Source organism: Sedimentimonas flavescens, from assembly GCF_025154035.1.
Taxonomy (GTDB): Bacteria; Pseudomonadota; Alphaproteobacteria; order Rhodobacterales; family Rhodobacteraceae; genus Rhodobacter; species Rhodobacter flavescens.
On sequence record NZ_JAOALJ010000002.1, the window covers coordinates 165,327 to 275,629 of the forward strand.

A 110,303-nucleotide genomic window follows, 5' to 3' on the forward strand; every position below is an offset into this window, starting at 1 on the left:
TTGAACACGTCCTCGCCCGCAAGGTTCGCATCTGCCAGCGTCGGCAGCATCCAGTCGAAACCGTCGCAGATGCCCTTGTTGTAGACATAGGAGGTGTCCAGCAGGCGATAGAAATCGCGCGCGCCCTTCTTCTCATGTGCCCATTGCGCCATGGTCGCGCCCTGCACCGCCGCCAGAACCGAGGCCGAGAAGGAATGCGGGCCGACGCCCTGCACACCAGCCTTGATCGATTCCGCGCAGAGGAAGAACGACACCTTGCCCGAGCTTTCCGCGGTCAGAGCGGCCGGCGCGCCGAAATCGTAGTCGCAGGACACGACGACCAGATCGGCCCCCGCATCAAGAACGCTCAGCCCCGCCTTGGCGCCCTCGGCCCGGTCAGTCTTGGTGTCGGCATTGACCACCTTGATCTGCTTGCCAAGCAGACCGCCCGCCGCGTTGATCTCTTCGATGCGGATCATCGCGGCGTCCTGCGCGGGTTTGTCATAGGCCTGCATGAAGCCGGTTTCGGCGGTGGCGAAGCCCACAACGATATTGCCGTCGGCGTCTTCGGCCAGCGCGCCGGTCATCGGCGTCACGGCCAGCGCGAGCGCGCTCAGGCCAGTCATCAGTCGGGTGCGGATCATGGTGTTCTCCTGTTGGTCGATTTTGGTTGGTTTTGATGTTTCACGCGTCCCCTGCAGGGACGTTTCGGGTTGCGGCGGAGGAGTTCCTCCGCCCTGCGCCTAGCCGCGCGGGCCAGACGAATTCACGGGCAAAAAGCCCCGAGGGACGGCGCGCGAGGATCACGATCATCACGACGCCGAGCAGGATTTCCTGAAGACCGCCCGGCAAGGCAAAGGTGCTCTCGCCCACGGGCACGCCACGTTCGAGCCAGCGCAGCCCCTGGATCAGCAGCGACAGCAGGACAACGCCCATCACCGCGCCGGTCAGCGTGCCGATGCCGCCAACAACGAGCATGGAAAGCGTGATGAAGGTCAGCCCCAGATAGAAGGTGTCGGGTGTCACGACACCGATCGAATGCGCCATCAGCGCCCCGCCCAGGCCCACAACCGCACCCGAGAGCGTGAAGGCCACAAGCCGCACGCGGGGGATGTCGATGCCCGAAGCAAGCGCCGCGGTCGGTTCGTCACGGGCCGCGCGCAGTGCAAGGCCATGGCGCGAGATCGCATGTGCCCAGGCGATGAACACGGCGGCAATCGCGCCAATCAGATACGGCCAGATGGTGCGCACGATCGGGATGCCGACAACCGAATTGGTCGCCGAGGTGACGCTTTCCCAATTCGCGTAGATCGTGTTGATCATCGCCAGCATGGCGAAGGTTGCGATACTGGCAGCAATCCCCGAGAGCCGCATCAGGATGCGCCCGAAAATAAGCGCGAAGACCCCGGCGAAGATCCCCGCCAAAACCGCCCCCGGCCCATAGGGCAGTTGCAGCGCCTTGAGCCAGTCGGGCAGGCCCGGGAACGAGAGCTCTTTCATCATCGGCGGCATCGTCAGCCAGGCGGCCGCATAGGCGCCCATGCAGGTAAAGCCGATATGGCCGAAGCTGAGGACACCCGAGTTACCGACGAAGATATTAAGCCCGGTCACCAGGATCACCCGCACGAAGATGTCGATCATCGTCTGGTTGAAGGGGCGCGAGCCATAGGCGACGGTGACCAGGGCGAGCACGACAAGAACGGCCGATAGGATCAGGGGCGTCGAGATCGTGCGAAGGGCCACGGATTTCACTTTGGGGAAGCTGGCCATGGCTCAGACCCTTTCCTTGGTGCCGCGCGCGGCGATCAGGCCCTGCGGGCGGAAGAGAAGCACGAGGATCACCGCCCCGTAGACGAAGGCGTCGCGGAAGGGCCGCGCCTCGGGCGGCAGCACGGTCTGCATCACGACCGAAGCCGCCCCGAGCAGGAACCCCGCCAGCACTGCCCCTTCAAGCGAGCCGAGGCCGCCAATGACGGTGGCGATGAAGGCCATCAGCATGACCGCCCCGCCCATCTGGATGTCGGCCGTGCCGGTCTGTGCGCCCAGAATGATCGAGATAGCCCCGGCCAGAGCGCCCGAAAGCGCGAAGGCCCCCATGATCACCCGGTTCGCGCGCACGCCCAGCATCCGTGCCATGGTGAAGTTCTCGGCCGCGGCGCGCATCTCAAGCCCGAACCGGGTGCGGCGCACGAAGACCGAGAGCGCGATGAGCATGACGATGGTCGCGAGGATTGTGATGAGCTGCAAGAGCGGCATCCGGGCGCCGAGGATCTCGACCGGCTGGCTGAGCGCCGGCAAGAGCGAGATCGACTTCGGCCGGCTCGAGAACAGCATCAGCAGGAAGTAGCGGATAACGAAACCGAGCGCGAAGGAGGCGATCATCATCGTGGCCGGGCTTGCGTGGCGGAAGCGGCGGAAAACGACGATTTCGGAAAGGACCGATAGCCCCGCCCCCACCGCCAGCACGAAGGGGATCAAGAGGAACCACGGCATGTGGCCCGCGAAGACGATGGCCACCGCATCGGTCGAGGGCCACAAAAGCGCGAAGACCGAGAAGGCGATAACGTCGCCATGGGCGAAGTTCACCAGCCGCATCACCCCGAAGATCAGCGCGATCCCGAGCGCTCCGAGCGCGTAAAGCGAGCCGAGGCTGAGTGCGTCGAACAATACCTGCAGCATCAGTGCTCTCCATATCCGAAATAGGCGGCCTGAAGGGCCTCGCTTTGGCCCATCGCGCCCGCATCGCCGTCGAGCAGGATCTGCCCGCCGCGCATCAGGATCATCCGGCCGCCGACCATCACCGCGCGGGTCGAGCTTTGCTCGACGATCAGCAGCGTCAGCTTGCGGTGCGCGCGCAGCCCGATCAGCCGCTCATAGACCTGATCTGTGATATTGGGCGCGAGGCCGAGCGAGGGCTCGTCGATGGCGATGAGGCGTGGGTTGGTCATTAGCGCCCGGCCGATCACCAGCATCTGTTGCTGCCCGCCCGACAGCAGCCCCGCCTGGCCGTGGCGGCGCTCCTTGAGGATCGGGAAGGTGTCGTAGACCTCTTCCAGCGCGCTCGCCGCGCGGGCTTTCCAGCCGCGTTCGCGCGAATGCATGCCCGTGCCCAGAAGCAGGTTCTCCTCAATCGAGAGCGAGCCGAAGACATCGCGCCCCTCGGGCACCATCGACAGGCCCATGCGCGCGATCTCTTCGGGGGCGCGACCGGTGATCTCGATCCCGCCAAAGTCGATCCGCCCGCCCGCAGGCGGCGTCACACCCGCGATCGCCCGCATCAGCGAGGACTTCCCCGCACCGTTCGGGCCGGTGATGAACAGGATCTCGCCCTCGGCCAGCGTGAAGGCCACCTCGCGCACCGCGGTCAGGCGGCCATAACGGATGGTGACATCGGAAACGGCAAGCAAGCTCATTGCATCACCTCCAGAACAGGAAGAGTGCTGTCGGCGGCGGTCCCCATATAGGCGTGGCGCACGGTTTCCGAGGCGCGGATCTGCTCGGGCGGGCCGTCCTCGATCACGGCGCCGGAGTCGAGCACGACGATATGGTCGCAGGTTTCCAGCACCAGGCCCACGTTATGCTCGATGAGCAACACGCCGCAGTTCAGCTCGGTCGCAATGCGGCGGATCAGGGCGGCAAGTTCTGCCGCCTCGGGCGCGCTCATGCCAGCTGCGGGCTCGTCGAGCAGGATGTAACCCGGGCGCCCCATCAGCGCGCGGCCGATGGCCACGCGGCGTTCGTCGGTATAGGGCAGCGTACCGGCAATCCGGTCCGCAAGCGGCGCGATGCCGACCCAGTCGAGCATTGCCTGCGCCTCGGCAACCGCTGCGGCGCGCGAGAGGCCCAGGCCCACGCCCGTCACCTCGAGATTGTCGATCACCGGCAGTTCACGAAAGAGGCGCCCGCCCTGAAAGGTGCGCGCGACGCCACGGCGGCGGACCTGATGCGGCGCAAGCCCGACAAGGCTTTCGCCGTCGAGCTTCACCGCGCCTTCGGTCGGCGCCTGAAAGCCGGTCAGTACGTTCACCAGAGTCGTCTTGCCCGCACCGTTCGGACCGATGAGACCCGTGACATGGCCGGGCGTCACGCTCAGACGCGCCTCGGAAAGCGCCTTGAGCCCCGCAAAGGCCACGGAAATATTGTCAGCTTCGAGTTGGCGCATTCCGCCCTTCCATCCGGTTCTTGGAAAAGGGGCTACCGTTCCCAAAAGCTGCGCTTTCGGGTCGGGTCTTCCCTCCCTGTGGTTTCGGCGGCCTCTTTTCGGGCCGTCCGGGTGTTTAGCGTCGCACGGCGCGCCGGGCCTGTCTTGTCGCGGAGCGCGCCCAAACTTGACGCTCGGTGCGCTCCGCTCCGGGACAGGGCCCGGACCGGGGCAAATGGGGGCCTCAGCCCGCCAGATGCGCCCGCGCCGCGGCGAAAAGCGCGCCATTGTCGGCCCGCGCGACCAGCGCCTGATCCAGCGTGACCGGCACGAACTGAGCGGGACGGTGCGGCTGAAGCTGGGCGATCACATCCATATCGGCCGAGATAACGGCACCGAGCATCATGTAGCCGCCACCCGAGACCGCATCGCGGTGTAGCACGATCGGTTCGGTTCCCGAGGGCACCTGGATCGAGCCATAGGGATAGCACGCGTCGACGATGTTCGACGGGTCCGAGCCTGCGCCGAAGGGCTGCTCGCGCTCGACGAATTCGAGTGGATGGCCGCCGCGGAAGCGATAGCCGATCCGGTCGGCCTCGGGCGCGACCTTCCAGACATCCTCGAAGAAGCGCGCACCCGCCGCCTCGGTGATCCGGTGCCAGTAAAGGCCGGGCAGCATCCGAAGCTCGATTTCGGTCGCCTCGGGGCGGCGCAGCGCGACTGGCAGGCTGCGACCGGGCGTGCCTGCCCCCTGCCCCACCGGCAGTTCGTCGCCCGCCTTGATCGCGCGGCCCTGATAACCGCCAAGCGCCCCCAGAACATAGGTGGAGCGCGAGCCGAGCACGACCGGCACGTCGATCCCGCCCGACACCGCGATATAGGCCCGCGCGCCGCCCTTGAGGAAACCGAAGCTCAGCCGGTCGCCCGCCTTGACCGCAAAGCTCTCCCAGGTCGACTGCTCGACACCGTTCAGCTTGGGCGGCAACTCGCCGCCGGTGATGGCGATCACCGCCGGAGCGGTGAATTCCAGTTCCGGTCCCATGAAGGTCGCCTCGAGCAGGGCCGCGCCCTCGGGGTTGCCCACGAGAAGGTTGGCGACCATCGTCGCGAAGCGATCCATACCGCCGCCTTCGGGGAAGCCGAGGTGATAATAGCCCGGCCGTCCGAGGTCCTGCACCGTGGTCGAAAGCCCGGGGGTGATTACCTTAATTGCCATTGAGGGCCTCCATCAGACGGGCATTGGCGCCGGCCATGTCGCGGTTGAACTCGGTCAGGCTGAAGTCGCACGAACGGATCGTCGGCTCCCACTCGTTTGCCTCGATCGCCTCAAGCGTGGCATCGTATTCATCACGCGTCTGGGGGCGGAACTTGACGATGTCCCCCGGCTTGAAGAGGCACATCTCCTCCGAGAGATAGCGCACCTTTTGGCTCGGGTCGTAGATCGGGGCGGGCGTTACGCCATACATCTGATAGCCGCCCGCGCCGCGCACCGAATAGATCGCGGCGAAGCAGCCGCCATGGCCGACGGTCAGTTTCGGCGTGTCGGTCCGCGGGCGCAGGTATTTCGGCGCCTGGATCTGCTTTTTCTGTTCAACAAGCTGGTAGAGGAACGGCAGCCCCGCAACGAAGCCCACCATCGACACGAACCAGGGCGTTCCGGCATGGGCCGCAATGAACTCCTCGATTGTCGCATAGCCATTGACGCGCGCGGAGTATTCCAGATCGGTGGAATTCGGATCCTGATGCCGCTCGCGGAAACGCATCTCGGTCTCATGTGTCCAGGGGTCCTGGTAGTAGACCGGCAGTTCGATGATCCGCGTGGCCAGCGTCTGGTCCGATTTCGCCGCCTGCTCCTCAAAGCTTCTCAGCTCCCTAAGCATGTCGGTGGGGCTAATCTTGTCGGGGTCGAACTTGACCTGAAAGCTTGCGTTCGCGGGGCAGGTCTCGATCACGCCGGGGATCTGCGCCGCGCGCACCGCGTTGATCATCGAAAGCCCCGTGAAGAACGACTCGAGCGACATGGATTCGGAAACCTCGCCGAAGATATGCTCGTCGCCGCCATGAGAGAAACGTATCGCCATCCCTTATCCTTTCAGCCTTGCGCGTCGTTCAGACGGTCCGCGTTTTCGGAAAGCCAGCCCTCAAGCCAGCGGGTATGCACCGCGCCCGCGCGCACCGTCTCGTCGGCAGCCAGCGCAAGAAACAGCGGCTTGGTGGTCTTCATCCCCTCGATCGAAAGCTCCGTCAGCGCGCGGGTAAGGCGCGTGATCGCAGCCTCGCGGGTCTCGGCGTGAACGACGAGCTTCGCCAGCAGCGAGTCATAGAAAGGCGGAACCTGATAGCCTTGGAAAAGCATGGAATCGAACCGCACGCCGGGGCCGCCGGGCAGGCGCAGATCGCCGACCTTGCCCGGGAAGGGCGCGAAATCGCGCGCCGGGTCCTCGGCGTTGATGCGCACCTCGATTGCATGGCCGCGCGGGACGATGTCGCGCTGCTTCAGACGCAACGCCTCGCCGCCGGCGATCCGCAGGCCTTCGGCCACCAGGTCCACCCCGGTGATCATCTCGGTCACCGGATGCTCGACCTGGATACGGGTGTTCATCTCAATGAAGTAGAACTGGTCGGCCGCATCGTCGTACAGGTATTCGACCGTACCCGCGCCCGAATAGCTGACCGCACGCGCCAAGGCGACCGCCGAGGAGCAGAGCCGATCGCGCAGCCCCTCGGTGAGCGCCGCCGAAGGCGCCTCTTCCCAGACCTTCTGGCGGCGGCGCTGCAGCGAGCATTCGCGCTCGAACAGGTGAATGGCATCGGTGCCGTCACCGAGCACCTGCACCTCGATATGGCGCGCGCGGCCGATCACCTTCTCCATGTAAAGCCCGCCATCGCCAAAGGCAGACAGCGCCTCAGCCTCGGCCTGCGGAAAGGCCTGCTCGAATTCCGCGAGGTTGTTGGCGATGCGAATGCCGCGCCCGCCGCCGCCTGCCGCAGCCTTAATCATTACCGGAAAGCCCGTGTCGATCAGGATGTGGCGGGCCTCTTCGATCCCTGCCACACGGCCGCTCGAGCCCGGAACCACCGGCACGCCTGCGGCATGGGCCGCCGAGCGCGCCGACACCTTGTCGCCCATCAGCCGGATCGCGTCACCCGAGGGCCCGACAAACACCAACCCCGCCGCCGCAACGGCATCGGCGAATTCGGCATTCTCGGCGAGGAACCCGTAGCCGGGATGGATCGCATCCGCCCCGGTCGCCTCCGCCGCCGCAAGGATCGCAGCCATGTTCAGGTAGGATTTCTTGGCCGCGGGCGGCCCGATATTGACCGCCTCGTCGGCAAGCTGGACATGCAGGGCGTCGGTATCGGCAGCCGAATGCACCGCCACCGTCGCAATCCCGAGGTCACGGGCTGCACGGATGATCCGCACGGCGATCTCGCCTCGGTTCGCGACCAGAAGTTTCTTGAGCATCAGTCGAGATCCGCCAGAGGGGTGCCAGCCATCACCGGCTCTTCGTTATCGACGCTGAAGCGGATGTTGGTGCCCGCGACGTCCGAGGTGACCTCGATGTAGGATTTCATCACCTCGATGAGGCCGATCACATCGCCCACGGCGACCGTATCGCCATCGGCCTTGTAAGGCGGCTTGTCCGGTGCCGGCGTGCGGTAGAAGGTGCCGGGAAGCGGGGACAGGATCTGGGCCATTCTTGGCGCTCCTTTCGTGATCAAACGGTTTCTTCCGACACCGCGGCGCGCACGGCGCGGGCGATGTCGATGGCATTGGGCGTGTCGGAGTGCACGCAGATGGTCTCGCAGCGCGTCGGGAAGGTCGAACCGTCGTTCGCCGTCCCCTGCCCTTCGCGAATGGCACGCAGGCAGCGCGCCGCCATCTCTTCGGGGTCCTTGGCTTCGTGCTCGCGCGTGACGATCAGCGCGCCGCCGGGCGCGTAATCCAGATCGCAGTAATATTCTGCGACGAACTTGTGCCCGCGCTCGGCGTAGATGCGCTCATGCAGCGTGCCAATCATGCCAAACAGCGGCACGCCGTAGATATCGGCGACGTCGCAGACGGCATGGGCCACCTCTTCCTGACGCGCGGCCATGCCATAGAGGCTCCCATGCGGCTTGATGTGGTTGAGGACCATGCCCTCGGCGCGCAGAAAACCGACAAGCGCGCCCACCTGATAGAGCATGCAGTTCGCCAGTTCCTCGCGGCCCATCTTCATCTCGCGCCGCCCGAAACCCTGCAGGTCCGGCAAGGACGGATGCGCCCCGACCTTGACGCCATGCGCCTTGGCCAGACGCACGGTGGCGCGCATGTGGTCGGGGTCGGAGCCATGAAAACCGCATGCGACATTGGCCACATCGATCAGCGGAATCATGCCCTGATCGTCCCCCATCCGATAGAGGCCGAATCCCTCTCCCATGTCGCAGTTCAAGCTCGCCCGCATTCAACTCATCTCCGTTTATCCCTGCCCTCAAGGGTGAGCCGAAGATGGGTGACTTGAATAGTTCTATTTATTGAATATTAATATCTGAAAAATCGATACTTCTCGGCAGGCCAACCATGTCACTGACTTTAAAACAAATTCGCTATTTCGTCGCGGCCGCCGAAACCGGGCAGGTCAGCCACGCCGCTATGGAAATGAACATTTCCCAGTCATCCGTGACTTCTGCTGTGCAATCTTTGGAGAACCAACTGGGCGTCCGACTGTTCGAGCGCGGCCATAGTGGCGTCACCCTGACGATCGAAGGTGCGCGTTTCTTGAATCACGCCCGGACGATCATGGCGGCGGTCGACGACGCCGTGCGCAGCCCGCTTGGCACCGAGCGGAAGGAAAGTGGCACGCTGAGGGTGGCGACGACCTACACCGTCGCGGGCTACTACATGCCGCGCTATTATGCCCGCTTTCGCAGCAACTATCCCCTCATCACCCTTGAGATGCACGAGGTGGCGCGCGACCGGATCGAAAGCGGGCTTCTGGAAGGCGAGTATGACATCGCCGTCATGCTGGTCTCGAACATTGCCAATTCAGCCGAGATTGCGCATGAGACACTGCTCAGCTCGCAGCGGCGTCTTTGGTTGCCGACCGATCACCGCCTGTGCGATGCCAAGCAGATCAGCCTGCAAGACGTCGCGCGCGAGCCCTATGTGATGCTGACCGTCGACGAGGCAAAGCAGACTGCGGGCCGCTACTGGGACCATGCCGGCGTCGTGCCGAACGTGATCTTTTCGACCTCGTCGGTGGAGGCCGTGCGCTCGATGGTGGCAGGCGGAATGGGCGTCACGATCTTGTCCGACATGGTCTATCGCCCGTGGTCGCTCGAGGGGCGACGGCTGGAGGTCCGCACCCTTTCGGATGAGGTCCCCAGCATGGATGTCGGCCTGGCATGGTCGCGCGCAGAGCCCCTCAAACCGGTAGCCGAGGTCTTTCGAAGCTTCATGACCATGGCCACCGGAGGCGGGGGGGAATGAGCCTGCGCCCGACAGGCTCAGGATGTGCGAGAGAGAATGCTTCTGGGACGCACCCGCGCGAGTGAGGTGGTCAACAGACCGGCGACGATAGCCTTGGCGACATCACCCGGAATGAAGGCCACGACCAGCACGGCGGCTTCGGTCAGGCTCTTTTGCAGCACGATGGACATGCCGACGATCCCGAAGGCGTAAAGCACGACGATACCGCCTATGACGGATGCGATCATCGCGACCAGCGCCAACGGCGCGGCCCGCCATTTCTCGACGATCCAACCGGTCACGTAAGCCGCCGCGACCCAACCGACCAGGAACCCGGCGGTCGGCCCCACAAAGACGCCAAGCCCGCCGCGTCCGCCCGACAGCAGGGGCAGCCCGAGCGCCACCAGCAACAGGAAAAGCAACACCGCCAGCGCCCCGCGCCGCGCCCCCAACACCGTTCCGCACAGCATGATCCCCAGGCTTTGCGCCGTGATCGGAACGCCAAACCCCAAGGTGATCGTCGGTATCATACCCAACGCGGCAATCAGAGCCGCAAACAGCGCCACATGGGCGAGAGTTCTTTCCATCAGTCTTCCTCCTGAGGCGCCAAAAGCCCGCCGCGCGCGCGGAGCGCCTCGGCTACGTATTCTGCATCATCGAGCGCCACGGCGACAAGCGGCAGAACGATCCGCCAATGCGCCCTGCGGTGGGAGCGCGCCGCCCAGCTTTGTGTCAACTCCCGCCCCTTCTGCGCCAGCACCGGGATCGTACGCACCACCAGCATCACGCAGATCTCAAGCAGCCGAGGGTTCAACCCAAGCCGTGCGAAGGGCTTCGTGCAGGCACCGGCGACCTGCATGATGTCGCTCAGCCGGGTGGTCATCGTCACAAGGTTCGCTGCGCCGACCACCGTAACCAGCCGTATTACGATGACCAACCCCTGAAGGCTGTCCTCGATATAGATGTGCCAGGCCATCACCCCTAGAACAAAGGGCCAAAGGATGATCAGCCGGCGCAACCCGACCGTGAAGAAGAGCCAGCCCGGCGCCGCGTACAAGCCCAACATCACGAGAAGCGCCGCACATTGCACCCATAACTGTGCCGTCGAGGCCAGCCCCAGTGTCACCAGCGACAACAGCCCCAGCTTGAGGGCCGCTGGCCATCCATGAGCCGCAACTCTAACCGGCGAGGTGAGAGATATCATCGCCCTCTCCCTGCCGCGCCATCTCGTCTAGATAGCCCCCCAGAACCGCAGCCCCGTCGCCCAGGGCCGCGATGCGCCCCTTTTCAAGCCACAGGACCGTTTCATAACCTGCCAGATCCGCCGGGTCGTGCGAGACATGGATGACGGCCCCCTGAAACAGCCCAAGATAGCGGGTCAGCTGGGCCTTTGTCGGAATGTCCAGCCCGGCGAAGGGTTCGTCCAGCAGCAGCGTTCGCGGCGCCATCGCGACGACCGACATCAGGCAGACAAGGTGTTTTTGCCCTTGCGAAAGGGTCGATACGAAAACATCGGCCCAGTCAGATTTCCCGAACCGCGCAAGGGTCGCGCGGGCCTCGTCCTGCGCTGCGCGCTTGCTGCGCCCGAGTTGTCTCAGACCAAAAACGATCTCCTCCAGAACGGTCGGAAAGATGATCTGATGATCGGGGTTCTGAAACAGGATGCCGACCTCACGCAATGCCGCGCGACGATCGGACAGGACATCGGCGCCATTCAAGCGGCACTGACCGGCGGAGGGGGCAACCAACCCCGCCACAAGCCGCAGCAGGGTCGACTTGCCCGAGCCGTTGCGCCCGACAATGCCTAAGCGCCGAAACGACAGATCCAGATTGATCCGCTCCAGAACAAGCCGCGCGTCAAGCTGCAGGCTCGCCTCGGTGATCTCCAGCCGCGCGGAAGAACGCGGCAGATCCCGGCCAGCGGTGCTTAGATCAGGCTTCATCTCTGGTCCCGTTCCATAGGGCTCCCGCTCCATGACAGGCCAGACTCCGTTTCCACATGGTCACCCCGTGACGAGGCATTGCTACAGAACTCCCCGCTTAGAAGGTTTCCTCTGTCGAGGCTAGGGTCTGCCCCAATTAATTGGCATGCGGTCGTTTTGCCCTCAAGACTTACGCGCTTGAACGGATGCCTGAGAAATTGGCTTTCTGGCTGACTGACAAGCAGGTGGCGCGGCCTGTGCAGGATCATCCGGCTTAGTCTGACGGGCTGCGGTGATCGGCAAAACGAAACACCAACGGGCCTACCGCCACCAATGCGTGACGCTGCCAGGAGCACCCTTCGGAAAAGAGTTGGGGGCCGCCAATGGCGACCCCCATGTTTTCCAGCTCAAGCGACGTCTCACGCGTCCTCGGTCACGGCATCTGCCAGAACGCGCGCGACATGGGCCTCATGCTGCGAGAGCAGATAGACGCCCGAGGCATCAAGCTCCGCCAGCCAGCCCGGCTCGATCACGATGGTGGTCGTGACCTCCTGGATGACGGCGGGGCCGGTGATGCGATCGCCCGCGCCCAGCAGCGCGCCGTCATAGACCGGTGTGTCATGCGCGATGCCCTCGGCATTGAAGATCATCTCGCGCGTGCCCTTGAGGGCGGCATGCGCGCCCTTGCCCGGTGCGATCTCCATCCGGCCCGGCTTGTCCACGGCGCCGGTGATCGCGCTTTCGACGTTCACCACCTCGACCGCGCTTTGCGGCTCGGAATAGGTGTAAAGCTCTTCGTGGCGGGCGTGGAACGCGGCCTTGAGGCGTGCCAGCGCCGCCTCGGTGACCTCGAAGGGCTCGACATCGACGGTACATTCATGGACCTGCCCGACGTAGCGCATATCAAGGCTGCGACGCACCGAGATGTTGTCATCGGTGAAGCCGTCGGACTTCAGGTCCTCGGTGCCGCGCGATTCCAGCTGGTTGAACAGCCCGTCAAGGCGCGCGGCCGCCTCGGCGCCCTCAAGACGCACCGGCGCGGGGGCCATGTAGTTGTATTTCACGTCCGAGATGATCTGGCCGAAGGCGCACAGCCCCGAGGCGAGCTTGGAAATCAGCACCTTGCGGATACCCATCTCACGCGCCAGCGCGGTGATATGCGCCGCCGTCGCCCCCCCCGCGCAGTTCAGCACGAAGTCGCGCGGGTCGTAGCCACGCTCGACCGAGACGCGGCGGATGGCGTTGACCATGTTGTTGTTGACGATGGTAAACATGCCAAACGCCGCTTTCTCGACACTGATGCCAAGCGGGTCGGCCAGATGCGTCTTGATCGCCTTGCGCGCCTTCTCGACGTTCAGCGGCAGACGCCCACCGACCAGACCATCGGGGTTGAGATAGCCAAGGATCAGGTTCGCGTCGGTCGTCGTGGGCCGCTCGCCGCCCTGATCGTAGCAGGCCGGGCCGGGTTCGGAGCCCGCCGACTGCGGCCCCATCTGCATCAGGCCCATGCTGTCGATCCAGCCGATCGAACCGCCACCCGCGCCAAGCGTTTCAACCTGGATCATCGGAATGCCGATGCGGTAACGCAGGAAGTCGATGTTCTTCGACACGTTGGCCCGTCCGTCGCGCGTCAGCGTGATGTCGAACGAGGTGCCGCCCATGTCCACGGTGATGATGTCCTTCATCGCCCAGGGTTCGCCCAACCAAAGCGCAGCCTGCGGCGCCGAGGCCGGACCCGAGTTGATCGCGTAGACCGACTGGTCGGTGACCACCTTGCCAAGGGCAAGACCGCCGTTCGATTGGAAGTAGCGCACCGGGTGACGCGCCCCGAGCGACTGGAAATAGGCGTCCACGGCCTCGACATAGCGTTGCAGGATCGGCGCAAGGTAGGCGTTCACGATGGCGGTCGAGGTGCGGGTGTATTCGCGCACCTGCGGGTAAAGCTGGCTGCCGATGGTCAGGCGCACATCGGGCATCATCTCGCGCACGATCTCGCCGGCGCGCAACTCGTGCTCGGGGTGCAGGACCGACCAGACGAAGGAGATCGAGACCGACTCGACGCCCTCGCGCAGGAAATGGCGGCAGGCCTCGCGCACCTCCTCCTCGTTCAGGGCGGTGTGGACGGTGCCGTTCGAGAGCACGCGCTCGGACACACCGCGGCGCAGGTAGCGCGGCACCAGCATGGTCGCGGGCGGATACTCCGGGTCGTAGCGGTAGCCGTCTTCCTTGTGGCCCAAACGGATCTCGATGCTGTCCTCATGGCCCTTCGTGGCGATCAGGCCGGTCTTGGCACCGTTATGCGTGATCAGCGCATTCAGGCCCACGGTGGTGCCGTTGATGCACAGATCCGAGTTCGACACGATGGTCTCGGGCGACAGGCCCGTTTCTTCCTCGATCAGCTTCAGGCCATTGCGGATGGCCATCGTCGGGTCGGTCGGGGTCGAGAGCACCTTGAAGATGCGCACACCGCCCTTGCGATCGGCCAGGATGAAGTCGGTGAAGGTGCCGCCGGCGTCGATGCCAAGACGATACTGGTTCTGCATGGGTTGCTCCTTTCGGATGTCCGGGGTCATTCGGGGGGCGTCGCACCTCCCCGGAAAGCCCGGTGATTTCAGTCAGATGAACGGATCACGCGGCGCGCAGCTTGGCGGTAGCCTCGGCATCGACGCTCAGCGTCTCGCTATCGGTGATGACCACGCCATAGTCTTGCCGGGCGCCCTCAAGGCTGACGAGACCGTTGCGCACGTCCTCGACCACCTTCTGGATATCGCGCTCGAAGGGGTTGCCGTAGCCGCCGCCGCCGGGGTTCTTGTTGGCTGCACGCTCACCGGGTTTGATCGTCTCGATGACGTTCTCGGTGATGATCTGCGTCTCGCCGTTGCGGGTGACCTCAAGCCTCCCGACCTTGGGCTGCACCATCGCCGATTTCGCCCCGGCCGCGCCCATCGCGGGAATGCGGCGGCCCTCGCCGAAGGTGATCAGCGTCATCGGACTGTCGAGGGGTTCAACCTCCCAGCAGGTGCCCGAGCCGCCCCGGTTCTTGCCCGCCCCACCCGAGTCCTCCATCAGCGAGTAGCGATGGATGATGATCGGGTAGCTGTGTTCGAGCATCTCGATATCGCCAGAGGTCAGCGCGCCGAAGCAGCACTCGGGTCCGCAGGCGTGCCAGCCGTCCTGGCTGGCCGTGGCCCCTGCCCCCGAGATGATCGAGGCCAGCACCATGGTCACGTATTCCTCGTCGTGCCGGTTGTCCCAACCCGCGATGTTGCAGCCGTTGGCATGGCCCCAGCTGGCCGAGACCTTGGCGGGCGCGGCCTGCTCGAAGGCAAGGCGCACGGCGTCGGTCAGGGTCTCCATTGGCGTCGTGGTGCAGTTCATATGCGGCGCGGGCGACTTGGCGTTGCACAGCGTGCCCTTCGGCCCCATGTCGGTACTGACGCAGCGGTATAGCCCCTCGTTATAGGGCGGCGGCAGCTGCGCGAACATCATCAACCCGAGATAGACGCCCGAGTGGCTGTTCCCCTCGTAGCTGTTGATGAAATAGGGGATCTGCGGCGGGCTCGCGATCTCGATATGGCAGCTGTCGCCGGTGATGGTGACGGTTGCCTTGATCTCGAAATCGCCAAAACCGTGGCCCGCGTCTTCAAGGATCGCAGTACCGGTATAGGTGCCGTCAGGCACCTCCGAGATCAGCTTGCGCATATGCGCCTCGGCCATGTCGAGCAGCTCGGCAATGCAATCCTGCACGACATCCTTGCCGTATTTGTCCATCAACCCCTTGAGGTTACGCGCGCCCACCTGGCAGGCGCCGATCAGCGCGTTGAAGTCGCCCTCCTGGTCACGGCGGGCACGCATATTCGTCAGCAGCAGGTTCATCACGTCGTGGCGCGGCTTGCCCTTGTCCCACAGCTTGACCGGCGGAATGCGCAGACCTTCGGCGAAAATCTCGGTCGCATTGGGGTTGTAGCCTGCGGGCACCGGGCCGCCGATATCGGTCAGGTGGCCCTTGCAGACGGTCCAGAACACCAGTTCGCCCTCGTAGAAGACGGGCATATACATGCAGGTGTCGATGATATGGCTGCCGCCATAGGCCGGATCGTTGTGCAGGATCAGGTCGCCCTCGTTGATCTCGCCATCGAAGAACTTGGCCACCGATTTCATCGCCGGGATCAGCGAGCCGAGGTGGATCGGAATGTCCTGCCCTTGCAGGATCATCTCGGGCGTGTGGTTGAACAGCGCCGTCGAATAGTCATGCGCCAGGTTGAACACCGACGAGCGCGCCGTCTGCTCAAGGGTCAGCGTCATTTCGCGCTGCGTGGTTTCCAGCACGCCCCGCACCACCGAAAGGGTGATCGGGTCCACATTACGTTTAGGCATTTGCATTCTCCCCGTTTGGGAAGCCGCCACGACGACAGGGGCGCCAAAACGGCGCTGTCGTTAGTCTCCCTGTTCACCGGGCCGCTTTCCGGCCTCTCAACATGACGATCAGCTTGCGGGGAAACCGCGCCGCGATCTTGCAGCGCCGTGCGGGATGATTTGCAATTCCGCGCAGTCGATCAGGCCGATTTGCCCCTGCGCGCATGAAACCTTGGCAATCCGCGCACTGGGGCAAATCCGTCACGCAATTTTCTTGATATGCTGGGTGCCCAGGGCTAGCGATTCTACAGGCGCTGAGGGAGAAAGCGCATGGAACTGACGGCACATAGCACGGCCAGGATTGAACCGGCCCAACGATCCGCGCATTGGAACCGCGTGATCGCAGAAACCTATTTTCCTCTGCATCTGACCTTTCGCGATGCCGGTTCCTTCAGCGGGCTGCTGGAAAAGCGGCAGATGGGCAATGTATCCCTGTCGCGTCTGGTGACCGAGCCGCTGCAATATGAACGCCGCCCCAATCACATCTCTTACGCCCATGACGAGGAATATCTGATCACCGTGCCGCGCCTCAGCCCGGTCGAATTCCGCCAGCTTGGCCGCGAGGTGCGCTGCGATCCGGGCGGCTTCATCCTTGAACGCGGAGACGAACCCTATCGCTTTTCCTATGGCGCGCCGAACGAACTCGCCGTGCTCAAGATCTCCAAGCGCGCCCTGTCGGAAAAGCTGCGCGACCCGGACCGGCTTTGCGCGCGGGTCATCGATGCCAGCAAGGGGCTTCCGGCGCTTTTCACGCAGATGATGGCGCAGTTGCAGGCTCTGCCAGCGACCGAGGCGCGGGCCGCAGATATCCTCGGGCGTCAGTTGATCGAGGTGCTGGCGCTTGCGCTTGACGATCAGATTGACCGCGACGAAGGCGTGCGCAGCGCCGTCCGCGCGGGCCACCTGCGCCGCGCCGAGCAAATCATCCGTCAGAACCTCTCGGATCCGAACCTTGCGCCCGATCTGGTGGCCGATGCCTGTGGGATCTCGAAGCGCTACCTGCACGAGCTGTTCAGCGACACCAACAAGACCGTCTCGCAATTCATCCGGGATGAGCGCCTGATCGCGGCGCGCGACATGATCGGCTCCTCGCTGCACCTTCCGATGGCCGAGATCGCCTATCGCTTCGGTTTCTCCGATCAGGCTCAGTTTTCGCGGCTGTTCCGGGCAATGTTCGGACAGACCCCCTCGGAATGGCGCCGCAACGCGCGCAAGGCCTGAGGCGCGCCCCATTCGCAGCGATGGGAGATCATGCAGGCTCCCGCGCGAACGGAGGGGCGCTGAACGGTGACTGTGGTTTCCTCGACCATATCAGACGCAGGCGCGAGTTTGCAGCGCTGCGCCTATTGGATGGGCATTGTTTTCTGCGCCGAGGCCTCCGGCCCGTGGTTTGAAATGGGGCGGAGACGCGCAACCGGGGGCACGTGACCTCGCCAGACAAAAGCGGCCTAAGCCCCTTTGTCAGCCAAGCGCGACGAGATGGTTATCCCAGGAGACACGCGCACTCGACAGCGGCTCCAGCCGTCCGTCGATGACCCGCGCCACAAGGCCCTGCCCGTCGGTCGCGACAAATCCCCCCTCGGCGCAGGGGCCGAGCCCGCAAACATCCGCCCGCGCCAGCGACCAGAGCGGCACGCCCGTGGCCGAGAACGCCTGAATCCGCCCGCCCTTGGGCGAGGTAATCGCCACCTGCTGGCCATCCTGCGTATAGGCGACGGAACCGGCATAGCCCTTCATCGCGAACATCTCTGCCTCAACCGGCTCGGCCAGAGTCACATCCCCGCCCCGACGGTGCAGCCCCAGCAGCGGCACCGGCTCGGCCAGATCGCCCTGCCATTGCATCGCAAAGGCCACCTGCCCGTCCGAGCGCAGCGCGAGATGGCGGATCGAGTTCTGCCAAAGCTCGGGCAGGTCCACGACCTCAAGCACCGCGCCCTCGGGGCTCAGGTAGCTCAGGTTCGGGCGCATCGTGTCGAGGTTCAGCGGCGTGCGGTCCGACGGGTCGGTCTGGATGCCGCCATTGGCCACCACCAGATCGTCCGAACCCGGCAGGCGGCGGATCTCATGCGGGCCGATCCCGTTCGAGGCGAACTCTCCGATCCTTTGATAACCGCGCGCGGCGTCCCACAGGCCGATCCGCCCCTCCGAGCCTTCGGCCACCACTTCCGAGGTATAAAGCGTCGCGCCATCCGCCGAATAAGCGCCGTGGCCGTTGAACTGGCGTCCCTCGGGCGGGGTCAGGCGCGCGGTCGTGACGCCGGTGGCGCAGTCGATCACCAGCGCGAAAGTGCCCGGACGCCGCGCGAAGGCCACAGCCTCGGGGCGCGTCGGATGCGCCGTCGCCGCATGGCCCCGCGATGGCAGGGGCAGCGAAAAAAGCCGCTCACCCGCCCGCGAAATCCCGCTGAGCGAATAGTCCCCGCTGACCTCTTTCGCTGCGGCCAGATAGGCCGGGCTGCCCGCATCGGCCCAGCTTGCACGCGGCAGCGCCGCCGCAGCGGCAAACGAGGCGAGGAAAGCACGGCGTTTCATTGGGGTAGTCCTTTGTTGTCAGTCGCCATCGGCCGAGTTGAACCCCACAGACACGCCAAGAAGCGCGCCAATCTCGGCCTCGGCGGCGGTGCGCGTGGCCTGGATGGCCTGTTGCAGGATCTCAACCTTGAGCCGCCCCGACGGATCGGCAACGCCCGCAAAAGTCGGGTCATCGAGCTTGCCTGCAAGATCGAGCGCGCGGTCAAACGCGGCCTCGGTCTGCGGGATCTCACCCAGCCCCTGCGCAAGCGCCTCGGCCAGCGCCCGCAGCGCGGTCAGCGACAGGGTCACATTGCGCAGACTGCGGCCCGAGGCCAGCGCCTCGGCCCGTTCCGGGCGGGGCTTGTCGAAGGTGCCAAGCGGGCGCCCAATGCGCGTGTCGGCGTCGAACTCAAGCCCGGTGATCAACTGGGTGAACAGCGCCTGCCGCCCTTCGGAGGCGGTCAGGAAGGTCGCGTTGCCCTCGGCCCCGGCGCTTAGCACCAGATCGGCGTAACCGCCCGTCCAGCCCGCCTCGGTCGTCGCAGCCATCGCGGCCAGATCCTGCGCCAGCGCCTTGCGAAGATCACAGACATAAGCATCGCTTATTTGCGCGCCTTCGCCATAAATCAGGCGCTCCAGCCCGAACAGCCCGCGCGCGGCGACCGAGGCCTGTGCCATGCCTTCGGGCGTCAGCAGGGCGGGATCGGCCTTGGTCAGCATCGCCTCAAGCTGACGCCCGCCGATATCCTTGGGGTCGGGCCAATAGGCGATGGCCAGGGCGCGGCCCTGCTCCTCTGCGGGACCCATGCGCAGATGCGCGACCGTCAGCCAAGCGTCGAAGGCGGCGTTCCATTCATCGCGCAGCCCCTCGGCCGTGCAGTCCTCTTGCGCAGCGACGGCCAGATCGGCCGTTGCCTTGGTAAAGGCGGCATAGCCCGGCAGGACATGCTTGCCGATCGCTTCCGGCACATCGGCCACGGCGGGGGACGCAAGGGCCAGAAGGGCGGCAACAGCGGGCAAACGCATCAGAGACTCTCCAGGTAGCGGATCAGGGCGGCGCGTATCGGGCGCCATCCGCGCGACCCTATCACGGGCAGGCCGGGCTTCGCCACCATGCCACGGGACGGCCTCCGGTAACGATCGCGCGCGCCCGTTATGCTGGTCGCTGACCGGGCCCCCGGCCTTCAGCGATGCCCCAGAGCGGCGCGCAGATTTTCATCTCCGGCCGGGTCGGCGGCCTTCACCTGATCGGACAGAGACGGGCCCGATACGGCTGCCCCGTTCATATCCCGCCTCAGAGCAGGAATTCGCGATGGCATCGCCGAATCGGAATGCCTTGGGCTGCTGAGAGGGCCTGCGCGGTCGCGAGGCAGCCGGCAGAGCCTGCCCGCACCAGATCGGCAGGGGTATCCAGCACAGCACGGGCTTCAGGGTCTTCGGCGAAGACCGGGCCGCTCAGCGCGATCAAAGCCGCCAAGGTCCGCGCGGCATTTTTCATCGCGCGTTCCCGCTCAGGCAGTGCCACGGGACACCGGAGAAAACCCACTAGCTTCGTCAGAGCTTAAGATCTGATCTTCGTCTGCCGCGCAAAAGGAAAAGGCCGCACCCGAAGGTGCGGCCTTTTAGACCCAAGGTCAGGAAGATCTTACTTGATCTTGCCTTCCTTGTATTCGACGTGCTTGCGAACGACCGGATCGTATTTGTTCACGGTCATTTTTTCGGTCATGGTGCGGGCATTCTTCTTGGTCACGTAGAAGTGCCCGGTGCCCGCCGTCGAGTTCAGACGGATCTTGATCGTCGTCGGCTTCGCCATTGTCGTTCTCCTAGAGCCGGGCACTGTAGCCCGCTGAATTCCTTTGAAGCCCGCCTTTTAGCGAGGCGCGTTTCAGAGTCAACCTCCAAAGCGCGCCTTCGCCGAATTTATCGCGGCTCAGTGCGTCGGTTTGCCCATCGCCTTGTGGATTTCCAGAACCTTGGAGGCCTCCAAACCCATCGCCGCAGCCAGATTCGCCAGATATTGTCTCTCGGCATCGGTATCGACCGAAATAGCCATCAGCGCGGCCGAATAGACCTGCGCCTTGGCACTTTCGCCCGCAGCCGCCGCCAGCCCCGCGACATCGATCGGCGCATCGAGTTCCGCCGCGACAAAGGCGATCTCTTCGTCCGAGGCATCCGACAGGTGATCCATGATCTTGGCGCGCTCGTCACGGTCGATCTCTCCATCGGCTTTGGCCGCCTGGATCATCGCGCGGATCATCAGCTTGGCCTGCTCTTCCATGACCGCGCTGCCCGGTGAGGCCGCCGACACAGCCCCGATCATGTCGCCAAGCCCCTTGGCACCCGCAGTCGCGGCCCCGGTCATCGCCGACATCAGGTTGCCCAGCCCCGCCTCGGTCGCCTCGGTCGCGGCAACCGCCTGCGAGCCGAACTTGGCCACCATGTCGCGCACGGCTTCCTTGCCGCCCGGAACGCCCATCTTCTCGGCGAAATCGCCCATCTGGTCGGCCATGCCGCCCGGCTCGGCGGCACCGCGCATCGCCTCTTTCACGCCTTCCATGCCACCGATCTTGCGGAACTTGTCGACCCCGCGCGCCGCGGCGAACCCAACGGCCAGCGTGGCCAGCGTCTTCACGAAACTCATCCTAACACCCCCGGTTGTTCAGGTTCGCGAATAGTGCGGCCAAAGACCCATTCTACCAAAGGTTTTTTCGCCACAGGGACGAATGGCCGCGAAATGCAGAGGGAAGAATTTGCGCGGATGGCCTGTAAGCCGGATTTTGTCCGGGGTTGCCCCCTGGATGACCATTCCTCTGGCCCTGCGGTTGCCCGCAGGATCTAGCCGCCAACCCGGACCACTCGGGGCGAAGCTCCCCTGCCGCGAACGGCGCGTGGTCCCTATTCGGCGTTGCTCCCGGTGGGGCTTGCCGTGCCGGTCCGGTTACCCGTCCCGCGGTGGGCTCTTACCCCACCGTTTCACCCTTACCCTGCAAGCAGGGCGGTCTCTTCTCTGTGGCGCTTTCCCTAGGGTTTCCCCCGCCGGGCGTTACCCGGCACCGCCGCTTCATGGAGTCCGGACTTTCCTCGACCCCCCAGCTATCCGCGAAACGCGGAGCTATGGGCAGCCGCGGTCATCCAGCCATCCGCGCGCAGCCCAGATAGGCCCGGACGGCCTTCGCGTCAATCGCTAGCAGGCACGCCACTGATCGCCGTCATCGCCATAGAGCGCCGCCAGCGCCGCGACCATCGCCATATCGGCGCCATCGAGCGGCCCGTCATGGCGCGGCCGGAAGCGCAGCCGGAAGGCCTGCAAGAGCTGCGAGGGCGGCACATCGGGGTAACCGAAGGCCTGCGCCAGCGCCGTGAAGACCTGAGCGTCGGGCGGCAGCTGCGGCCCTGCCTCGGGCCAGACCGCCAGCCCTTGCAACGCCAGCCTGCGCCAGTCGAAGCGCGGCCCCGGATCGGCCTTGCGGTCGGGCGCCATGTCGGAATGGGCGATCACGCCCTCGGGGCCAATGCTCCAGCGCGCCATGATCCCGGGCAAGAGGGCCTCAAGCGCGGCCATCTGCGGCTCGGGGAAAGGCGCATCCCCGGTATTCGCCAGTTCGATCCCGATCGACCGGGAGTTCACATCCCCCTGCCCGCGCCAGGCCCCGGCACCCGCATGCCAGGCCCGCGCAGCCTCATCCACCAGTTGCTCGGCCCGGCCATCCTCGGCGATCAGCCAATGGGCCGAGACCTCGGCCACCGGATCGCACAGGCGCGCCCGCGCCTCGGCGCAGCTACGCATGGCGGTGTAATGGATCACGATCAGTTCCGGGCGCAAACCGCCCCTACGCTCGCCGAAATTGGGCGAGGGCAGCGTCACTGGCGCGCGGCCTGGAACGGGCGCGGGTCCCATCCGCAGGCAAAGCCGTCACCATCGGGATCGAGGTTGAGCGAATCCTTCCGCGGCCCGCCCTTCTCAAGGAACGCCATCTGCGCCAGATCCGGCGAGATATACTTGGCGCAGGCCTTGCCGGAATCAGTCAGGTGGAAGCCGCCGCGCTCGTAGATCTGCTGGCCCATCCCGTTCGTTGCCGACAGCGCATAGGCCGCAAGGTTCGGACCGGCCGAGCCCTGCACCACGGGCGCGGGCACCGGGGCGGCGGGCGCCACGGGCACGGCAGGCTGCACCGGGGTCGGCGAGGTCGCGGCCAGCGTCGCCAGCGCCTCTTGCCCGAGGGATTGGTCAGCACCCGCAGCATTCGTCGCGACGGCTGCGGAGGGTACAGCAGCGCCGGGCTGGATCGCGCTCGGCACCAGCGCCGAAAGCGGCGCCGAGCCATAGCCGTTGTTCGCCGGAGCGGGCACCGGAGCAGCCGCGGTCACAACCGGCTGCGCAGGCGCGATCTGCGGCGCGGGAATGGCCGCCTGACGCTGCCCCACCAGTTCGGCCTCGCGCCGCGCCAGATACTCCCCGTAATCGCCAAAGCCGACCCCGGTCGTGCCGGGCCCGGTCGGAGTGCACGCCATCAGCGCCAGCGCAGGCAAGGCAAGAACGAGGATTTTCATCGGCTTACTCCGTTACCACCACTTGTCGGGCTTGGCCGCGAAGCCGACCGCCTTCTCAAGCACATAGGCATGATTGAGCAGATCGCCCTCGGCCCAGGGCCGGCCGATCAGTTGCAGACCCAGCGGCAGGCCCTTGGAATCGAGCCCCGCCGGAACCGAGATGCCAGGCAGACCCGCCAGGTTCACCGTCACGGTAAACACGTCGTTGAGATACATCTCGACCGGATCGGCATCCTTCATCTCACCCAGACCGAAGGCCGACGACGGCGTCGCGGGCGTCAGGATCGCGTCGATCCCGTCGGCGAAGGCGATCTCGAAGTCGCGCTTGATCAGGGCGCGCACCTTGCGGGCGCGGTTGTAATAGGCGTCGTAGAAGCCCGCCGAGAGGACATAGGTGCCGATCATGATGCGGCGCTGCACCTCGGGGCCGAAGCCCTCGGCGCGGGTTTTTTCATACATCTCGACGATGCCGTCGCCCGCCCCCAGCTTGGCGCGATGACCGTAGCGCACGCCATCATAACGCGCGAGGTTCGACGAGGCTTCCGCCGGCGCGATCACGTAATACGCGGGCAGCGCGTATTTGGTATGCGGCAGCGAGATGTCGACGATCTCGGCGCCCGCATCGCGCAGCATGGCGCTGCCATCTTCCCAGATCTTGGCGATCTCGGCGGGCATGCCGTCCATGCGGTATTCGCGCGGAATGCCGATCTTCTTGCCGCGAATGTCGCCGGTCAGCGCCGCTTCGAAATTCGGCACCGGAATATCGGCCGAGGTCGAATCCTTGGCATCGACCGAGGCCATCGCCTCAAGCATAATCGCCGCGTCGCGCACCGATTTGGTCATCGGACCGGCCTGATCGAGCGAGGAGGCAAAGGCCACCACACCCCAACGCGACACACGCCCGTAGGTCGGCTTGATACCGACGATGCCGGTGAAGGCCGCGGGCTGACGGATCGAGCCGCCGGTATCGGTGCCCGTCGCCGCAAGGCACAGATCCGCCGCAACCGCCGCTGCGGAACCGCCCGAGGAGCCGCCGGGTGTCAGCTTGCGATCATCGACCTTCCAAGGGTTCACGACCGGGCCGTAGCAGGCTGTCTCGTTCGACGAACCCATGGCGAATTCGTCCATGCTGAGCTTACCCAGCATGACCGCGCCCGCATCCCACAGGTTCTGCGTGACGGTCGATTCATACTCGGGCTTGAACCCCTTGAGGATGTTCGAGGCCGCCTGCGAGGCCACGCCCTTGGTGCAGAACAGATCCTTGATCCCCAGCGGGATGCCGCACATCGCGGGCGCGTCGCCGGCCTTGATGCGCGCATCGGCGGCCTTGGCCTGATCCAGCGCGATCTCGGGGGTCTTGGCGCAATAGGCGTTCAGGACGCCCGCGCCTTCGATGGCCGCAAGGCAGCTTTCGGTGATCTCGACCGAGGTCACATCGCCCTTGCGCAGCGCGTCGCGGGCATCGGCGATCGTCAGTTTATTCAGGCTCATTCGACCACCTTCGGCACGGCAAAGAAGCCCTCGCGGGCATCGGGAGCGTTCTTAAGGATCTTGTCCTGATAGCCGCCGTCGGTCACCACGTCCTCGCGGCGCTTGAGACGCATCGGCGTCACCGAGGTCATCGGTTCGATCCCCTCCACGTCAACTTCGTTGAGCTGCTCCATGAAGGTCAGAATGCCACTCAGCTGCCCGGCGAGTTTGGGCAGATCCTCTTCGGCCACGGCAATGCGCGCCAGATGCGCCACCTTGCGGGCGGTGTCGATGTCAATGGACATAGGGGTCTCCGATTGTCTTGGGCCGGGTTTAGCGCCCATGGCCCCGGCTTTCAAGCGCGCTTGCCGGGCACGGCTGCGACGCCTATCTGGGGCAAAACAGCGGAGGATGCGATGAAACTCACTTGGCTCGGCCATTCCGGCTTCCGGCTGGAAATCGAAAACGCGGTCATCCTGATCGACCCGTGGCTGAGCGGGAACCCGGTCTTTCCCGCCGAAAAGCGCGCCGAGGCTATCGCGGGCGCAACCCATGTACTGCTGACGCATGGCCATGGCGACCATTCGGGCGACACGCTGGCCATCGCGAAAGAGCTGAATATCCCGGTCGTCGGGATCTATGATCTCGTGTCCTGGTGGCAAGAGACGAAGGGCATCGCGGGCGTGGGCTTCAACAAAGGCGGCACGGTCGATCTGGGCGGCGCGAAGGTCACCATGGTGCCGGCGGCGCATTCCTCCTCGGTCGGCGGGCCGAACGGGCCGCTCTATGCGGGGGGCGAGGCGGGCTACATGATCGCGGGCGAGGGCCACACGATCTATGTCAGCGGCGATACCACGATCATGGCCGATATGGGCTGGATGGGCGAGTATCACGCACCCGACATCGGCATTCTCTGCACGGGTGGGCATTTCACCATGGACATGAAGGCCGCCGCATGGGCCGCGAGGAAATACTTCGACTTTAAGACGGTGATCCCGTGCCATTACCGCACTTTCCCGCTGCTCGAACAATCTGCCGATGCACTGACGGCGGGCCTGCCGGGCGTTCAGGTGATCGAGCCGCAGGTGATGCGAGCGATCATCCTCTAGCCAAAAGGGACTGCCTTGCTGCGAATCGCGTAAGGGATCAGCGCCGCGCGGCGAAGAAGTCCTTGAGCATCCGTTCAGCTTCGGACGCGCCGATGCCGTCATAGACCTCGGGGACGTGGTGGCATTGCGGATGCGCAAAGACGCGCGGCCCCTGTGCCACGCCGCCCGACTTGGGATCGGCCGCGCCATAGTAAAGCCGCGCGATCCGGGCCTGTGAGATCGCCGAGGCGCACATCGGGCAAGGTTCAAGCGTGACGTAAAGGTCGTGCCCCGGCAAACGCTCCGACCCTGCCGCCGCGCAGGCCATGCGCATCGCGAGGATCTCGGCATGGGCTGTGGGGTCCGACAGCTCGCGCGTGCGGTTCCCGGCACGCCCGACGACCTCACCCGCGGGCGAGATCACCACGGCGCCCACCGGCACCTCGCCGCGACCGGCGGCGGCGCGCGCCTCCTCCAGCGCCAGATGCATATGCGATATGAACTCCATGCCGAACACATGCATATGATCGCGCCCCCGCGCAAGGCGCTTCCCAAGCGCCAAGGGATCGGTTAGAGGGGCGGCTTGCGCCCGAGACCTCCGCGCGCCCATTCCCTTAGAAGGACGACATCGATGACCGACACGCCCGCCACTCCGGCGAATACCCCCGAACGCATTGCAAAGGTGATTGCCCGCTCCGGCGTGGCCTCGCGCCGTGACGCCGAGAAGATGATCCTGGCAGGCCGCGTGACCGTAAACGGCAAGCCCGTCACCTCCCCCGCGCTGGACGTTTCCCCGAAAGACAAGGTGGCCATCGACGGCAAGCCGATTGACGCGCCGCAGGAAACCCGCGTGTGGCTCTATTACAAGCCGCTTGGCCTTGTGACGACCGAGAAGGACGAACAGGGCCGCCGCACGATTTTCGACGAGATGCCCGAGGGCATGCCGCGCGTGCTGAACGTCGGCCGTCTCGACCTCAACTCCGAGGGCCTGCTGCTTCTGACCAATGACGGCGGGCTCAAGCGTCGCCTCGAGCTGCCCGAAACCGGCTGGCTGCGCAAATACCGTGTGCGCGTGAACGGCCGCCCGACCGATGACGCCTTCCGCCCGCTGCGCGAAGGCATCACCATCGACGGCGAGGATTTCATGCCGATGGAGATCACGCTGGACCGTCAGCAGGGCGCCAACGCCTGGCTGACCGTGGGCCTGCGCGAGGGCAAGAACCGCGAGATCCGCCGCGCCATGACCGAGATCGGCCTGACCGTGAACCGCCTGATCCGTGTCAGCTACGGCCCCTTCCGCCTCAACGAAATGCAGCCCGGCGAAGTCGTCGAGATCAAGCGCAAGGTGCTGCGCGACCAGATGGGCGACCGGCTGCTCTTGGGCGTCGAGGATGGCCGCAAGTCGATGACCGAGCGTGAAGAGGCGGGCCGCGCCGCGCGTGAGGCCCGCTTTGCCCGTGCCAACGAGGCCAAGGAAGGCCGCACCGCCCCCCGTTCGCGCCCCGCACGCGGCGAGGATGAGGCCCCGCGCAAGGGCTTTGGCCGCCAGCGCGATTTCGCCGGATCGGGCGACCGGCCCGAGCGCAGCGCGCGTCCGATGGGCGATGGCGCCGAGCGTAAGCCGCGCTGGTCCAAGGCCGGTAGCAAGCCGCGCGCCGAGGGCTTCCGCTCGCACCGCGACGACGCCGCTGGCGAAGGCGCCAAGCGCAGCTATGGCGACCGCCCGCGTTCGGACAAACCCTGGGGTGACAAGCCCCGTGGGGACCGTCCGCAGTCGGACAAACCCTGGGGTGACAAGCCCCGTGGGGACCGTCCGCAGTCGGACAAACCCTGGGGTGATAAGCCGCGTGGCGACCGCCCGCAGTCGGACAAGCCTTGGGGTGATAAACCCCGTGGGGATCGTCCGCGCTCGGACAAACCTTGGGGCGATAAGCCCCGTGGCGACCGCCCGCAGTCGGACAAGCCTTGGGGTGATAAACCCCGTGGGGATCGTCCGCGCTCGGACAAGCCTTGGGGCGACAAGCCGCGTGGCGACCGCCCGCGCTCGGACAAACCCTGGGGTGACAAGCCGCGTGGCGACCGCCCGCAGTCGGACAAGCCCTGGGGCGATAAGCCTCGTGGGGATCGTCCGCGCTCGGACAAGCCCTGGGGCGACAAGCCGCGTGGCGACCGCCCGCAGTCGGACAAGCCTTGGGGTGATAAACCCCGTGGGGATCGCCCGCAGTCGGACAAGCCGTGGGGTGACAAACCCCGTGGGGATCGCCCCTTCGCCGCCAAGCGTGACCGCGATGACGGCAAGCCCGGCGGGTTCAAGTCGCAGGGCTTCAAGAGCCATGGCGGCGCAGGCAAGCCGCGCGCCGCGGGCTTCAAGTCGCATGGCGCGGGTGCTGGCCGCCCGCAGTCCAAAGGCCCGCGCGGCCCGAAGCGCGATTAAGACCTGATCGGCGGGGAGAAATCCCCGCCTTCCTTCCCCTTGCCTCTGGCGAGCCTGCCCGCGAATGCCTATTCTTTGAAGGTGCCGCACACTGGCGGCCTTCCGGGGTGGGGTTCGATGTCTCTTAACACCTTGCGCTATATCGCCTATTTTCTGGTTCTCGCGCTGACCTTCTCGGTAGCGCTGACCGGAGGCGTGTAGCATGGCGCAGCGTTACGGCGGCAAATACAGCCCCGATCCGCAAAATCCCTCCGAGCCCGACCGCAGCACCCTGCCACCCGAGCGGATGCCCCGCGTCCAGCATCGGCAAGAGGGCTGGCCCTTCTGGATCGCGGTCGCCGCCCTGCCCTTCGTGCTGGGCGCCATTGGCACCGGCCCCACGAACCTTGCGCGCAGCATCGGCGCCTTTGGCGTGATCGCATTGGCCGCCTGGCTCTTGCGAGAGGGACTGAAAGCCGAAGCCGCCTATGAAGCCCGCCGCGTTGCCCGCCGCCCCGCCCTGCCGCGCAAGATCTTGGGCGCGGTGTTGCTGGGCGCGGGACTTGCGCTTGGTGCAACCGACGCAAGCCTGCCCGGCGCGGGCGTGATCGGGCTGATCGGCGCGGCGCTTAGCCTTGTCGCCTTCGGCCCTGATCCGATGCGTGACAAGGGCATGGAGGGGATCGACCCGTTTCAGCAAGACCGCGTGGCCCGCGTGGTGGCCGAGGGCGAGAAGCATCTAGCGGCCATGCGCGAGGCCATCGCACGCGCGCAGGACGGCCGCCTTTCCGCCCGCGTCGAGGCCTTTGCGGCCACCGCGCGACAGCTTTTCCGCGCGGTCGAGGAAGACCCCGGCGATCTGGCCGCCGCGCGCCGCTACATGGGGGTTTACCTTGAGGGTGCGCGCGACGCCACGATCCGCTTCGTCGATCTTTGGAGCGCCACGCGCGACCCCGGCGCGCGCCGCGACTATGAGGCGTTACTGACTGATCTCGAAGAGAATTTCACCGCGCGCACCCGCCGGCTGATCGAGAATGGCCGCGAGGGGCTAGAGGTCGAAATCGAAGTACTGCGCGAGCGCCTCGCCCGTGAAAACCTGCCCCCTCCGCGGGGCTGACGCCGCCGCAATTTCACCCCATTGCCACAGTTTCGCCTCCTCGGCCGGTCAGAGTGTTCCAAACTCGGACCGGTCACTTCTCGAATGCTCAAGTTCAGCACCATTCTTCTCTCTTGCGCGCTGACGCTGTGTCTCGCCCTGACGGTGCTGGCCTTCCGGCTGGAGCGGTCAGGCGTTCTGTCCAGCGCCAAGTCGGTCAGTGCGATCCTGGCGGTCATGGCGATGGTGCTGTGCGTAGTGGCGGTTCTGGTCATCAGCCGCAACGCGCTGAGCAAGGCCTGGCACAAGCTGGTGGCGGCGCTTGAGGAGAAAGTCGACTGGGGACCCGAGGGGCTCGTGCCCGCAGTTTCATTCGGTCTGGCGCTGGTCGTCGCCAGCTTGGTTTTCGTTGGGGTTGGTCTATGAAGACAGTCGTCGCACCCAAGTTCGTCACCGATGCCCGCAGCCTGCTGCGGCGGATCGTGGCGCGCTTCGACACGACGGGCCTGCGCCATACCCCCGGCAGCCTTTTGCCCGACGGCAAGGCGGAAGCGGGCAGCCTGACCCCCTCGCTTTCACGACGGCTGATGGTGCTGCGCAGCCTGCCGCTGATCGGTATTCCGGGCGCACTCAGCCATGGGCCGACGGGAATGGTTCAACTGGTCTTCGTGGCCACCTTGTGGCTGCTGGCGATCTGGGTGCTCAAGCAGGGCCTGCTGGCCGAGCGCGAATGGCGCGCCAACCGCAACGCGCATCGCCCCGCACTGCCCCGCAAGCGTATCGGCATGTTCATGGCGACGCTCGCGCTCTTTGCGGGCGGCAGCTACGAGATGGGGCCGAACTGGGCCGTGATGCCGTCTGTCGGGCTCTGGTTGCTGCTGTCGATGGCCTTCGGCCGTGACCCGCAGCGTGACCGCGAGGGTGCAGCCCATCAGACCGATCACGGCTTTGAGGTGCATCGCCTGAGCGTGCGCGCCAAGGAGCGCTGCCGCCGCATCCACAACCGCCTGCGCCGCAACGTTCCCGAACTGCTGCCCGATTTCGCGCTTTATGAAGCCACGCTGAACCGGCTCCTGACGGTGTTGGCCAGCCAGCCCGAGCATCACGCCCAGGTCAGCGCTCATCTGGGCCCCGAGCTTGAGGCGCTTGAGCAGGCTGCGGAAAAACTTTCGGTTGTCCTTGCTGCCTCGTCAGGGGATGATGCCGTCGGCAGCTATCGCAGCACGCTTGGCAGAATGACCAGCGAGGCGAAACGCTGCCTCTCGCAGTTGAAGGGCATGGGTGGCCGTGCACTCGACATCGAGATGGGTGTGTTGGGCGATGCCTTGGCGCGGAAAGTCTGAGGTCTTCGCCCTCCTTCGGGGGTAATGATGACCGAGACTGTCCGCCAAAAGGCCGCCGAGGCCCTGAGCGAAATCGAAAATCTCAACGCAATCGTGCTGCCCGAGCCCGGCGCCGAGGTAACCCCGCTGGCCGAGGCCGCGCCCCCCGTCGCCGACGATATTCGCGCACGCATGGCGCAGATCGACCTCGGAGATACCGCTTCGATCATCTATTTCGGTTCTCAGGCGCAGGGCGAGTTGCAGACGATCAGCCAGTCGATGCTGGCCGATGTGAAGAACAAGGATGTCGGCCCGGCCGGTGACAGCCTGCGTCAGATCGTCACGACGATCCGCGGCTTTTCGGTCTCGGAACTCGACGTGCGCCGCGAGCGATCCTGGTGGGAAAAGCTCATGGGTCGCACCGCGCCCTTCGCCAAGTTCCTGTCGCGCTTCGAGGCGGTACAGGGCCAGATCGACCGCATCACCGACGATCTGCTGAGCCACGAGCACAAGTTGCTCAAGGACATCAAGTCGCTCGACATGCTCTATGACAAAACGCTGAGCTTCTATGACGAGCTGGCGCTGTATATCGCGGCGGGCGAAGAGAAGCTGCGCGATGTCGATGCCAATGACATCCCCGCCAAGGAAGCCGCGATCGAAACCGCCGACGAGACCGCCAAGGTGCTGCGCGCGCAGGAGCTGCGCGATCTGCGCGCCGCGCGCGATGATCTGGAGCGTCGGGTGCATGACCTGCGGCTGACGCGGCAGGTGACAATGCAAAGCCTGCCCTCGATCCGGCTGGTGCAGGAAAACGACAAGAGCCTGGTCACCAAGATCAACTCGACGCTGGTGAACACCGTGCCGCTGTGGGAAACGCAACTGGCGCAGGCCGTGACGATCCAGCGCTCGGCCGAGGCCGCGCGGGCGGTGCGCGAGGCCACCGATCTGACGAACGACCTGCTACAGGCCAATGCCAAGAACCTGCGCGAGGCCAATGCCGCCGTGCGCACCGAGATGGAGCGGGGCATTTTCGACATCAACGCGGTCAAGGCCGCCAATGCCGAGCTGATCGGCACGATCGAGGATTCGCTGCGGATCGCTGACGAGGGCAAGCGCGCCCGCGCCGCCGCCGAGGCCGAACTGATCACACTGGAGGCCAAGCTGCGCGACACCCTCGCTTCGGCGCGTGCTCCCGGGGGTGCCGCCTGATCATGCCGCTTTTCCTGAACCGGGAAATCAACACCAGCAACGCGCGCCTTGCTCTGCGTCGGCTGGCGGGAGCCGTCGCCATCGGCGCGGCACTTGCGGGCTGCGTGCCCACGAATAGCGCCGCGCCGCGCACCGCCCCGCGCCCGATGAGCGCGCCCGAAGGCCTGGGAGAGGAGAACCGCTCGGGCGAGAGCCGCGCGATGCAGGCCTATTTCGCGCAGGTAGAGACGATGCTGCTCGACCAGGGCCTGCTGCGGCAAGACGTGGCGCCGCGCGATGCCCCCTTCGGCAGGCGCCAGCTGGTGGATAACTTCGTCCACATCGCGCTTTACGACGAGTATTCCAACCGGGGCGGCACATTCGTGGCCAGCACCACCAAGTCGCGCCTGCGCCGGTGGGAGCAACCCGTGACGATCGGGGTCGAGTTCGGCCCCACCGTGCCCCCCGCACAGCGCCGCAAGGACAGTGCCGCGATCACCGCCTTTGCCGGGCAGATCGGCCGTGCGACACGACACCCGGTGCGGGTCGTCCCCAGTGGCGGAAATTTCTCGGTCCTGGTGCTGAACGAGGATGAGCGCCGCAACGGCGCCAAACGCTTGCGCGAACTTGTGCCGGGGATCGACGCGGCCTCGGTCAATGCCATCACCGACCTGCCGCCGACGACATTCTGCGTGGTCTTCGCCTTCTCCGACGGGCGTTCGGCCAGCTACAGCCGGGCGGTGGCGGTGATCCGGGCCGAGCACCCGGACCGGCTGCGGATGTCCTGTGTGCATGAGGAACTGGCGCAGGGCATGGGTCTGGCCAATGACTATCCGCGCGCGCGCCCGTCGATCTTCAACGATGACGAGGAATTCGCGCTGCTGACCCGGCATGACGAGCTTTTGTTGCAGATATTGTACGATCCGCGCCTGCGCCCCGGCATGACCGAGGCCGAGGCGCGCCCGATCGTCGAAGACATTGCGTCCGAACTTCTGGGCGCCGACAGCTAGGAGGGCCAGATGGGCATTCTCGATTTTCTCACCGGCGAATTCATTGACGTCATTCACTGGACCGACGACACCCGCGACACGATGGTCTGGCGCTTCGAGCGCGAGGGGCACGCGATCAAATACGGCGCCAAGCTGACCGTGCGCGAGGGACAGGCCGCAGTCTTCGTGCATGAGGGGCAACTGGCCGATGTGTTCGGACCGGGGCTCTACATGCTCGAGACCAACAACCTGCCGATCCTGACGACCTTGCAGCACTGGGATCACGGCTTCCGCTCGCCGTTCAAATCCGAGATCTATTTCGTCAACACGACGCGATTCAACGACCTCAAATGGGGCACCAAGAACCCGATCATCGCCCGCGACCCCGAGTTCGGCCCGATCCGGCTGCGTTCCTTTGGCACCTATTCGATGCGCGTCTCGGACCCGGCCAAGTTCATGTCCGAGATCGTCGGCACGGATGGCGAGTTCACCGCCGACGAGATTAGCTTTCAGATCCGCAACGTGATCGTGCAGGAGTTCAGCCGGGTCGTCGCGGGCTCGGGGATTCCGGTGCTGGATATGGCGGCGAACACCGGCGATCTGGGCAAGCTGGTAGCCAAGGCGATTGAGCCGGTGGTGGGCAACTACGGTCTCTCGATCCCCGAGTTCTATATCGAGAATATCAGCCTGCCCGAGGCGGTCGAGGCGGTGCTGGACAAGCGCACCTCAATGGGGATCGTGGGCGATCTGAACCGTTACATGCAGTTCAACGCGGCCGAGGCCATGGGCCAGCCCGGATCGGGCGCATCGGCCGGTATGGGCACGGCCATGGGCGCCGGGATGGGCGCGGGCATGGGCATGGCGATGGGCCATCAGATGGGGTGGGGCCCCTGGGGTGTTGCGCCTGCTGCGCAGGCGCCCCAGGGCGGAGGCGGCGCGGCTGCCGCCGCACCGCCCCCGCCGCCCCCGCCTCCGGTCGAAAAGGTCTGGCATGTGGCGGTGAACGGGCAGACGACCGGCCCCTATGGGCGCGGCCATCTGGGCCGCATGGTCAGCGAGGGCGGCTTTACGCGTGACTCGCTGGTCTGGTCGCCCGGACAGGATGGCTGGATGCGTGCCGAGGATATTACCGAGCTCGCGCAGCTCTTCACCATCGCCCCTCCCCCGCCGCCGCCCGCAGGCTGAGCCATGCCGGAGCCCTCGGCGCGGCCCGTGGCCGAGCATCACTACCCTTGCGAATCCTGTGGCGCCGACTTGCGCTTTGCCCCGGGGCAAGAGCGACTTGTCTGCGACTATTGCGGGCATATCCAGGACATCCCGCGTGCCACGGGGCGCGGGGCCTCGGGGCTGCGCGAGCTACCGCTTGACGCCGTCCTGCGGGCCGAACTGCCGGATCTGGAGATGGAGGAGCACCGGACACTGTCTTGTCCGAATTGTGGTGCTCTGGTCGAGTTCGATGGCGCAGAACACGCCGCCGAATGTCCGTTTTGTGCAACCCCAGTGGTGGTCGATACCGGCACGAAACGACTGATCAAGCCGCAGGGGCTGGTGCCTTTCACCCTGACCGAGGAGGAGGCGCGAGCGTCACTGGGGCGCTGGCTGGGGCGGCTGTGGTTCGCACCCTCGGGGCTGGCGCAATACGCGCGCCGGGGCCGCAAGCTGAACGGGATCTACGCGCCCTTCTGGACCTTCGATGCCGCCAGCCGCACCGACTATACCGGGCAGCGCGGCGACTATTACTATGAAACCCGCCAGGTGCGTGTGCAAAACAATGGCCGGTGGGAGACACGCCAGGAACAGGTGCGCCATGTCCGCTGGCGCCACGCGGCGGGCCGCGTCGCGCGGGTCTTCGACGATGTGCTGATCTATGCCGCGCGCTCGCTGCCGCCGGGTTATATCGATGCGCTGCGACCGTGGGATCTGAGCGGTCTGACCGGGTATCGCCCCGATTACCTCGCCGGGTTCTCGGCCGAGGGCTACACGGTCGAGCTGCACGAGGGCCACCACCTCGCCCGCGCGGAGATGATGCATGTCATCCAGTCCGACGTACGGCGCGACATCGGCGGGGACGAGCAGCGCATCACCCGGCTCGACCCCGCGTTCAGCGCCGAGACCTTCAAGCATATCCTGCTGCCGGTCTGGACCGCGGCCTACAAGTATCGCGGCCGCAGCTATCGCTTCGTCGTCAATGCGCAAACCGGCAAGGTGCAGGGCGACCGGCCCTGGTCGGCGTGGAAAATCGCCTTCGCGGTCGCTCTGGTCGCGATTGTGGTCGGTGTCGCGGTTTACCTTGATCGGGCGGGGGGTTAAGCCCGGACCCAAACAAGGAGAACGGGCATGAGAGCACTCATCCAGCGGGTCCGGCACGCCAATGTCGTGGTGGACGGCGAAACCATCGGCGAGATCGGTCAGGGCCTGTTGATCCTGATCTGCGCGATGCAGGGCGACGGTGAGGCCGAGGCCGACAAGCTGGCCGGGCGCATCGCCAAGCTGCGCATCTTCAAGGACGAGGCGGGCAAGATGAACCGCTCGGTCACCGACATTGGCGGGGCGTGCCTCGTGGTCAGCCAGTTCACGCTTTCGGCCGATACCTCGCGCGGGAACCGTCCCGGATTTTCCGCAGCCGCAGCGCCTGATGAGGGCAACCGGCTTTACCAGTACTTCTCGGGGGCGCTGCGCGGGCTTGGCCTGCCCGTCGCGAATGGTGAATTCGGCGCCGACATGGCGGTGAGCCTGCTCAACGACGGCCCCGTGACCATCTGGATGGACACCGCCGACCGCAGCTGACGCGGGTTTTCCTTGACTTTCGGGTGGCACAGGCCCATGTGCCACTCACCCAACGTCCGCTGCCGCGTGAGCAGCCGCGCCCGGAATAGGCCAATGGCCTCGGGGAGGAGGCGCGAGGACGGGGAAATCGGTCCCACATTCACGCGGGGGGCCAGCGGAGACATCTTCGCACCCGCCCGCCTGCGCCCCTGACCGGGGCGAACCCCCTTTTGCGCCTATGGCGCCGACGAAAGACATGACTTTGGAAAACTTCGAAAACCTCGGCCTCGCGCCGATCCTGCTGCGCAACCTTCAGGGCCTCGGGCTGATCAAGCCTACCCCGATCCAGTCGCAGGCCATCCCGCATGTGGTCAAGGGCCGCGACATCCTGGGCCTCGCCCAGACGGGCACCGGCAAGACGGCGGCCTTTGGCCTGCCCATGCTGACCCGCATCATCTCCTATGGCAAACGCCCCGCGCCGAAGACCGTGCGCGCCCTTGTTCTGGCGCCGACGCGCGAGTTGGCGACCCAGATCCACGACAACCTTGCCGCCTATGCCGATGGCGCGCCCGTGCGTATCCAGCGTGTCGTGGGCGGCGCCTCGATCAACGTCCAGACCGAGAAGCTCTCGAAAGGCGTTGACGTGCTGATCGCAACCCCGGGCCGCCTGCTTGACCTGCTTGAGCGTCGCGCGCTGGTGCTGTCGGAAACCAAATATCTGGTGCTCGACGAGGCCGACCAGATGCTCGACATCGGCTTCATCCATGCGCTGCGCAAGATCGCGCGCTTGATCCCGGCGGACCGCCAGACGCTGCTGTTCTCGGCCACCATGCCCAAGCTGATGGAAGAACTGGCCGCAAGCTACCTGAGCGACCCGGTGCGTGTGCAGGTCGCCGCCCCCGGCAAGGCCGCCGAGAAGATCGCGCAGGGCATCCACTTCACCACCCAGGGCGAGAAGGCCACGCTGCTGGCCGAATACCTGGCCAAGCACCGCGGCGAGTTGGCCGTGGTGTTCAACCGCACCAAGCATGGCTCGGACAAGCTGGCGCGGCTCTTAGAGAACTGGGGCTTCCCGGTTCTGGCGATCCACGGCAACAAAAGCCAGAACCAGCGCGAACGCGCGCTGGCCGCGTTCCGCGCGGGCGAGGTGGACGTGCTGGTGGCGACCGATGTTGCGGCGCGCGGCCTCGATATTCCGCAGGTGGCGCATGTCTATAACTACGACCTGCCGAACGTGCCGGAGAACTACGTTCACCGCATCGGCCGCACCGCGCGGGCGGGCCGTGACGGGCGCGCGGTCGCGTTCTGCGCGCCGCTCGAGATGGGCGATCTGCGCGCCATCGAGAAGGCCATGGGCGATTCCATCCCGGTGATCGGCGGTATGCCGCATGAGGACACCGGCGGCGTCAAACCCGGCGCGCGCCAACGTCAAGGCCAGCGCCCCGGCGCCAAGCCCGGCCCGCGCAGCCAGCAGCAGCGCCCCTCAAAGGCCAAGCCGATTGGTGGCGGCCAGCAGGCTCCGCGCCGCTCCGCCAAGCCCCGCAAGGCGCAACGGCACGATTAACGAACCGTCTCCTCCTCGAGATGCATCTTCATTTCGAGGAGGACACGCTGCAGCGCCTGCGTCTCGGACAAAAGGCGCTTGGCCTCGTTGATGGTGATCTTTCCGTCCTGGATCGACTGGTGATACTCGGCCATCAGCATGGCGAAGCGCTGGCTGAGCGCGACGACGTCCGAGTTGATTCCGCCATTCCCGGCGTTGCGGCGTTCCTCATCGAAGGAGATCGTCAGCCCACCGATTTCCGCCAGCGCCATGGTGACATGCGGCACGGGCGACACGGCCTCTAGCCGGGCCACCACGTCGATGGGCATGAAGCGGTCTGCATGTTCGACGTCGGCCGAATAATAGCGCCCCAGCGTCGCCTTGGACTTGCCGCAGGTCTCGGCCGCAGCCTCGATGCCCACTTCCTTGACCAATGCCTCGCTGTGCTTTTTCAGATAGCTGCCGACCGTATCAACCATTCAATCACCCTCGTAATCGCCGGTTCACGCACGCCATGGGGAAAACCGGGCCTGCTTTCCCATTATCGTGCACGCCCGCAAATGTCACATCTAAACCGTCCGGGGCAGCCGGACATGTGTGAGTGACCGGCTCCCCGGGCCGGTTTGGTTGGGACCCGCATTCCTGCCTTTCGGGAGGGACAGGGCCGTCATCTACGGCAGCCGTGCGGGCTCCCTTTTGCTTGCCTGCGCCGCCTGGCCTGCGCTATTTCCGGCCCATGGCTAAATTGTATTTCCATTATTCGACGATGAACGCGGGCAAGAGCACAATCCTCTTGCAGGCGTCCCACAACTATATCGAACGTGGGATGCAGACCCTTCTGGTCACCGCGCAGCTCGACCGGCGCGCGGGCGAAGCGCGCATCGCCAGCCGCATCGGCATCGGCGCCGGGGCCGAGACCTTCACCGCCGAAACGGATATGTTCGCGCTGATCCGCGACCGGTTGGCGGCAGGCCCCTGTGCCTGCATCTTCGTCGATGAGGCGCAGTTTCTGACCAAAGAGCAGGTCTGGCAACTGGCCCGCGCGGTCGATGACCTGCGCGTGCCGGTGATGTGTTACGGGCTGCGCGTCGATTTCCGGGGTGAGTTGTTCCCCGGCTCGGCCGCGCTGCTGGCCTTGGCCGACGAGATGCGCGAGGTGCGCACCATCTGCCATTGCGGCAAGAAGGCCACGATGGTGGTGCGCAAGGATTCCTCGGGTCAGGCCGCGCGCGATGGCGACCAGGTGCAGATCGGCGGCAATGAAACCTATGTGTCGCTCTGCCGCCGCCACTGGCGTGAGGCGGTGGGCGACATGCCCGCTCAGAACCGCTCGACGATCACCGAACCGACCGAGTAACCCGCCCCGAAGGAACAGATCAGCCCTAGATCGCCCGGCGCCAGATCGTCCGAGAAGCGGTCGAAGGCGATGATTGATCCGGCCGAGGAGGTATTGGCGAATTCTTGCAAGATGTTGGGCTGCTCGTTCCCCTCGGGGTCGCGGCCCAGAACCTTGCGACCGATGAAGTCGTTCATCGTCTTGTTGGCCTGATGCAGCCAGAGGCGTTTAAGCGCCCCCGCTGCGATCTGCTCATCGCTAAGGTGGTGCAGGATGTGCGCGGACACCATCGGCAGCACTTCCTTGAAGACCTTGCGGCCCTCTTGCATGAACTGCATGTCGCGCCGGTCGGCCATGCCATCGGGCCGGTTACGGCGCAAGAAGCCATTGTTGTTGCGGATATTGTTGGAAAACTCGGTCGCGCAACGGATCGAGCGGATCTCGAACCCATGCGCGGCATCCTCGCGCCGTTCGATCAGCGTGGCGGTGGCGACATCGCCGAAGATGAAGTGGCAGTCGCGGTCGCGCCATTCCAGATGGCCCGAGGTGATCTCGGGGTTCACCACCAGCGCCCGACGTACCGAGCCCGCGCGGATCATGTCGGCCGCGGCCTGAATGCCGAAGGTGGCCGAAGAACAGGCCACGTTCATATCGAAGGCAAAGCCCCTGGCGCCGATCAGCTTCTGAATCTCGACCGCAATGGCGGGATAGGCGCGCTCCATGTTCGAGGCGGCGCAGATCACCAGATCGACCTCATCCCCGCTGCGCCCGGCCTTTCCCAGTGCGGTCTTGCAGGCAGCGACGCCCATCTCGGCCATGATACCCGGCTCATCGTCGCTACGCTGGCGCAGGCGCGGATACATGCGCGCGGGATCGAGCACGCCTTCCTTGTCCATCACATAGCGGCTTTCGATGCCCGAGGCTTTGAGGATGAACTCGCTCGAGGAATGCGGGATCGCCTCAAGCGTGCCGGCGGCGATGGCCTCGGCATTCTCGGCATTCACCCGGTCGGCATAGGCGTTGAAGGCAACGACCAGTTCGTCGTTCGTGATCGTGTGCGGCGGGACATAGACCCCGGTTGCGGTGATGGCAGGCGTGAACATCAAGACCCCTTTTCAGTCGGGGCAGAGTCCGCCGAAGCCCTGATCAGGTCAAGGGATCAGAGCGCGTTCGGGGGCCGAGTGCCGTCACGGAACGCGATCAGATTGTCGAGAGCCATGAGCCCCATCGCATCGCGCACCTCTAGCGCGGCCGTGCCCAGATGCGGCAAGAGCGTGACATTATCCAGCACGCGCAGCGCCTCGGGGACGTGCGGTTCATGCTCGTACACATCAAGGCCCGCGCCTGCGATCACCCCCGCCTGCATGGCGGCGATCAGCGCGGGCTCGTCGATGATGTCGCCGCGCGCGATGTTGATCAGATGGGCGTGCGGCTGCATTTTGGCGATCTCCACCGCACCGATCAGATGGCGCGTCTGCGGCGTTGCGGGCACGGCGAGCACGACGAAATCGGCAGTTGCCAGCACCTCGTCCATCGTCAGTTGTCGGGCGGGCAAGCCCGGGTCGGCGATGGCCGAGTGGTTGTGGAACACCACCTCCATCCCGAACCCATAATGGCAGCGCCGCGCGATGGCCTTGCCGATGCGCCCCAGCCCGATGATGCCCACGCGCTTGCCGGTCACGTGATGGCCGAGGAACTGCGTCGGCGTCCAGCCGGTCCAGACGCCCGACCGAAGATAGCGCTCGCCCGCACTGGCGCGGCGCGCGCTCATGAGGATCAGCGTGAGCGCGATGTCGGCGGTGGCATCGGTCACCGCGCCGGGGGTGTTCGACACGGTCACCCCCGCTACACGGGCCGCCGCCACGTCGATATGGTTATAACCGACGCCGAAATTCGCCACCATCCGGGCGCGGGGCTGGCCTGCGAAGGCCTCGGCCGAGAGCTTGTCGCCCAAGGTCACCAAAAGCCCGTCATAGTCCGCCAGCGCGGCGCGGGCTTCATCCGCCGTCATCGGCGCGGCGCCATTGCGAAAGGTCGTGTCGAACTCCTCGGCCACGCGCGCCTCGACCGAAGGCGTCAGCGCCCGTGTCACCAGAAGCCGCATCAGAAAAGCCTCCCGCCAAGCGGCACATCCTGACTAGGCGCGATCAGCACGACCTCGCCCGTTTCATCGGGCACGCCAAGGGTCAGCACCTCGGACATAAAGGGGCCAATCTGGCGCGGCGGGAAGTTCACCACCGCCATGACCTGCCGACCGACCAACTCTTCAAGTGTGTAATGCGTGGTGATCTGGGCCGAGCTTTTCTTGATGCCGATCTCGGGGCCGAAGTCGATCACCAGCTTGTAGGCGGGCTTGCGCGCCTTCGGGAAGGGTTGCGCCTCGATGATGCGCCCAACGCGGATGTCGACCTTGAGGAAATCATCAAACGAGATGGTCATTTACCCAGTTCCCGCCCGCGATCCGCCGCGGCCTTGACCGCGCGCTTGAGCAGCGCCGGAAAGCCGGTTTCGGCGTCCATCAGCACGGCCAGCGCGGCGGCGGTGGTGCCGCCGGGGCTGGTCACGTTGATGCGCAGCTGCGCGGGGCTGTCTGGGGCATCCTCGGCCAGTTGGCCTGCCCCGCCGACGGTCGCCTTGGCCAGCGTCATCGCCAGATCGGCGGGCAGCCCTTCGGCCTCGCCCGCGTCCGCGAGGGCCTCGATCAGGTGGAAGACATAGGCCGGCCCCGAGCCGGAAACGGCGGTCACCGCATCCATCTGATGCTCGCCATCAAGCCGCACGACCTGACCGACCGCGCGAAGCAAACCCTCGGCCGTCGCCAGATCATCAGCGCTGGCCGCACCATTGCCGGTGATCGCGGTGATCCCGCGACCGATGGCGGCGGGGGTGTTGGGCATGGCGCGCACGATCGGCGTGGCGGCGCCCAGAATAGCCTCATAGGTCGCGATGGTGGTGCCAGCGGCGACGGTCACGAAGAGGGTTTCACCGCCGCCCATCGCCTGCAACTGCGGCAGCGCTGCCGCCATCATCTGCGGCTTGACCGCGATCAGCACCACGGCGGGTGCCTCGGGCAGCAGGCCGTTCACAGCAACGCCCGTCGATTGCAGCCAGTCCGAGGGATGCGGGTCGATCACATGCACAGCGCCAGGCGCAAGCCCACCCCGCAGCCAGCCCGCCAGCATCGCGGAACCCATCTTGCCACAGCCCAGCAGAACCAGCCCGCGCGTCGAAATCGTCGAAAAGTCCATTTTGCCCCCTTGGTCTTGGGGGCAAAGATTAGGCGCGCCCGTAGGCCTCTGCAATGGCGACCTTGAGCGCCTGTTCGGGCGACTCATCGCCCCAGCAGGTCAGTTGCATCGCCGGGTAGAAGCGCTCGGACGAAACCACAGCGGCGCCGATCAGCCGATCGATCTGCTCGGGGCCGGCGATCTGGCCGCCCGCGAGAACAAGACCATAGCGCCAGACCATCAGGCGCTGCTCGGGCCACCAGGTGAAGGCGCCGGTCCAGACCTGATCATTGATGCGGTTCAGAAGATCGTAAAGCGCGCCGTCGCGCGCGCCGGGCGGGTCCATCTCGAAGGTCGAGATCAGGCGCAGCGTTTCATCCTGTGCGGACCAGGCAAGCGTGATCGAATAGGTGCGCCACTGCCCCTCGACCGTCATCGCGATCTGGTCATGCGCGACCCGATCGAAATCCCATTCATGTGCCTCGGCCAGCGACTCGACCACGTCGATCGGGTGGATCTCGTCGGAATAGAGATAGTCCTCGCTCAGTGCCATGCCCGTGCCCCCGCTTGCTCTGTGCCCCTTGGGGTGCAGCTCCCCTAGGGTTTGGTAGTTCTACAAGGATCGGCGTCAGTTCGCGTTCCCCCTACAATATATCGTGAGCCTTACGGGGTAATCTGTAAAGCAATTTGTCGTGGATAACTCGGTGCCCACCACGAAATCTGGGGAGAACTCCAGCGCAAAGGGGCGGCCCGACGGACCGCCCCCTGCGCAATCTGGTGAACCGAATCAAGCGGTTATCGAGTAGCCTCCGTCGATATCATGCACCCCGCCGGTCAGGTTGCGCGCCTCGCGCGAGGCAAGGAAGGCCGCCATCGCGCCGATATCGTCGATCGAGGCGAGCATATGGGTCGGCGCACGGTTCGCGGCCTCGATCAGCAGATCGTCGAAATGGTCGATCCCAGAGGCCGCCCGCGTGACCAGCGGCCCGGGCGAGAGCGCGTGCACGCGGATGCCCTTCTCGCCCAGTTCCGCCGCGGCATAGCGCACCGAGCTTTCCAGCGCAGCCTTCACCGGCCCCATGATGTTGTAGTGCCGCACCACGCGGGTCGAGCCGAAGAACGAGACCGACAGGCAGGTGCCGCCCTCGGGCATCAGCGGCTCGGCCATGCGGATCATGCGCAGGAAGGAATGAACCGAGATGTCCATCGCTTGCCCGAACCCCTCGGCCGAGCTGTCGATGACGCGGCCGTGCAGATCGGCCTTGGGCGCGAAGGCGATGGAATGCAGGATCGTGTCGAGCCGCCCCCATTTGCGGCCGATCTCTTCGAACACATCCTCCATCTGCCCCGGCGCGGTCACGTCGAGCGGCAGTTTGATCGTAGCGCCCAACTCTTCGGCAAGTGGGCGCACATGCGGCTCAGCGCGCGCGTTCAGCCAGGTCACCCCCAGTTCCGCCCCCTGCGCGCGAAAGGCACGTGCACAGCCATAAGCGATCGACTGCGCATTCGCGATCCCGACGACGAGAACCTTCTGACCTTCGAGTGAAAACATCGACAAACCTCCATTGATTCCCGCGATCTGCGCATGGAAAGGTTTCGTCTTCACGACAGATCTGCCGCAGCGCGGCATAATCCGCGCAATACGCGGATCTCAGCCAATATTTAGGCAGCCGTGCACGAAATCAGGCGCGGCGGCAAAGCCTGAGATCAGAGCCCCCGCCCCGTGCAGCGGCTCTCCCGCGGATCATCAGTCATTGATGATGTGCTCGCCCTGAAACGCGCGGTCCCCACCTTGGGCACTAGGCGAACCCGTCGGGATCACGCGAAGCGCCCTAGTTGGTCTGAAGCCCCGGATATGATTAAATTGCGACATAGCAGTATGTCGCTAACCGCCATTGAACCTCAGAGGAATTCCATTTACGACTCCACATGTCGTTTTCAGTCACGTTCGCGTGGTTTAGATCGGCGCCCTGCCCTCCGCTTAGCATTGGGGGCCTGCGCCTTGCCGGGGGCCCGCAGCACCGCCCGGCATGTCCTTCCCGCTGCCCGACAGGAGTAACCCGATGACGGCCAATCTTGCCAAAACCATGATTTGCACCACCGCCGCCGCCGCCCTGATGTCCCTCGCCACGCCCGCATTGGCGGCCGATACCTGCGGCGATATCTCGATCGCCGAGATGAACTGGGCCTCGGCCGGCGTCGCTGCCTGGGTCGACAAGATCATCCTCGAAGACGGCTACGGCTGTAACGTGACGCTGGTCACCGGGGATACGATGCCCAGCTTCACCTCGATGAACGAGAAGGGCGAACCGGACATGGCCCCCGAGCTTTGGGTCAACGCGGTCAAGAACGCGCTCGACAAGGCGGTTGAGGAAGAGCGCCTCGTCGTGGCCGCCAAGGTTCTTTCGGATGGCGGCGTCGAGGGCTGGTGGATCCCGAAATACATCGCGGAAGAGTATCCCGAGATCAAGACGGTCGAGGACGCCCTTAAACACCCCGACCTGTTCCCCGCCCCGGAAGACCCCTCGACAGGGGCGCTTTACAACTGCCCGGCAGGCTGGAATTGCCAGATCTCGACCGAGAACCTCTACCGCGCCTATGATGCCGAAGCGAAGGGGTTCGACCTGATCGACACCGGCTCGGCAGCCGGTCTCGATGGCTCGATCGCCAATGCCTACGCCGCAAAGAAAGGCTGGTTCGGTTATTACTGGGCGCCGACGGCGATCCTCGGCAAATACGAGATGATCAAGCTCGATGCCGGTGTGCCGAACGACAAGGCCGATTGGGACGCCTGCACCTCACAGGCCGAGTGCCTTGATCCGAAGCCGAACGCCTACCCTGTCTCTGACGTCTATACGGTCGTGACCAAAGCCTTCGCCGAGAAAGCCGGCGTCGCGATGGATTACGTCAAGGCGCGGTCCTGGGACAATCAGACGGTCGGCAAAATCCTCGCCTGGATGGACGAAAACCAGGGGACGAATGAGGATGCCGCGCGCTATTTCCTCGAGAACTACAAGGACATGTGGCACGGCTGGGTCGAACCTGAGACCGCCGCGAAGATCGATGCCGCGCTCTGATCGCGGCTGAACTTGCCCGGGCGCGGGCCACGGCCCCCGCCCACCCCCCTTTCCCAAAACCCGAGGATCCCCCATGGCAACCTGCTGGGGCCTACCCGACGCCCTCTGTTCCTTCCCGTCGCTCGACGCGAAAAGCCTGCGAATGATGCGAAAGGGCATCGACGACGGCTTTCGCGAGATCGTGCGCGCCCATTCCGAGACGATCGACGCGGCCACCGCACCGCTGCAGATCTTTCTAAACTGGCTTGAGAACCTGTTCACCCATGCGCCCTGGCCGGCGATGATGGTTGTGATCCTCGCGATCGTATGGGCCGGTGCGCGCAGTTGGCGCACGGTCATCGGGGCGGCGCTGGCGATGGTGCTGATTGGTGTCTTCGGGCTTTGGACCGACACGATGACCACCCTTGCCATGGTCACCGTCGCGACCATCGTCGCGATCCTGATCGGCCTGCCCGTCGGCATTGCGATGGCGCGCTCGGACCGGATCCAGCGCTTTCTCACACCGCTTCTCGACGTGATGCAGACCCTGCCATCCTTCGTCTATCTCATTCCCGTCGTCGTGATTTTCGGCATCGGCAAGGTGCCCGGCCTGATCGCGGTGGTGATCTATGCCGTGCCGCCGATGATCCGGCTGACCAATCTTGGCATCCGCATGGTCGATCCTGAGGTCACCGAGGCGGCCGATGCGTTCGGCGCCGCGCCCCGGCAAAAGCTCTTCGGCGTCCAGTTGCCGCTCGCGCTGCCCGCGATCATGACCGGCGTCAACCAGACCATCATGATGAGCCTCGCGATGGTGGTCGTGGCGTCCATGGTCGGGGTCGGCGGTCTTGGCAAGAATGTCCTGCAGGCGATCACCAACCAGTATTTCACCACCGGATTCCTGAACGGCTTTGCCCTCGTCGCCATCGCGATCATCTTCGATCGCACGAGCCAAGCCTTCGGCAAGCGGCTGCAAAAGCATCGCGAGGCCCGCCATGACTGACACGACCACGCTCCCCCCGCAGCCCACGGATGCGGATCAACCGGCCCGCTCTGGCATCGAGATCCGAAATCTTTACAAGATCTTCGGCCCGCATCCCGAGCGCTGGATCAAGCACGTGCAGGAGGGGATGACCAAGGAAGAGCTGAACGACCGGCACGATCATGTACTGGGCCTGCGCGACATCTCACTCGATCTCGCGCCCGGTGAGATCTCGGTGATCATGGGGCTGTCCGGCTCGGGGAAATCCACGTTGATCCGCCATATCAACGGCTTGATTGCCCCGACCGCAGGCCAGATCCTCTATGAGGGGCGCGATGTCGTGGCCATGAGCACGAGCGATCTGCGCACGTTCCGGCGCACGAAAACCGCGATGGTGTTCCAGAAGTTCGCGCTGTTGCCGCATCGCACCGTGCTGGAAAACACGCTCTACGGCCTCGATATCCGCCATATCCCGCGCGATCAGGCCGAGCCGGTCGCGCGCAAATGGATCGACCGGGTGGGCCTCAGCGGTTTCGAAGCGAATTACCCCAGCCAGCTTTCCGGCGGCATGCAGCAGCGTGTGGGTCTGGCCCGGGCACTGGCGAATGACGCGGACATCCTGCTCATGGACGAAGCCTTTTCCGCGCTCGATCCGCTGATCCGGATGGATATGCAAAAGGTGCTGCTCGAATTGCAGGAAGAGCTGCGAAAGACCATCGTCTTCATCACCCACGACCTCGACGAGGCGCTGCGCCTGGGTGATTCCATCGCGATCCTGCGCGATGGCGCGCTTGAGCAAACCGGCACGGGGCAGGATATCGTGCTGCGCCCAGCAAATGATTACATCGCCGAATTCGTGCGCGAGGTGAACCGTGGCAAGGTGATCCGCGCCGAGCGTCTGGCCCGCCCGCTCGCCCCTGACGAGCCCCCGCCGCGACTCCGCGTCGAGGGCCGCAGGGTAATCGAGCTTGTGGCACGTGACATGGCGCAGATGGGCGAAACCCACGCACTGGTGACAAACCGCAAGGGCGCTGAGATCGGCGTGATCGAGGCCAGTACGATCCTCTCGGCCATGGTCACCCCGGCCGAGAGTCTCAGCTAAGCAAATCTGCGCGACAACCCCCGAGTCCGGGCAATGCGTTTGCCCGGGCCCACTGACCGCGGTGCCCTGACCTCCCTGCCCCTGCACGGCGCGAACGAGCAGCCCCCACCGCAGACGATCCACGGCAACTGATCCGGCAAGGCTGCTTGCCAGCGAAAGCGCCGACGGCGCTCGTGATCACGCAAGGATCGGCGCAAGCAACCGCTATTTTTGTGAGGAAAGCGGCAGCATTGCGCATGTGTGCAGCCCGCGCTGCGGGCGCATGACGCAGAAACCGCGATGCAACCTGTCGCAACCGGTTTTGAGCATTTAGGTTTCTGGCGTGGAAGAGTGGTACAGCCTCCCCGGCTCGAACGGGGGACCCCCAGATCCACAATCTGGTGCTCTAACCAACTGAGCTAAGGCTGCACTGCGCGCGGATTTAGCCCCAGTGGCGCGGGATTGCAAGAGCCTGCAGACCGAAGCGCGCGCATTTTCCGCCCCGGAGCGCTCCGCGATTTCCGTTGCGCCGCAGCCCCTTCAACGATACCGAAGCAATTCAGACAAAACGGAGGCCACCATGGGTATCGATAGCGAAAGCGAGGTCGCGGCGAATCTTCAGATCGGGCCGACCTCGATCGGAATGGTGCGGATCTATGTCGAGGGCGAGGGAATCGACCTGCCCCTCGATTTCGATCCCGAAGAGGCCGAGGAGATCGCCGAAGAGCTTCTGGCCGCAGCCGAGGCCGCGCGCGAGATCCTCTCAGGCGGCGCGCAGAACTCTGGCGGCAAGCCAAGGAAGGGCAAGCGCTAAGCGCTAGATCAGCCCCGCGCGCGGCATTCCGGGATCGAGCCGCGATTGCAGACGCTGCGCAGCGACCCGCGCGAAATCGAGCATCAGAGACTTGCGCCGCGCGGGCGCCAAGGCCCGGTGCGGCGCCTCACGCAGCAGCTCGGCGCCGTAGCCATCGGCGATGAAAAGCCCCGTCCCCTCGGGCAGCAGATCCATCGGAAAATCCCGATCTACCGCCCAGAAATAGCGGTCGCACCAGTCGAGATAGCCCTCCCATTTCCGATCCGACATGAAATCCGCGCGGCTCGACTTGCACTCGATGATCCAGACCTCGCCCTTGCGGCCAAGCGCCATCAGATCGGCGCGCAGGCGCGGGCGCAGCGGCATCTCGGCCACGCAGGCAAATCCCAGATCGAGCAAGCAACGGCTGGTGCCGCGCGCCAGAATCTGGCCGGGGGCAAGGGAGGCTTCGGTGTTCATACGAAAAATATGAACGAAACGTGAACGAATGTCCAGCGGCGGCTAGCTGCCGCAGAGCGCCTGCCAAACCACCCAGACCAGCAGCGCGCCATGCGCCACGAGCAGGCACATCACCGCAAGCGAGCCGAGATCCTTGGCATCGCGCGCCGCCTCAGACCATTCGGGCGACACACGATCCACCAGTGCCTCAATGGCGGTATTCAGCGCCTCAACCGCGACCAGCAGGCAAAACAGGATGACGAAGGCAAGGATCACCGCCCCACCAGCCCCAAGCGCCAGATAGGCTGCCAGCAACACAACGAAGGCCAGCACCTCATGCCGGAAGGCGGATTCGCGCGACAGGCGGCGCAACCCGCCGACCGAGTAACGCGCGGCGGCAAACAGATGAGCAAGCCCATGCTTGCGCGGGGGAATCTGATCTGATGACGACATGGGGCCTCCGGGTCAAGCCGACGGTGCACGACGCGGCGTTCCAAGGCAAGCGCATGATGGCCCTTGTCGAGCGCCCCCCGGGCGCCTATCTGTGGGCTCGGCGGTTACTGCTCTTCTCGTGAACGGGGCCCTTTTCCAGTGGCCGATAAGCATTTCCGAGGGGGCTGGCTCTGCCGGGACCGTGGTCTCGGTATCTGGCTCCCACCTGATTTAGTCAGGCTCTCGGGAAATTCACGCCCCCACGGTCGCTGCGGTTTCCGCCACCTTCCCTCAGCGCAAAGAAAAAGCCCCCCGAAACCGGAGGGCCTTGGCGCGCGCTGCGCGAGATGATCAGCGCGGCATCTTGCGGCGCTGCACCGGGGCCTCGACCCGCACGGGCACCATCTGCGCCGAAGCATCCACCGCAGGGATCGCGTCGCGCTTGCCGCCGCCGGAGGCGCCATCGTCATGCCCCATGCGCATGATGCAGATCGCGAACTGCACGCCCGAGAAAACGACGGTGTTGAACACGACTAGCAGCGCCACCGCGATATACCCGATGTCCGAGCTGGAAATCAGGTGCCACAGGTTCGCAACGTTGAACCACAAAAGCAGCCCGACGAATGCGACCGACAGGCCGAGTCCTGCGAAGACGTTGCGAATATAAAGCCGAACGAGTTCAGGCATGGCGACTCCCTTTCCGTTATCCCCAATGTAGCGCAGGATTTGCGAAATCAAACGGTCTATCTCGCCGCAGGGCAGCGGCGCGGCGGAAATCGGCGCAGAGAAAACGCCGAATGCTCGGCAGATCGGCAGTGTCGGGGCTCAGAACGCCTCGGGACGGAATTCATGCGCCATGTGATCAAGCACGGCGTTGACGAATTTCGGCTCTTTCCCGTCGGGGAAGAAGGCGCGTGCGACATCCACGAACTCGGTGATGACCACCTTGGGCGGGGTGCCGGGGTTCAGAAGCTCGGCGCCCGCCGCACGGAACAGTGCGCGCAGCACCGGGTCGATCCGGTCGATCGGCCATTTTGCCACCAGCGCGCGATCCGTCGCCTGGTCGATCTTGGCCTGCCAGACAACCGCGTCATCCATCAGGCGGCGGAAGAGGTTGCCATCGCCTTCGGCCAGTTCATCTCCGCCGTCTTCCAGCGCGGCGCCGAAACGGAAGGTCTCGAACTCGCGCACGACACGGTCCACCCCCTGCCCCGAGGCTTCCATCTGAAACAGCGCCTGCACCGCGTAAAGGCGGGCGGCGGATTTCATCTGGCGCTTTTCTTCAAGCGTGCGCTTCTTCGGCGTTTCGGGGGCGGTGTCGTCGGTCATGCTTGGCTCGGTCCTTCGGTCTCGCCGGCGATGCGGAACGACTCACCCTGCGGGCGGAATCCGATCCCTTTCGTCCGGCCCGCCCATTTGCGCGATAGCGCGACAAGATGCAAGGCCGCAGCGGCCGCACCGCCGCCCTTGTTCTGATCGGCCGGATCGGCGCGGACCTCGGCCTGCTTGCGGTTCTCGACCGTCAGGATGCCGTTGCCGAGGCAAACGCCCTGCAAGCCGAGCATCGTCAGCCCGCGCGAGCTGTCGTTGCAAACAGTGTCGTAATGCGTGGTTTCGCCCCGGATCACGCAGCCAAGCGCGACGTAGCCGTCATAATCGGCCATGCGCGAAGCCATGGCGATGGCGGTCGGAACCTCAAGCGCGCCGGGCACCTCGACCAGATCGACCGTGGCACCCGCCGCTGCGGCCACGGCCATGGCACCCGCCACGAGGTTGTCGGCGATGTCCTTGTAATAAGGCGCGACGACGATCAGCAGACGCACCGGCTTGTCAAAGCTCGGCATCGGCGGGGTGTAGTGCAACTCGTGTCCGGCCATGATCGCCTCCTCAGTATCCGCGCGTGCCCGCGATTTCGAGCCCGTAGCCCTCAAGCCCCACCACCTTCGGCAGGCCCGAATTGGTCAGCAAGACCAGCTTCGACAGACCAAGCGCCGACAGGATCTGCGCGCCAAGCCCGTATTGGCGCAGCGTCTGCGGCGAGGCTTCGCCCGGGCGCGACATCTTCATCGAGGTCTCGCGCAGCAGCACGACAACGCCACGCCCCTCTTCGGCAATGGCCTGCATCGCGCGGCCCATCTCACCCTGCTTAGCGGGGTTGAGGCCCAGCACATCGACCATCGGATCAAGCGCATGCATCCGCACCAGAACCGGCTCTTCGATCGAGATATCGCCCTTGCTCAGCACGATATGCTCGGCGCCCTCGGTCTCGTCGCTGAAGATGCGCATCGACCAGTCGCCGCCGTAAAGCGAATGCACCGCACTGTGCGAGGTTTCGCGCACGAGGTTGTCATAGCGACGGCGATAGGCGATCAGGTCCGAGATCGTGCCGATCTTGAGGCCATGCTTCTGCGCAAAACCGATCAGGTCGGGCAGACGCGCCATCGAGCCGTCCTCGTTCATGATCTCGCAGATCACACCGGCGGGGTTCAGCCCGGCGAGGCGCGAGATATCGACCGCAGCCTCAGTATGGCCAGCGCGCACCAGCACGCCGCCTTCGCGGGCGCGCAGCGGGAAGACGTGGCCCGGGGTGGCAATGTCGGCCTGCCCCTTGCTGGCGTCGATTGCCACGGCAATCGTGCGTGCGCGATCATGGGCCGAGATCCCGGTCGAGACCCCCTCGCGCGCCTCGATTGAGACGGTGAAGGCGGTTTCGTGGCGGCTCGAGTTCGAGGACGACATCAGCGACAGGCCGAGCGCGTCGATCCGCGCGCCGGGCATCGCAAGGCAAATCAGCCCGCGCCCGTGCATCGCCATGAAGTTGATCGCGTTGGGCGTCGCCATCTGTGCGGGGATCACCAGATCGCCCTCGTTCTCGCGGTCTTCGTGATCGACCAGGATGAACATCTTGCCGTTGCGAGCGTCCTCGATGATCTCCTCGACCGAGGAGATCATGTCCGAATAGCTCTGCTCGACCGGGCCGGGTTTTTCGTGATTGCCGGACTTGTCTGCCGGTTGGGTCATGCGTTCCACTCCTGCAGCCGGGCGACATAGCGCGCCAGCGTGTCGATTTCGAGATTGATCCGGTCGCCGGTCTGCGCCTGCCCCCAGGTCGTCACCGCCTTGGTATGCGGAATGATGTTCACGCCGAAGTCGCAGCCCGACACCTCGTTGACCGTCAGCGACGTGCCGTTCAGCGCCACCGATCCCTTGGGCGCGATGAACTTGGCCAGCGCCTCGGGGGCGCGGAAGGTGAAGCGGGTCGAGTCGCCCTCGTCGCGCATCGCCACGATCTGCGCCACGCCATCGACATGGCCCGAGACGATATGGCCGCCCAACTCATCGCCCACTTTCAGCGCGCGTTCGAGGTTGAGCGTGCCGCCCACGCGCCAGTCGCCGATATTGGTCTTGGCGACGCTCTCGGCCGAGATCTGCACGTCGAACCAGTCGGCGCCCTTCTCGATCACGGTCAGGCACACGCCGTTGCAGGCAATCGAGGCGCCGATATCCACGCCGCCCATGTCATAGTGGCAGCCGATCCGCGCGCGCAGATCGCCCGCCTGTTCGAGCGCCCGAACCTCGCCCAAATCGGTAATGATCCCGGTGAACATGGCTCACTCCCCTTGCTTTGCCCCTGCCTAGCCCGCGCCGCCCCCCCACGCAAGACCCGCGCCGCGCCGTCACGCGCGCCGCATTGCACATATGCTGCGCGGATTAACCGGCAAGACACCCGCATGGGTGAAAATCCGTGACAGGCCGGGCGAATTCCGCCACAGAAGCCTCCGAACCCCGAGAGACCGATGACCCGCTACGACACCCGCCAATTCCTGCTGCTGCAAGGGCCGCATGGGCCCTTCTTCTGGCAGTTGGGGCGGATGCTGCGCAGCGCGGGCGCCTCGGTCTGGCGTGTCGGCTTCAACCAAGGCGATGAGGCATTCTGGCGTGACCCGGCAACGCTGATCCGGTTTCAGGACGCGCCCGAGGATTGGCCCGCCCGAATTCGCGATCTGCTGGCCGAGAAATGCATCACCGATCTTGTGCTTTACGGCGACACCCGCCCAATTCACGCGCAGGCTATCGCCGCCGCCCGCGCCGCAGGCATCACCGTGCATGTCTTCGAAGAGGGCTACCTGCGGCCCTATTGGGTCACTTATGAGCGTGGCGGCTCGAACGGGCATTCGCGGCTGATGCAGATGGGCGTGGCCGAAATGCGCACGGCCTTGGCGCAAAGCCAGATCGACTGGCCCGATGCCCCCGCGCATTGGGGTGACATGCGCCAGCACATCTTCTATGGCGCGCTTTATCATTTCTTCGTCATGGCGCTGAACGGGCGCTACCGAAGCTTCCGCCCCCATCGCGCGATCACCGTTCGGCAAGAGTTTCACCTCTACCTGCGGCGACTGCTGTTGCTGCCGCTGCACCGGGTTGAGCGCTGGATCGCCACGGCGCGCATCCGTTGGGGCGGCTTTCCCTATCACCTCGTGCTGCTGCAACTGGAGCATGACGCCAGCTTCCGCGCGCACTCGCCCTTCGCCTCGCAGACCGAGTTCATCGACCTCGTGATGGCCGGGTTCGCCGAGGGGGCCGCGCCGCATCACCATCTGGTCTTCAAGGCCCACCCGCTGGAAGACGGGCGCGCGCCCATAGCCCAGGCGATCCGCATGGCCGCCGAAAAGCACGGCCTTGGTGGGCGCGTTCATTTCGTGCGCGGCGGCAAGCTTGCGCGGTTGCTGGCGCAGGCGCGCTCGGCGGTGACGGTGAACTCAACCGCAGCGCAGCAAGCGCTTTGGCGCGGGCTGCCGGTCCGGGCCTTCGGTCGCGCGGTCTTCGACAAGCCCGAGTTCGTCTCGACCCAACCCCTGCCCGCGTTTTTCGCCGCTCCCGCCCGCCCGGACAGCCGGGCCTATCGCGACTATCGCCACTACCTGCTTGAGACGAGCCAGGTTCCCGGCGGCTTCTATTCGGCGCGCGGACGGCGCGTTTTGTTGCGTCAGGTGGTGGACATGATCCTTGCCCCGCAAGACCCATACGATGCGCTCAGCAACGGGATTGTGGGGCCGCGACAACAATTAAGGGTTGTAAAATGAAGACGCTGGTTTTTACCTCCCCCACCCGCTAGTTTGAGCCCAACTTGAGAAAAGCCCCCCGCAAAGGAGCCCGAGCAGTGCCTCTGTCTTTCAGCCGCAAGGCCCTTACGGCCACCCTTTCGGTTGCCCTTCTGACCACTGCGGCTTGCAGCCTGCCCCGCTCGGGTCCGAAGAAAGACGAGATCCTTTCGGCCTCCGCCCTCGCCGAAAGCAAAGCCTTCGTCGTCCCGATGAGCGACAGCGTCGTGGCCGCCACCTCGGTCGCATCGCAAACCGGCTTTTCCGCGGCCTTCCGCAATGCGGGGCTGATGGGATCGGACACGATCAGCCCGGGCGACACGCTCAACCTTGCGATCTGGGAGAACGTCGACGACGGGCTGCTGGCGCAACAAGGTCTGGGCTCGACGCAGCTTGCCGGCCTGCAGGTCGATGGCACCGGCCAGATCTTCGTGCCCTATGCCGGGCGCATTCAGGCCGCCGGCAACTCGCCCGACGAGCTGCGCCGCATCATCACCGAGAAGCTGGCCACCCAGACCCCCGATCCGCAGGTTTCGGTCACCCGCGTCGCGGGCGACGGCGCCACCGTGTCGATCATGGGCGCGATCGGCGGTCAGGGCGTCTACCCGCTTGAGCGGCCCACCCGTACGCTGGCCACGATGCTTGCGAAGGCGGGCGGCGTTTCGGCCAAGCCCGAGGTCACCAAGATCACCGTCAAGCGCGGCAAGAACACGGGCTCGATCTGGCTGCGCCACCTTTACGCCAACCCGCAGCTTGATATCGCGCTGCGACCGGGCGACGTGATCCTGATCGAGGAAGACCGGCGCGCCTTCATCTCGCTCGGGGCGCTCGGCCAGCAGGCGCGCGTGCCCTTCCAAGTACCCGAGATGTCGGCGCTCGACGCGGTGGCCTCGGTCGGCGGCCTGCAATCGGGCCTTGCCGACCCCACCGGGATCTTCGTCTTCCGTGACGAAAGCGCCCCTGTCGCCGGGCAGATCCTCGGCCGGGCCGATCTGGTCGGCGATCAGCGCATGATCTACGTGCTCGACCTGACTGCCCCCGAGGGGATATTCCTCGCCCGCGAGTTCGACATCCGCGACGGCGACACGGTCTATGTGACCGAGGCCCCCTATGTGCAGTGGCACAAGACGCTATCGGCCCTGACCGGCTCGGTCAGCACGGCCAATTCCCTTGGCTCAATTGTGAACTGATGGCCGGGTGCACCCCAAACGAGGCCGCCGGAGCACTGTCCCGGCGGCTTTATTTTTACAACGCTGGTTTCGCGCTCCAACCCCGGCTGCGTGAGATCCTGCGTGCCGCCGGATGGGATCTGCGCCTCGGTCGCCCCGGTGAAAACGATCGCGTCGTGGTCTGGGGGCGCTCGCTCTACGCCGCGCGGGGCGAGGCCACAGCCGCCCGCCATGGCGTCGGCATCGTGCGGGTCGAGGATGCCTTTCTACGCTCGGTCCGACCCGGACGCGCGGGCGGCGGCGGGCCGCTTGGTCTGTTGATCGACCCCGAGGGGGTGCATTTTGACAGCAGCCACCCCTCGATGCTCGAGCGCATCCTTGCGCGCGACCCGCTCGACGACGGCGCCATCCTGCAACGCGCCCGCGATGGCATGGCACGGCTCAAGCAGGTCGAGCTGTCGAAGTACAACGATTTCGACATGGATCTGCCCGCCCCGGCTCCGGGCTATGTGCTGGTGATCGACCAGATCGCCGACGATGCCTCGATCCGCTTCGGGGGCGCCAATGCCGCGACCTTCCGCGAGATGCTTGCCGTGGCGCAGATCGAGAACCCCGGCGCGCGCATCTTCATCAAGCGCCACCCGGAGACGCTCTCCGGGCACCGCCCCGGCCATTATTCCCAGGCCAATTGTGACGCGCGAACGGAGTTGCTGGATGCGCCGATCTCGCCCTGGAAGCTGCTTGACGGCGCCATCGCGGTCTATACCGTCTCGTCGCAGATGGGGTTCGAGGCGATCTTGGCCGGGCACCGCCCGCGTGTCTTCGGCCAGCCCTTCTACTCGGGCTGGGGCCTGACGCAGGACGAAAACCCCGTTCCGCGGCGCAGCCGCAGCCTGACGCGCGCGCAACTATTCGCCGCCAGTCACATTCTTGCACCGACTTGGTATGACCCCTGCTGCAAACGCCTGTGCAGCTTCGAAGAGGCACTCGACCAGCTTGAGGCCGAAGTGCGCGCCTATCGCGAGGATCGCCTCGGCCATGTGGCCACGGGAATGCGGCTCTGGAAGCGCCGCCACCTGCAAGGCTTCTTCGGCCGCGACCAGGCGCTGCGCTTCGTCAACGATCCGCAGAGGGCGACTGCCAGCGCCCAAGGTTCGGGCCGCAACCTGCTGATCTGGGCAGGCAAGGAACCCGCAGACCTTACCTCCCCTGCCCTGCGGGTCGAAGACGGGTTCCTGCGCTCGCGCGGGCTTGGCGCAGCGCTGACCCCCCCGCTGTCGCTGGTGACCGACCGACAGGGCATCTATTACGACCCGACGCGACCCTCGGATCTGGAAGACCTGATCGCCTCAGAGCCGCCGCCGAGTGGACGCTTGCGCGCCGAGCGGCTGATCGCCCGAATCCGCCGCGCGAACTTGTCGAAATACAACGTCGGCGAGCCGGTCGGTGACCTCCCGCCGGGACCGCGCATTCTGGTTGTCGGGCAGGTCGAGGATGACGCGTCGATCCGCCTCGGCGCGGGCAGTATTTGCACCAATCTTGCACTTCTGGAACTCTGTCGAACGAATAATCCAGACAGAATTATCCTTTTCAAACCTCACCCGGATGTCGAAGCCGGTCTGCGCGCTGGTGCGCTTGCAGATACCGACGCGCTGCGGTTCGCGGGCCGGATCTTGCACAATTGCGATGCCGGAATGTTGTTGGATGCCGTCGATGAGGTCTGGACGATGACCTCTCTACTGGGCTTCGAGGCGCTACTGCGCGGGTTGCCAGTGACCTGCACAGGCGCGCCCTTCTATGCCGGATGGGGCCTGACGCGCGATCTGGGCGAGGTTCCCGCGCGGCGCAAGGCCCGCCCCGATCTATTGCAGCTCGCCCATGCCGCGCTGATCGCCTATCCGCGCTACCGCGATCCGGCCTCTGGCCTCCCCTGCCCCCCCGAGGTGATCGTCGAGCGGTTGGCCACAGGCATCCCCCCCCGGCGTGGACTTGGCAATCGGCTGTTGGCCAAGGCGCAGGGTCTGCTGGCAAGTTACGCTTTTCTCTGGCGGCGCTAGCGCTGGCGCCAGCGGTGCAGCACGTCACCGCCAATCCGAGTCACTTCGACCAGATCGAAGCGTGGCGCATCGGCCAGCCGCTTCAATCCCAAATCACCCAAAGCAGGCCGCGCATCAGCACCGAGGCTCACCCCTGCGGTAAAGCCGATCAGTTCATCCACCACCCCGGCGCGCATCAGTGACGCGGCGAACTGCCCGCCGCCCTCGCAAAAGACGCGGGTCAGCCCGCGCGCGCCAAGCGCCTGCATCAGCGGAGCGGTCCCAAGCCCCCCGGCACCGCAGGGCAATTCGATCAACTCCGCGCCCAGATCCTGCCAGAACTGCCGGGCCTCACGCGGCGCCTCTGCACCATGCACTAGCCACAGCGGCGCCTGATCCAGCGACCCGGCCAGCCGCCCTCGCGGCAGATCGAGCCGGGCCGAAGCGACCACCCGCACCGGCTGGCGCAGCGGCCGGAACCCACGCACTGTCAGCAGAGGATCATCTGCGCGCGCCGTGCCGCCGCCCACCAGAACCGCGTCGAACTGCGCCCGCAGCGCGTGGACGCGCGACCGGGCCTCGGGGCCGGTAATCCACTGGCTTTCGCCATTCGCAAGCGCGATGCGCCCGTCGAAACTGGAGGCGAGTTTAAGCGCCACCCAAGGCCGACCGCGCTCGATCCGGCTCAGGAACCCGGCCTGCAAATCGCGCGCTTCATCCTCAAGCAGCCCTTCGTCAACCGAGACCCCCGCCGCACGCAGCATTGCATGGCCTCGACCCGCGACACGAGGATCGGGGTCGGTCATCGCGCTGACAACCCGCGCGACACCGGCCGCAACAAGCCCCTCGGCGCAGGGCGGCGTCTTGCCGTGATGCGCGCAGGGCTCAAGCGTGACATAGGCTGTCGCGCCGCGCGCAGCCGCGCCCGCCTGATCCAGCGCGCGCCGTTCGGCATGGGGGCGTCCGCCCGGTTGCGTCCAACCACGCCCGACGATCTGCCCCTGATTGACAATCACGCAGCCTACAGCCGGGTTCGGCCAGACATTCCCCAGCCCCCGCGCCGCCAATGACAGCGCGAGGCGCATGAACCGCGTGTCAGCCTCGTTCACTCGGCCTCACCGGTGCTCGGGCGAAGCTCGGAGACGAACTTGTCGAAATCGTCTGCCGCCTGGAAGTTCTTATAAACGCTGGCAAAGCGCACATAGGCAACGGTATCGATGCGGGCCAGCGTTTCCATCACGATCTCGCCGATTACCTTCGAGGGGATGTCGGTTTCGCCAAGGCTCTCAAGTCGCCGCACAATCCCCGATATCATCTGGTCGATGCGTTCCGGCTCGATCGGGCGCTTCTGCATCGAGATCCGGATCGAGCGCTCAAGCTTGTCGCGATCAAAGTCCTCGCGCTTGCCGGAGGTCTTGATTACCACGAGATCGCGCAGCTGCACCCGCTCATAGGTGGTGAAGCGTCCGCCGCAAGCCGGGCAGAACCGTCGCCGCCGAATTGCGACGTGATCCTCTGCCGGGCGGCTATCTTTCACCTGGGTGTCGACATTACCGCAAAACGGGCAGCGCATCGCTTCCCCCTCCGTTCTGTTTCCGCCTTATCTTGGGGTCTGGCGCCCCTCTTATCCACAGGACTATAGGTGCGCACCGACAGTTTGGGTAGCCAAAATCGCGGGCCACCAAATGCGGTGGGCGAACTGTGGCGCGCCGGACTCAGCGCAGGAGCGCCATGACCTCGCGGCGATGGGGTGCGCGGCGATGTTCGAAAAGGTAAATTCCCTGCCACGTCCCGAGCATCAAGCGCCCGGAAACGACGGGAATCTGCAAACTGACCGGAAGCAGCGCGGCCTTGATATGGGCGGGCATATCGTCGGGGCCTTCATAGGTATGGGTCAAGTAGGCCATCTCGGGGCGGTCCGCGGGCGGCACCAGACGGTGAAAGAACTCGGTCATATCGGTGCGCACTTCGGGGTCGGCGTTTTCCTGGATCAGCAGACTGGCCGAGGTATGCCGGACGAACAGTGTCAGCAGCGCCTCTCCGCGCGTCACCTTCCCCACCCAGTCACTGACGTCGTGGGTGAACTCGTACAAACCCGGACCGCGCGTCGCGACCTGGAAGAGCGTGTGCATCACAACCCCGGCTTGAACGGTGCGGCCTGCGCGCGATCCTTGACGTAGATCGCCAGGCACTCTGGGTTGATGTCCATGATCTTGCGCTCTTTGGCGAGGGCGGCATCGACCCCCGCCGCCGAAAGGCCCGTCAGGCGCTGCCCGAGCGGCGCGCGCGAACCATCGCCCACCCCGGTCGCCAGGGCGTAGGTGCCGCCCTCTTCCGCGGTCACGACTGCAAAGCAGGTCCCCGCCTGATCCATCCGCGCCTGGCCGGGTTGCGATGCGCCCTCGACGCAGGCGGAAAGAAGGAAAGGAACAAGCAGAAAAAGGCGGGTCATGGCAAATCTCCGTCGGAATTTCGCCGAGGTTAACAAGCCAGACCGGGCGGCGAAAGGGCGGCACACATCCACGCCGCCATCCAACACAAGAAAAAACGCCCCCTTCCGGGGGCGCCTTTATCACTGATCCAGGAAGCTGCGCAGCTTGCGGCTTCGGCTGGGGTGTTTGAGCTTGCGCAGCGCCTTCGCCTCGATCTGGCGGATACGTTCGCGGGTGACCGAGAACTGCTGGCCGACCTCTTCCAGCGTGTGGTCGGTATTCATGCCGATCCCGAAACGCATCCGCAGAACGCGTTCTTCGCGCGGGGTCAGGCTGGCCAGAACGCGGGTCGTGGTCTCCTTCAGGTTTTCCTGAATGGCCGAGTCGAGCGGCAGGATCGCGTTCTTGTCCTCGATAAAATCGCCCAGCTGGCTGTCTTCTTCGTCCCCGATCGGGGTTTCGAGCGAGATCGGCTCCTTGGCGATCTTCATCACCTTGCGCACCTTCTCAAGCGGCATTTGCAGCTTTTCGGCCAGTTCTTCCGGCGTCGGCTCGCGGCCGATTTCGTGCAGCATCTGGCGGCCGGTGCGCACCAGCTTGTTGATCGTCTCGATCATGTGCACCGGAATACGGATGGTGCGCGCCTGATCGGCGATCGAGCGGGTGATCGCCTGACGGATCCACCAGGTCGCGTAGGTCGAGAATTTGTAGCCGCGGCGGTATTCGAACTTGTCCACCGCCTTCATCAGGCCGATGTTGCCTTCCTGAATAAGATCAAGGAATTGCAAGCCGCGGTTGGTGTATTTCTTAGCGATCGAGATGACCAGACGCAGGTTGGCCTCGACCATTTCCTTCTTGGCCTGCCGGGCTTCTTTCTCGCCCTTCTGCACCTGGTTCACGATGCGGCGGAATTCCGAGATGTCCACGCCGACATACTGGCCGACCTGCGCCATTTCGTTGCGCAGATCCTCGACCTTGTCGGTGGATTTCTCGAACAGCATCTGCCAGCCGCGCCCGCCCTTTTCGATCATGCGATCGGCCCAGGTCGGGTCCAGCTCGTAGCCGCGATACTCGTCGATGAACTCGCGGCGGTTGATGCGGGCGGCATCGGCCAGCTTCACCATGGCCGAGTCGATCGACATGATCTTGCGGTTGATGCCGTAAAGCTGGTCGATCAGCGCCTCGATACGGTTGTTGTGCAGATGAAGCTCGTTCACGAGCAGCACGATCTCTGAGCGCAGCTTCTGATAGGCGGCCTCTTCGGAGACCGAGAAGGTGCCATCCTCGTTCAGCGTGGCCGACATCCGCAGATCCTGCATCTCGGCCAGCGTGGCATAGTCGCGCGCGATGATTTCCAGCGTCTCAAGCACCTTGGGCTTGAGCGCGGCTTCCATCGCCGCAAGGCTCATGTTCGAGCCTTCGTCGTCCTCATCGTCGTCATCCGAGCGGATCGGGTTGCCGTCGGCGTCCAGCTCCGGCTCGTCCGAGGATTGCTTGGGCTGCGCGGTGCCAGCCTCAAGCCCCTCAACCACCGGCTCATCCATGTCGTCGTCGTCATCGAGCGAGCGCCCAAAGGTCGTCTCAAGGTCGATCACATCGCGCAGCAGGATGTCTTCGTTCAGAAGTTCGTCGCGCCAGATGGTGATGGCCTGGAAGGTCAGCGGGCTTTCGCAAAGCCCCGCGATCATCGTGTTGCGGCCAGCCTCGATGCGCTTGGCGATGGCAATCTCGCCCTCGCGCGACAGAAGCTCGACCGAGCCCATCTCGCGCAGGTACATGCGCACCGGGTCGTCGGTGCGGTCAAGCGTCTCTGCCGTGGTCGTCGCAACCGCGACCTCGCGCGAGCCAGACGCGGCTTCGACAACAGCACCGCCATCGCTGTCGTCGGCCTCTTCGGCCTCAATCACGTTGATGCCCATTTCCGAGAGCATCGACATCACATCCTCGATCTGATCGCCCGAGACCTGATCCGGGGGCATCACCGTATTCAGCTGATCGTAGGTGATGTAGCCACGTTCCCGCGCCTCGGCGATCATCCGCTTCACGGCGGCCTTCGACATGTCGAAGGAGGTGTCGTCGTCGTTCGCGGTTTCGGGCTTGTTTTCGTCGATGTCTTTTGCGGCCATGGGGACTCCTCGGTCGAACTGCGGGGCGGGCTTGGGCCTCGTCACCCAGACAGGATCGAATCATATCCTGCGGTTGTATCGAATCGCGGAGGCGAATCACAGGGCCGAATCATTGCCCCCTCGCGCCCGCCGCGCCTAGTTCTTGCGTTTGCGCCAGATTTCCCCGTCGATCATGGCCTGAAGCTGCGCCGACAGTGCCGCGCGGTCCTCGCCCATGTCCGATGTATCGTCCAGCTTCGATTGCTTGGCCCGGTTGCGGGCCGTCGTGGCCTGAGTGATGCGCCAGGTGACGCCCTCATCTGCCAGACCTTCCAGATCCTCCATCGCTTCGGCCACCTCGGCGCGCACCGCCCGTTCGGCGGCCAGCTTGGCCAGTTCCTCGGCCAAACACAGCCGCGCCAGATCGGCATCCTCGCGTTTGAGCACCGGGGGCGCAGTGCGCACATGGGGCAGCCCCATCAGCTTTTCAAGGTCAGCGCCCGCCCCGGCAAGAAGCCGTTCCGAGATTTCGTCGGGGCTTTCATGACCATGCAGCAGCATCAGGGTGCGCAGCCGGTCATGCGTCGGATCGCTCAGCGGCACTTTCTCAAGCTGGCTTTCGAACTGCGCGATCAGCACCGGATGGGTGGTCAGGATCGCCAGCACCATTGCCTCGCGCAGGCGGTCGGTCACCCGCTCGTCCGAAGCCGCCGCAAGCGCCGTCGAGCGCGTCATCGGCAGGGGGTGAACGGGCTGCGCCATCCAGCCGCCCTTACCCACCCCTCGCGCCGTACGCGGCACATAGCTGCCCAATGGCGCCGGGCCACGGCGCATGTCGAACAGCTCGGCCCGCAGGCGTTTGATCTCTTCGCCGTAATGCGCCTTGATCGAGGGATCGGCGATGCGCTTGATATGCTTGCGCAAATCCTTGTCCAGCGCCGCCTTGCGTTCGGGGCTGTCGAAGACCTTGCCCTCGATCGCACGTTGCCAGAGCAGATCGACCATCGGCTTGGCGGCGTCGAGCACCCGCTCCATCGCCTCGCGCCCCTCGGCCTTGATCAGATCATCGGGGTCCTGCCCGCCCGGCATGATGGCAAACCGCAGCCCCTTGCCCGCCTCCAGCAGTGGCAGCGCCAGATCGATGACCCGCAGCGCCGCGCGGATACCCGCCGCGTCGCCATCGAGCGCGATGATCGGCTCGTCATGGATGCGCCACATCAGGCGCAGCTGATCTTCGGTGACCGCGGTGCCAAGGGGGGCCACCGCACCGCCAAAGCCCGCCTGAGCCAACGCGATCACATCCATATAGCCCTCGGCCACGATCAGCCGCCCGCCCTTGCCGCAGGCCTCCCGCGCGGGTCCGTGGTTGTAAAGATTGCGGCCCTTGTCGAACAGTTCGGTCTCGGGCGAGTTCAGGTATTTGGCATTGTCATTGGGGTCCATCGCCCGCCCGCCAAAGGCGATGCAGCGCCCGCGCGCGTCGCGGATCGGGAACATGATCCGGTTGCGAAAGACGTCATAGGGGGCCTTGCCCTTGGTGCTGGCCTTGGCAAGCCCTGCGCCCAGAATCAGATCCTCGGCAATGCCCTTGGCGCGTAACGCGTCCCACAACCCCTGCCAGCCATCGGGCGCAAAGCCGATCTCGAAGCGCGCCTGCGCATCGGCCGACAGCCTGCGCCGCGCCAGATAATCGCGCGCGGCCGCCCCGCCCTGGGTGGACAGCGACATGCGGAAGAACTTGACGGCCTCTTCCATGACGGCGGCCAATTCGCTGCGCCGGTCGGCCTTCTTCTCGGCCACCGGATCGCGCGCGGGCATCGGCATCCCAGCCTCGCGCGCAAGGATCTCGACCGCCTCCATGAAGCCCACGTTCTCGGTCTCGCGCACGAAACTCAGCGCGTCGCCCTTCGCGTGACAGCCGAAGCAATAGTAATAGCCCTTGCGGTCATCGACGTGGAACGAGGCCGATTTTTCGTGATGGAACGGGCATGGCGCCCACCAGTCGCCCTTGCCCTGGTTCGACTTGCGCATATCCCATACGACCTTGCGCCCGACCACTTGCGAGATCGAGACACGGTTGCGCAATTCATCGAGAAACCCGGGCGGCAGACTCATACCCTCTATATTGGCCGGGACGGCCCCGGAGTCGAGGGGTGCCAGCGCCTGTGCAAAAGCGAACAGCGGCTCTGCCGCCCTGCCCATTTGCGCAAAGCAGCCGCTGCCCTACCTTTAGGCCAACGCGATCCTTTTACAGGAGGCATCCATGTCCATCCGCCCTGTTCTCGAAACCCGCCGCGCCAAACCCACGATGGAGGGCGCCGGCGTGCGTCTGCACCGCGCCTTCGGCTTCACCGACCCGTCCGAGCAAGACCCCTTCCTTATGTTCGACGACTTTCGCGGCGATCACCCGTCAGACTATATGGCGGGCTTTCCCTGGCACCCCCATCGCGGGATCGAAACCATTACCTATGTTTTGGCAGGCTCGGTCGAGCATGGCGACAGCCTCGGCAACGCGGGCTCGCTCGGCGCGGGCGACGTGCAGTGGATGACGGCAGGCTCGGGCATCTTGCACCAGGAAATGCCCTCGGGCGACACGCAGGGCCGGATGCACGGCTTTCAGCTCTGGGCGAACCTGCCCTCGAACCTCAAAATGACCGCTCCGCGCTATCAGGACATCAAGGGCACCGACATCCCCGAGGTGATCGACGATGACGGCACGCGCGTGAAGGTGATCACCGGCGCATTCTGGGGCCAACGCGGCCCGGTGGACGGCATCGCCGCCGATCCGCAATATCTCGACATCTTCGTCCCCGCTGGCCTCAAGAAGGTCTTCCGCATCGACACCTATCGCCGCGCCTTCGCCTATGTCTTCGACGGCTCGGCCTTCTTCACAGACGCCTCCGCCCCCACCGGCGTGCTGCTCGAAAAAGAGGTGATGGGCCAGGAGGTCAATATCCGCGACATGTCAGGCAACCGCACGCTGGTGCGCTTTGGCTCAGGCGACGAGGTCACCGTCAAGGCGGGCGAAAAGGGCGTGCGCTTTCTGCTCATCTCGGGCGCGCCGATCCAGGAACCCGTCGCCTGGCACGGCCCCATCGTGATGAACACCCAAGAAGAACTGATGCAGGCCTTCCGCGAGTTGCGCAACGGCACCTTCATCAAGCCCGCACACTGACCAAGGCCCTTTCGGCTTTGCATAAATATCCCGGGGGTGAGGCCGCAAGGCCGAGGGGGCTGGCCCCCTCTCCCCATCCGCAAGCTCAGCCGCTGACCGCCTTGCGCACCATGTCCCAGTAGATGTCCTCGACGGTCGCGCGGCTCAGGCGCCCGCCCTCGCGGAACCAGGTATTGACCCCGGTCAACATCGCAATGATCGCCATGGTCGCAAGCTTGGTATCAGGCACCAGGAAGGCCCCGGCGGCCTGCCCCGCCTTCAGGATATTTTCCAGCTCCGTCTCATAGGCCCGACGCAGCCCCTCGATCACCGCGAAGTTCTCGGGGCTAAGGTTGCGCAACTCCATGTAGCTCAGAAACACCGCCTCGGGGCGCTCGCCGTTGTAGCGGATGTGAAAGCGCACGAAGGTTTCCAGTGCCCCGACAGGCGACTCGCCACCCCGCTTTTCCTGCCACGCCGCGATCAGCCCATCCATGTGATCCTTGAGCAGATCGAACAGCAGCGCCTCCTTGTCGGGGGTGTAAAGATAGAGCGCCCCTGCCTGCAAACCCACCGCCGCCGCGATCTGACGCATCGACACCGCAGCAAAGCCATGACGCGCAAACAACTTCATCGCCTCCGCGCGAATGCGCGGGCCGGTGATTTCGGAATGAGAGCCGGTTTTGCGTGCCATGGCGCCACGCTAACTGAACGCACGTTCATTATCAAATCCCTTCGCCCTTCCCTCTGGCATTGCCCGCGCGCGCGCAATATCGTGGCGCGAAAAGGAGCCACCATGCCCCGCCTCGTCTGCCTTGCCCTGATCCTCGCACTGGCCGCCTGCTCGGCTGGCTCGGATGCCGATTATCCCAGCCTGCTCCCGACCAGCGCCCTGCTTGGCGACGCGGCGCTCACTCCCGATCCCGCGCCGGGGCTAGAGGCCCGCGCCGCCGACCTGCGCGCCCGTGCCGATGCTTTGCGCGCGCCCGTTGTGCCCGAGGGCGAATTGCCCGCAAACTAGGTCTTCCCTCCGTTGCAAGGCCGTCCCTTTCCCGGTAACAGACCAGCAGACCATTCAACTTGACGAGGTTCCCATGTCTGCCGTTTCCGCCTCTCCGCTCCGCCTTGGCATCGCGGGGCTCGGCACCGTGGGCATTGGCGTCGTCAAGATCGTGCAGCGCCACGCCGAGATGCTGGAGGCCCGCACTGGCCGCCAGGTGGTGATCACCGCCGTCTCGGCCCGCGACCGCACCAAGAACCGCGATGCGGACCTGTCGGGCTATGCCTGGGAAACCGACCCGGTCGCCCTTGCGACACGCGATGACGTCGATGTCTTCGTCGAGCTGATGGGCGGCCACGAGGGCGCGGCCAAGAACGCGACCGAGGCCGCGCTGCGCGCCGGCAAGGATGTCGTGACCGCGAACAAGGCGCTTTTGGCGCATTACGGACAGGAACTGGCCGAGATGGCCGAGGCCGCAGGCCGCGTGATCCGCTATGAGGCCGCCGTTGCAGGCGGCATTCCGGTGATCAAGGCCCTGACCGAGGGCCTTGCGGGTAACCAGCTGCGCCGCGTCATGGGCGTGATGAACGGCACCTGCAACTACATCCTGACCCGGATGGAGACGGCGGGCCTGCCCTATGACACCGTCTTCGAAGAGGCACGGCAACTGGGCTATCTCGAGGCCGACCCGAACCTTGACGTTGGGGGTATCGACGCGGGCCACAAGCTCTCGATCCTCGCCGCCATCGCCTTTGGCACCAAGGTGTCGTTCGACGACGTGGTGCTGGAAGGGATCGGCCGGATCTCGATCGACGACATCCGTCGCGCGGGCGACATGGGCTACAAGATCAAGCTTCTGGGCGTCGCACAGATGACCGGCCGCGGGCTTGAGCAGCGCATGACGCCCTGCCTCGTGCCCGACAGCTCGCCCCTGGGTCAGCTTCACGGCGGCACGAATATGGTGGTTCTGGAAGGCGACTCGGTCGGGCAGATCGTGCTGCGCGGCGCGGGCGCGGGCGAGGGCCCGACGGCCTCGGCGGTCATGGGCGACGTGGCCGATATCGCGCGCGGCCTGCGCCTGCCGACGTTCGGCGTCCCGGCCACAAAACTGGCCGAGCCGACGCCCGCCGCCGTCTCGGCCCCGGCGCCCTATTACCTGCGCCTTGAGCTGATGGACAAACCCGGCGCGCTGGCCAAGGTGGCCTCGGTTCTGGGCGATGCGGGCGTATCGATCTCGCGTATGCGCCAGTATGGTCATGCCGATACCTCGGCCCCGGTGCTGATCGTGACGCACAAGACCACGCGCGACGCGATCGACGTGGCGATCGGCCGCTTCCCCGCGACCGGCGTGGTCGAAGGCGAACCCGTCGCCATCCGCATCGAAGAAATCTGACGAGGCGGGCGATGTTCAGCCATGTGACACTGGGCATCGCCGACCTGACCCGCGCCCGCGCCTTCTATGCCCCGCTGATGGAACTGCTGGGCCTGCGCCTGCGCTTCGACAGCGACGACGAGGGCTGGATCGGCTGGCAGCCCGCAGAAGGCGGGCGCCCGCTTTTCATCGTGACCCGTCCCCTCGATGGCCGCGCGCCCACACACGGCAATGGTGCGATGGTAGCCTTCCTTGCCCCCAACCGCGCGGCGGTGGACGCCGCCTACCTGCATGCCCTTGCGCATGGCGGCACAGACGAGGGCGCCCCCGGCCTGCGCCCGCACTACCACCCCGACTATTACGCCGCCTATTTCCGCGACCCTGACGGAAACAAGCTCTGCACCGTCTGCCATACGCCGGTTTGACGTGCTCGCGGCCTCGTTAGCGATCTCAGGCTTGTAGTTTGGGGCCTAACTGGCTTACCTGTGCCCGGCCCTTCGCTCTGGCAGACAGGAACACAAGATGACCTCCCCCACCGATTTCAACGACCGCATGCTTTCGCTCGGGCTTGCCCGCGTGTCTGAAGCCGCGGCCCATGCCTCCGCCCGCCTGATCGGCCGCGGCGATGAGAAGGCCGCCGACCAGGCCGCCGTCAACGCCATGCGCGACCAGCTCAACATGCTCGACATCAAGGGTGTCGTCGTGATCGGCGAGGGCGAGCGCGACGAGGCCCCGATGCTCTATATCGGTGAAGAGGTCGGCACCGGGAACGGCCCCGCCGTGGATATCGCACTCGACCCGCTCGAAGGCACCACGCTGACCGCCAAGGACATGCCGAACGCGCTGACCGTGATCGCCATGGCGCAGCGCGGCACCCTGCTGCACGCCCCCGACGTCTACATGGACAAGCTGGCCATCGGCCCGGGCTACCCCAAGGATGTCGTCAGCCTCGAAATGACCCCGACCGAGCGCGTCTTGGCGCTGGCCGCCGCGGGCGGCGTGAAGCCCGAGGACATCACCTGCTGCATCCTCGAGCGTCCCCGCCACGAAGACCTGATCGCCGAAGTCCGCGAGACCGGCGCCGCGATCCGCCTGATCACCGATGGCGATGTGGCTGGCGTGATCCACTGCGCCGAGGCCGAGATCACCGGCATCGACATGTACATGGGCTCGGGCGGTGCGCCCGAAGGCGTTCTGGCGGCCTCGGCGCTGAAATGCATGGGCGGCCAGATGTGGGGCAAACTGCTGTTCCGCAACGATGACGAGCGGGGCCGCGCGGCCAAAGCCGGCATCACCAACCTCGACAAGATCTACGCCCGCGACGAGCTGGTCACCGGCGACGTGATCTTTGCCGCGACCGGGGTCACCAACGGCTCGATCGTGCAGGGCGTCAAGCGCGAGCCGAACTACATCGAGACCGAGACGATCCTGATGCGTTCCAAGACCGGCTCGGTGCGCCGCATGATCTATCGCAACCCGATCAAGTAAGGCGCCGATCCGCGCGTTATGAAAGCCCCGCCACGGCGGGGCTTTTCGTTTTGGCAGATTTTGCGTAGACCAAGGATATGAACGCATTCCTTGGTGTAGATCTGTCCCTGACGGGGCGCCGCTGGATTGGCCCCACGGCCGAGGCCGACCGGCTGGCCGAGGCCATGGTGCAGGAAACCCGCCTGCCCCTGCCGCTGGCGCGCATCCTTGTCGCGCGTGGCGTGCCCCCCGAGGATGCCGCGAGCTTTCTTGAACCCACCCTGCGCGAGTTGCTGCCCGATCCGCGCCAGATGAAGGACATGGAGACCGCCGCCGCACGCTTCCTGCGCGCCCTACGCGAGGGCGAGAAGATCGCCGTCTTCGCCGATTACGATGTCGATGGCGGCTCCTCTGCCGCGCTTCTGCTGACATGGCTGCGCCATTTCGGGCGGCAGGCGACGCTTTACATCCCCGACCGGATAGACGAGGGCTATGGCCCAAACGTCCCCGCGATGCAGGCGCTCGCGCGCGAGCATTCGCTGATCGTCTGCGTCGATTGCGGCACACTTAGCCATGAACCTATCGCAGCGGCAAAGCCCGCCGATGTGGTCATCCTCGACCACCACCTGGGCGGCGAGACCCTGCCCGATTGCGTGGCCTGCGTGAACCCCAACCGGCAGGACGAAAGCGGTGATCTGGGGCATCTCTGCGCAGCCTCGGTCGTTTTCCTGATGCTGGTCGAGGCGAACCGGCAGTTGCGCGCCGAGGGCACGAAGGGGCCCGACCTGATGGCGCTTCTGGATCTGGTGGCGCTGGCGACCGTCGCCGATGTGGCTCCGCTTGTAGGCGTGAACCGCGCGCTGGTGCGGCAGGGCCTCAAGGTCATGGCGCGGCGCGAGCGGCCCGGGCTGCGGGCGCTGGCCGATGTGGCGCGCATGGACAAGGCGCCAAGCGCCTATTCGCTGGGGTTCCTGCTTGGCCCGCGGGTGAACGCGGGCGGGCGTATCGGCGCGGCCGATCTGGGCGCGCGGCTGCTGGCCACCACCGACGAGACCGAGGCGCAGATGCTGGCCGAGCGTCTCGATCAGCTCAACACCGAACGCCGCGAGATCGAGAATCGGGTCCGGGACGCGGCGCTCGCGCAGGCCGAGGAACGCGGCCTCGATGCGCCGCTCGTCTGGGCGGCGGGCGAGGGCTGGCATCCGGGCGTCGTCGGCATCGTCGCTGCGAGGCTGAAAGAGGCCACCAACCGCCCCGCCGTGGTAATCGGGCTTGAGGGCGGGATCGGCAAGGGCTCGGCCCGCTCGGTCTCGGGCGTCGATCTGGGGGCGTCGGTGCAGCGCGTCGCGGCCGAGGGGCTGCTGCTCAAGGGCGGCGGGCACAAGATGGCCGCAGGCCTGACCGTGGCCGAAGACCGCATCGACGCAGCCATGGCCCGCCTGTCCGAGTTGCTGGAGCGTCAGGGCGCGGGCACAGGCGGGCCGCGCGATCTGCGCCTTGATGGTCTGCTTCTGCCCGGCGCCGCCACCCCCGCCCTGATCGACGAGATTGACAAGGCCGGCCCCTTCGGCCAGGGCGCCCCCGCCCCGCGTTTCGCCTTCCCGGCGATGGAGATCCGCAGCCCTCGCCAGATCGGCGAAACCCATCTGCGCTTCACCTTTTCCGACGGCATGGGGGCGCGGATCGACGCGGTCTCGTTCGGAGCTTTCGACGGGCCACTTGGCCCCGCGCTTTCGAATCCCGGCAGCGCGCGTTTCCACCTTGCCGGGCGGCTTGAGATCAACACATGGGGCGGCCGGACCAAGGTTCAGCTGCGCCTTGAGGACGCCGCGCGGGCGGAATAATCCCGCATACAAAGGCGTTTCGCAAACGCCCGAAACGAGTTTGAGATTTCTCGAAAAAACCTCTTGCGCGTCCAAACGGGCTGCCGTATGAACCGCCCCACGCTGCAAGGATGGCCCGTTCGTCTATCGGTTAGGACGTCAGGTTTTCAACCTGAAAAGAGGGGTTCGACTCCCCTACGGGCTGCCAATCCTGCGACGTGCCAGCGCGGCCCGTTCGTCTATCGGTTAGGACGTCAGGTTTTCAACCTGAAAAGAGGGGTTCGACTCCCCTACGGGCTGCCACGCTTTCCCAGATAAAACAGACGCCGCATCGACCCGAGAGGGCCGACGTGTGTTTTTCGCCCAAGCCCATGACATAAAACAAAAAAGGCGGCCCTTGTCGGACCGCCCAGTGATGCATTTGCATGTCGCTCAGACGTGGCGGGTCATCCCTGCCCCGGTCTCTCCGCTGTTACGCAGCAAAAGCGCGTCCAGCGACAGCCGCCCCGGCCCGCCCGAGATGAGGCCAAGGAAACAGGCCGCCCAGATGCCATGCACGGGCCAGGCGTCAGGATAAACGAAGACCTGGATCACCGTAGTCATCCCCAAGAGCGCCAGCGCCGCCAGCCGTGTCCCCAAGCCCAGAACCAGCAGGATCGGCAGCGTCAGTTCGGCGCTGGTGGCCATCACCGCGGCAAGCTTGGAGGGGATCAGCGGTAGGGCGTATTCGTGCTCGAACAGGAAATAGGTGCTCTCCTTGATCGAGAAGCCTTCGATCTTGGTCTGCCCCGAGGCCCAGAAGGTCCAGGCCGGGAACAGGCGTAGCGCAAGGCCGGCAATATCCCAGGGCATCCGGGCCAGCAGCGCGTCGGCGCGGTTCAACAGGTTCAGCATGTGCAGTCCTCCCATCCGATGATTGCGCCCGCCGCGAAGAGGCGGAACAGGATTGGCCCGACGTCAAAGCCGGGCTCGGCCGTCGCTGCGGCCTCGGCCGCGCGGATCAGCGGCGCTTGCCCCAACAGTTCACGCGCAAAGGCCGCCTCGCCCGGGCCAAGTGCCCAGACCGGCACGTCAAGCTTGCGATCGCGCAGCACCAGCGCCGTCTCGGGGCGGTCCTCGATCTCTTGCGGGGCGGCGCCGGGCTGGTTCGCGGCCCAGATCGCGCGGATCGCGTGACCCGAGGCGATCAGGGTGACCGACGGGTGCAGCACCAGCCGGATTGCATCGGCCCGCGCCGCAAGCGCACCCAGATCGGCGGGGGCTAGCGCGGGCAGGTCTGCGGCGTGATAGGCCTGCCCCCGCGCATATTCGAGCCGCGCGACATCGGGCAGATAGGGCAGCGCCGCGACCGGTGGAAAACCTTCCAGAAATTCGGCGAAGCCCTCCCCCCAGGCAAACAGCATGGGCGAGTTCGGCGGGTCGGCCTCGACATAGACACGCGCCATGGCGTTGAAGAAATCTGCGCCAACGAGGCGCACGATCACCGGAAAGCGGGCCGCCAGCGCGCGGCCAAGCGAATGCAGCACGTTGTTCCGATAGACAGCGAACCGCTGCTCGGCCTCGGCCGGATCGCGCGCGGTTACGCCTTGCGGCAGCTCACCATCGAAGATGCCCCGGCGAAACGACTGCGCGAAGGCTTCATGCGCAGACATGGGTCCGCTCCGCTTGGGGCGCATGGGCGCGCAGGATACGGGCTGCCCGGCGGGCCTCGTCCAGCAGGACCGGGTAATCGGGCACGTCGTTATCCCACTCGATCAGGCTGGGCAGCGGCCCGGTGCGGGCGATGACCTCGTCAAACAGCGTCCAGACCGGATCGGCCACCGGCGCGCCGTGGCTGTCGATCAGCAAGGGCCCCGAGGGCAGTTCCTCAACCGCGTGACCGCCCAGATGAATCTCGCCCACCTGATCAAAAGGAAAATCGGCCAGATAGGCGCGCGCATCGGTGCGGTGGTTCGTGGCCGAGACAAAGACGTTGTTCACGTCGAGCAGCAGTCCGCAGCCGGTGCGCTGCGCGATGGCGCGCAGGAACTCGGTCTCGGGGATGGTCGAGGTTTCGAAAAGCACATAGGTCGAGGGGTTTTCCAGAAGCATCCGGCGCCCGAGGGCTTCTTGCACCTCATCGACATGGTCGCAGACGATGCGCAGGGTTTCGTCGGTATAGGGCAAGGGCAGCAGGTCATTGAGATAGGCCTCGCCGTGGCTCGACCAGGCCAGATGCTCGGAAAAACTCTCGGGTTGGTAGCGATCGACCAGCGCGCGCAGCCGCGTCAGATGCGCCGTGTCGAGCCGCCCCGGTCCGCCGATCGACAACCCCACGCCATGCAGCGAGATCCCGAAATCGGCGCGCAGCGCGGTCAGCATCGCATGCGGCGGGCCACCCGCGCCCATGTAATTCTCGGCATGGATCTCGAAGAACCCCAGATCGGGGTCACAGGCGATCTGCGAGAAATGCTCGGGCTTGAAGCCAAGGCCGGGGCGTGCGGGAAGCTGGGTCATCGTCTCTCTCCTGAAGGGGAAAGGGGCGCGGAGAGACCGCGCCCCGCCAGATCACATCTTGACCGGTTCGAGCGAGCCCATCCCGTGCGGCGTCTTGATCGTCGCGCAGGTGCCGGCCGGGACATATTTCCAGGCGTTGCCCTGATAGTCCTTGGTCGCGGTGCCCGCGCAGGTGGTGCCGGGGCCGGCGGCGCAATCGTTTTGACCCGCCATGGAGACGCCATAGCACTTTTCCATCTCGCCCTCGGCATGGGCGGCCTGCGCGGCAACCAGCGTCAGCGCAGTGGCCAGCGAAGCGGTGAGCGGGAGGGTCTTGGAAATGATCGACATTGAAGGTTCCTCATCTGTTGTGCAGAGGCGCTCTTGCGTCCTCGGGATGTCCATTCGCGCCCCGCCCTGTCGGAGTTACAGACTTCACGCACAGGTGATCGTTTTGTGATGGCAGAAGTTTTTTGCCCCGATGTCACGTGGACGTGTAACAATCGGGTCGCTGTGAACGAATGGACTGCCACGATGTCAGACACCGAAGAGCTCTGGTCCGGGTTGATGCGGGCGGCCAATCGCGGTGATGCGCAGTGCTATGCGCGTCTGCTGCATGCGATCTCGCCCGTGCTGCGCGGCGTGGTGCGGGCGCGTGGCCGGTCGCTGCCGCCTGATCAGCACGAAGATATCGTGCAGGAGGTGCTCATGGCGATCCACGCCAAGCGCCACACCTGGCGCGAGGATCAGCCGATCCGCCCATGGCTTTTCGCGATCACGCGCTACAAGGTCGCTGATGCTTTCCGCCGCCGGGGTGTCGCGGCCACGCCGATCGAGGATGTCGCTGAGCGTCTGGCGGATGAAGGGGCGAGTGCCGCCATCGAGGGGATGGAGGCCGCGCAAGAGATCGAGCACCTGCTGAGCGTGCTCGACGCGCGTTCGGCCGAGATCGTGCGCGCATTGAAACTGCGCGAAGAGGCCCCGGCGCAGGTAGCGCAGGGGATGGGCATGTCGGAGGGCGCGCTGCGGGTCAGCCTGCACCGCGCGCTGAAGAAACTCGAAGGTTTCAGAAGGAGGAACCTGTCGTGAATACCGATGATCTGATTGCTGAACTGGCGGGTGCTCCGGCACCGCAGCCGCTGAACACCGCGCGGATGGCCGGGTCGGTTCTGTTCGCCGCTGTCTTTCCCGCCGCTCTGTTTCTGGCGGCGCTTGGCGTGCGCGACGGGCTTGGCGGCTATCTGATGCAGCCGATCGTTGCGCTCAAGACCGTGTTGCCCGCGTTGATCTGCGTGGCCGCATTGGCGGCCTTCGTGCGCCTTTCTCGCCCCGAGGTCAGCCGCCCGGGCCTTGGCTGGCTGATCCTGCCGCTGGCCATCGCGGCGGCGCTGGTGCTGCGCAGCCTGATCACCGCCCCGTCCGAGGCATGGTTCGCTGAAGTTTCCGCCTTCAACCTCGCCGAATGCATGGGCGGCATTCTGGTCCTGTCGCTGGTGCCCAACTGGGTTGCCCTGCGCATCGCACGTCAGGGTGCCAGCACCGCGCCGCGCCTGTCGGGATTGCTGGCGGGGCTTGCCGCAGCCTCGGGTGCGGCAACGGGCTATTCGCTGTTCTGCGTTCAGGATAACCCGATGTTCTTCGTCATCTGGTACGGGCTGATCATCACAATCGTTACGCTTGCGTCGGGCGCGCTCGGCGCCCGACTGCTGCGCTGGTAGATCAGTCGATATCGAACACGACGCCCTGCGCCAGCGGCAGCTCGCGCGAGAAGTTGATCGTGTTCGTCGCCCGCCGCATGTAGCCCTTCCACGCATCCGAGCCGCTCTCGCGCCCGCCGCCTGTTTCTTTCTCGCCGCCGAACGCGCCGCCGATCTCGGCGCCCGAGGTGCCGATATTGACGTTGGCGATCCCGCAATCCGAGCCACGCGCCGACAGGAAGGTTTCCATCTCGCGCATATCAAGCGTGAAGATCGATGAGGAAAGCCCCGCGCCAACCGCGTTGTGATCCTCGATCACTGCGTCGAAATCGCTGTAGCGCATGACATAGAGGATCGGCGCGAAGGTTTCGTCCAGCACCGGGCCGGTCTGCGCGGGCATCTCGACCAGTGCGGGGCGCACGTAATAGGCCGCGTTCGAGGCCACCGCCTCGCGCGCGCCGCCATGCACGGTGCCGCCCGCAGCGCGCGCGGCCTCCAGCGCGGCCTGCATCGCATCGAAGGCCTGCTTGTCGATCAGCGGCCCGACCAGCGCCTGGGTTTCAAGCGGGTTGCCGACCGAGACACTTTCATAGGCCTTGATCAGCCTCGGCACGAGCGCGTCATAGACGCTGTCATGCACGAAGAGGCGGCGCATCGTGGTGCATCGCTGCCCGGCCGTGCCCATGGCGCCGAAGGCCACCGCCCGCAGCGCCATATCGAGATCGGCCGAGGGGCAGACGATACCTGCGTTGTTCCCACCAAGCTCCAGAATGGTGCGCCCGAAGCGCGCCGCGACCTTCGGCCCGACGATCCGCCCCATCCGGGTCGAGCCGGTGGCCGACACGAGCGCTACATTGTGATTTTCGACCAGCGCATTGCCGATCTCGGCACCGCCGATCAGCACCTGGCTCAGCCCCTCGGGCGCAGCGCCGAAACGCGCCAGCGCGCGATCCAGGATCGCCTGGCAGGCCAGCGCGGTCAGCGGGGTCTTTTCCGAGGGTTTCCACACCACCGGGTTGCCGCAAACAAAGGCCAGCGCCGCGTTCCACGACCAGACCGCGACTGGGAAGTTGAAGGCCGAGATCACCCCAACCACCCCCAGCGGATGCCAGGTCTCCATCATCCGGTGCCCCGGACGTTCGGTCGCAATGGTCAGCCCGTACAGCTGGCGCGAGAGGCCCACGGCGAAGTCGCAGATGTCGATCATCTCCTGCACCTCGCCGAGCCCCTCGGAGGGGCTTTTGCCCGCCTCGATCGAGACCAGCCGGCCAAGCGCCTCTTTCGAGGCGCGCAGCTCCTCGCCCAGCAGACGCACCAACTCACCCCGCTTTGGCGCGGGGACGGTACGCCAGACCCGAAACGCGGCCTTGGCGCGCGCGATGGTTTCGGCCACGGCCTCGACGCTGTCGGGCGTCAGCGCGCCGATCTGCTCGCCGGTGACGGGGCTGTAACTCGGCATTGCGCCGCCTGTGTAGCGCGCGGGGTCAACGCCCAGATCGTCAAGCAATTGCTTCGCTTGGTTTTGCAGGGACATGGTGGCTCCTTCCAGTGTGCCGGGCGGGGTTTCCCGCCGCTTGTCTCAAATTCTAGTCGATGGCGGCGGGGCGCGCAGCCCCGACCGCTCAGATCCGGTCTTGCGCAAGATGCGCCAGCACCGCGCCCGCCCGATAGCCCGCCGTGCGCAAGGCGCTCAGCGGCGCGGGTTGCGGGGCGCTGACCGGCAGCGGCATCGCCTCCAGCGGAAGATCCCCGATGATATGGCGCGCGATGGCCCGCCCAGAAACCGTGCCCGGCGCGATCCCCCGCCCGTTATAGCCGCAAATCGTCAGCGCATTCGGCCCCAACAGATGCAGTCGCGGCAGGTTGTCGGCGGTCATGCCGATGCGCCCCCACCATTCGCTTTCGAACCCCACGCCCTTGAGTTGCGGGAATATCCGGCCAAGCGCGCGCCGCGCCCAATCCCGGTGCGCGCCACGCTCAAGCACACCCAGCTGCCCGACCGAGCCAAAGACCAGCCGCCCCGCCGCGTCCATGCGGAAAGAGGAAAGCACCTCGCGCGTGTCCCAGCAACCCTCGCCGCCCGGCAGGATCGCGGCGCGCAGATCATCGGGCAGCGGCGCGGTCGCCATGTTGAAATAGGGCAGGATCACCTGCTCGCTGCCGATCTCGGGGAAGACCTGCGCGGTATAGGCGTCCGAGGCCGGGATCAGCCATTTCGCCCGCAGCCGCCCCTGCGGGGTCTGCACGAGCCAGTCCTGCCCGAGGCGCGACACCGATTGTGCGGGACTATCGGCATGGATATGCGCGCCGGCCGCCTGCGCCGCGCGGGCCAGCCCCCGCGCATAGGCGAGCGGCTGGATCGTGCCCGCCCGCCGGTCGAGGAGCGCCCCCGCATAGCGCCCGCCGCCAAGACGCGCCTGTGTGGCCCCGGCCGAGAGAAGCTCGACCGGGGCGCCAAGCGCGGACCACTGGCGGTGACGCTCGGCGATCTCGACATGGCCTGCCGCGCCGACTGCCAGATGCAGCGTGCCGTTACGCGTGGCCTCACAGGCGATGCCATGCCGTGCGATCAGGTCAAAAACCACGCCCGGCGCATCGCCCAGGAAGCGCAGAAGACGCGGGCCGTATTCGGGGCCAAGCCCGGCCAGCAGCACCTCGGGCATGACCCACATACCCGCATTCACCAGCCCGACATTGCGCCCTGCGCCTCCGAAACCGGGCGCGACAGCCTCCAGCACGCGCACGGAAACGCCCGCCTCGGCCAGATGCAGCGCCGCAGAAAGGCCGGTGTACCCCGCTCCGATGACGGCGACCTCGGCCTCTTCGGCGCCCGTAAAAACGGGTGTCGGCGGTGCCGCCGGGGCGGACACTTCCCAAAGACCATGAGACCGAGGATCGTTGCGCATCAATATGTCCGGCAGCGTGAGGCTTGCCTCATATGAGCGCAACTCAGCGCGCGGCGCCATGCGGATCGCGTGAGGCGATCATTCCTTTTGGGCATGGATGACGCGGTGCATATGCACAGGCGGATTGGTCCGCGAAAAAAGGCGAGCGGCGCAAGAGCCTTGCACCACCCGCCACCGATCAAACCGGCCCCGAGACGGGTGCCTAGTTCAACTCCGAAAGCTCGCGCAGGACCGTTGCGTTGTAGCACCAGTCGGGCGCGCTGCCCTGCGCATTCGGCTCTGACAGGAAAGCCAGACACCCCGCCGCCCCGCTGCAACCCCGGCAGCGCGCGACCATCTCGGCGAAGTCCGCCTGTGTCAGACAGCCGTCATGCATGGCCTGGGTCAGGTTGACCCCCATCCGGCGCGCCATGCCCCGCGTGATCCAGAAATGCAGATCGATATTTCCCTGAACTCCCATCGGATTGCCCCCTCTGTGGATGCCTCAGACCTGTTCCGCATGTGCCAGAAGTTCCGCGCGCAGCCGCCCCATCAGGAGACGATTGTTGCAAAAACCAGGAGCCGCCCCCGCCGTCGCAGCGCCGTCGTGGTCCTCGGGCGCATCCTGTTGCGAGAGCCAGTGCAGGCACCCCTCCGGATCCGAGCAGCCGGTGCAGCGCACCACGGCATCGCGCCATTCGGTGCCCGACAGGACGCTTTTGGCCATGGCATCGGTCAGATCGACGCCCAGCACCTCCGCCATGCGGTTCATCAAGGCGGCGTGCCGATTCAACGTCCCGACTCCGAACATCTCGCGTCCTCCTGTCACATCTGTGCCGAGGATCAGGCCGAAGCCGGTGGCGAACCATGATTCAGATCAAAGGCGGCGATGCCCCCGCAATCAGAGGCGGCAAGCCGCCGAGTGCCGCTGAAAAGCCCGGCAGAGCCGCACAAAGCGCCGCGCTAGACGCGCCCGGCGCGCAGGTCGGCGACGGTGCGCTGCACGGTCTCCATGCGTTTGTGGTTTGCGGGGTGCGTGCCAAGGAAGACATTGCCCGGATCGGGGATACGCTCAAAGAACTGTGCGCCACGCATCGGATCGTAGCCCGCATTCCAGGTGATGATCGTGCCCAGACGGTCGGCCTGAAGCTCGTAATCCTTCGAATAGGTGCGGCTTCCGACCTGCGCCCCGATATTCTGAACCTGGGAGACGACGCCGTTATCTGCCCCGGTCGCGGCAGCCAGCGCGCCGAAGATCATCGCGCCGGCCATGGCGTTCTGTTCCTTGGACTGAAGATGCCCCGCAATATGGTGCGCGGCCTCGTGGCCCATGACGAAGGCGAGCTCGTCCACGTTCCGCGCGCTGGCAATCAGCGCAAGGTTGAAGGCCACCACCGGGCGGCCCGCGCGATCGATCGTCTGGTAGGCGTTCGGGTCGGTCGTCGGGCGGTCGTCCACCACAATCTGATAGTCGCAATTGCGCCCGCGGGTGCGGGCATAGCACTCAGCCTCGATCTGCGGCTCCATCTTGCGGGCAACCGAGATGAAATTGTTCGCCGCCTGCTCGGGTGAAGGCAGATCGTCCGCCACGTAGCTTTGCAAGGGCGCGCGCGCAGGTTCCGTCGGGACACAGGCCGTCAGGACGGACAGGGCAAGCAGGATGCAAGCGCGGGCGATCAGGGTCTGCATGAAGCCTCCGGGAAATCAGCGCGCGAATTCTATCGCCGCAGAGCAGCGAAGCAATGGCCCGGGACCGCGTTCACCAAAATGTTCCCCCTTTCGCGTCTTTGCGGGGCGGGCTAGCATCGGGACATGTTTACCATCGAGCACGAATTCGACGCGACCGTGATCACCCTTGTGGACGAGGGCGATGACCCGCGCGACTACCTGCAAGAGGATATCACCATTCAATCCTTCGAGGATTGCGTGGTGCTGGAGCAGGTTGACGATCAGACCGATCAGGTCCAGCGCATCGTCTTTTCCCATGCGCAGCTGCGCGAGCTGGCGGCGGCGCTGAACCTGCCCGAAGGCGTCTATCGGCTGCGCCAGGTCGAAAAGAAGAAATAGGGGGCGCTGCCCCCTCGGCGCGCGGCGCCTCACCCCCGAGGTATTTTGGCCAAGAAGAAGGGCTGGCTGGCGGTTCAGTCGAGCCGGAAGACCTTGTCGCGCGCGGACTGACCTCGGATCAGCGTCAGGCGCGATTTGGCGACGCCGAGGGCCTTGGCCAGCAGCTTCGTGACCTCCGCATTGGCCTTGCCGTCCTCGGGCACCACGGTGACATAGGCGCGCAACCCGTCCTCGGCCGCGACGATCTGGTTGCGCGAGGCTTTGGGCGTGACGCGCAGCGCGATCTCGGCGCCGGGCTTGGCAAGGTGGCTCAGGTCGGTCATGGTTTCGTGCATAGCCTGACCGCGCCCCGACGAAAAGGATACCGCCATGCGCACCGCCTTCTTTCATGACGAGCGCTGTTTTTGGCATGGCGGGGGGAATTATGCGCTGACCCTACCGGTGGGCGGTTTTGTGCAGCCCGGCGGCGGTTTGCCCGAGAACCCCGAGACCAAGCGGCGGCTGGTGAACCTGTTGCGCGTGTCGGGGCTGATGGCCGAGATCGACGCGGGATCGGGCGCCGAGGCCAGCCGCGAGGATTTATTGCGGGTGCATCCGGTCTCTTATCTTGATGCGTTCAAGGCTGCCTCCGATGCAGGTGGCGGCGAGTTGGGGTTGCGCACGCCGTTCGGGCCGGGCGGATATGAGATTGCCGCACTTTCAGCAGGACTGACGAAGGCCGCGACTTTCGCGGTGCTTGAGGGGCGGGCGCGCAATGCCTATGCGCTTTCGCGCCCGCCGGGGCATCATTGCCTGCCCGAGTGGCCCAACGGTTTTTGCCTTCTGAACAACATCGCCGTGGCGATCCGGGCAGCGCAGGCCGCAGGCCTTGCGCGCCGCTTTGCCGTGGTCGATTGGGATGTGCATCACGGCAACGGGACCGAGGCGGTGTTTCTTGACGACCCCGAAGTGCTGACGATCTCGCTACATCAGGAATGGAACTATCCGCTCGATACCGGCTCGGCGCGGGTACGCGGGGCCGAGGGCAGCAATATCAACATCCCCCTGCCCCCCGGCACCGGTGAGGAAAGCTACCTGGAGGCCTGGGACCGGATCGTCGCGCCCGCGCTGGCCAAGCATCGCCCCGAGGCGATCATCATCGCCTGCGGCTTCGACGCCTCGGCCATGGACCCATTGGGGCGCATGCTCTTGCGTGCCGAAAGCTTCCGCCGCCTGACACGGCGCGCCATGCACGCGGCCGAGACGCTGTGCCACGACCGGCTGATCCTGACCCATGAGGGCGGTTACTCCGAGGTCCATGTGCCCTTCTGCGGCCATGCCGTGCTGGAGGAGCTGTCGGGCAGCACCATCCGCGTTCCCGACCCCTTGGGCGACACGATCGGCGCACGCCAGCCCACCATGCGCTGGATCGACGAGACCTCGCGCTATCTGGCGGATCTGGCGCGCGAATTCGCCCTCTAGGCCGTTGCATTCCTTCCACGCCGCCCCGATATGGGGGGCAACAGAAGGAGAGTCGCGATGGAGATCGCCCCGGGCACCGTGAACCCCGCCACCCGCAATGACGAGGTGTTGCGCTTCCTGTTGACGCGCCGCTCGCGCCCGCCGAAGACGCTCAAGGCCCCCGCGCCGGAACGCGCGGAACTGACCGAGTTGCTGACCGCCGCGGCCCGCGTGCCGGATCATGGCAAGCTTGAGCCCTGGCGCTTTGTCGTGCTCGAACGCCCCGCGCTGGAACGGCTGGCGGGTGACGCCGGCGCCTATGCCGCGGCCAAGGGGATCGACGAGGCAACCGCCACCAAGGGGATCAACCAGTTCGCCGACAGCCCGCTGTGTGTCGCCGTGATCTCGGTCCCGCGCCCGACCGACAAGGTGCCGCAAATTGAGCAGACGCTCTCGGTTGGCGCCGCCTGTTACGGGTTGCTCAGCGCAGCCCTTGCCGCCGGTTGGGGCGCAGGCTGGCTGACCGGATGGGTCGCGCATGATCGCAATTTCGCCGCTTCGGCCTTTGGCCTGCAAGAGGGCGAGTGGGTTGCGGGCCTTGTGCATATCGGCACCGAGGGAGCAACGCCCGCCGAGCGCCCCCGCCCCGACATGGGCCAGATTATTACCTGGGTAGAGGCATGATCTTTCAAAGTTTTCTGACCGGTTGGGCGGATCTGTTCCGGCCCGGCTCGATGAAGGTGCTGCTCAAGGGCATCGGCCTTGCGCTGGCGCTTCTGGTGGCGCTGTGGCTGGTGCTGGTGCAACTGATCGGCTTCTTCGTTCCCGACACGATCACCCTGCCCTGGATCGGCGAGATCGGCTGGGTGGACAGCGCGCTCTCCTTCGCCTCGATCGGGCTGATGCTGGTGCTGTCGGTGTTTCTGATGGTGCCGGTGGCTTCGATCTTCACCGGTTTCTTCCTCGAAGACGTGGCCGAGATCGTCGAGGATGCGCATTACTCCAACCTGCCCGCCGTGCGAAAACTGACGCTGGCCGAGACTTTCGGCGACACCTTGCGCTTTTTCGGCGTGATCGTGGCGGCAAACCTTGTGGCGCTGATGATCTACCCCTTCGTCATTCCGCTGGCGCCGTTCCTGTTCTTCGGCCTCAACGGCTATCTGCTCGGGCGCGAATATTTCCAGATGGCGGCTTTCCGCCGGATGCACCGTGACGAGGCCAAGGCGCTTTATGAGCGCAACCGTACCACGATCTGGGTGGCCGGGGCGCTGATGGCGGTGCCGCTGTCGGTGCCGCTGGTGAACCTTGCGGTTCCAGTGGTGGGGGCCGCGACCTTCACCCACCTTTTCCACGCGCTGCGCCGGCGCTAAAGCGCCAGCGCCTCGTAGGTGGCCTCGGCCAGCGGCCAAAGCTGCGCACGGTCGAGCGGCGCCGAGATGGCGCAGCCGTAGCCCTCGTCGAGCCAGGCAAGGCTCGACACCCCCTCGGCGCTGCGGCTGTAGCGAAAGGCGCTTTCATCGCCCGCCATCGCGGTGATGTAGATCGTCGCGCGCAGGCCCGAGGCATCCTCATACATCAATTGCGCGGCAGGGCCGGTGCCTGCGGGCAAAAGCCGCCCGCCGACCAGTTCGAACCCATGCGCGCTCAGGTCCGGAGCTGAAAGCTTACGCCCGAGCCGTTTGGACAACCACGCCATCAGGTGCTCGCGCTCTTCGGCGCGCACCTCAACCGGGTGAACCACCTCGACCGCATAGACCGCATGGGCCACGCGGGCCTCTTGTGCGAGCGCGGATTCATTTTGCGCCACGCGGACGCCCGAGGGCAGCGGATGCTCGACGCCCCAATCGCGGCCAAGGCCCCAGCCAAGGCCGATCCCCACGGCAAAGATCGCCGCGGCGGCAGCCATGCGGGCCATGCCCCCGGTAGCGGGCGGAGGCAGGCGCAGCCGTTCGGGCACCGGCTCGGCCGCGCGGCCCGCCAGCGCGTTGCGCAGGGCGGCGCGATCGGCGATCTGGCCTTCGACCTCGGCTGCCAGCGCCGGGTTATCTGCCAAAGCACGCCGCACCGCCTCGGCCCGCGCGGGATCAAGGCGACCGTCGATATAGCGTTGCAGGTTGTCCTCGGTCATGGCCGCATCTCTGGTCATTTCACTCTCCGCAAGTTCGGCCGCCCGCCGCCTTCCCGCCCGGTCGCGGCGCGCAGGGCCGCCCTGCCGCGCGCCAGCCGCGACATCAGCGTGCCCACCGGCACCTCAAGGATCCGCGCGGCGTCTTCGTAGCTGAAATCCTCAACGCCGATCAGCAAGATCGCCTCGCGCTGATCAAGCGGCAAAGTCCAGAGCACGCGCAACACCTCGGCCAGTTCCAGCGCGCTCTCGGCGCTGCCCGGATGGGCGGGTTCGGGCGCCTCGTCCAGTGTCACCGCCCCACGCCGCCCGCGCGCCCGCAGCATGTCGATATGCAGGTTGCGCAGCACACGAAACAGCCAGGCCCGTAACTCCGGGCCGGTGCGCAGCAGATGCCAGCGCGACAAGGCCCGCTCAAGGCAATCCTGCACGAGGTCATCGGCCAGCGCCCCATCGCGCGCCAGCGCATAGGCAAAGCGGCGCAGCGCGGGGATCTGCGCCTCGATCAGATGGCGTTTGCGGGCCTGTCGCATCGGGTTCGGGCGGCGCCGGAGGGGCGCCGCCCCCTTTCGTCAGGGCTGCGCGACATGCCAGACGCCGTTGAACCCGTCGCCCGTCACATCGCCCGGTTTGGTATCCTTGACCCAAGTATACAGCGGTTTGCCATCATAGGCCCACTGTTTCGCACCGTCGTCACGGGTGATCACCGACCACGCGCCCTCGGCCATCGCGCCCTCTTCGGCCATCAGCGGAGGCCAGTTCGCGGCGCAACCGCCATTGCAGGCCGACTTGCCATCGGCATCCTTGTCGAAGGTGTACAGCGTCATGCCCGCCGCATCGACCAGCGTCTGGCCCTTGGCGGTCTCGGCCACCATCGCCGGATCGGCCTGCGCCATGCCAGCAGCCAGCACCACAGCCATCGTCATCATCGCTCGTTTCATGGTCATCTCCCTGTCTGGACCACAAGGAAAACGACACAGGGCCGGGAATAATCCCGGCCCTGCTGAAAAAAGATCAAAAGCGCTCAGTTCTTGATGCGCCCGAACCAGTCGAGATCGCGCACCGAGATCACCCCGGACAGGATGATTGAAGCGATAACGCCCCAGAGCACCACGGCGATGCCGGTCGTGATCAGCGCCTTCTTCTTCAGGTTCGCCTCATGCGGAGCCGAGGCGGGCGTGCCCGGCACGACATGCCCTGCCTCCTCCTGGCTTTGGAACCGGATCGGCAGCACCACGAAGAACACCATGAACCAGATCACGGCGAAAAGGACGATGCCGCCGGTCAGGTTCATCAGACCTGCTCCAGCTCGATCAGGCAGCCGTTGAAGTCTTTGGGGTGCAGGAACAGCACGGGCTTGCCATGCGCGCCGATCTTCGGCTCGCCAGTGCCAAGGACGCGCGCGCCCCCGGCCTTGAGCTGATCGCGCGCGGCCAGGATGTCATCGACCTCAAAGCACATATGGTGGATGCCGCCCGAGGGGTTCTTTTCCAGGAAACCCGCGATGGGCGAGTTTTCCCCAAGCGGGTAGAGCAGCTCGATCTTGGTGTTCGGCAGCTCGATGAAGACCACGGTCACGCCGTGATCGGGTTCGTCTTGCGGCGGATTTACCTTCGCGCCAAGGGTCTCACGGTATTTCGCCGAGGCTGCCTCAAGGTCAGGCACGGCGATGGCGACATGGTTCAAACGTCCGATCATGGTGGGCCTCCATTTTCCTCGCCTTCCGCTTTAGGGGCGGGCAGGCCACGATGCAAGCGCTGCGAGCGGTAGCAGCCTTAACCAAGCGTTAGGCAAACACGGTCCTTACTGGGCCGATAACCGTGATTCCTCTGCCGGGGTGGTCCCATGTCCGACGATCTCTCAAGCTTTCTTGCCAAACGCTCCGCCTCGGCCGAGCGCCCGCTGGCCGGGCTGACCGTGCTGGTGGTCGAAGACAGCCGCTTTGCCTGCGAGGCGTTGCGCCTGATGTGCCTGCGATCGGGCGCGCGCATCTGCCGGGCCGATTGCCTGCGCGCGGCGCGGCGGCATTTGCAGACCTATCGCCCCAATGTGGTGATCGTGGATCTCGGGCTGCCCGACGGATCGGGGGATGAGTTGATCGCCCAGATCAAGGCTACCTCCGCACCTGCGGTCTTCGGCATCTCGGGCGATGCCGGGAGTGCGGCCTTGGCAATGGCCGCCGGGGCAGACGGGTTCCTGGAAAAACCGATCGAGAGCCTTGCGCTGTTTCAGAACACGATCCTGGCCGGGCTACCCGATCATGCGCGCCACGCCGGCCCGCGCCGGATCGACGAGGCGCCGCTGATCCCCGATCCCCTCGCCCTGCAAGACGATCTCAGCCAGATGGCCGATGCACTACGTGAACCGCCCGAGGCCGCGCGGCTCGGCTATGTCGCGCAATTCCTGACCGGCGTCGCGCGGGCCGCGCATGATGCGGCGCTGGCCGATGCGGCCTCGGCGCTTGAGCGCGCGCCCTCGCCCGCCGCCGTGGCGCGGCTCAGCAGCGTTGTGAATGCGCGCCTGTCCGAGCGGGCGGCCTTTTAATCCGTGCCCAGCACAGGATCGGAACTGACCCGCACCAACCGGGTCAGATCGCCCAAGCGCTCAATCTGCTGCCCCTCGGCGTCGAAGTTGGAGGGCGCGAGCCAGGCGTCATAGGCGGCCTTCAGCCCCGGCCATTCCTTGTCGATGGCGGCAAACCAGGCAGTGTCGCGATTGCGCCCCTTCACAACCGTCGCCTGGCGGAAGACGCCCTCATAGCTCAGCCCCAGCCGTTGCGCCGCGCGGCGCGAGGGGATGTTCAGCGCGTCGCATTTCCACTCAAACCGCCGGTAGCCCGCCTCGAAGGCCCAGCCGATCATCAGCATCATCGCCTCGGTCGCGGCACGGGTGCGCTGCAATCGCGGCGAGAGGTTGATATGCCCCAGTTCGATCGAGCCCGCCGCGGGCGTGATCCGCAGGTAGGACATCACGCCGCCCACCTGCCCGCTCGCCTTGTCGCGCAGCGCGTAGAAGAACGGATCGCTCTGCCCGGCCATATCCTGCACCCAACGAATGAAGGGCACCTCGGAATGGAACGGGCCATAGGGCAGGTAATCCCAGATCGCGTCATCGGCGGAATTCGCACGGTAAAGCGGGTCGGCATGGGTCCAGGCCAGACGCTCCAGCCGCACGTAGCGCCCCTCCATCACCGCCGCATCGGGGGTGCGCGGGGGCGTCCAGCCTGTCAGTTCCTCGCCGAATTTCTTGTGCTGCATCGCCGCCTCCCCGGGGTTCCCGCGCAGGCTAGCCTGCGCCGAGCCGACACGCAATTGCCCCCAAAGCGTGCGATTGCCTTCCAAAAGCTGCCGCAATCCGGGGGCAGCCTGATCCTACTCCCTCCTGAGGATCAGCCGATGAAACACCACGCCCGCCGCCTGTTTACCGATCACCGTCTTGTCGATCGTTCGCATCGGGCCATGTTCGCCATCGGGCTTGTCGCTCTGACGGTCTCTATCAGCGCGATGGCCCTTCGTCTGGCGACAGGCTGATCCGTCCTCCCTGCGCAAACTGAAAAGGCGCGCCGTCTTCACGGCGCGCCTTTTCGTTTCTGTCAGGGTGCTTACGCTTCCTTGGGCAGAACCCGCAGGCGCAGCTCGCGCATCTGTTCGTTCGTGGGCTCGGACGGGGCGCCCATCATCAGGTCTTCAGCGCGCTGGTTCATCGGGAACATGATGACCTCGCGGATGTTGATCTCATCGGCCAGCAGCATGACGATGCGGTCGATACCGGCCGCGCAACCGCCGTGCGGAGGCGCGCCGTATTTGAACGCCTTGACCATGCCGCCGAAGCGCTTCTCGACCTCGGACGCGGGGTAGCCCGCCAGTTCGAAGGCCTTGTACATAATCTCGAGCTTGTGGTTCCGGATCGCGCCCGACACAAGTTCGTAGCCGTTGCAGGCGAGGTCATACTGGTAGCCGAGCACCTTGAGCGGGTCGCCCGACAGCGCCTCAAGCCCGCCCTGCGGCATCGAGAAGGGGTTGTGCGAGAAGTCGATCTTGCCCTCGTCATCCTTCTCGTACATCGGGAAATCGACGATCCAGGCGAATTTGAACACGCCCTCTTCGGTCAGGCCGAGTTCTTTGCCGATCTCGTTCCGGGCGCGGCCAGCGATTGCCTCGAAGGCCTCGGGCTTGCCGCCCAGGAAGAAGGCCGCGTCGCCCTCGCCCAGACCCAGTTGAACACGGATCGCCTCGGTGCGCTCGGGGCCGATGTTCTTGGCCAGCGGGCCTGCGGCCTCCATCTCGCCGTTGTCGCCCTTGCGCCAGAAGATGTAGCCCATGCCCGGCAGGCCCTGGCTTTGCGCGAAGGCGTTCATCCGGTCGCAGAACTTGCGCGAGCCGCCGGTGGGCGCGGGAATTGCACGGATCTCGGTGCCTTCCTGCTCCAGCAGCTTGGCGAAGATCGCAAAGCCCGAGCCCGCGAAATGCTCGCTCACGATCTGCATCTCGATCGGGTTGCGCAGGTCGGGCTTGTCCGAGCCGTATTTCAGCAGCGACTCGGCATAGGGGATCAGCGGCCAGTCGGGATCGACGGTCTTGCCATTGCCGAATTCCTCGAACAGGCCCTGTATCACCGGCTGAACCGCGTTGAACACGTCTTCCTGCGTCACGAAGCTCATTTCGAGGTCGAGCTGGTAGAAATCGGTGGGCGAGCGGTCGGCGCGCGGGTCTTCGTCACGGAAGCAGGGCGCGATCTGGAAGTAGCGGTCAAAGCCCGCCACCATGATCAGCTGCTTGAACTGCTGCGGCGCCTGCGGCAGCGCGTAGAACTTGCCCGGATGCAGGCGCGACGGAACGAGGAAGTCGCGCGCGCCCTCGGGCGAGGAGGCCGTGATGATCGGCGTCTGGTATTCGTTGAAGCCGATGTCCCACATGCGGTTGCGCAAGCTGCGCACCACGTTCGAGCGCAGCATCATCTTGTTGTGCAGGCTGTCGCGGCGCAGGTCTAGGAAGCGGTAGGCCAGGCGGGTTTCCTCGGGGTAGTCCTGATCGCCGAAGACCGGCAGCGGCAGTTCGCCATCGACGGCGCCCAGAACCTCGACCTCGCGGACATAGACCTCGATCTCGCCAGTCGGGATCTTGGCGTTCACAAGGCTCGCGTCACGCAGCTTGACGGTGCCGTCGATGCGGATGACCCATTCGGCGCGGACCTTTTCCAGTTCCTTGAACGCGGCCGAGTCGCCGTCGCACAGCACCTGGGTGATGCCGTAGTGGTCGCGCAGGTCGATGAACAGCACACCGCCATGATCTCGCACCCGATGGACCCAGCCCGAGAGGCGGACAGTTTCACCGGCATTGGCGGCGGTAAGCGCGGCGCAGGAATGGCTGCGATAGGCGTGCATCATCGTTCCCTTTCAACGGGCATTGGCGTCAGTCGGCCCGATACACAGCTTGGAGGCGCGGAAGTCAAGCAAATGGGTGAAAATCGCCCCGCTTCGCGGCGCTCTCACGCGTATTTGCGCACTCTCGCGCCGAGCGCATGGCGCGCGCATTCTTTCCGCTTCGCGGACAATCGCCCTAATGTCGTCAGATTTGCCCCCTAACACGGATAAATCCAGATCCGGTACGCCTATGAGCCTGACCCCGCCCCTCACCGCCGCGCCCGCGCGCCCCTCGCAGGTCGATCGCGCGGTCGGCTATGCGCTTCTGGTGCTGTGGCTCGTCTGGGCCTGGGGTGCGTTTCAGGGCGCATGGGCCAATGACCTCGCTGCACTCTGGTTCGCAGGGCATTTTCACGCCAGCGGCCAGCCCGAGTTGATCTACGCCGCCCCGCCCCTGTTTTTCGGCGGCACCCCGCCAGCGTGGGAGGGGTTACACGCCGCCCTTGGCCTTGCCCCGGATCAGCCCGCCTATCCCTATATCTACCCGCCGCTTTGGGCGGGGCTGGCCGCACCCCTGACGCGCGTCCTTGCGCCGCAAGCCTTCTTCGATCTGGTGCTTGCGGTGCATCTGGCGATGCTCGCGGGTTCCATCCTGCTGGCCGGGCGTCTGGCCCGCCCGGCCTTTCTACCCTTTGCTGGCTTCATCATCTGGGCGCTTCTGGTTCTGACGCAGACCGCGCCGGGCTTCGCGCTCCTGTCGCTCAACCAGCCCACGATCACGGTTACCTTTTTCACGCTGCTGGCCATCTGGCTAATCCGACGCGCGCCCGCATGTGCGGGGGCTGTCCTGGCGCTTGCAGCGGCGATCAAGCTTACCCCGATCCTGTTCGCCGCGCTTTTCGTGCAGGCCCGCCGCCCGCGCGCGATCGTCGCGATGGTGCTGGCCGGGGGCGCGCTGGCGCTGACCTCGGTTGCGTTGATGGGCTGGCCACTGCACCGCGCCTTCCTTGCGCAACTTGATCTCGCCTCGGACAAATCCGTCTGGGGCATGGTGAACCCTTCGCTGCGCATTCTGATGCTGGATATCGCCAGCCAGTTCGGTCTGGTCGAGCCGCTGACCCAAGGCGCAGGCAATGTCACCGTCCTGATCATGCCGCGATGGACGGGGCTGCTGGCGGCGCTGCTGGCGCTTGGCATCGCTGTTCCCGTGGCGCTTGCGGCGCGCAAACGCCACTCGGCCCATGCGCTCACGCTGGTCGCCCTTGGCCTGTCCGTGGCGCTCTTCCTGTTCGGCCCGCTGTCGTGGCTGCATTACCTTGAACTGCCCCTCTTGCTGCTTCCGGCGCTTGGCTTCGGACTAGGCCGCGCACCGACCCTGGCCCTTCTGGCGGCCATGGCCGCACTCAACTCTTCGGAGCTCCTGCTGCGCCTTGGCCCATTGCAGCAGGGCCTCGCGATCTACGGCTGGAGCATGGCTCTAGGCTGGTCCGCCGCCCTCGCCGCCACCTTCCTTGCGTTGATCCGCCAGCCGCGCGGCGAATGACGCAAACGGGGTGCCTTTCGCCCTTGCACCCCGTGCCAAGCTGACTATAACCCCCACCAATTTGCGCGGAGCCTGGACAAGACTCCGCCTATAGTGCTGCCGAACAGAATCAAGGGGTCCACCATGCCGAAGAGAACCGACATCAAGTCCATCCTCATCATCGGCGCAGGGCCCATTGTAATCGGCCAGGCCTGCGAGTTCGACTACTCGGGCGCCCAGGCCTGCAAAGCCCTGCGCGAAGAGGGCTACCGTGTCATCTTGGTCAACTCGAACCCGGCCACGATCATGACCGACCCCGAGATGGCCGACGCCACCTATATCGAGCCGATCACCCCCGAGGTCGTCGCCAAGATCATCGAGAAAGAGCGCCCCGACGCGCTGCTGCCCACCATGGGCGGCCAGACCGGCCTGAACACCTCGCTCGCCCTTGCCGACATGGGTGTGCTGGAGAAATTCGGCGTCGAGATGATCGGCGCCAAGCGCGAGGCCATCGAAATGGCCGAAGACCGCAAGCTGTTCCGCGAGGCGATGGACCGCCTTGGCATCGAGAACCCCAAGGCCACCATCGTCGCCGCGCCGAAACTGCCCAACGGCAAGTATGACATCAACGCCGGCGTCGCCCAGGCGATGGCGGATCTTGAGCATATCGGCCTGCCCGCGATTATCCGCCCCGCCTTCACCCTTGGCGGCACCGGCGGCGGCGTCGCCTATAACCGCGACGATTACGAACGCATCTGCCGCTCGGGCCTCGACGCCTCGCCGATGGCGCAGATCCTTGTCGATGAATCGCTCCTAGGCTGGAAAGAATACGAGATGGAGGTTGTGCGCGACAAAGCCGACAACGCCATCATCGTCTGCTCGATCGAGAACATCGATCCGATGGGCGTGCATACCGGCGACTCGATCACCATCGCGCCCGCGCTGACGCTGACCGACAAGGAATACCAGATCATGCGCAACGGCTCGATCGCCGTGCTGCGCGAGATCGGCGTGGAAACCGGCGGCTCGAACGTGCAATGGGCAATCAACCCGAAAGACGGCCGCATGGTCGTGATCGAGATGAACCCGCGCGTGTCGCGCTCCTCGGCGCTGGCGTCGAAAGCCACCGGCTTCCCGATCGCCAAGATCGCCGCGAAACTGGCCGTGGGCTACACGCTCGATGAGCTGGACAACGACATCACCAAGGTCACGCCGGCCAGCTTCGAGCCGACCATCGACTATGTCGTCACCAAGATCCCGCGCTTTGCGTTTGAGAAGTTCCCCGGCTCCAAGGCTGAGCTGACCACCGCAATGAAATCGGTGGGCGAGGCCATGGCCATCGGCCGCACCTTCCACGAATCGGTGCAGAAGGCGCTGGCCTCGATGGAGACCGGCCTGTCGGGCTTCGACGAGATCGAGATCCACGGCGCACCCGACAAGGCCGCGATCGTCAAGGCGATCTCCTCGCAGACCCCGGACCGCCTGCGCCTGATCGCGCAAGCCATGCGCCACGGCCTGAGCGATGACGAGATCGTCGCCGCGACCGCCTTCGACCCGTGGTTCCTGGCCCGCATCCGCGAAATCATCGACGCCGAGGCCGAAGTGCGCAAGCATGGCCTGCCGCTGACCGAAGACGGGCTGCGCAAACTCAAGATGATGGGCTTTACCGATGCCCGTCTGGCCAAGCTGACCGGCCGTGACGAGGCGCAGGTGCGCCGCGCCCGCCGTAACCTCGGCGTCAAGGCGGTGTTCAAGCGCATCGACACCTGCGCCGCCGAGTTCGAGGCCCAGACCCCCTACATGTATTCCACCTACGAAGCCCCCGCGATGGGCGACGTGGAATGCGAGGCGCGCCCCTCGGACCGCAAGAAAGTCGTCATCCTTGGCGGCGGCCCCAACCGCATCGGCCAGGGGATCGAGTTCGACTATTGCTGCTGCCACGCCTGTTTCGCGCTGACCAAGGCGGGCTATGAGACCATCATGGTCAACTGCAACCCCGAGACCGTGTCCACCGACTACGACACCTCGGACCGCCTCTATTTCGAACCGCTGACGCTGGAATCGGTGCTCGAAATCCTGCGCGTCGAGCAGGAAAATGGCACGCTGCATGGCGTGATCGTGCAGTTCGGCGGCCAGACGCCGCTGAAACTGGCGAATGCGCTCGAAGCCGAAGGCATCCCGATCCTGGGCACCACCCCCGACGCCATCGACCTGGCCGAGGACCGCGAGCGCTTCCAGAAGCTGCTCAACGATCTCGACCTCAAGCAGCCGGTCAACGGCATCGCGCATAGCGACGCCGAGGCCTTCGAGATCGCGGGCCGCGTGGGATACCCGCTGGTGATCCGCCCCTCCTACGTTCTGGGTGGCCGCGCGATGGAGATCGTGCGCGACCTCGACCAGCTCAAGCGCTACATCACCAACGCCGTGGTCGTCTCGGGCGACAGCCCGGTGCTGCTCGACAGCTACCTGTCGGGCGCAATCGAGGTGGACGTCGACGCGCTCTCGGATGGGCAGACCGTGCATGTCGCGGGCATCATGCAGCACATCGAAGAGGCGGGCGTCCACTCGGGCGACTCGGCCTGTTCGCTGCCGCCCTACTCGCTCTCGGCCGAGACCATCGCCGAACTCAAGGCGCAGACCGAAAAGATGGCGCTGGCGCTTGGCGTCGTTGGCCTGATGAACGTGCAGTTCGCGATCAAGGACGGCGAGATCTACGTGCTCGAAGTCAACCCGCGCGCCTCGCGCACCGTGCCCTTCGTCGCCAAGGCCACCGACTCGGCCATCGCCTCGATCGCCGCGCGTCTGATGGCGGGTGAGCCGATGGCAAACTTCCCGCAGCGCGCGCCCTACCCGGCGGGCGTTGGCCCCGAGACCCCCCTGCCCTTCGCCGACCCGCTGACGCTGGCCGATCCGAACACGCCGTGGTTCTCGGTCAAAGAGGCCGTCCTGCCCTTCGCCCGTTTCCCGGGCGTCGATACGCTACTCGGGCCGGAAATGCGTTCGACCGGTGAGGTCATGGGCTGGGACCGCAACTTCCCGCGCGCCTTCCTCAAGGCGCAGCTTGGCGCAGGCACCAACCTGCCCGAAGAGGGCCGCGTGTTCCTCTCGGTCAAGGATAGCGACAAGTCGGACGAACTGGCCGAGGCCGCGCGCGAGCTGATCGCGATGGGCTTTGCCCTTGTCGCCACCCGCGGCACCGCCGTCTGGCTGAAAGAGGCAGGCATCGAAGCCGAGGCCGTCAACAAGGTCTATGAAGGCCGCCCGAACATCGTTGACCGCCTGAAGAACGGCGACATCCAGCTGGTGCTGAACACGACCGAGGGCAACCAGTCGATCTCGGACAGCCGCGACATCCGCGCCGTGGCGCTTTACGACAAGATCCCCTATTTCACCACCGCCGCCGCCTCCATCGCCGCCGTCGCCGCGATGAAGTCCCGCGCGGAAGGGGAAATCGACGTGCGCCCGCTGCAGGCGTAAGCGCAGACACACAGATTATGAGAGGCGGCCCCTCGGGCCGCCTTTTTCGTTCCCGCTACGATCGTCAAAGCTGGATCGAGCCGTTGTGCGGTCACATCCCGAGGGCAACAAGCGCCTTCCCGCGACCTCACCAACAGAACACGGAAAGCGGTCAAAGACGCCTTCCGGGCGCGCTTTCGTCTTTGGCTCAGATAAACGGAACCAGCGGAATACCATCCCCGCAGGCGGCCAGCATCAGAACCAGTCCCAGAGCCATAATCGCTTTCATCGCACCCTCCATCGGCCGATTACCCACAGCCTACGCGCGCGCCCCGAGTCGGGCCAGTTCCGCCGCGATGCCGCGCATGTTCTGGCGCAGCGTGGGCCTCCGCCGCGCAAACATTCATCCCCGCGCATATGATTGATACAGGTCAAGGCCTCGCGCAAGCGACTCAGGCATGTGGGAGGGGAACTCGGATAGGAGAACGCCATGAGCTACAAAGCCAAACTCGATGACATGCGCAACGAGCTTCGCGTGATGTACAAGACCATTCCCGATGCCACGCAGGGCTTCGGCGTGCTGTCGAAAGCCGTGAAGGACAACGGCCCGCTGGACCTGAAAACCAAGGAATTCATCGCGCTCGGCATGGCGGTCGTGCAGCGCTGCGAACCCTGCATCATGTTCCACACCGAAGCTCTGATGAAAGCCGGCGGCACGCGCGAGGAACTGGGCGACGTGTTGGCCATGGCGATCCAGATGGCTGGTGGCCCGGGCGTCATGTATGCCGGTCACGCGCTGGCCTGCTGGGACGAGTTGGCCGCAAAAGCCTGATCCCCTGCGACACGTTGACAGGCCCGCGCCGGAAGGCGCGGGCTTTCGCGTTTCATCGGCAAACATGCTTGGGAAAGGCACATGCCATGAAACGCTTGATGACACTCACCACCGCTCTGGTTCTCGGCGCGGGCCTCGCGCAGGCGCAGGATTTCACGCCGGGCGCGGATTTCATGAACCAGTGGGATCTGGACTCGAACGGCGGCGTCTCTTTGGCCGAGGTGCGCGAGCAGCGCGCGAATATCTTCGCCATGTTCGACGAGAACAGCGACGGCAAGCTTTCGGCGACCGAGATCGCCGGGATGGACGAGCACAAGCAGTTGCAGCGCGAGGCGGGCATGGGGCCGGGCCGCAACCGGCCGGAGGGCATGAACGGCTCGATGGGCAAGGGCAAAGGCATGGGTCGCGGCGGGCAGATGGGTCATCAGGGCGGGTTAGACCGGTCGGCCGCCGAGGAGATGCGCGGCCTTGATGCCAATCGCGACGGCATCATCACGACAGCGGAATTCGTCAATGGCTCGGCCAACTGGTTCCGGATGCGCGACCGCAACGGCGATAATGTGCTGACGACGGCGGATTTCGGCCCTCCGCGCGGGTAATGCCCACGCGAGAATTTGCCGGCAAGGTGCAACACCCCGTGACAGCGACCCGATTCTGCGCGATTCTGCTCCAAAATAGTCATGAGGGAGCAGTCTCATGTGGATCAAATCGGTTCTTACGGCGGGCGTTGCCGCCCTTGCCCTGGCGGGGTGTGGCGGGGATAGCGGCCCGCGAACGGGTCAGATGATGGCCCCGGCGCATCTGAGTGCGTCGAACTATCGTGCCTTCGGTGTGCCTTCGCATTTCGGCGATACCGATCCGCACGAATGGGAAGGGCTGACCCCCGCCCACTACCCGGTGCATGGCATCGACGCCGCGCGCTATCAGGGTCGCATCAACTGGCCCGAGGCCAATGCCGCCGGGGTGAACTTTGCCTGGCTCAAGGCCACCGAGGGCGGCGACTGGGTCGATCCGGGCTTCCAGCTGAACGCGCAGGCCGCGCGGGCGGCGGGTGTGCCGGTGGGCGGCTATCACTTCTACTATTTCTGCCGCTCGCCCGAAGAGCAGGCAAACTGGTACATCCGCAACGTGCCGCGCATCGCGGACGATTTGCCCCCCGTTCTGGACATCGAGTGGAACCACCAGTCGCGCACCTGCAAGCGCACCCCCTCGCCCGCAACCGTTCAGGCCGAGATGCGACGCTTCCTTGAGATCGTGACGCAGCACTACGGTGCGCGCCCGGTGATCTACACCACGCCAGATTTCTACGAGGAAAACGCCCTCGGCTCGTTGGACGGCTACGAGTTCTGGCTGCGCTCGGTCGCAGCGCATCCCACTGAGCGTTACCCCGGCGAGCAGTGGTCGTTCTGGCAATATACCGGCACCGGGGTCGTGCCGGGTGTGGGCGGCACGGTCGATATCAACACCTTCGCGGGGTCGCCCGAAGCCTGGATGAACTGGCTGGCCACCCGGCGCCTTTGATCAACGCCAAGCGCGAGGGTTACCCCTCGCGCTTGCGGCGCTGCACGCAGCGCCAGGCCCGTGAGTAGCAGGCCTTAACCGTCCACGCGAATACGCGCGTTGGCAGGGTCGTGCGGGCTATCCTCGGTCACCACGGCATCCCATTCCATGAGCTGGATCTTGACCTTGAGCCTGGTTCCCGGCTCGGCCAGATCGGGGCGCACATAGCCCATGCCGATCTGCTTGCCGAAGGCCACTGACCAACCGCCCGAGGTCAGGCGCCCGACCTTTTCACCGTTGAGCAGGATCGCCTCCTTGCCCCACGGATCGGTATCCGCAGGTCCGTCGATCAGCAGGGTGACGCATTTCGAGCGGATGCCGAGGTCGAGCATCGCCTGCTTGCCGCGGAAGTCCTTCTCGAGATCGACGAAGCGGTCCAGACCGGCCTCAAGCGGCGTCGCGTCGCGGCCAAGTTCGGTGCCAAAGGCGCGGTAGGATTTCTCCTGGCGCAGCCAGTTCTGGGCGCGCGCACCGACGGGCTTGAGGCCATGCTTTTGCCCCACGGACCAGATCAGATCCCACAGGTAGCGCCCCATCTCGATGGGGTGGTGCAATTCCCAGCCCAGTTCGCCCGTATAGGCCACGCGCACCGCGCGCACAGGGCACATGCCCAGTTCAATGTCGCGATAGCTCAGCCAGGGGAACCGCTTGTTCGACAGCACCGTCTCCGGGTAGGCGTCCTTGACGATCTCATTCAGGATCGCACGCGCATTCGGCCCGGCCAGCGCGAACACGCCCCATTGGGTCGTGATGTCGTGGCAATCGACATATTCGCCGCCCGCCGCGCGGAAATCCTCGATGGATTTGAGCAGGAAATCCGCGTCATAGGCGGTCCAGGCACCGGCCGAGATCAGGTAGTACTCGTCCTCTTTCAGGCGCACGATCGTATATTCAGTGCGCGTGGTGCCCGCATCCGTCAGCGCATAGGTCAGGTTGATGCGCCCGACCTTCGGCAGCTTGTTGCAGGTGAAGTGATCGAGGAAAGCGGTCGCACCGGGGCCGCGCACGAGATGCTTGGTAAAGGCTGTCGCGTCGATGATGCCCGCAGTCTCGCGGACCGCCTCGGCCTCGGACTTGGCATATTGCCACCACGCACCCCGGCGGAAGCTGCGCGAATCATGGTCGAAATCGGCTGGAGCATCGAGCGGACCGTAGTAGTTCGGACGCTCCCAGCCGTTCACCTGCCCCATCTGCGCACCAAGGGCGAGCTGGCGGTCATAGTTGGGTGCGGTGCGCAGCGGGCGGCAGGCTTCGCGCTCTTCGTCCGGGTGGTGCAGGATGAAGACGTGCTCGTAGCATTCCTCGTTCTTGCGCGCCGCATATTCGGTGGTCATCCAGTTGCCGTACCGCTTGGGGTCGAGCGACGCCATGTCGATCTCGGCCTCGCCCTCGACCATCATCTGCGCAAGGTAATAGCCGGTGCCGCCCGCGGCGGTGATGCCAAAGCTGAAACCCTCAGCCAGCCACATGTTGCGCAGCCCCGGCGCCGGACCGACCAGCGGGTTGCCATCGGGGGTGTAGCAGATCGGGCCGTTGAAATCGTCCTTCAGGCCCACCGTTTCCGAGGTCGGGATGCGGTGGATCATCGACATGTATTCCTCTTCGATCCGCTCAAGATCGAGCGGGAAGAGATCGGCGCGGAAGGTTTGCGGCACGTCGTACAGGAATCGTGCGGGGGCGCCGCGCTCATAGGGGCCAAGGATCCAGCCGCCACGCTCTTCGCGCACGTACCACTTGGCGTCAGCATCGCGCAGCACCGGGTGCTCGGGGTTGCCCGCCGCGCGCCAGGCCTGAAGGGCCGGATCGGGCTCGGTCACGATAAACTGGTGTTCGACCGGAATCGCGGGGATCTTGATACCCAGAAGGCGCGCGGTGCGCTGCGCGTGGTTGCCCGTCGCGGTCACGACATGCTCGGCATGGACGTCGATCAACTCGCCCGATCCAACCAGATTGCCACCCTTCTCGATCATCTTTTCCAGCGTCACCACCCATTCGCTGCCGGTCCAGCGATAGGCATTCACTTGCAGCTTGCGCACGATATCGACGCCACGCTGACGCGCGCCCTTGGCCATCGCCTGCGTCACGTCGGCGGGGTTGATATAGCCGTCCTGCGGGTGGAACAGCGCGCCCTTCAGGTCTTCGGTACGCACGAGCGGCCAGCGCTCCTTGATCTGCGCGGGGGTCAGAAACTCGTGATATACCTCGGCGGTTTCGGCCACCGAGGAATAGAGCATGTATTCGTCCATGCGCTCCTGCGTCTGCGCCATACGCAGGTTGCCGCAGATCGAGAAGCCCGCGTTCAGTCCGGTTTCCGCCTCCAGCGTCTTGTAGAGATCGACCGAGTACTTGTGGATATGCGTTGTCGCATAGCTCATGTTGAACAGCGGCAGCAGACCAGCCGCGTGCCAGGTCGAACCCGAGGTCAGTTCGTCGCGTTCGACCAGCATGGTCTCCCATCCCGCCTTCGCAAGATGATAGGCGACCGAGCAACCGACGGCACCGCCGCCGACGACCAAAGCTTTGACATGGGTTTTCATGGGGCGACTCCGCAGATGGCTTTTATCCGTTGTGCCAGAGTGACAGACCCACGGGCAAACGCGCCCGACATTTGCGGGCAAAAAGCGACATGCGGGGAAAACGAAGTCGTCGTTGATGCACTTCGCCGGCGGGCCAGCGTCAGGGAAGGCGCCAGATCTCGACCATCACACTCATGCCCTGACGCGGGTCGATCCGGTCCGGCACACGGACGGCGCGGCTTTGCTCAAGAATAGCGGCGGGCTGCGGTGGAGCGCCCGCCTCGGCATCCTCTGTTACGCGCAACTGAACGACACGCGCGGCGGGAACAAGCGCAGGGCCAAGCGGCGGCGGGCGCTTGACCGGCCAGTCAGGCTCCAGCAGCACAAGGCTGCCCATCAGCCAACCGGCACCGGTCAGCCGTTCGATCCCCGGATCGGCGGTTTCGGCGAGAATGGCCGAAATCTCAGCGCGCAGCGGCGTAAAATCATAGCTCAGCCGCGAGGGCTTCAACCCGAAGACCACGAAGATCCCGATCGTCACCGCGACGCCGACAACCCCTACCGCCACGGCAATCACCCGGCCCGCGCGGCGGGGCCCGGCCTCAAGCGCCCAAAGCATCAACCCGAGCGCGCCGGGCATCGCCAGCGGGATGAGCCATCGCGGCGTGACGCGCGTTGCATCCGCCACCCCCATGATGACGGCGATGAGTGCGCAACCGAAGACCGACATCGCCAGCAGCAGCTTACGCAGCCAAACCGCCTCGTCTTCGGTCGTCGGGCGCGGCGCAGTCCCGCGCGGCCACAGCCGCGCCAGAAGTGCGACCAGAGCCGCCAGGATCAGGGCAAGCACATAGCCCTGCACGGTTTCCGCCACACCGCCCAGGAATGGCAGGTCGAGCACCGCGCGCTCGGACCGCCGGATCTTCGACGCGGACGCAAAGGCGATATCGGGATGCCGCGCTATCCACAGTATCGGCCCGGCAAGGATCGCCAGCGCAGCGGCAACGGCGGCGCCAACGCGGCCCCAGGACAAGGCCGCCCAACCCCGCGGCGGCGGCAATACCCAGAGCGCCAGCGCCGCCGAGAAGGGCAATATCCAGAAGTTGTATTTCGATAGCCCGCCAAACCCGATGACGATCCCCAGCACGATCCAATCGCGCCAGCGCCCGTAACGAACGACACCAAACAACGCAAAAAGGAAGGCCGAGGTCGAAAGGATCAGTGCGACCGAATGCGACAGGGTGCGCTGTGCCTCCCACGCGATTTCGGGCAGAAGGATCAGCCCCACCGTGGCGATGGCCGCGCGCCCCGCAGGGACGAACCGCGCAAGCGCCAGATAGGCAAGCATATATCCCAGCCACAGGCAGGCGTTCTTGGCAATCGCCAGCGCCGCAATATTCACACCGATCAGCTTGAAGGTCAGGAGTTGCAGCCAGTTGAATAGCGGCAACTGGGGCCCGTAGCCCCAGTGAAACTCCTGCGCGCGCATGACAAGTTCGGCCTCGTCAAGTTGCAGGCCCGTGCCAATCCAGATCCGCAGCGTAACCTGCAGCGCGAAATAGGCTGCAAGGACAAGCGCCAGGGTCAAACTCTCTTGGCGCATGTCCTTGGTCCTTCGCGTCAGATCATCCCGGGTACCACCAGATCCGGCGGACGGTGGCCGTCCGCGAAGGTCTTGATGTTCACGATCACCTTCTCGCCCATCTCGGCGCGGCCTTCAACCGTGGCCGAACCCATGTGCGGCAGCAGCACGACATTGGGCAGCGTGCGCAGGTCGGGGTTCATCTCGGAGCCATGCTCGAACACATCAAGGCCCGCCCCGGCGATCTCGCCCGCCTTCAGGCCGCGCACCAGCGCGTTTTCGTCGATGACCTCGCCACGCGAGGTGTTCACCACCACCGCCGTGGGCTTGAGCATCTTCAGACGCCGCGCGTTGAGCAGGTGGAAGGTCGAGGGCGTATGCGGGCAGTTGACCGAGATCACGTCCATCCGGGCAACCATCTGATCGATGCTGTCCCAGTAGGTTGCCTCCAGCTCCTCCTCAATCTCGGGGCGCAGGCGGCGGCGGTTGTGATAGTGGATCTGCATCCCGAAAGCCTTGGCGCGGCGGGCAACGGCCTGACCGATTCGCCCCATCCCCAGGATACCAAGACGCTTGCCGCCGATGCGCCCGCCCAGGAAGGCGGTGGGCGACCAGCCAGCCCATTCGCCGGCCTGCATTACGGCCAGCCCCTCGGGGATGCGGCGGGTCACGCCCAGCATCAGCGCCATCACCATATCGGCGGTGTCTTCGGTCACCACGCCGGGCGTGTTGGACACCAGAACCCCGCGCTGGCGCGCCGAGGCGACGTCGATATGGTCCACGCCCGCTCCAAAGTTGGCGATCAGGCGCAGCCGTTCTCCGGCGCGCGCAAGCATGTTGGCATCAATATGATCGGTCAGCGTCGGCACGAGAACATCCGCGCGGGTCATCGCCTCGACCAGCTCTTCGCGGGCCATCGGCGTGTCGTCCTCACGCAGCTCGACATCGAACAACTCTTTCATCCGGGTCTCGACGACCTCGGGCAACCGTCGCGTCACGACAACACTCAGCCGCGGTGCGGGCATGGTTGGGCTCCTCTCTCTTCCAAACGCCTGTGCTTGGGTGCAAAGTGACCTCCAACGGGGCGAGACACAAGGCCTCGAGAGAGCAGAAATGGCGTTTTTTATCGTGTTAGCGCAATTTTCTTGCGCGGGCGATTTTTCAGGACGCCTGACGGCGTGCTTTTTGGGCGGAACGGAAATGCAGGCGATCTGGAGAAGAAGCTTTTACGGCTTGGTGTTGGTTTCCCTGATGACGACCGGGCCGGTCGCAGCGCAGGAAGAGGACGAAACGCCCCCTGACGCGCTGGCCGTGGCACAGGCTGTCGCGAACCAGAACGGACGCGGTCCGGTGACCAACCTGCCGGTTCCGCGCTTCGTCTCGCTGAAAAGCTCCGAGGGCAACGCCCGGCGCGGCCCCTCGCTTGGCCACCGCATCGACTGGGTCTTCACCCATGAAGGGATGCCGCTGCGCGTTACCGCCGAATTCAGCAACTGGCGCCGCGTCGAAGATCGCGATGGCGCGGGCGGCTGGATCCACTATTCGCTGCTGTCGGGCGTGCGCTCTGTCATCGTCGAGGAAGATCAGACCAACCTGCACGCCCGCCCCGACGAGAAATCTGCGGTCGTGGCGCGGGCCGAGGCAGGCGCCATCGCGCGGCTTGGCGACTGCAATCGCAACTGGTGCGAGATCAGCGCCGAGAATGCCGATGGCTGGGTGCCCAAGACCGCGATTTGGGGGGTTGCCCCGGATGAGTTGCGCGACTAACCGAACCGCAGACCTCAGGCGGAGCCGGGACTGCCCCGGATACAGACAATGTCCTATAACGACGCTCAGACACGGCTGAACCTGTCCGCGGGGCTTGCCTCGGTCTCGGTGGCGGTTGTTCTGGTGGGCATGAAGCTCTGGGCGCTTTGGGCAACGGGGGCACTGTCGATCGCCGCTTCGCTGGCCGATTCCGCGATGGATCTGCTGATCTCGGGCGCGGGCCTGGGGGCGATCATCTATGCCGCGCGGCCGGCCGATGACGATCACGCCTTCGGCCATTCCTCTGTCGAAGATCTGGCCTCGCTTGGGCAGGCGCTGTTCGTCAGCGTCTCGGCTATCGCCATTGCCATTGCGGCGGGCGGGCGGCTGCTTTCACAAGAGCCACAGGCGCTGGCGGCCGAAGGGGCGGGCATCCTGGTCATGGCGCTGTCCGCGACGCTGACGCTGGGGCTGGTCGCCTGGCAGGCCCGCGTGGCGCGCAAGACCGGAAACAAGGTCGTTGCCGCCGACATGCTGCATTACGTGGGCGATCTGCTGCCCACGATCGGCGCGATCCTGGCGCTGTGGCTGTCGTCGCGCTTCGGTTGGGCGAAGGTGGACAGCATTGTCGCGCTGATCGCAGCGGCAATCATGCTGCGCGGCGCCGGGCAGATCGGCGTTTCCGCCTGGCACGCCCTGATGGACCGCGCCGCCCCGCAAGAGATCATCGACCGTATCGCCGGGATCGCCCGGACCTGGCCGGGCGTGATGGGCTTTCATGACCTCAAGACCCGCACCGCAGGCGCCAAGATTTTCGTGCAACTGCATATCGAACTCGATGGCGCGCAGTCGCTTGATGCCGCGCATGAGATCGCCGCCAGCCTCAAGCGCACGATCATCGAGGCCTATCCGCAGGCCGAGGTCATCATCCACAAGGACGTCTGGCGCGGCTAGACGGGGGCCGAAGCCCCCGACACTCAGGCCGGTTCCAGCAGGCCACGGCCCTTCAGCAGCGCCTCGACCCCCGGCATCTTGCCGCGAAACTCCAGATACAGCTCATCCGCCGGGCGCGAGCCGCCCGCCGACAGGATGAACTGCTCAAGCCGGTCGGCGGTAACCGGGTCGAACACGTCGCCTGCTTCCTCGAAGGCCGCGAAGGCGTCGGCATCCATCACCTCGGACCACATGTAGCTGTAATAGCCCGCCGAGTAGCCGTCACCCGAGAAGACATGGGCGAAATGCGGCGTGGCATGACGCATGCGGATCGCCTTGGGCAGGCCGATCGCGGCCAGAACCTCGTCCTGTTTGGCCATCGGATCGGTGGGCGCCGGGCCGTCGTGGAACTCCAGATCGACCAGCGCCGAGGCCACGTATTCCACCGTCGCAAAGCCCTGATCGTAGGTCGAGGCCGCCAGCAGCTTGTCGAGCAGCGCCTTCGGCATCGGCTCGCCGGTCTTCCAGTGCCGCGCGTGCTTTTCGAGAACGGCGGGAACCTCAAGCCAATGCTCATACAGCTGGCTCGGCAGTTCGACGAAATCGCGCGCAACCGAGGTGCCCGAGATGAGCTGATAGGTCACATCCGACAGCATCTGGTGCAGCGCATGGCCAAACTCGTGGAACAGCGTGCGCGCATCATCGTAGCTGAGCAGCGCGGGCGCGCCCTTGGTGAAATTGCACACGTTGACGACGATGGGCGCGGTCTCTCCGCCCAGCTTCTTCTGGCTGCGCATGGCCGAACACCAGGCCCCCGAACGCTTCGAGGCCCGCGCGAAGTAGTCGCCCAGGAAGACCGCGACATGCTTGCCCTTGCGGGTGACCTCCCAGCCGCGCACATCGGGGTGGTAGAACGGCCCGTCGATCTCGCGGAACTCCAGCCCAAAGAGGCGGCTTGCCGTGTCGAAGGCCGCGCCGATCATCGCATCGAGCGACAGATAGGGCTTGAGCGCGGCCTCGTCGAAATCATGTTCGGCCACGCGGCGCTTTTCGGAATAATAGCGCCAGTCCCAGGCCTCCAGATCGCCGTTGATCCCATCGGCATGCATCATCGCGGTCAGCGTGGCGGCATCGGCCTCGGCCTTGGCCTTGGCGGGCGTCCAGACCCGCATCAGCAGATCGCGCACCTGATCGGGCGTCTTCGCCATCTCGGTATCGAGCTTGAATGCGGCGAAATTCGCGAAGCCCAGAAGATGCGCGCGTTCCTCGCGCAGACGCAGGATCTCGGCGGCATTCTCACGGTTGTCGGTCTCGCCGCCGTTGGCGCCGCGCGCGACCCAGGCCTCATAGGCGATCTCGCGCAGATCGCGGCGGGGCGAGAATTGCAGGAAGGGCACGATCAGCGAGCGATTGAGCGTCAGCACCGGGCCATCCTGCCCCCGCTCTTGCCCGGCAGCATGGGCGGCGGCCACAACGAATTCGGGCAGGCCCTCAAGATCCGCTTCGCTGAGCGGGCGGAACCAGTCACGCTCATCGGCCAGAAGGTTCTGGCTGAAAGCGGTGGAGAGCACCGCAAGCCGCTCCTTGATCGCGGCCATGCGGTTGGCGGCTTCGCCATCCAGCGCGGCCCCGGCACGCACGAACATCTGGTGATACAGCTCCAGCACGCGAGCCTGCTCGGGCGCCAGCCCCAGCCCCTCGCGCCCCTGCCAGAGCGTGTCGATGCGCTCAAACAGCGCCCGGTTCATCGTTACTTCCGAGGAGAACGCCGCCATTTTCGGCGCCAGATCGCGCATCAGCGCCTCGCGCGCGGGCGTGCTGTCGGCCCCGGAGAGGTTGTAGAACACACCCGCGACCCGGTCGAGCAGCGCCTCGGCACCCTCCATCGCCTCGATCGTGTTGGCGAAACTGGGGGCCTCCGGGTTGTCCGAGATCGCGCGGATATTGGCGCGGGCCTCGGTCAGCGCGGCCTCGAAGGCGGGCGCAAAATCATCGTCTTGCAGCGCGCCGAAGGGCGGAAGCGAGAAAGGGCCGGTCCAGTCGGACAAAAGCGGATTGGTCATCGCAAGATCTCCTTTGGGCACAAGCTAGGGTGCCGTGCGGGGAATAGGAAGGGGGGGCCGCGCCGGGCCTAGTGCCGCGCGCCGCAAACTGCGCAATCCCCGCGCCGTTTCACACCGATCTGCCGGTTTTCACCCCAGAGCGCATCATAGATCATCAGCCGACCGCGCGCGCTGGCGCCCGCGCCGGCGATCTCCTTGATGGCCTCGGCGGCCATCATCGCGCCCACGACGCCCGGCAGCGCGCCGACCACCCCGGCTTCGGCGCAAGAGGGCGCAAGACCGGGCGCCGGGGCCTGCGGAAAGACGCAGGCATAGCACGGTGCGTCACGCGCCGGGTCATAGAGCGACAATTGCCCTTCCCATTGCGCAATCGCGCCCGAGATCAGCGGCTTGCCCGCCGCCACACAGGCCGCATTGACCAAATAGCGCGTGTCGAAATTATCCGTCCCGTCCAGCACAAGGTCATAGTCGGCGATCAGTTCAGCGGCGTCCCCTTCGCTCAGGCGGCGGTTATAGGGCCGCACCTCGATGAACGGGTTGAGCGCCTGCATCGCCGCCTGTGCGGAGAATACCTTGGGCTTGCCGATATCGGCGTCGCGATGGATCACCTGCCGCTGCAGGTTCGAGTTCGAAACCTCGTCATCATCGACCACGCCAATCGTGCCCACCCCCGCCGCAGCAAGGTAGAGCAGCACCGGCGAGCCAAGCCCCCCTGCCCCGACAACCAGAACCTTGGCATTGCGCAGCTTCTTCTGTCCGGGGCCGCCGATCTCGCGCAGCATGATGTGGCGCGCGTAGCGGTCAAGCTCGGCCTCGGCGAAGCTGCTCTTGGGAGTGGTGGTCTCGGGTGCAATGGGACGGGCGCGGGCCTTCAGCCGCCGCAAGCCCCAGGCATAGGCCAGCACCACTGCGGCCACTCCGCCAAGCCCAAGCCAGGCGGCCAGGCTGCCACCTACGGCCATGCGCAACGGATGCCCGCCCGGCAGCGCCAGATACGCAAGCGTAAAGGCGCCCCAGAGGATACCCAGCATCAGCACGATCAGCCGCCCCGGCGCCCGCAGCACGAGCCCAAGCGCCACCACACCGACCAGAAGCCAAAGCCCGATCATATCTCAGCCCTTGCCGGTCGAGCCGAACCCGCCCTGCCCCCGCACGGTATCGCCAAGCGCCCCCACCACCTCGTAGCGGGCCTGAACGACCGGGGCGATGACGGCCTGCGCGATGCGCTCGCCATGCTGGACGACATAGGGCTCGGCCCCGAGGTTGATCAGCAGCACGCCAAGCGGGCCGCGATAATCACTGTCGATGGTGCCGGGCGTATTGGGCAGGCTGATGCCATGTTTGAAGGCAAGGCCAGAGCGCGGCCGGATCTGCATCTCAAACCCTTCGGGGATCTCGACGCGAAGGCCTGTCGGGATGATCGCGCGCTGCATCGGGTAAAGGGTGAATCCTGCCGCGCGATCCTCGGGCATCAGGTTGGCGCGAATATCGGCGCCGGCGGCGCCGTGGGTTTCATAGGAGGGCAGCGCGATCGCCAGATCGGCCCAATCCTCGTGCAATACCCGGATGATCGGTGCGCTCATGTCATTCCCCCTCGGTCAGGGCCGTGGCGATGCGCGTGGCAAGCTGGCGCGCGACTGCGTCCTTGCCCATGCGCGGCCAATGCTCGGCCCCCTGCGCATCGAGGATGATCACGGCGTTCTCGGTGCCGCCCATGATGCCGGTGGCGGGGCTGACGTCATTCGCCACGATCCAGTCGCAGCCCTTGCGGGCGCGCTTGGCGCTGGCATGGGCCTCGACGTCATGGGTCTCGGCGGCAAAGCCCACGACAAGGCGCGGACGCCCCTTTGCCATCTGCGAGACGGTGGCGAGAATGTCGGGATTCTCGGCGAATTCCAGCGCGGGGGCGCGGCCCGAGCCATCCTTCTTCATCTTCTGACCGGTGGCATTGGCCACGCGCCAGTCGGCCACGGCGGCGGCAAAGATTGCGGCCTCGGCGGGCAGCGCGGCTTGCACGGCCTCCAGCATCTCGCGCGCGGTCTCGACGCGCACCACCTGAACGCCGGGCGGAGGCGGCACGCTTGCCGGCCCCGTCACGAAGGTCACCCGCGCGCCCAGATCGCGCAGTGCCGCGGCAAGCGCCGTCCCCTGCGCCCCCGAGGAGCGGTTGGCGATATAGCGCACCGGGTCGATCGGCTCATGCGTTGGGCCCGAGGTCACCAGCACATGGCGCCCGCTCAGCGGCCCGTCCGACAGCAGCGCGCGGATCGCGCCGAGGATCTCGTCGGGCTCCGACATCCGCCCCTCACCGAACTCGCCACAGGCCATCTCGCCCGCGTTCGGCCCAACAAAACGGACGCCATCGGCGGCAAGCGTGGCGCGGTTGCGCTGCGTTGCGGGGTGTTCCCACATGCGCACATTCATCGCAGGCGCAATCAGCACCGGCTTGTCGGTGGCCATCAGCAGTGTCGAGGCAAGGTCATTCGCAAGCCCGCCCGCCATCTTGCCCATCAGATCTGCCGTCGCCGGGGCAACCACCACCAGATCGGCCGCGCGCGACAGCTGGATATGCCCCATCTCGGCCTCGGTCGTCAGGTCGAACAGATCGCTATGCACCGGGTTCCCGGCCAGCGCCGCAATCGAGAGGGGTGTTACGAACTCGCCCCCCGCGCGGGTCAGCACCGGCACGACCGAGGCACCCTCGGCCCGCAGGCTGCGGATCAGCTCGGGCACCTTGATGGCCGCGATACCGCCGCCGATGATCAGAAGAATTCGCTTGCCAGCCAGCATTCCCGCCTCCGCGCTTTGGGACAGGTTTAGGTCGCGGGGGCGCTCGGCGCAAGCGCCGCGCCTATTGCCGGAACGCAGCGCAGGGATCTTCGCGCGGCGCGGGCGGCGTCACGATCCACCAGTCATAGGGTTGATCGGGGGAAAGGCTCTCGCCCGGTTCGGCCTCAAGCTGGCCCAGGCTGCGCACGCGCACCCCCGGATTGGCCTGTGCGATCATCGCGGGAACGGCCCGGTCATTGCGCGCGTGCCCGGTGCCGGTGATCACCGCGACCGGCCCGCCGGTGGTCTTGAGCGCCCGCAGCGCGGTGCGCGCAAAGGCCCCGTCGCGCAGGCGCTGCGCCGCGACCATGCCAGGCAGCATCTCGGGGGGCAGCGCATCGCAATGATCGGCCTGCGCCTCGGACTCAAGCTGCGCCTGAAGTTCCGGCGCATAGGCCTGGTCCAGCCCATAGCGCGGCGCATCAGGACCGAAGACGCGATCAAGCGGTTCGGACATCGCCCGGCGGACCTCGTCTCGCGGGAGCGCGGCACCGATGATCAGCGCATCGGGCGCGGCGGCGAAAATCGGCGCGTAGAGGGCGAAATCGGGCCAACCCGCCTCCTCCCAGCCAAGCGCCTTGCCAAGTGCCACCGGGTCGGCGCGCAGATCGGGCGTGACACGCGCGGCCTGATCGGGGCTCAGCATCTCGAAGACCAGCGCGCGCGGGCGCAGCGCGGCGACCGCCGCCGCCTGATTGAGGTGATGGGCCGCGTTATCATGCACCTCGCCCAGGACCGCGATCTCGGGCGGATCGGCACTGAGGCGCGCGGGAAGATCGGCAGCCGCGATCTCCTCCGCCGAAGCGGGGGAGAGGGCCAGACAGGCGAACAGGGCAACAAGTTTCTTCATGCGAAGAAACTTGCGACTTCCTCACCATGGGTTTCAAGGCTTTTGCGCATCTTGCCAAAGGCCTGCGCCTCCAGCTGACGGACGCGTTCCTTGGACAAACCCAGTTCCTGCCCAAGGCTTTCAAGGGTGCGCGGCTCTTCGATCAGGCGGCGCTCTGTGACGATATACCGCTCCCGGTCGGTCAGGCGATCCATCGCCTCTCCCAGCCAGCCACGCATCAGCGCGCCATCGTGAGAATCGACCACATCGGCCTCGGGGCTGGCGGTTTCATCCTCCAGCGCATCGACCCATTCGCGGCCTTCCTCATCGCTCGACTGCGGCGTGTTGAGCGAGAAGTCGGCGCCGGCAAGCCGCCCCTCCATCATCTCGACATCTGCCAGCGGCACGCCGATCAGCTCGGCCACGCGCAGGCGCATCTGCGCGCCATCGAGCGAAACGCCCCCGGCATCTGCCTCGCGCTCGACCTGGGCCTGAACGCGGCGCAGGTTGAAAAACAGCGCCTTTTGCGACGAAGTCGAGCCCGTCCGCACCATCGACCAGTTGCGCATCACGAACTCCTGAATCGAGGCCTTGATCCACCACACCGCATAGGTCGAAAAACGCACCCCGCGATCGGGATCAAACTTGTCGGCAGCCTTCATCAGGCCAAGGCTCGCCTCCTGAATCAGATCGCTCATCGGGGCTCCGTAGCGGCGGAACTTGGAGGCCATCGAGATCGCCAGCCGCATATAGGCCATCACCAGGCGGTGCAGCGCGACTTCGTCGCGGTGATCGCGCCAGGCACGGGCCAGATTCGCCTCGGTCTCGGCGTCCAGATACTCCGCGCGCATCGCCTCGCGCGGCAGGCTTTCATCGGTCATTCCTTCGAGTGCCATGGCCAGTCTCCCGGGGTCTCCCAACCCACAATTGGCGTGCTCAGCGCTAACACTATGCGGAATGGTGGCGGGGTTGTCTTGCACTTTAGAATGATTCTCACAAAAAAATGTTCAGATGAAATGCAGGTTTCGGCCGCCGCACCTTGTTAACCTTTCATCAACCATGAGCCGGTAGCCCTGCTGGAAAGGGTTCCGGGGGCGGCACATGGTGGTCAAAACCTATACAGTCGCCTTCGAGGGCGTCGAAGCGCGGCTCGTCGAGGTGCAATGCGCGCTGGCGCCGGGGATGCCGGGTTTTGCCATCGTGGGCCTGCCCGACAAGGCGGTATCGGAGGCGCGCGAGCGGGTGCGCGCGGCGCTGGCCGCGCTGTCGATCGCGCTGCCGATGAAGAAGATCACGATCAATCTCTCGCCCGCCGACCTGCCCAAGGAGGGTTCGCATTTCGACCTGCCGCTGGCGCTGGCGGTGCTGGCAGCGACCGGCATCGTGCCGCCCGAAGAGGTCGAAACCGTCGTCTCGATTGGCGAGCTGTCGCTGGACGGCCGGCTGATCGCGGTCACCGGCGCGCTGCCAGCGGCGATGACCGCCGCCGCGCAGGATTGCGCCTTGATCTGCCCGAAGTCCTGCGGCGCCGAGGCCGCCTGGGTCGGCGCCGGGTCGGTGTTCGCGCCCTCCTCACTTGGCGAGGCGATCCGGCATTTGACGCAGGCCTCACCTTTGCCCCCCGCCACTCCGGGCGAAGTCGCCGCGGCAACGCAGCCCCGCGACCTACGCGACGTGAAGGGACAGGAACGCGCCAAGCGCGCGCTTGAGATTGCCGCCGCCGGGCGCCATCACCTGATGATGGTCGGCCCGCCCGGCGCGGGGAAGTCGATGCTGGCGGCGCGCCTGCCGGGGATCTTGCCGCCGCTCAGTCCCGCCGAGGCGCTGGAAACCTCGATGATCCATTCGCTTTCGGGGCTGCTGAGCGAGGGCGGCATTTCCCGCACCCGCCCCTATCGTGAGCCGCACCATACCGCCTCGATGGCTGCGATGATCGGCGGCGGGCGCGGCGCGCGGCCGGGCGAGGTGAGCCTAGCCCATAACGGCGTCCTTTTCATGGATGAGTTCCCCGAGTTTCCCCGCGCCGTACTGGAAACCCTGCGCCAGCCGATCGAGACGGGCGAGGTCGTCGTGGCCCGCGCCAACGCCCATATCCGCTACCCCTGCCGCTTCCTGCTGGTCGCTGCCGCGAACCCCTGCCGTTGCGGCTATCTGGGCGATGCGGCGCGGGCCTGTGCCAAGGCGCCGAACTGCGGCGCCGATTATCTGGGCCGGGTGTCGGGGCCACTGATGGACCGCTTCGATCTGCGCATCGAAGTGCCTGCGGTGTCGTTCACCGATCTCGATCTGCCCTCGGCGGGGGAAAGCTCGGCCAGCGTGGCCGAGCGCGTGGCCCGCGCGCGGGCGGTGCAGGCCGCGCGCTTTGCCGATGACCCCAAGCTGCGCGTGAATGCCGAGGCCGATGGCGCGATCCTTGAACAGATCGCCACCCCCGATGCCGAAGGGCGCGCGCTGCTGACCCGCGCGGCGGATCGCTTCGGGCTTTCGGCGCGCGCCTATCATCGCCTTTTG

Annotated in this window: 115 protein-coding genes, 3 tRNA genes and 2 other RNA genes (2 of these 120 cut by a window edge); 46 read left to right on the plus strand and 74 right to left on the minus strand. The window is 65.6% G+C overall.

The window, feature by feature from the left end; translation table 11 throughout:
- The 10 genes from N3C64_RS04115 to N3C64_RS04160 all read right to left on the minus strand — a co-directional run.
- On the minus strand, positions 1-623 hold the 5' portion of the coding sequence (locus N3C64_RS04115; RefSeq protein ID WP_260012192.1) for an ABC transporter substrate-binding protein. 577 nt of this gene lie to the left of the window's left edge; the window shows 623 of its 1,200 coding nt (coding positions 1-623); it begins with the start codon at positions 621-623; its stop codon lies beyond the left edge, outside the window.
- A gap of 40 nt (positions 624-663) precedes the next feature.
- Complete coding sequence (locus tag N3C64_RS04120) at positions 664-1,749, minus strand: branched-chain amino acid ABC transporter permease (RefSeq protein ID WP_260012194.1); 1,086 nt, start codon at positions 1,747-1,749, stop codon at positions 664-666.
- 3 nt (positions 1,750-1,752) lie between these two features.
- Positions 1,753-2,658 carry a branched-chain amino acid ABC transporter permease gene (locus N3C64_RS04125; RefSeq protein ID WP_260012197.1) on the minus strand — a complete coding sequence of 302 codons (906 nt, stop codon included), beginning with the start codon at positions 2,656-2,658 and terminating at the stop codon, positions 1,753-1,755.
- Positions 2,658-3,392 carry an ABC transporter ATP-binding protein gene (locus N3C64_RS04130; RefSeq protein ID WP_218628533.1) on the minus strand — a complete coding sequence of 245 codons (735 nt, stop codon included), beginning with the start codon at positions 3,390-3,392 and terminating at the stop codon, positions 2,658-2,660. Before N3C64_RS04130 ends, N3C64_RS04125 begins: the two co-directional genes overlap by 1 nt.
- Positions 3,389-4,141: an ABC transporter ATP-binding protein gene (locus N3C64_RS04135; RefSeq protein ID WP_218628534.1), complete on the minus strand. Its 753-nt coding sequence runs from the start codon at positions 4,139-4,141 to the stop codon at positions 3,389-3,391. Before N3C64_RS04135 ends, N3C64_RS04130 begins: the two co-directional genes overlap by 4 nt.
- Before the next feature lie 223 nt (positions 4,142-4,364).
- On the minus strand, positions 4,365-5,336 hold the full coding sequence (locus N3C64_RS04140) for a 5-oxoprolinase subunit C family protein (RefSeq protein WP_260012199.1): 972 nt from the start codon (positions 5,334-5,336) through the stop codon (positions 4,365-4,367).
- A complete protein-coding gene (locus tag N3C64_RS04145; RefSeq protein ID WP_218628536.1) occupies positions 5,326-6,201 on the minus strand; it encodes a 5-oxoprolinase subunit B family protein in 876 nt (291 codons plus the stop codon). The genes N3C64_RS04140 and N3C64_RS04145 overlap by 11 nt, the downstream gene beginning before the upstream one ends.
- Before the next feature lie 11 nt (positions 6,202-6,212).
- Positions 6,213-7,589 (minus strand): acetyl-CoA carboxylase biotin carboxylase subunit, encoded by a 1,377-nt coding sequence (locus tag N3C64_RS04150; protein WP_260013077.1) that lies wholly within the window; start codon positions 7,587-7,589, stop codon positions 6,213-6,215.
- On the minus strand, positions 7,586-7,819 hold the full coding sequence (locus N3C64_RS04155) for an acetyl-CoA carboxylase (RefSeq protein WP_260012201.1): 234 nt from the start codon (positions 7,817-7,819) through the stop codon (positions 7,586-7,588). The genes N3C64_RS04150 and N3C64_RS04155 overlap by 4 nt, the downstream gene beginning before the upstream one ends.
- Before the next feature lie 20 nt (positions 7,820-7,839).
- Positions 7,840-8,565 (minus strand): LamB/YcsF family protein, encoded by a 726-nt coding sequence (locus N3C64_RS04160; protein WP_260012202.1) that lies wholly within the window; start codon positions 8,563-8,565, stop codon positions 7,840-7,842.
- 116 nt (positions 8,566-8,681) lie between these two features.
- On the opposite strand from N3C64_RS04160, the gene N3C64_RS04165 reads away from it, so the two are divergent.
- The gene (locus N3C64_RS04165; RefSeq protein WP_260012203.1) at positions 8,682-9,590 is read left to right on the plus strand and encodes a LysR family transcriptional regulator; all 909 of its coding nucleotides are present in this window, start codon (positions 8,682-8,684) and stop codon (positions 9,588-9,590) included.
- Between the two features lie 17 nt (positions 9,591-9,607).
- On the opposite strand, the gene N3C64_RS04170 is transcribed toward N3C64_RS04165, so the two are convergent.
- From N3C64_RS04170 to capB, 5 genes are all read right to left on the minus strand, one after another.
- Positions 9,608-10,156, minus strand: a complete 549-nt coding sequence (locus N3C64_RS04170; RefSeq protein WP_218628540.1) for a biotin transporter BioY — start codon at positions 10,154-10,156, stop codon at positions 9,608-9,610.
- Positions 10,156-10,773: an energy-coupling factor transporter transmembrane component T family protein gene (locus tag N3C64_RS04175; RefSeq protein WP_218628541.1), complete on the minus strand. Its 618-nt coding sequence runs from the start codon at positions 10,771-10,773 to the stop codon at positions 10,156-10,158. Before N3C64_RS04175 ends, N3C64_RS04170 begins: the two co-directional genes overlap by 1 nt.
- On the minus strand, positions 10,748-11,512 hold the full coding sequence (locus N3C64_RS04180; protein ID WP_260012204.1) for an energy-coupling factor ABC transporter ATP-binding protein: 765 nt from the start codon (positions 11,510-11,512) through the stop codon (positions 10,748-10,750). Before N3C64_RS04180 ends, N3C64_RS04175 begins: the two co-directional genes overlap by 26 nt.
- 398 nt (positions 11,513-11,910) lie before the next feature.
- Positions 11,911-14,034: a caprolactamase subunit alpha gene (gene capA / locus N3C64_RS04185; protein ID WP_260012205.1), complete on the minus strand. Its 2,124-nt coding sequence runs from the start codon at positions 14,032-14,034 to the stop codon at positions 11,911-11,913.
- 85 nt (positions 14,035-14,119) lie between these two features.
- A complete protein-coding gene (gene capB / locus N3C64_RS04190; RefSeq protein WP_260012207.1) occupies positions 14,120-15,868 on the minus strand; it encodes a caprolactamase subunit beta in 1,749 nt (582 codons plus the stop codon).
- Between the two features lie 309 nt (positions 15,869-16,177).
- On the opposite strand from capB, the gene N3C64_RS04195 reads away from it, so the two are divergent.
- Positions 16,178-17,128 (plus strand): AraC-like ligand-binding domain-containing protein, encoded by a 951-nt coding sequence (locus N3C64_RS04195; protein WP_218628545.1) that lies wholly within the window; start codon positions 16,178-16,180, stop codon positions 17,126-17,128.
- A 240-nt stretch (positions 17,129-17,368) separates the two neighbouring features.
- Here the strand turns inward: N3C64_RS04195 and N3C64_RS04200 are convergent, their stop codons facing one another.
- From N3C64_RS04200 to gatC, 10 genes are all read right to left on the minus strand, one after another.
- Entirely contained in the window at positions 17,369-18,439 is a 1,071-nt protein-coding gene (locus tag N3C64_RS04200) for a DUF1513 domain-containing protein (protein ID WP_260012209.1), read from the minus strand.
- An 18-nt stretch (positions 18,440-18,457) separates the two neighbouring features.
- Positions 18,458-19,447: an imelysin family protein gene (locus N3C64_RS04205; RefSeq protein ID WP_260012210.1), complete on the minus strand. Its 990-nt coding sequence runs from the start codon at positions 19,445-19,447 to the stop codon at positions 18,458-18,460.
- A 268-nt stretch (positions 19,448-19,715) separates the two neighbouring features.
- Complete coding sequence (locus N3C64_RS04210; RefSeq protein ID WP_260012211.1) at positions 19,716-19,946, minus strand: hypothetical protein; 231 nt, start codon at positions 19,944-19,946, stop codon at positions 19,716-19,718.
- Between the two features lie 120 nt (positions 19,947-20,066).
- The gene (rpmG, locus tag N3C64_RS04215) at positions 20,067-20,234 is read right to left on the minus strand and encodes a 50S ribosomal protein L33 (protein WP_011750518.1); all 168 of its coding nucleotides are present in this window, start codon (positions 20,232-20,234) and stop codon (positions 20,067-20,069) included.
- 117 nt (positions 20,235-20,351) lie between these two features.
- Positions 20,352-21,062: a DUF533 domain-containing protein gene (locus N3C64_RS04220; protein WP_218628549.1), complete on the minus strand. Its 711-nt coding sequence runs from the start codon at positions 21,060-21,062 to the stop codon at positions 20,352-20,354.
- 109 nt (positions 21,063-21,171) lie between these two features.
- Positions 21,172-21,565: RNase P RNA component class A (gene rnpB / locus N3C64_RS04225), an RNA gene on the minus strand.
- Positions 21,566-21,605: 40 nt separating this feature from the next.
- Positions 21,606-22,319: an N-acetylmuramoyl-L-alanine amidase gene (locus N3C64_RS04230; RefSeq protein WP_511268589.1), complete on the minus strand. Its 714-nt coding sequence runs from the start codon at positions 22,317-22,319 to the stop codon at positions 21,606-21,608.
- A complete protein-coding gene (locus N3C64_RS04235; protein ID WP_260012218.1) occupies positions 22,283-22,972 on the minus strand; it encodes a hypothetical protein in 690 nt (229 codons plus the stop codon). The genes N3C64_RS04230 and N3C64_RS04235 overlap by 37 nt, the downstream gene beginning before the upstream one ends.
- Before the next feature lie 12 nt (positions 22,973-22,984).
- Complete coding sequence (gene gatA / locus N3C64_RS04240) at positions 22,985-24,463, minus strand: Asp-tRNA(Asn)/Glu-tRNA(Gln) amidotransferase subunit GatA (RefSeq protein ID WP_260012220.1); 1,479 nt, start codon at positions 24,461-24,463, stop codon at positions 22,985-22,987.
- Positions 24,460-24,747 carry an Asp-tRNA(Asn)/Glu-tRNA(Gln) amidotransferase subunit GatC gene (gene gatC, locus N3C64_RS04245; protein ID WP_218628552.1) on the minus strand — a complete coding sequence of 96 codons (288 nt, stop codon included), beginning with the start codon at positions 24,745-24,747 and terminating at the stop codon, positions 24,460-24,462. Before gatC ends, gatA begins: the two co-directional genes overlap by 4 nt.
- Before the next feature lie 111 nt (positions 24,748-24,858).
- Between gatC and N3C64_RS04250 the strand changes: the two genes are divergently transcribed.
- Positions 24,859-25,551 carry a metal-dependent hydrolase gene (locus N3C64_RS04250; RefSeq protein ID WP_260012225.1) on the plus strand — a complete coding sequence of 231 codons (693 nt, stop codon included), beginning with the start codon at positions 24,859-24,861 and terminating at the stop codon, positions 25,549-25,551.
- 37 nt (positions 25,552-25,588) lie between these two features.
- On the opposite strand, the gene N3C64_RS04255 is transcribed toward N3C64_RS04250, so the two are convergent.
- Positions 25,589-26,038 carry a nucleoside deaminase gene (locus N3C64_RS04255; protein WP_218628554.1) on the minus strand — a complete coding sequence of 150 codons (450 nt, stop codon included), beginning with the start codon at positions 26,036-26,038 and terminating at the stop codon, positions 25,589-25,591.
- Between the two features lie 123 nt (positions 26,039-26,161).
- Between N3C64_RS04255 and N3C64_RS04260 the strand changes: the two genes are divergently transcribed.
- From N3C64_RS04260 to N3C64_RS04305, 10 genes are all read left to right on the plus strand, one after another.
- Positions 26,162-27,964 (plus strand): pseudouridine synthase, encoded by a 1,803-nt coding sequence (locus tag N3C64_RS04260; RefSeq protein WP_260012227.1) that lies wholly within the window; start codon positions 26,162-26,164, stop codon positions 27,962-27,964.
- Between the two features lie 202 nt (positions 27,965-28,166).
- Positions 28,167-29,060 (plus strand): 5-bromo-4-chloroindolyl phosphate hydrolysis family protein, encoded by an 894-nt coding sequence (locus N3C64_RS04265; protein WP_260012231.1) that lies wholly within the window; start codon positions 28,167-28,169, stop codon positions 29,058-29,060.
- Positions 29,061-29,144: 84 nt separating this feature from the next.
- Positions 29,145-29,465, plus strand: a complete 321-nt coding sequence (locus tag N3C64_RS04270) for a hypothetical protein (RefSeq protein WP_218628557.1) — start codon at positions 29,145-29,147, stop codon at positions 29,463-29,465.
- Complete coding sequence (locus N3C64_RS04275) at positions 29,462-30,382, plus strand: hypothetical protein (protein ID WP_260012233.1); 921 nt, start codon at positions 29,462-29,464, stop codon at positions 30,380-30,382. The genes N3C64_RS04270 and N3C64_RS04275 overlap by 4 nt, the downstream gene beginning before the upstream one ends.
- 27 nt (positions 30,383-30,409) lie before the next feature.
- Positions 30,410-31,570, plus strand: coding sequence for a toxic anion resistance protein (locus N3C64_RS04280; RefSeq protein WP_260012235.1), 1,161 nt, complete (start codon positions 30,410-30,412; stop codon positions 31,568-31,570).
- 2 nt (positions 31,571-31,572) lie between these two features.
- On the plus strand, positions 31,573-32,559 hold the full coding sequence (locus tag N3C64_RS04285) for a DUF2927 domain-containing protein (protein ID WP_260012236.1): 987 nt from the start codon (positions 31,573-31,575) through the stop codon (positions 32,557-32,559).
- Between the two features lie 9 nt (positions 32,560-32,568).
- A complete protein-coding gene (locus N3C64_RS04290; RefSeq protein WP_260012237.1) occupies positions 32,569-33,723 on the plus strand; it encodes an SPFH domain-containing protein in 1,155 nt (384 codons plus the stop codon).
- A gap of 3 nt (positions 33,724-33,726) precedes the next feature.
- Complete coding sequence (locus N3C64_RS04295) at positions 33,727-34,848, plus strand: TFIIB-type zinc ribbon-containing protein (protein ID WP_260012248.1); 1,122 nt, start codon at positions 33,727-33,729, stop codon at positions 34,846-34,848.
- 27 nt (positions 34,849-34,875) lie between these two features.
- Positions 34,876-35,325, plus strand: coding sequence for a D-aminoacyl-tRNA deacylase (gene dtd / locus N3C64_RS04300; protein ID WP_218628563.1), 450 nt, complete (start codon positions 34,876-34,878; stop codon positions 35,323-35,325).
- Positions 35,326-35,566: 241 nt separating this feature from the next.
- Entirely contained in the window at positions 35,567-36,868 is a 1,302-nt protein-coding gene (locus tag N3C64_RS04305) for a DEAD/DEAH box helicase (RefSeq protein WP_459565438.1), read from the plus strand.
- Here the strand turns inward: N3C64_RS04305 and N3C64_RS04310 are convergent.
- Positions 36,865-37,326, minus strand: coding sequence for a hypothetical protein (locus tag N3C64_RS04310; protein WP_218628565.1), 462 nt, complete (start codon positions 37,324-37,326; stop codon positions 36,865-36,867). The two genes, N3C64_RS04305 and N3C64_RS04310, sit on opposite strands and share 4 nt — an antisense overlap.
- Before the next feature lie 257 nt (positions 37,327-37,583).
- Between N3C64_RS04310 and N3C64_RS04315 the strand changes: the two genes are divergently transcribed.
- Complete coding sequence (locus tag N3C64_RS04315) at positions 37,584-38,204, plus strand: thymidine kinase (RefSeq protein ID WP_260012249.1); 621 nt, start codon at positions 37,584-37,586, stop codon at positions 38,202-38,204.
- Here N3C64_RS04315 and N3C64_RS04320 read toward each other — a convergent pair.
- From N3C64_RS04320 to fabI, 6 genes are all read right to left on the minus strand, one after another.
- On the minus strand, positions 38,168-39,286 hold the full coding sequence (locus N3C64_RS04320) for a beta-ketoacyl-ACP synthase III (RefSeq protein WP_260012250.1): 1,119 nt from the start codon (positions 39,284-39,286) through the stop codon (positions 38,168-38,170). The genes N3C64_RS04315 and N3C64_RS04320 overlap by 37 nt on opposite strands.
- Positions 39,287-39,342: 56 nt before the next feature.
- Complete coding sequence (locus tag N3C64_RS04325; protein WP_260012252.1) at positions 39,343-40,287, minus strand: 2-hydroxyacid dehydrogenase; 945 nt, start codon at positions 40,285-40,287, stop codon at positions 39,343-39,345.
- Positions 40,287-40,622 (minus strand): tRNA-binding protein, encoded by a 336-nt coding sequence (locus N3C64_RS04330; protein ID WP_260012256.1) that lies wholly within the window; start codon positions 40,620-40,622, stop codon positions 40,287-40,289. Before N3C64_RS04330 ends, N3C64_RS04325 begins: the two co-directional genes overlap by 1 nt.
- Positions 40,619-41,431 (minus strand): pyrroline-5-carboxylate reductase, encoded by an 813-nt coding sequence (gene proC / locus N3C64_RS04335; protein ID WP_260012259.1) that lies wholly within the window; start codon positions 41,429-41,431, stop codon positions 40,619-40,621. Before proC ends, N3C64_RS04330 begins: the two co-directional genes overlap by 4 nt.
- A 28-nt stretch (positions 41,432-41,459) precedes the next feature.
- A complete protein-coding gene (locus tag N3C64_RS04340; RefSeq protein WP_218628571.1) occupies positions 41,460-41,963 on the minus strand; it encodes a type III secretion system chaperone family protein in 504 nt (167 codons plus the stop codon).
- Positions 41,964-42,197: 234 nt separating this feature from the next.
- A complete protein-coding gene (gene fabI / locus N3C64_RS04345) occupies positions 42,198-42,962 on the minus strand; it encodes an enoyl-ACP reductase FabI (protein ID WP_218628572.1) in 765 nt (254 codons plus the stop codon).
- A gap of 511 nt (positions 42,963-43,473) precedes the next feature.
- On the opposite strand from fabI, the gene N3C64_RS04350 reads away from it, so the two are divergent.
- The 3 genes from N3C64_RS04350 (at position 43,474) to N3C64_RS04360 (ending at position 46,550) form a co-directional block, all read left to right on the plus strand.
- Positions 43,474-44,487, plus strand: coding sequence for an ABC transporter substrate-binding protein (locus N3C64_RS04350; protein ID WP_260012260.1), 1,014 nt, complete (start codon positions 43,474-43,476; stop codon positions 44,485-44,487).
- Positions 44,488-44,560: 73 nt separating this feature from the next.
- On the plus strand, positions 44,561-45,469 hold the full coding sequence (locus tag N3C64_RS04355; RefSeq protein ID WP_260012261.1) for an ABC transporter permease: 909 nt from the start codon (positions 44,561-44,563) through the stop codon (positions 45,467-45,469).
- Positions 45,462-46,550: a quaternary amine ABC transporter ATP-binding protein gene (locus N3C64_RS04360; RefSeq protein WP_260012262.1), complete on the plus strand. Its 1,089-nt coding sequence runs from the start codon at positions 45,462-45,464 to the stop codon at positions 46,548-46,550. The genes N3C64_RS04355 and N3C64_RS04360 overlap by 8 nt, the downstream gene beginning before the upstream one ends.
- 331 nt (positions 46,551-46,881) lie before the next feature.
- Here N3C64_RS04360 and N3C64_RS04365 read toward each other — a convergent pair.
- Positions 46,882-46,958: transfer RNA gene (locus tag N3C64_RS04365), tRNA-His, on the minus strand.
- Positions 46,959-47,109: 151 nt separating this feature from the next.
- Between N3C64_RS04365 and N3C64_RS04370 the strand changes: the two genes are divergently transcribed.
- On the plus strand, positions 47,110-47,343 hold the full coding sequence (locus tag N3C64_RS04370) for a DUF6324 family protein (RefSeq protein ID WP_218628576.1): 234 nt from the start codon (positions 47,110-47,112) through the stop codon (positions 47,341-47,343).
- A gap of 3 nt (positions 47,344-47,346) precedes the next feature.
- Here N3C64_RS04370 and N3C64_RS04375 read toward each other — a convergent pair whose 3' ends face one another.
- Entirely contained in the window at positions 47,347-47,802 is a 456-nt protein-coding gene (locus N3C64_RS04375; RefSeq protein WP_260012263.1) for an MmcB family DNA repair protein, read from the minus strand.
- Between the two features lie 42 nt (positions 47,803-47,844).
- Positions 47,845-48,234, minus strand: a complete 390-nt coding sequence (locus tag N3C64_RS04380; RefSeq protein ID WP_260012265.1) for a diacylglycerol kinase — start codon at positions 48,232-48,234, stop codon at positions 47,845-47,847.
- 101 nt (positions 48,235-48,335) lie between these two features.
- Between N3C64_RS04380 and ssrS the strand changes: the two genes are divergently transcribed.
- Positions 48,336-48,495: non-coding RNA, 6S RNA (ssrS, locus tag N3C64_RS15290), on the plus strand.
- 69 nt (positions 48,496-48,564) lie between these two features.
- On the opposite strand, the gene N3C64_RS04385 is transcribed toward ssrS, so the two are convergent.
- From N3C64_RS04385 to N3C64_RS04405, 5 genes are all read right to left on the minus strand, one after another.
- Positions 48,565-48,900 carry a hypothetical protein gene (locus tag N3C64_RS04385; RefSeq protein WP_218628579.1) on the minus strand — a complete coding sequence of 112 codons (336 nt, stop codon included), beginning with the start codon at positions 48,898-48,900 and terminating at the stop codon, positions 48,565-48,567.
- Between the two features lie 138 nt (positions 48,901-49,038).
- Entirely contained in the window at positions 49,039-49,542 is a 504-nt protein-coding gene (gene nusB / locus N3C64_RS04390; RefSeq protein WP_260012268.1) for a transcription antitermination factor NusB, read from the minus strand.
- On the minus strand, positions 49,539-50,090 hold the full coding sequence (locus N3C64_RS04395) for a 6,7-dimethyl-8-ribityllumazine synthase (RefSeq protein WP_218628581.1): 552 nt from the start codon (positions 50,088-50,090) through the stop codon (positions 49,539-49,541). Before N3C64_RS04395 ends, nusB begins: the two co-directional genes overlap by 4 nt.
- 10 nt (positions 50,091-50,100) lie before the next feature.
- On the minus strand, positions 50,101-51,234 hold the full coding sequence (gene ribB / locus N3C64_RS04400; RefSeq protein ID WP_260012271.1) for a 3,4-dihydroxy-2-butanone-4-phosphate synthase: 1,134 nt from the start codon (positions 51,232-51,234) through the stop codon (positions 50,101-50,103).
- The gene (locus tag N3C64_RS04405) at positions 51,231-51,821 is read right to left on the minus strand and encodes a riboflavin synthase (protein ID WP_260012272.1); all 591 of its coding nucleotides are present in this window, start codon (positions 51,819-51,821) and stop codon (positions 51,231-51,233) included. The genes ribB and N3C64_RS04405 overlap by 4 nt, the downstream gene beginning before the upstream one ends.
- A gap of 189 nt (positions 51,822-52,010) precedes the next feature.
- Between N3C64_RS04405 and N3C64_RS04410 the strand changes: the two genes are divergently transcribed.
- From N3C64_RS04410 to N3C64_RS04420, 3 genes are all read left to right on the plus strand, one after another.
- On the plus strand, positions 52,011-53,297 hold the full coding sequence (locus N3C64_RS04410) for a capsule polysaccharide biogenesis protein (protein WP_260012273.1): 1,287 nt from the start codon (positions 52,011-52,013) through the stop codon (positions 53,295-53,297).
- Positions 53,298-53,374: 77 nt separating this feature from the next.
- Positions 53,375-54,505: a polysaccharide biosynthesis/export family protein gene (locus N3C64_RS04415; protein WP_375546093.1), complete on the plus strand. Its 1,131-nt coding sequence runs from the start codon at positions 53,375-53,377 to the stop codon at positions 54,503-54,505.
- Positions 54,505-56,541, plus strand: coding sequence for a capsule polysaccharide biogenesis protein (locus N3C64_RS04420; RefSeq protein ID WP_260012275.1), 2,037 nt, complete (start codon positions 54,505-54,507; stop codon positions 56,539-56,541). The genes N3C64_RS04415 and N3C64_RS04420 overlap by 1 nt, the downstream gene beginning before the upstream one ends.
- On the opposite strand, the gene ribD is transcribed toward N3C64_RS04420, so the two are convergent.
- From ribD to dnaG, 6 genes are all read right to left on the minus strand, one after another.
- Positions 56,538-57,629 (minus strand): bifunctional diaminohydroxyphosphoribosylaminopyrimidine deaminase/5-amino-6-(5-phosphoribosylamino)uracil reductase RibD, encoded by a 1,092-nt coding sequence (ribD, locus tag N3C64_RS04425; RefSeq protein ID WP_260012277.1) that lies wholly within the window; start codon positions 57,627-57,629, stop codon positions 56,538-56,540. The genes N3C64_RS04420 and ribD overlap by 4 nt on opposite strands.
- Positions 57,626-58,093: a transcriptional regulator NrdR gene (gene nrdR / locus N3C64_RS04430; protein ID WP_218628588.1), complete on the minus strand. Its 468-nt coding sequence runs from the start codon at positions 58,091-58,093 to the stop codon at positions 57,626-57,628. The genes ribD and nrdR overlap by 4 nt, the downstream gene beginning before the upstream one ends.
- A gap of 142 nt (positions 58,094-58,235) precedes the next feature.
- Positions 58,236-58,652, minus strand: a complete 417-nt coding sequence (locus N3C64_RS04435) for a secondary thiamine-phosphate synthase enzyme YjbQ (protein ID WP_218628589.1) — start codon at positions 58,650-58,652, stop codon at positions 58,236-58,238.
- Positions 58,652-58,972 carry a hypothetical protein gene (locus N3C64_RS04440; RefSeq protein ID WP_260012284.1) on the minus strand — a complete coding sequence of 107 codons (321 nt, stop codon included), beginning with the start codon at positions 58,970-58,972 and terminating at the stop codon, positions 58,652-58,654. Before N3C64_RS04440 ends, N3C64_RS04435 begins: the two co-directional genes overlap by 1 nt.
- A 120-nt stretch (positions 58,973-59,092) precedes the next feature.
- Positions 59,093-61,078, minus strand: a complete 1,986-nt coding sequence (rpoD, locus tag N3C64_RS04445; RefSeq protein WP_218628591.1) for an RNA polymerase sigma factor RpoD — start codon at positions 61,076-61,078, stop codon at positions 59,093-59,095.
- 135 nt (positions 61,079-61,213) lie between these two features.
- Positions 61,214-63,172, minus strand: a complete 1,959-nt coding sequence (gene dnaG / locus N3C64_RS04450) for a DNA primase (protein ID WP_260012286.1) — start codon at positions 63,170-63,172, stop codon at positions 61,214-61,216.
- 148 nt (positions 63,173-63,320) lie between these two features.
- Between dnaG and N3C64_RS04455 the strand changes: the two genes are divergently transcribed.
- The gene (locus N3C64_RS04455; protein WP_260012289.1) at positions 63,321-64,232 is read left to right on the plus strand and encodes a pirin family protein; all 912 of its coding nucleotides are present in this window, start codon (positions 63,321-63,323) and stop codon (positions 64,230-64,232) included.
- 85 nt (positions 64,233-64,317) lie between these two features.
- On the opposite strand, the gene N3C64_RS04460 is transcribed toward N3C64_RS04455, so the two are convergent.
- Positions 64,318-64,905: a TetR/AcrR family transcriptional regulator gene (locus N3C64_RS04460; RefSeq protein ID WP_218628594.1), complete on the minus strand. Its 588-nt coding sequence runs from the start codon at positions 64,903-64,905 to the stop codon at positions 64,318-64,320.
- A 102-nt stretch (positions 64,906-65,007) separates the two neighbouring features.
- On the opposite strand from N3C64_RS04460, the gene N3C64_RS04465 reads away from it, so the two are divergent.
- From N3C64_RS04465 to N3C64_RS04495, 7 genes are all read left to right on the plus strand, one after another.
- Positions 65,008-65,232: a hypothetical protein gene (locus N3C64_RS04465; RefSeq protein ID WP_260012293.1), complete on the plus strand. Its 225-nt coding sequence runs from the start codon at positions 65,008-65,010 to the stop codon at positions 65,230-65,232.
- A 73-nt stretch (positions 65,233-65,305) separates the two neighbouring features.
- A complete protein-coding gene (locus N3C64_RS04470) occupies positions 65,306-66,604 on the plus strand; it encodes a homoserine dehydrogenase (protein WP_260012296.1) in 1,299 nt (432 codons plus the stop codon).
- A gap of 11 nt (positions 66,605-66,615) precedes the next feature.
- Positions 66,616-67,008, plus strand: coding sequence for a VOC family protein (locus N3C64_RS04475; protein WP_260012298.1), 393 nt, complete (start codon positions 66,616-66,618; stop codon positions 67,006-67,008).
- A 97-nt stretch (positions 67,009-67,105) separates the two neighbouring features.
- Positions 67,106-68,071, plus strand: coding sequence for a class II fructose-bisphosphatase (glpX, locus tag N3C64_RS04480; RefSeq protein ID WP_218628598.1), 966 nt, complete (start codon positions 67,106-67,108; stop codon positions 68,069-68,071).
- Between the two features lie 77 nt (positions 68,072-68,148).
- Positions 68,149-69,894 carry a single-stranded-DNA-specific exonuclease RecJ gene (recJ, locus tag N3C64_RS04485; RefSeq protein WP_260012301.1) on the plus strand — a complete coding sequence of 582 codons (1,746 nt, stop codon included), beginning with the start codon at positions 68,149-68,151 and terminating at the stop codon, positions 69,892-69,894.
- Between the two features lie 112 nt (positions 69,895-70,006).
- Positions 70,007-70,081, plus strand: a tRNA-Glu gene (locus N3C64_RS04490).
- 20 nt (positions 70,082-70,101) lie between these two features.
- A tRNA-Glu gene (locus tag N3C64_RS04495) sits at positions 70,102-70,176 on the plus strand.
- Between the two features lie 129 nt (positions 70,177-70,305).
- Here N3C64_RS04495 and N3C64_RS04500 read toward each other — a convergent pair.
- The 4 genes from N3C64_RS04500 to N3C64_RS04515 are packed head-to-tail and all read right to left on the minus strand — an operon-like array spanning position 70,306 to position 72,699.
- Positions 70,306-70,767: a DoxX family protein gene (locus N3C64_RS04500; RefSeq protein ID WP_236020995.1), complete on the minus strand. Its 462-nt coding sequence runs from the start codon at positions 70,765-70,767 to the stop codon at positions 70,306-70,308.
- Positions 70,761-71,525 (minus strand): HvfC/BufC N-terminal domain-containing protein, encoded by a 765-nt coding sequence (locus tag N3C64_RS04505; protein WP_260012304.1) that lies wholly within the window; start codon positions 71,523-71,525, stop codon positions 70,761-70,763. The genes N3C64_RS04500 and N3C64_RS04505 overlap by 7 nt, the downstream gene beginning before the upstream one ends.
- Positions 71,512-72,369 (minus strand): MNIO family bufferin maturase, encoded by an 858-nt coding sequence (gene bufB, locus N3C64_RS04510; RefSeq protein ID WP_260012309.1) that lies wholly within the window; start codon positions 72,367-72,369, stop codon positions 71,512-71,514. Before bufB ends, N3C64_RS04505 begins: the two co-directional genes overlap by 14 nt.
- 51 nt (positions 72,370-72,420) lie before the next feature.
- A complete protein-coding gene (locus N3C64_RS04515; protein WP_218628603.1) occupies positions 72,421-72,699 on the minus strand; it encodes a BufA1 family periplasmic bufferin-type metallophore in 279 nt (92 codons plus the stop codon).
- A gap of 183 nt (positions 72,700-72,882) precedes the next feature.
- On the opposite strand from N3C64_RS04515, the gene N3C64_RS04520 reads away from it, so the two are divergent.
- Complete coding sequence (locus tag N3C64_RS04520) at positions 72,883-73,437, plus strand: sigma-70 family RNA polymerase sigma factor (RefSeq protein ID WP_260012310.1); 555 nt, start codon at positions 72,883-72,885, stop codon at positions 73,435-73,437.
- Positions 73,434-74,066 carry an NrsF family protein gene (locus N3C64_RS04525; protein ID WP_218628605.1) on the plus strand — a complete coding sequence of 211 codons (633 nt, stop codon included), beginning with the start codon at positions 73,434-73,436 and terminating at the stop codon, positions 74,064-74,066. The genes N3C64_RS04520 and N3C64_RS04525 overlap by 4 nt, the downstream gene beginning before the upstream one ends.
- A gap of 1 nt (position 74,067) precedes the next feature.
- Here the strand turns inward: N3C64_RS04525 and amaB are convergent, their stop codons facing one another.
- The 5 genes from amaB to N3C64_RS04550 all read right to left on the minus strand — a co-directional run bounded on the left by amaB (position 74,068) and on the right by N3C64_RS04550 (position 78,619).
- On the minus strand, positions 74,068-75,579 hold the full coding sequence (gene amaB, locus N3C64_RS04530; RefSeq protein WP_260012311.1) for an L-piperidine-6-carboxylate dehydrogenase: 1,512 nt from the start codon (positions 75,577-75,579) through the stop codon (positions 74,068-74,070).
- 88 nt (positions 75,580-75,667) lie between these two features.
- Positions 75,668-77,011, minus strand: a complete 1,344-nt coding sequence (locus N3C64_RS04535; protein WP_260012315.1) for an NAD(P)/FAD-dependent oxidoreductase — start codon at positions 77,009-77,011, stop codon at positions 75,668-75,670.
- A 142-nt stretch (positions 77,012-77,153) separates the two neighbouring features.
- Entirely contained in the window at positions 77,154-77,411 is a 258-nt protein-coding gene (locus N3C64_RS04540; RefSeq protein WP_218628607.1) for a DUF6455 family protein, read from the minus strand.
- 24 nt (positions 77,412-77,435) lie between these two features.
- The gene (locus tag N3C64_RS04545) at positions 77,436-77,741 is read right to left on the minus strand and encodes a DUF6455 family protein (protein WP_260012319.1); all 306 of its coding nucleotides are present in this window, start codon (positions 77,739-77,741) and stop codon (positions 77,436-77,438) included.
- Positions 77,742-77,893: 152 nt separating this feature from the next.
- On the minus strand, positions 77,894-78,619 hold the full coding sequence (locus N3C64_RS04550; RefSeq protein ID WP_260012323.1) for a M48 family metalloprotease: 726 nt from the start codon (positions 78,617-78,619) through the stop codon (positions 77,894-77,896).
- Positions 78,620-78,742: 123 nt separating this feature from the next.
- On the opposite strand from N3C64_RS04550, the gene N3C64_RS04555 reads away from it, so the two are divergent.
- On the plus strand, positions 78,743-78,997 hold the full coding sequence (locus N3C64_RS04555) for a DUF8831 family protein (protein WP_233676825.1): 255 nt from the start codon (positions 78,743-78,745) through the stop codon (positions 78,995-78,997).
- Between the two features lie 74 nt (positions 78,998-79,071).
- Here the strand turns inward: N3C64_RS04555 and N3C64_RS04560 are convergent, their stop codons facing one another.
- Positions 79,072-79,320 carry a DUF167 domain-containing protein gene (locus tag N3C64_RS04560; protein WP_260013080.1) on the minus strand — a complete coding sequence of 83 codons (249 nt, stop codon included), beginning with the start codon at positions 79,318-79,320 and terminating at the stop codon, positions 79,072-79,074.
- 46 nt (positions 79,321-79,366) lie between these two features.
- On the opposite strand from N3C64_RS04560, the gene N3C64_RS04565 reads away from it, so the two are divergent.
- From N3C64_RS04565 to N3C64_RS04575, 3 genes are read left to right on the plus strand one after another with little or no spacing between them, the layout of a single operon-like run.
- The gene (locus tag N3C64_RS04565; RefSeq protein ID WP_260012325.1) at positions 79,367-80,458 is read left to right on the plus strand and encodes a histone deacetylase-like amidohydrolase; all 1,092 of its coding nucleotides are present in this window, start codon (positions 79,367-79,369) and stop codon (positions 80,456-80,458) included.
- Positions 80,459-80,515: 57 nt separating this feature from the next.
- Positions 80,516-81,121 (plus strand): nitroreductase family protein, encoded by a 606-nt coding sequence (locus N3C64_RS04570; protein WP_260012328.1) that lies wholly within the window; start codon positions 80,516-80,518, stop codon positions 81,119-81,121.
- Positions 81,118-81,807 carry an EI24 domain-containing protein gene (locus N3C64_RS04575; protein WP_260012329.1) on the plus strand — a complete coding sequence of 230 codons (690 nt, stop codon included), beginning with the start codon at positions 81,118-81,120 and terminating at the stop codon, positions 81,805-81,807. The genes N3C64_RS04570 and N3C64_RS04575 overlap by 4 nt, the downstream gene beginning before the upstream one ends.
- Here the strand turns inward: N3C64_RS04575 and N3C64_RS04580 are convergent.
- The 5 genes from N3C64_RS04580 to mce all read right to left on the minus strand — a co-directional run bounded on the left by N3C64_RS04580 (position 81,804) and on the right by mce (position 84,260).
- A complete protein-coding gene (locus tag N3C64_RS04580; RefSeq protein WP_260012331.1) occupies positions 81,804-82,583 on the minus strand; it encodes an anti-sigma factor family protein in 780 nt (259 codons plus the stop codon). The genes N3C64_RS04575 and N3C64_RS04580 overlap by 4 nt on opposite strands.
- On the minus strand, positions 82,580-83,095 hold the full coding sequence (locus N3C64_RS04585) for a sigma-70 family RNA polymerase sigma factor (protein WP_218628615.1): 516 nt from the start codon (positions 83,093-83,095) through the stop codon (positions 82,580-82,582). Before N3C64_RS04585 ends, N3C64_RS04580 begins: the two co-directional genes overlap by 4 nt.
- Before the next feature lie 39 nt (positions 83,096-83,134).
- Complete coding sequence (locus N3C64_RS04590; RefSeq protein WP_260012335.1) at positions 83,135-83,503, minus strand: COG4315 family predicted lipoprotein; 369 nt, start codon at positions 83,501-83,503, stop codon at positions 83,135-83,137.
- Positions 83,504-83,586: 83 nt separating this feature from the next.
- Positions 83,587-83,856, minus strand: a complete 270-nt coding sequence (locus tag N3C64_RS04595; protein ID WP_260012336.1) for a DUF1467 family protein — start codon at positions 83,854-83,856, stop codon at positions 83,587-83,589.
- Complete coding sequence (gene mce, locus N3C64_RS04600) at positions 83,856-84,260, minus strand: methylmalonyl-CoA epimerase (RefSeq protein ID WP_218628618.1); 405 nt, start codon at positions 84,258-84,260, stop codon at positions 83,856-83,858. The genes N3C64_RS04595 and mce overlap by 1 nt, the downstream gene beginning before the upstream one ends.
- A gap of 147 nt (positions 84,261-84,407) precedes the next feature.
- Here mce and N3C64_RS04605 point away from each other — a divergent pair, with 147 nt between their 5' ends.
- Positions 84,408-85,106 carry a response regulator gene (locus N3C64_RS04605; protein ID WP_260012338.1) on the plus strand — a complete coding sequence of 233 codons (699 nt, stop codon included), beginning with the start codon at positions 84,408-84,410 and terminating at the stop codon, positions 85,104-85,106.
- Here the strand turns inward: N3C64_RS04605 and N3C64_RS04610 are convergent.
- Complete coding sequence (locus tag N3C64_RS04610) at positions 85,103-85,819, minus strand: GNAT family N-acetyltransferase (protein ID WP_218628620.1); 717 nt, start codon at positions 85,817-85,819, stop codon at positions 85,103-85,105. The genes N3C64_RS04605 and N3C64_RS04610 overlap by 4 nt on opposite strands.
- Before the next feature lie 138 nt (positions 85,820-85,957).
- Between N3C64_RS04610 and N3C64_RS04615 the strand changes: the two genes are divergently transcribed.
- Positions 85,958-86,092, plus strand: a complete 135-nt coding sequence (locus N3C64_RS04615) for a hypothetical protein (RefSeq protein ID WP_260012341.1) — start codon at positions 85,958-85,960, stop codon at positions 86,090-86,092.
- A 71-nt stretch (positions 86,093-86,163) separates the two neighbouring features.
- On the opposite strand, the gene aspS is transcribed toward N3C64_RS04615, so the two are convergent.
- Positions 86,164-87,945, minus strand: a complete 1,782-nt coding sequence (gene aspS / locus N3C64_RS04620) for an aspartate--tRNA ligase (RefSeq protein ID WP_260013082.1) — start codon at positions 87,943-87,945, stop codon at positions 86,164-86,166.
- 229 nt (positions 87,946-88,174) lie between these two features.
- Here aspS and N3C64_RS04625 point away from each other — a divergent pair, with 229 nt between their 5' ends.
- The 5 genes from N3C64_RS04625 (at position 88,175) to N3C64_RS04645 (ending at position 95,255) form a co-directional block, all read left to right on the plus strand.
- On the plus strand, positions 88,175-89,467 hold the full coding sequence (locus N3C64_RS04625; protein ID WP_260012344.1) for a glycosyltransferase family 87 protein: 1,293 nt from the start codon (positions 88,175-88,177) through the stop codon (positions 89,465-89,467).
- A 123-nt stretch (positions 89,468-89,590) separates the two neighbouring features.
- On the plus strand, positions 89,591-92,923 hold the full coding sequence (gene carB / locus N3C64_RS04630; RefSeq protein ID WP_218628623.1) for a carbamoyl-phosphate synthase large subunit: 3,333 nt from the start codon (positions 89,591-89,593) through the stop codon (positions 92,921-92,923).
- 469 nt (positions 92,924-93,392) lie between these two features.
- The gene (locus N3C64_RS04635; RefSeq protein WP_218628624.1) at positions 93,393-93,734 is read left to right on the plus strand and encodes a carboxymuconolactone decarboxylase family protein; all 342 of its coding nucleotides are present in this window, start codon (positions 93,393-93,395) and stop codon (positions 93,732-93,734) included.
- A 98-nt stretch (positions 93,735-93,832) separates the two neighbouring features.
- Positions 93,833-94,333, plus strand: a complete 501-nt coding sequence (locus N3C64_RS04640; protein WP_260012349.1) for an EF-hand domain-containing protein — start codon at positions 93,833-93,835, stop codon at positions 94,331-94,333.
- A gap of 97 nt (positions 94,334-94,430) precedes the next feature.
- On the plus strand, positions 94,431-95,255 hold the full coding sequence (locus N3C64_RS04645; RefSeq protein WP_260012351.1) for a GH25 family lysozyme: 825 nt from the start codon (positions 94,431-94,433) through the stop codon (positions 95,253-95,255).
- A 74-nt stretch (positions 95,256-95,329) separates the two neighbouring features.
- Here the strand turns inward: N3C64_RS04645 and N3C64_RS04650 are convergent, their stop codons facing one another.
- The 3 genes from N3C64_RS04650 to N3C64_RS04660 form a co-directional block, all read right to left on the minus strand.
- Complete coding sequence (locus N3C64_RS04650; RefSeq protein WP_260012352.1) at positions 95,330-97,831, minus strand: GcvT family protein; 2,502 nt, start codon at positions 97,829-97,831, stop codon at positions 95,330-95,332.
- A gap of 139 nt (positions 97,832-97,970) precedes the next feature.
- Positions 97,971-99,413, minus strand: a complete 1,443-nt coding sequence (locus N3C64_RS04655; RefSeq protein WP_260012354.1) for a glycosyltransferase family 39 protein — start codon at positions 99,411-99,413, stop codon at positions 97,971-97,973.
- A gap of 17 nt (positions 99,414-99,430) precedes the next feature.
- Positions 99,431-100,417 (minus strand): 2-hydroxyacid dehydrogenase, encoded by a 987-nt coding sequence (locus tag N3C64_RS04660; protein WP_218628630.1) that lies wholly within the window; start codon positions 100,415-100,417, stop codon positions 99,431-99,433.
- Between the two features lie 226 nt (positions 100,418-100,643).
- Here N3C64_RS04660 and N3C64_RS04665 point away from each other — a divergent pair, with 226 nt between their 5' ends.
- Positions 100,644-101,159, plus strand: a complete 516-nt coding sequence (locus N3C64_RS04665) for an SH3 domain-containing protein (RefSeq protein WP_260012355.1) — start codon at positions 100,644-100,646, stop codon at positions 101,157-101,159.
- Between the two features lie 48 nt (positions 101,160-101,207).
- Entirely contained in the window at positions 101,208-102,092 is an 885-nt protein-coding gene (locus N3C64_RS04670) for a cation diffusion facilitator family transporter (RefSeq protein WP_218628632.1), read from the plus strand.
- 23 nt (positions 102,093-102,115) lie between these two features.
- Here the strand turns inward: N3C64_RS04670 and N3C64_RS04675 are convergent, their stop codons facing one another.
- The 6 genes from N3C64_RS04675 to N3C64_RS04700 form a co-directional block, all read right to left on the minus strand.
- Positions 102,116-104,134, minus strand: coding sequence for a M3 family metallopeptidase (locus N3C64_RS04675; RefSeq protein WP_260012356.1), 2,019 nt, complete (start codon positions 104,132-104,134; stop codon positions 102,116-102,118).
- A 68-nt stretch (positions 104,135-104,202) separates the two neighbouring features.
- A complete protein-coding gene (locus N3C64_RS04680) occupies positions 104,203-105,243 on the minus strand; it encodes a HesA/MoeB/ThiF family protein (RefSeq protein ID WP_260012358.1) in 1,041 nt (346 codons plus the stop codon).
- 3 nt (positions 105,244-105,246) lie between these two features.
- Positions 105,247-105,717 carry a dUTP diphosphatase gene (gene dut, locus N3C64_RS04685; RefSeq protein ID WP_260012360.1) on the minus strand — a complete coding sequence of 157 codons (471 nt, stop codon included), beginning with the start codon at positions 105,715-105,717 and terminating at the stop codon, positions 105,247-105,249.
- Between the two features lies 1 nt (position 105,718).
- Positions 105,719-106,924, minus strand: coding sequence for a bifunctional phosphopantothenoylcysteine decarboxylase/phosphopantothenate--cysteine ligase CoaBC (gene coaBC, locus N3C64_RS04690; protein WP_260012363.1), 1,206 nt, complete (start codon positions 106,922-106,924; stop codon positions 105,719-105,721).
- Positions 106,925-106,985: 61 nt separating this feature from the next.
- Positions 106,986-107,813, minus strand: coding sequence for a ChaN family lipoprotein (locus N3C64_RS04695; protein WP_260012365.1), 828 nt, complete (start codon positions 107,811-107,813; stop codon positions 106,986-106,988).
- Positions 107,810-108,688 (minus strand): RNA polymerase factor sigma-32, encoded by an 879-nt coding sequence (locus N3C64_RS04700; RefSeq protein ID WP_260012368.1) that lies wholly within the window; start codon positions 108,686-108,688, stop codon positions 107,810-107,812. The genes N3C64_RS04695 and N3C64_RS04700 overlap by 4 nt, the downstream gene beginning before the upstream one ends.
- A gap of 205 nt (positions 108,689-108,893) precedes the next feature.
- Between N3C64_RS04700 and N3C64_RS04705 the strand changes: the two genes are divergently transcribed.
- Positions 108,894-110,303 carry the 5' portion of a YifB family Mg chelatase-like AAA ATPase gene (locus N3C64_RS04705; protein WP_260012370.1) on the plus strand. Its footprint extends 96 nt past the window's final position, so only the first 1,410 of its 1,506 coding nucleotides appear in the window; the start codon lies at positions 108,894-108,896; the stop codon falls past the right edge of the window.

Coding starts and splice junctions, on each gene's coding strand:
- N3C64_RS04120 (WP_260012194.1), bottom strand. CDS start 1,749: ATGGCCAGCTTCCCCAAAGTGAAATCCGTGGCCCTTCGCACGATCTCG.
- N3C64_RS04125 (WP_260012197.1), bottom strand. CDS start 2,658: ATGCTGCAGGTATTGTTCGACGCACTCAGCCTCGGCTCGCTTTACGCG.
- N3C64_RS04130 (WP_218628533.1), bottom strand. CDS start 3,392: ATGAGCTTGCTTGCCGTTTCCGATGTCACCATCCGTTATGGCCGCCTG.
- N3C64_RS04135 (WP_218628534.1), bottom strand. CDS start 4,141: ATGCGCCAACTCGAAGCTGACAATATTTCCGTGGCCTTTGCGGGGCTC.
- N3C64_RS04140 (WP_260012199.1), bottom strand. CDS start 5,336: ATGGCAATTAAGGTAATCACCCCCGGGCTTTCGACCACGGTGCAGGAC.
- N3C64_RS04145 (WP_218628536.1), bottom strand. CDS start 6,201: ATGGCGATACGTTTCTCTCATGGCGGCGACGAGCATATCTTCGGCGAG.
- N3C64_RS04155 (WP_260012201.1), bottom strand. CDS start 7,819: ATGGCCCAGATCCTGTCCCCGCTTCCCGGCACCTTCTACCGCACGCCG.
- N3C64_RS04160 (WP_260012202.1), bottom strand. CDS start 8,565: ATGCGGGCGAGCTTGAACTGCGACATGGGAGAGGGATTCGGCCTCTAT.
- N3C64_RS04165 (WP_260012203.1), top strand. CDS start 8,682: ATGTCACTGACTTTAAAACAAATTCGCTATTTCGTCGCGGCCGCCGAA.
- N3C64_RS04170 (WP_218628540.1), bottom strand. CDS start 10,156: ATGGAAAGAACTCTCGCCCATGTGGCGCTGTTTGCGGCTCTGATTGCC.
- N3C64_RS04175 (WP_218628541.1), bottom strand. CDS start 10,773: ATGATATCTCTCACCTCGCCGGTTAGAGTTGCGGCTCATGGATGGCCA.
- N3C64_RS04180 (WP_260012204.1), bottom strand. CDS start 11,512: ATGAAGCCTGATCTAAGCACCGCTGGCCGGGATCTGCCGCGTTCTTCC.
- capA (WP_260012205.1), bottom strand. CDS start 14,034: ATGCAGAACCAGTATCGTCTTGGCATCGACGCCGGCGGCACCTTCACC.
- capB (WP_260012207.1), bottom strand. CDS start 15,868: ATGCCTAAACGTAATGTGGACCCGATCACCCTTTCGGTGGTGCGGGGC.
- N3C64_RS04195 (WP_218628545.1), top strand. CDS start 16,178: ATGGAACTGACGGCACATAGCACGGCCAGGATTGAACCGGCCCAACGA.
- N3C64_RS04200 (WP_260012209.1), bottom strand. CDS start 18,439: ATGAAACGCCGTGCTTTCCTCGCCTCGTTTGCCGCTGCGGCGGCGCTG.
- N3C64_RS04205 (WP_260012210.1), bottom strand. CDS start 19,447: ATGCGTTTGCCCGCTGTTGCCGCCCTTCTGGCCCTTGCGTCCCCCGCC.
- rpmG (WP_011750518.1), bottom strand. CDS start 20,234: ATGGCGAAGCCGACGACGATCAAGATCCGTCTGAACTCGACGGCGGGC.
- N3C64_RS04220 (WP_218628549.1), bottom strand. CDS start 21,062: ATGAGTTTCGTGAAGACGCTGGCCACGCTGGCCGTTGGGTTCGCCGCG.
- N3C64_RS04230 (WP_511268589.1), bottom strand. CDS start 22,319: ATGGGACCCGCGCCCGTTCCAGGCCGCGCGCCAGTGACGCTGCCCTCG.
- N3C64_RS04235 (WP_260012218.1), bottom strand. CDS start 22,972: ATGAAAATCCTCGTTCTTGCCTTGCCTGCGCTGGCGCTGATGGCGTGC.
- gatA (WP_260012220.1), bottom strand. CDS start 24,463: ATGAGCCTGAATAAACTGACGATCGCCGATGCCCGCGACGCGCTGCGC.
- gatC (WP_218628552.1), bottom strand. CDS start 24,747: ATGTCCATTGACATCGACACCGCCCGCAAGGTGGCGCATCTGGCGCGC.
- N3C64_RS04250 (WP_260012225.1), top strand. CDS start 24,859: ATGAAACTCACTTGGCTCGGCCATTCCGGCTTCCGGCTGGAAATCGAA.
- N3C64_RS04255 (WP_218628554.1), bottom strand. CDS start 26,038: ATGGAGTTCATATCGCATATGCATCTGGCGCTGGAGGAGGCGCGCGCC.
- N3C64_RS04260 (WP_260012227.1), top strand. CDS start 26,162: ATGACCGACACGCCCGCCACTCCGGCGAATACCCCCGAACGCATTGCA.
- N3C64_RS04265 (WP_260012231.1), top strand. CDS start 28,167: ATGGCGCAGCGTTACGGCGGCAAATACAGCCCCGATCCGCAAAATCCC.
- N3C64_RS04270 (WP_218628557.1), top strand. CDS start 29,145: ATGCTCAAGTTCAGCACCATTCTTCTCTCTTGCGCGCTGACGCTGTGT.
- N3C64_RS04275 (WP_260012233.1), top strand. CDS start 29,462: ATGAAGACAGTCGTCGCACCCAAGTTCGTCACCGATGCCCGCAGCCTG.
- N3C64_RS04280 (WP_260012235.1), top strand. CDS start 30,410: ATGACCGAGACTGTCCGCCAAAAGGCCGCCGAGGCCCTGAGCGAAATC.
- N3C64_RS04285 (WP_260012236.1), top strand. CDS start 31,573: ATGCCGCTTTTCCTGAACCGGGAAATCAACACCAGCAACGCGCGCCTT.
- N3C64_RS04290 (WP_260012237.1), top strand. CDS start 32,569: ATGGGCATTCTCGATTTTCTCACCGGCGAATTCATTGACGTCATTCAC.
- N3C64_RS04295 (WP_260012248.1), top strand. CDS start 33,727: ATGCCGGAGCCCTCGGCGCGGCCCGTGGCCGAGCATCACTACCCTTGC.
- dtd (WP_218628563.1), top strand. CDS start 34,876: ATGAGAGCACTCATCCAGCGGGTCCGGCACGCCAATGTCGTGGTGGAC.
- N3C64_RS04310 (WP_218628565.1), bottom strand. CDS start 37,326: ATGGTTGATACGGTCGGCAGCTATCTGAAAAAGCACAGCGAGGCATTG.
- N3C64_RS04315 (WP_260012249.1), top strand. CDS start 37,584: ATGGCTAAATTGTATTTCCATTATTCGACGATGAACGCGGGCAAGAGC.
- N3C64_RS04320 (WP_260012250.1), bottom strand. CDS start 39,286: ATGTTCACGCCTGCCATCACCGCAACCGGGGTCTATGTCCCGCCGCAC.
- N3C64_RS04325 (WP_260012252.1), bottom strand. CDS start 40,287: ATGCGGCTTCTGGTGACACGGGCGCTGACGCCTTCGGTCGAGGCGCGC.
- N3C64_RS04330 (WP_260012256.1), bottom strand. CDS start 40,622: ATGACCATCTCGTTTGATGATTTCCTCAAGGTCGACATCCGCGTTGGG.
- proC (WP_260012259.1), bottom strand. CDS start 41,431: ATGGACTTTTCGACGATTTCGACGCGCGGGCTGGTTCTGCTGGGCTGT.
- N3C64_RS04340 (WP_218628571.1), bottom strand. CDS start 41,963: ATGGCACTGAGCGAGGACTATCTCTATTCCGACGAGATCCACCCGATC.
- fabI (WP_218628572.1), bottom strand. CDS start 42,962: ATGTTTTCACTCGAAGGTCAGAAGGTTCTCGTCGTCGGGATCGCGAAT.
- N3C64_RS04350 (WP_260012260.1), top strand. CDS start 43,474: ATGACGGCCAATCTTGCCAAAACCATGATTTGCACCACCGCCGCCGCC.
- N3C64_RS04355 (WP_260012261.1), top strand. CDS start 44,561: ATGGCAACCTGCTGGGGCCTACCCGACGCCCTCTGTTCCTTCCCGTCG.
- N3C64_RS04360 (WP_260012262.1), top strand. CDS start 45,462: ATGACTGACACGACCACGCTCCCCCCGCAGCCCACGGATGCGGATCAA.
- N3C64_RS04370 (WP_218628576.1), top strand. CDS start 47,110: ATGGGTATCGATAGCGAAAGCGAGGTCGCGGCGAATCTTCAGATCGGG.
- N3C64_RS04375 (WP_260012263.1), bottom strand. CDS start 47,802: ATGAACACCGAAGCCTCCCTTGCCCCCGGCCAGATTCTGGCGCGCGGC.
- N3C64_RS04380 (WP_260012265.1), bottom strand. CDS start 48,234: ATGTCGTCATCAGATCAGATTCCCCCGCGCAAGCATGGGCTTGCTCAT.
- N3C64_RS04385 (WP_218628579.1), bottom strand. CDS start 48,900: ATGCCTGAACTCGTTCGGCTTTATATTCGCAACGTCTTCGCAGGACTC.
- nusB (WP_260012268.1), bottom strand. CDS start 49,542: ATGACCGACGACACCGCCCCCGAAACGCCGAAGAAGCGCACGCTTGAA.
- N3C64_RS04395 (WP_218628581.1), bottom strand. CDS start 50,090: ATGGCCGGACACGAGTTGCACTACACCCCGCCGATGCCGAGCTTTGAC.
- ribB (WP_260012271.1), bottom strand. CDS start 51,234: ATGACCCAACCGGCAGACAAGTCCGGCAATCACGAAAAACCCGGCCCG.
- N3C64_RS04405 (WP_260012272.1), bottom strand. CDS start 51,821: ATGTTCACCGGGATCATTACCGATTTGGGCGAGGTTCGGGCGCTCGAA.
- N3C64_RS04410 (WP_260012273.1), top strand. CDS start 52,011: ATGACCCGCTACGACACCCGCCAATTCCTGCTGCTGCAAGGGCCGCAT.
- N3C64_RS04420 (WP_260012275.1), top strand. CDS start 54,505: ATGGCCGGGTGCACCCCAAACGAGGCCGCCGGAGCACTGTCCCGGCGG.
- nrdR (WP_218628588.1), bottom strand. CDS start 58,093: ATGCGCTGCCCGTTTTGCGGTAATGTCGACACCCAGGTGAAAGATAGC.
- N3C64_RS04435 (WP_218628589.1), bottom strand. CDS start 58,652: ATGCACACGCTCTTCCAGGTCGCGACGCGCGGTCCGGGTTTGTACGAG.
- N3C64_RS04440 (WP_260012284.1), bottom strand. CDS start 58,972: ATGACCCGCCTTTTTCTGCTTGTTCCTTTCCTTCTTTCCGCCTGCGTC.
- rpoD (WP_218628591.1), bottom strand. CDS start 61,078: ATGGCCGCAAAAGACATCGACGAAAACAAGCCCGAAACCGCGAACGAC.
- dnaG (WP_260012286.1), bottom strand. CDS start 63,172: ATGAGTCTGCCGCCCGGGTTTCTCGATGAATTGCGCAACCGTGTCTCG.
- N3C64_RS04455 (WP_260012289.1), top strand. CDS start 63,321: ATGTCCATCCGCCCTGTTCTCGAAACCCGCCGCGCCAAACCCACGATG.
- N3C64_RS04460 (WP_218628594.1), bottom strand. CDS start 64,905: ATGGCACGCAAAACCGGCTCTCATTCCGAAATCACCGGCCCGCGCATT.
- N3C64_RS04465 (WP_260012293.1), top strand. CDS start 65,008: ATGCCCCGCCTCGTCTGCCTTGCCCTGATCCTCGCACTGGCCGCCTGC.
- N3C64_RS04470 (WP_260012296.1), top strand. CDS start 65,306: ATGTCTGCCGTTTCCGCCTCTCCGCTCCGCCTTGGCATCGCGGGGCTC.
- N3C64_RS04475 (WP_260012298.1), top strand. CDS start 66,616: ATGTTCAGCCATGTGACACTGGGCATCGCCGACCTGACCCGCGCCCGC.
- glpX (WP_218628598.1), top strand. CDS start 67,106: ATGACCTCCCCCACCGATTTCAACGACCGCATGCTTTCGCTCGGGCTT.
- recJ (WP_260012301.1), top strand. CDS start 68,149: ATGAACGCATTCCTTGGTGTAGATCTGTCCCTGACGGGGCGCCGCTGG.
- N3C64_RS04500 (WP_236020995.1), bottom strand. CDS start 70,767: ATGCTGAACCTGTTGAACCGCGCCGACGCGCTGCTGGCCCGGATGCCC.
- N3C64_RS04505 (WP_260012304.1), bottom strand. CDS start 71,525: ATGTCTGCGCATGAAGCCTTCGCGCAGTCGTTTCGCCGGGGCATCTTC.
- bufB (WP_260012309.1), bottom strand. CDS start 72,369: ATGACCCAGCTTCCCGCACGCCCCGGCCTTGGCTTCAAGCCCGAGCAT.
- N3C64_RS04515 (WP_218628603.1), bottom strand. CDS start 72,699: ATGTCGATCATTTCCAAGACCCTCCCGCTCACCGCTTCGCTGGCCACT.
- N3C64_RS04520 (WP_260012310.1), top strand. CDS start 72,883: ATGTCAGACACCGAAGAGCTCTGGTCCGGGTTGATGCGGGCGGCCAAT.
- amaB (WP_260012311.1), bottom strand. CDS start 75,579: ATGTCCCTGCAAAACCAAGCGAAGCAATTGCTTGACGATCTGGGCGTT.
- N3C64_RS04535 (WP_260012315.1), bottom strand. CDS start 77,011: ATGGCGCCGCGCGCTGAGTTGCGCTCATATGAGGCAAGCCTCACGCTG.
- N3C64_RS04540 (WP_218628607.1), bottom strand. CDS start 77,411: ATGGGAGTTCAGGGAAATATCGATCTGCATTTCTGGATCACGCGGGGC.
- N3C64_RS04545 (WP_260012319.1), bottom strand. CDS start 77,741: ATGTTCGGAGTCGGGACGTTGAATCGGCACGCCGCCTTGATGAACCGC.
- N3C64_RS04550 (WP_260012323.1), bottom strand. CDS start 78,619: ATGCAGACCCTGATCGCCCGCGCTTGCATCCTGCTTGCCCTGTCCGTC.
- N3C64_RS04555 (WP_233676825.1), top strand. CDS start 78,743: ATGTTTACCATCGAGCACGAATTCGACGCGACCGTGATCACCCTTGTG.
- N3C64_RS04560 (WP_260013080.1), bottom strand. CDS start 79,320: ATGACCGACCTGAGCCACCTTGCCAAGCCCGGCGCCGAGATCGCGCTG.
- N3C64_RS04565 (WP_260012325.1), top strand. CDS start 79,367: ATGCGCACCGCCTTCTTTCATGACGAGCGCTGTTTTTGGCATGGCGGG.
- N3C64_RS04570 (WP_260012328.1), top strand. CDS start 80,516: ATGGAGATCGCCCCGGGCACCGTGAACCCCGCCACCCGCAATGACGAG.
- N3C64_RS04575 (WP_260012329.1), top strand. CDS start 81,118: ATGATCTTTCAAAGTTTTCTGACCGGTTGGGCGGATCTGTTCCGGCCC.
- N3C64_RS04580 (WP_260012331.1), bottom strand. CDS start 82,583: ATGACCAGAGATGCGGCCATGACCGAGGACAACCTGCAACGCTATATC.
- N3C64_RS04585 (WP_218628615.1), bottom strand. CDS start 83,095: ATGCGACAGGCCCGCAAACGCCATCTGATCGAGGCGCAGATCCCCGCG.
- N3C64_RS04590 (WP_260012335.1), bottom strand. CDS start 83,503: ATGAAACGAGCGATGATGACGATGGCTGTGGTGCTGGCTGCTGGCATG.
- N3C64_RS04595 (WP_260012336.1), bottom strand. CDS start 83,856: ATGAACCTGACCGGCGGCATCGTCCTTTTCGCCGTGATCTGGTTCATG.
- mce (WP_218628618.1), bottom strand. CDS start 84,260: ATGATCGGACGTTTGAACCATGTCGCCATCGCCGTGCCTGACCTTGAG.
- N3C64_RS04605 (WP_260012338.1), top strand. CDS start 84,408: ATGTCCGACGATCTCTCAAGCTTTCTTGCCAAACGCTCCGCCTCGGCC.
- N3C64_RS04610 (WP_218628620.1), bottom strand. CDS start 85,819: ATGCAGCACAAGAAATTCGGCGAGGAACTGACAGGCTGGACGCCCCCG.
- N3C64_RS04615 (WP_260012341.1), top strand. CDS start 85,958: ATGAAACACCACGCCCGCCGCCTGTTTACCGATCACCGTCTTGTCGAT.
- aspS (WP_260013082.1), bottom strand. CDS start 87,945: ATGCACGCCTATCGCAGCCATTCCTGCGCCGCGCTTACCGCCGCCAAT.
- N3C64_RS04625 (WP_260012344.1), top strand. CDS start 88,175: ATGAGCCTGACCCCGCCCCTCACCGCCGCGCCCGCGCGCCCCTCGCAG.
- carB (WP_218628623.1), top strand. CDS start 89,591: ATGCCGAAGAGAACCGACATCAAGTCCATCCTCATCATCGGCGCAGGG.
- N3C64_RS04635 (WP_218628624.1), top strand. CDS start 93,393: ATGAGCTACAAAGCCAAACTCGATGACATGCGCAACGAGCTTCGCGTG.
- N3C64_RS04640 (WP_260012349.1), top strand. CDS start 93,833: ATGACACTCACCACCGCTCTGGTTCTCGGCGCGGGCCTCGCGCAGGCG.
- N3C64_RS04645 (WP_260012351.1), top strand. CDS start 94,431: ATGTGGATCAAATCGGTTCTTACGGCGGGCGTTGCCGCCCTTGCCCTG.
- N3C64_RS04650 (WP_260012352.1), bottom strand. CDS start 97,831: ATGAAAACCCATGTCAAAGCTTTGGTCGTCGGCGGCGGTGCCGTCGGT.
- N3C64_RS04655 (WP_260012354.1), bottom strand. CDS start 99,413: ATGCGCCAAGAGAGTTTGACCCTGGCGCTTGTCCTTGCAGCCTATTTC.
- N3C64_RS04660 (WP_218628630.1), bottom strand. CDS start 100,417: ATGCCCGCACCGCGGCTGAGTGTTGTCGTGACGCGACGGTTGCCCGAG.
- N3C64_RS04665 (WP_260012355.1), top strand. CDS start 100,644: ATGACGACCGGGCCGGTCGCAGCGCAGGAAGAGGACGAAACGCCCCCT.
- N3C64_RS04670 (WP_218628632.1), top strand. CDS start 101,208: ATGTCCTATAACGACGCTCAGACACGGCTGAACCTGTCCGCGGGGCTT.
- N3C64_RS04675 (WP_260012356.1), bottom strand. CDS start 104,134: ATGACCAATCCGCTTTTGTCCGACTGGACCGGCCCTTTCTCGCTTCCG.
- N3C64_RS04680 (WP_260012358.1), bottom strand. CDS start 105,243: ATGATCGGGCTTTGGCTTCTGGTCGGTGTGGTGGCGCTTGGGCTCGTG.
- dut (WP_260012360.1), bottom strand. CDS start 105,717: ATGAGCGCACCGATCATCCGGGTATTGCACGAGGATTGGGCCGATCTG.
- coaBC (WP_260012363.1), bottom strand. CDS start 106,924: ATGCTGGCTGGCAAGCGAATTCTTCTGATCATCGGCGGCGGTATCGCG.
- N3C64_RS04695 (WP_260012365.1), bottom strand. CDS start 107,813: ATGAAGAAACTTGTTGCCCTGTTCGCCTGTCTGGCCCTCTCCCCCGCT.
- N3C64_RS04700 (WP_260012368.1), bottom strand. CDS start 108,688: ATGGCACTCGAAGGAATGACCGATGAAAGCCTGCCGCGCGAGGCGATG.